At 64.7% G+C, this 93395-nt stretch carries 79 protein-coding genes (1 of these 79 cut by a window edge); 37 read left to right on the top strand and 42 right to left on the bottom strand.

All coding sequences use genetic code 11. The features are described 5' to 3' along the window. Positions 1 to 202 precede the first annotated feature (202 nt). The 5 genes from D4Q52_RS11060 to D4Q52_RS11040 all read right to left on the bottom strand — a co-directional run bounded on the left by D4Q52_RS11060 (position 203) and on the right by D4Q52_RS11040 (position 5578). Complete coding sequence (locus tag D4Q52_RS11060; RefSeq protein WP_119856603.1) at positions 203 to 997, bottom strand: ABC transporter ATP-binding protein; 795 nt, start codon at positions 995 to 997, stop codon at positions 203 to 205. 11 nt (positions 998 to 1008) lie between these two features. Beyond that, a complete protein-coding gene (gene ntrB / locus D4Q52_RS11055; RefSeq protein WP_119856602.1) occupies positions 1009 to 1908 on the bottom strand; it encodes a nitrate ABC transporter permease in 900 nt (299 codons plus the stop codon). Positions 1909 to 1981: 73 nt separating this feature from the next. Continuing rightward, positions 1982 to 3289, bottom strand: coding sequence for a CmpA/NrtA family ABC transporter substrate-binding protein (locus D4Q52_RS11050; RefSeq protein WP_119856601.1), 1308 nt, complete (start codon positions 3287 to 3289; stop codon positions 1982 to 1984). 547 nt (positions 3290 to 3836) lie between these two features. Next, positions 3837 to 4997: a CmpA/NrtA family ABC transporter substrate-binding protein gene (locus D4Q52_RS11045; RefSeq protein ID WP_119856600.1), complete on the bottom strand. Its 1161-nt coding sequence runs from the start codon at positions 4995 to 4997 to the stop codon at positions 3837 to 3839. Further along, complete coding sequence (locus D4Q52_RS11040) at positions 4994 to 5578, bottom strand: ANTAR domain-containing response regulator (RefSeq protein ID WP_119856622.1); 585 nt, start codon at positions 5576 to 5578, stop codon at positions 4994 to 4996. The genes D4Q52_RS11045 and D4Q52_RS11040 overlap by 4 nt, the downstream gene beginning before the upstream one ends. 271 nt (positions 5579 to 5849) lie before the next feature. Between D4Q52_RS11040 and glpK the strand changes: the two genes are divergently transcribed. Further along, positions 5850 to 7352 (top strand): glycerol kinase GlpK, encoded by a 1503-nt coding sequence (gene glpK, locus D4Q52_RS11035; protein ID WP_119856599.1) that lies wholly within the window; start codon positions 5850 to 5852, stop codon positions 7350 to 7352. 293 nt (positions 7353 to 7645) lie between these two features. On the opposite strand, the gene D4Q52_RS11030 is transcribed toward glpK, so the two are convergent. The 4 genes from D4Q52_RS11030 to metF all read right to left on the bottom strand — a co-directional run bounded on the left by D4Q52_RS11030 (position 7646) and on the right by metF (position 13327). After that, entirely contained in the window at positions 7646 to 7918 is a 273-nt protein-coding gene (locus D4Q52_RS11030) for a hypothetical protein (protein ID WP_119856598.1), read from the bottom strand. A gap of 143 nt (positions 7919 to 8061) precedes the next feature. Further along, positions 8062 to 11943 carry a methionine synthase gene (gene metH / locus D4Q52_RS11025; protein WP_119856597.1) on the bottom strand — a complete coding sequence of 1294 codons (3882 nt, stop codon included), beginning with the start codon at positions 11941 to 11943 and terminating at the stop codon, positions 8062 to 8064. An 11-nt stretch (positions 11944 to 11954) separates the two neighbouring features. After that, positions 11955 to 12356: an endonuclease domain-containing protein gene (locus D4Q52_RS11020; RefSeq protein WP_119856596.1), complete on the bottom strand. Its 402-nt coding sequence runs from the start codon at positions 12354 to 12356 to the stop codon at positions 11955 to 11957. Between the two features lie 83 nt (positions 12357 to 12439). After that, positions 12440 to 13327, bottom strand: coding sequence for a methylenetetrahydrofolate reductase [NAD(P)H] (gene metF / locus D4Q52_RS11015; RefSeq protein ID WP_119856595.1), 888 nt, complete (start codon positions 13325 to 13327; stop codon positions 12440 to 12442). 428 nt (positions 13328 to 13755) lie between these two features. Here metF and D4Q52_RS11010 point away from each other — a divergent pair, with 428 nt between their 5' ends. Beyond that, positions 13756 to 14772, top strand: coding sequence for an LLM class flavin-dependent oxidoreductase (locus D4Q52_RS11010; protein ID WP_119856594.1), 1017 nt, complete (start codon positions 13756 to 13758; stop codon positions 14770 to 14772). Positions 14773 to 14900: 128 nt separating this feature from the next. Here the strand turns inward: D4Q52_RS11010 and D4Q52_RS11005 are convergent, their stop codons facing one another. Both D4Q52_RS11005 and D4Q52_RS11000 read right to left on the bottom strand, forming a co-directional pair. Continuing rightward, positions 14901 to 15755 (bottom strand): prephenate dehydratase, encoded by an 855-nt coding sequence (locus D4Q52_RS11005; RefSeq protein ID WP_119856593.1) that lies wholly within the window; start codon positions 15753 to 15755, stop codon positions 14901 to 14903. 60 nt (positions 15756 to 15815) lie between these two features. Continuing rightward, positions 15816 to 16553 (bottom strand): 3-deoxy-manno-octulosonate cytidylyltransferase, encoded by a 738-nt coding sequence (locus D4Q52_RS11000; RefSeq protein ID WP_119856592.1) that lies wholly within the window; start codon positions 16551 to 16553, stop codon positions 15816 to 15818. A 225-nt stretch (positions 16554 to 16778) separates the two neighbouring features. On the opposite strand from D4Q52_RS11000, the gene D4Q52_RS10995 reads away from it, so the two are divergent. The 9 genes from D4Q52_RS10995 (at position 16779) to D4Q52_RS10955 (ending at position 26886) form a co-directional block, all read left to right on the top strand. Further along, positions 16779 to 17330, top strand: coding sequence for a c-type cytochrome (locus tag D4Q52_RS10995; RefSeq protein WP_119856591.1), 552 nt, complete (start codon positions 16779 to 16781; stop codon positions 17328 to 17330). A 498-nt stretch (positions 17331 to 17828) separates the two neighbouring features. Then, positions 17829 to 19721 (top strand): extracellular solute-binding protein, encoded by a 1893-nt coding sequence (locus D4Q52_RS10990; RefSeq protein WP_119856590.1) that lies wholly within the window; start codon positions 17829 to 17831, stop codon positions 19719 to 19721. Positions 19722 to 19735: 14 nt separating this feature from the next. Then, positions 19736 to 21613: an extracellular solute-binding protein gene (locus tag D4Q52_RS10985; RefSeq protein ID WP_119856589.1), complete on the top strand. Its 1878-nt coding sequence runs from the start codon at positions 19736 to 19738 to the stop codon at positions 21611 to 21613. Beyond that, positions 21614 to 22723, top strand: a complete 1110-nt coding sequence (locus tag D4Q52_RS10980; protein ID WP_119856588.1) for a microcin C ABC transporter permease YejB — start codon at positions 21614 to 21616, stop codon at positions 22721 to 22723. After that, positions 22723 to 23901, top strand: a complete 1179-nt coding sequence (locus D4Q52_RS10975; protein WP_119856587.1) for an ABC transporter permease — start codon at positions 22723 to 22725, stop codon at positions 23899 to 23901. Before D4Q52_RS10980 ends, D4Q52_RS10975 begins: the two co-directional genes overlap by 1 nt. A gap of 31 nt (positions 23902 to 23932) precedes the next feature. Beyond that, positions 23933 to 24154 (top strand): hypothetical protein, encoded by a 222-nt coding sequence (locus tag D4Q52_RS10970; protein ID WP_119856586.1) that lies wholly within the window; start codon positions 23933 to 23935, stop codon positions 24152 to 24154. Then, positions 24151 to 24603 carry a type II toxin-antitoxin system VapC family toxin gene (locus tag D4Q52_RS10965; protein ID WP_119856585.1) on the top strand — a complete coding sequence of 151 codons (453 nt, stop codon included), beginning with the start codon at positions 24151 to 24153 and terminating at the stop codon, positions 24601 to 24603. The genes D4Q52_RS10970 and D4Q52_RS10965 overlap by 4 nt, the downstream gene beginning before the upstream one ends. Continuing rightward, on the top strand, positions 24603 to 26240 hold the full coding sequence (locus D4Q52_RS10960) for an ABC transporter ATP-binding protein (protein ID WP_119856584.1): 1638 nt from the start codon (positions 24603 to 24605) through the stop codon (positions 26238 to 26240). The genes D4Q52_RS10965 and D4Q52_RS10960 overlap by 1 nt, the downstream gene beginning before the upstream one ends. Positions 26241 to 26247: 7 nt before the next feature. After that, the gene (locus tag D4Q52_RS10955) at positions 26248 to 26886 is read left to right on the top strand and encodes an NUDIX domain-containing protein (RefSeq protein ID WP_119856583.1); all 639 of its coding nucleotides are present in this window, start codon (positions 26248 to 26250) and stop codon (positions 26884 to 26886) included. Here D4Q52_RS10955 and D4Q52_RS10950 read toward each other — a convergent pair. Together D4Q52_RS10950 and D4Q52_RS10945 are read right to left on the bottom strand one after the other, a co-directional pair. Next, positions 26843 to 27727 carry a C40 family peptidase gene (locus D4Q52_RS10950; protein WP_119856582.1) on the bottom strand — a complete coding sequence of 295 codons (885 nt, stop codon included), beginning with the start codon at positions 27725 to 27727 and terminating at the stop codon, positions 26843 to 26845. The two genes, D4Q52_RS10955 and D4Q52_RS10950, sit on opposite strands and share 44 nt — an antisense overlap. Continuing rightward, a complete protein-coding gene (locus tag D4Q52_RS10945) occupies positions 27720 to 29102 on the bottom strand; it encodes a leucyl aminopeptidase family protein (RefSeq protein ID WP_119856581.1) in 1383 nt (460 codons plus the stop codon). Before D4Q52_RS10945 ends, D4Q52_RS10950 begins: the two co-directional genes overlap by 8 nt. A gap of 110 nt (positions 29103 to 29212) precedes the next feature. On the opposite strand from D4Q52_RS10945, the gene D4Q52_RS10940 reads away from it, so the two are divergent. Next, positions 29213 to 29989 (top strand): tetratricopeptide repeat protein, encoded by a 777-nt coding sequence (locus D4Q52_RS10940; protein WP_119856580.1) that lies wholly within the window; start codon positions 29213 to 29215, stop codon positions 29987 to 29989. A 458-nt stretch (positions 29990 to 30447) separates the two neighbouring features. Here the strand turns inward: D4Q52_RS10940 and D4Q52_RS10935 are convergent, their stop codons facing one another. The 9 genes from D4Q52_RS10935 to D4Q52_RS10895 all read right to left on the bottom strand — a co-directional run bounded on the left by D4Q52_RS10935 (position 30448) and on the right by D4Q52_RS10895 (position 39300). Next, positions 30448 to 31422 (bottom strand): type II secretion system F family protein, encoded by a 975-nt coding sequence (locus tag D4Q52_RS10935; protein WP_119856579.1) that lies wholly within the window; start codon positions 31420 to 31422, stop codon positions 30448 to 30450. A gap of 11 nt (positions 31423 to 31433) precedes the next feature. Then, positions 31434 to 32408 carry a type II secretion system F family protein gene (locus D4Q52_RS10930; protein WP_119856578.1) on the bottom strand — a complete coding sequence of 325 codons (975 nt, stop codon included), beginning with the start codon at positions 32406 to 32408 and terminating at the stop codon, positions 31434 to 31436. A 13-nt stretch (positions 32409 to 32421) separates the two neighbouring features. Then, positions 32422 to 33867: a CpaF family protein gene (locus D4Q52_RS10925; RefSeq protein WP_119856577.1), complete on the bottom strand. Its 1446-nt coding sequence runs from the start codon at positions 33865 to 33867 to the stop codon at positions 32422 to 32424. Between the two features lie 21 nt (positions 33868 to 33888). After that, on the bottom strand, positions 33889 to 35163 hold the full coding sequence (locus D4Q52_RS10920; protein WP_119856576.1) for an AAA family ATPase: 1275 nt from the start codon (positions 35161 to 35163) through the stop codon (positions 33889 to 33891). After that, complete coding sequence (locus D4Q52_RS10915) at positions 35160 to 35888, bottom strand: CpaD family pilus assembly protein (RefSeq protein ID WP_119856575.1); 729 nt, start codon at positions 35886 to 35888, stop codon at positions 35160 to 35162. The genes D4Q52_RS10920 and D4Q52_RS10915 overlap by 4 nt, the downstream gene beginning before the upstream one ends. A 19-nt stretch (positions 35889 to 35907) precedes the next feature. Continuing rightward, complete coding sequence (locus tag D4Q52_RS10910) at positions 35908 to 37338, bottom strand: type II and III secretion system protein family protein (RefSeq protein WP_119856574.1); 1431 nt, start codon at positions 37336 to 37338, stop codon at positions 35908 to 35910. Between the two features lie 14 nt (positions 37339 to 37352). Continuing rightward, positions 37353 to 38156, bottom strand: a complete 804-nt coding sequence (gene cpaB, locus D4Q52_RS10905; protein ID WP_119856573.1) for a Flp pilus assembly protein CpaB — start codon at positions 38154 to 38156, stop codon at positions 37353 to 37355. A 123-nt stretch (positions 38157 to 38279) separates the two neighbouring features. Then, positions 38280 to 38804 (bottom strand): A24 family peptidase, encoded by a 525-nt coding sequence (locus D4Q52_RS10900; protein ID WP_119856572.1) that lies wholly within the window; start codon positions 38802 to 38804, stop codon positions 38280 to 38282. Between the two features lie 322 nt (positions 38805 to 39126). Then, on the bottom strand, positions 39127 to 39300 hold the full coding sequence (locus D4Q52_RS10895) for a Flp family type IVb pilin (RefSeq protein WP_119856571.1): 174 nt from the start codon (positions 39298 to 39300) through the stop codon (positions 39127 to 39129). Between the two features lie 440 nt (positions 39301 to 39740). Between D4Q52_RS10895 and D4Q52_RS10890 the strand changes: the two genes are divergently transcribed. The 3 genes from D4Q52_RS10890 to D4Q52_RS10880 all read left to right on the top strand — a co-directional run bounded on the left by D4Q52_RS10890 (position 39741) and on the right by D4Q52_RS10880 (position 41521). Beyond that, positions 39741 to 40169 carry a pilus assembly protein N-terminal domain-containing protein gene (locus tag D4Q52_RS10890; RefSeq protein WP_234831145.1) on the top strand — a complete coding sequence of 143 codons (429 nt, stop codon included), beginning with the start codon at positions 39741 to 39743 and terminating at the stop codon, positions 40167 to 40169. A gap of 174 nt (positions 40170 to 40343) precedes the next feature. Continuing rightward, positions 40344 to 40883 carry a TadE/TadG family type IV pilus assembly protein gene (locus D4Q52_RS10885; RefSeq protein ID WP_119856569.1) on the top strand — a complete coding sequence of 180 codons (540 nt, stop codon included), beginning with the start codon at positions 40344 to 40346 and terminating at the stop codon, positions 40881 to 40883. Positions 40884 to 40891: 8 nt separating this feature from the next. Continuing rightward, positions 40892 to 41521 carry a TadE/TadG family type IV pilus assembly protein gene (locus tag D4Q52_RS10880; protein WP_119856568.1) on the top strand — a complete coding sequence of 210 codons (630 nt, stop codon included), beginning with the start codon at positions 40892 to 40894 and terminating at the stop codon, positions 41519 to 41521. A 336-nt stretch (positions 41522 to 41857) separates the two neighbouring features. Here D4Q52_RS10880 and D4Q52_RS10875 read toward each other — a convergent pair whose 3' ends face one another. From D4Q52_RS10875 to D4Q52_RS10865, 3 genes are all read right to left on the bottom strand, one after another. Continuing rightward, positions 41858 to 42070: a cold-shock protein gene (locus tag D4Q52_RS10875; RefSeq protein WP_025588297.1), complete on the bottom strand. Its 213-nt coding sequence runs from the start codon at positions 42068 to 42070 to the stop codon at positions 41858 to 41860. Between the two features lie 280 nt (positions 42071 to 42350). Continuing rightward, entirely contained in the window at positions 42351 to 42635 is a 285-nt protein-coding gene (infA, locus tag D4Q52_RS10870; RefSeq protein ID WP_119856567.1) for a translation initiation factor IF-1, read from the bottom strand. Between the two features lie 23 nt (positions 42636 to 42658). Continuing rightward, the gene (locus D4Q52_RS10865; RefSeq protein WP_119856566.1) at positions 42659 to 44128 is read right to left on the bottom strand and encodes a DEAD/DEAH box helicase; all 1470 of its coding nucleotides are present in this window, start codon (positions 44126 to 44128) and stop codon (positions 42659 to 42661) included. A 505-nt stretch (positions 44129 to 44633) separates the two neighbouring features. Here D4Q52_RS10865 and urtA point away from each other — a divergent pair. The 14 genes from urtA to D4Q52_RS10795 all read left to right on the top strand — a co-directional run bounded on the left by urtA (position 44634) and on the right by D4Q52_RS10795 (position 57426). Then, a complete protein-coding gene (gene urtA / locus D4Q52_RS10860) occupies positions 44634 to 45956 on the top strand; it encodes an urea ABC transporter substrate-binding protein (protein ID WP_119856565.1) in 1323 nt (440 codons plus the stop codon). Positions 45957 to 46181: 225 nt separating this feature from the next. Further along, positions 46182 to 47795 carry an urea ABC transporter permease subunit UrtB gene (gene urtB / locus D4Q52_RS10855; protein ID WP_119856564.1) on the top strand — a complete coding sequence of 538 codons (1614 nt, stop codon included), beginning with the start codon at positions 46182 to 46184 and terminating at the stop codon, positions 47793 to 47795. Between the two features lie 205 nt (positions 47796 to 48000). Beyond that, positions 48001 to 49194, top strand: coding sequence for an urea ABC transporter permease subunit UrtC (gene urtC / locus D4Q52_RS10850; RefSeq protein ID WP_119856563.1), 1194 nt, complete (start codon positions 48001 to 48003; stop codon positions 49192 to 49194). Then, on the top strand, positions 49191 to 49955 hold the full coding sequence (gene urtD, locus D4Q52_RS10845; protein WP_119856562.1) for an urea ABC transporter ATP-binding protein UrtD: 765 nt from the start codon (positions 49191 to 49193) through the stop codon (positions 49953 to 49955). The genes urtC and urtD overlap by 4 nt, the downstream gene beginning before the upstream one ends. A 145-nt stretch (positions 49956 to 50100) precedes the next feature. Next, positions 50101 to 50796, top strand: coding sequence for an urea ABC transporter ATP-binding subunit UrtE (gene urtE / locus D4Q52_RS10840; RefSeq protein ID WP_119856561.1), 696 nt, complete (start codon positions 50101 to 50103; stop codon positions 50794 to 50796). A 237-nt stretch (positions 50797 to 51033) separates the two neighbouring features. After that, complete coding sequence (locus D4Q52_RS10835; protein ID WP_119856560.1) at positions 51034 to 51873, top strand: urease accessory protein UreD; 840 nt, start codon at positions 51034 to 51036, stop codon at positions 51871 to 51873. Positions 51874 to 51928: 55 nt separating this feature from the next. Further along, the gene (locus D4Q52_RS10830; protein ID WP_054163560.1) at positions 51929 to 52231 is read left to right on the top strand and encodes an urease subunit gamma; all 303 of its coding nucleotides are present in this window, start codon (positions 51929 to 51931) and stop codon (positions 52229 to 52231) included. A 135-nt stretch (positions 52232 to 52366) separates the two neighbouring features. Continuing rightward, on the top strand, positions 52367 to 52672 hold the full coding sequence (locus D4Q52_RS10825; protein ID WP_119856559.1) for an urease subunit beta: 306 nt from the start codon (positions 52367 to 52369) through the stop codon (positions 52670 to 52672). A gap of 27 nt (positions 52673 to 52699) precedes the next feature. Continuing rightward, positions 52700 to 53236 (top strand): HD domain-containing protein, encoded by a 537-nt coding sequence (locus tag D4Q52_RS10820; RefSeq protein ID WP_119856558.1) that lies wholly within the window; start codon positions 52700 to 52702, stop codon positions 53234 to 53236. Next, positions 53233 to 54945: an urease subunit alpha gene (gene ureC / locus D4Q52_RS10815; protein ID WP_119856557.1), complete on the top strand. Its 1713-nt coding sequence runs from the start codon at positions 53233 to 53235 to the stop codon at positions 54943 to 54945. Before D4Q52_RS10820 ends, ureC begins: the two co-directional genes overlap by 4 nt. A gap of 266 nt (positions 54946 to 55211) precedes the next feature. Next, positions 55212 to 55511, top strand: coding sequence for a putative quinol monooxygenase (locus D4Q52_RS10810; protein WP_119856556.1), 300 nt, complete (start codon positions 55212 to 55214; stop codon positions 55509 to 55511). Between the two features lie 35 nt (positions 55512 to 55546). Beyond that, entirely contained in the window at positions 55547 to 55846 is a 300-nt protein-coding gene (locus D4Q52_RS10805; protein WP_119856555.1) for a putative quinol monooxygenase, read from the top strand. Positions 55847 to 56120: 274 nt separating this feature from the next. Further along, positions 56121 to 56711, top strand: a complete 591-nt coding sequence (locus D4Q52_RS10800; RefSeq protein ID WP_119856554.1) for an urease accessory protein UreE — start codon at positions 56121 to 56123, stop codon at positions 56709 to 56711. Further along, the gene (locus tag D4Q52_RS10795) at positions 56701 to 57426 is read left to right on the top strand and encodes an urease accessory protein UreF (protein ID WP_119856553.1); all 726 of its coding nucleotides are present in this window, start codon (positions 56701 to 56703) and stop codon (positions 57424 to 57426) included. The genes D4Q52_RS10800 and D4Q52_RS10795 overlap by 11 nt, the downstream gene beginning before the upstream one ends. A gap of 161 nt (positions 57427 to 57587) precedes the next feature. Here D4Q52_RS10795 and D4Q52_RS10790 read toward each other — a convergent pair whose 3' ends face one another. After that, the gene (locus tag D4Q52_RS10790) at positions 57588 to 59150 is read right to left on the bottom strand and encodes an AMP-binding protein (RefSeq protein WP_119856552.1); all 1563 of its coding nucleotides are present in this window, start codon (positions 59148 to 59150) and stop codon (positions 57588 to 57590) included. A gap of 111 nt (positions 59151 to 59261) precedes the next feature. Here D4Q52_RS10790 and D4Q52_RS10785 point away from each other — a divergent pair, with 111 nt between their 5' ends. After that, complete coding sequence (locus D4Q52_RS10785; protein WP_119856551.1) at positions 59262 to 60224, top strand: NAD(P)H-dependent flavin oxidoreductase; 963 nt, start codon at positions 59262 to 59264, stop codon at positions 60222 to 60224. Between the two features lie 76 nt (positions 60225 to 60300). Continuing rightward, positions 60301 to 61353, top strand: a complete 1053-nt coding sequence (locus tag D4Q52_RS10780; RefSeq protein WP_119856550.1) for an alcohol dehydrogenase — start codon at positions 60301 to 60303, stop codon at positions 61351 to 61353. A gap of 196 nt (positions 61354 to 61549) precedes the next feature. Here D4Q52_RS10780 and D4Q52_RS10775 read toward each other — a convergent pair whose 3' ends face one another. Together D4Q52_RS10775 and mobA are read right to left on the bottom strand one after the other, a co-directional pair. Next, entirely contained in the window at positions 61550 to 61762 is a 213-nt protein-coding gene (locus tag D4Q52_RS10775; protein ID WP_119856549.1) for a hypothetical protein, read from the bottom strand. A gap of 77 nt (positions 61763 to 61839) precedes the next feature. Further along, on the bottom strand, positions 61840 to 62463 hold the full coding sequence (mobA, locus tag D4Q52_RS10770) for a molybdenum cofactor guanylyltransferase MobA (protein ID WP_119856548.1): 624 nt from the start codon (positions 62461 to 62463) through the stop codon (positions 61840 to 61842). A gap of 117 nt (positions 62464 to 62580) precedes the next feature. Here mobA and D4Q52_RS10765 point away from each other — a divergent pair, with 117 nt between their 5' ends. Further along, positions 62581 to 62835: a sulfurtransferase TusA family protein gene (locus tag D4Q52_RS10765; protein WP_119856621.1), complete on the top strand. Its 255-nt coding sequence runs from the start codon at positions 62581 to 62583 to the stop codon at positions 62833 to 62835. Positions 62836 to 62944: 109 nt separating this feature from the next. Then, complete coding sequence (locus D4Q52_RS10760; RefSeq protein ID WP_119856547.1) at positions 62945 to 63349, top strand: DUF6496 domain-containing protein; 405 nt, start codon at positions 62945 to 62947, stop codon at positions 63347 to 63349. Between the two features lie 279 nt (positions 63350 to 63628). On the opposite strand, the gene D4Q52_RS10755 is transcribed toward D4Q52_RS10760, so the two are convergent. Then, positions 63629 to 64510: a Ku protein gene (locus D4Q52_RS10755; RefSeq protein WP_119856546.1), complete on the bottom strand. Its 882-nt coding sequence runs from the start codon at positions 64508 to 64510 to the stop codon at positions 63629 to 63631. Between the two features lie 120 nt (positions 64511 to 64630). On the opposite strand from D4Q52_RS10755, the gene ligD reads away from it, so the two are divergent. After that, the gene (ligD, locus tag D4Q52_RS10750) at positions 64631 to 67366 is read left to right on the top strand and encodes a DNA ligase D (protein ID WP_119856620.1); all 2736 of its coding nucleotides are present in this window, start codon (positions 64631 to 64633) and stop codon (positions 67364 to 67366) included. Between the two features lie 15 nt (positions 67367 to 67381). On the opposite strand, the gene D4Q52_RS10745 is transcribed toward ligD, so the two are convergent. Beyond that, complete coding sequence (locus tag D4Q52_RS10745) at positions 67382 to 67546, bottom strand: DUF3309 family protein (RefSeq protein ID WP_082364053.1); 165 nt, start codon at positions 67544 to 67546, stop codon at positions 67382 to 67384. A gap of 173 nt (positions 67547 to 67719) precedes the next feature. Here D4Q52_RS10745 and D4Q52_RS10740 point away from each other — a divergent pair, with 173 nt between their 5' ends. Then, entirely contained in the window at positions 67720 to 68031 is a 312-nt protein-coding gene (locus D4Q52_RS10740; RefSeq protein WP_119856545.1) for a polyhydroxyalkanoic acid system family protein, read from the top strand. A 43-nt stretch (positions 68032 to 68074) separates the two neighbouring features. Here D4Q52_RS10740 and treY read toward each other — a convergent pair whose 3' ends face one another. Genes treY through D4Q52_RS10710 form a run of 6 tightly spaced genes read right to left on the bottom strand, consistent with a single transcriptional unit; the run spans position 68075 to position 82100 of the window. Next, the gene (gene treY, locus D4Q52_RS10735; protein ID WP_119856544.1) at positions 68075 to 70849 is read right to left on the bottom strand and encodes a malto-oligosyltrehalose synthase; all 2775 of its coding nucleotides are present in this window, start codon (positions 70847 to 70849) and stop codon (positions 68075 to 68077) included. Next, on the bottom strand, positions 70849 to 72612 hold the full coding sequence (gene treZ, locus D4Q52_RS10730) for a malto-oligosyltrehalose trehalohydrolase (protein WP_119856543.1): 1764 nt from the start codon (positions 72610 to 72612) through the stop codon (positions 70849 to 70851). The genes treY and treZ overlap by 1 nt, the downstream gene beginning before the upstream one ends. Next, the gene (gene glgX / locus D4Q52_RS10725) at positions 72609 to 74687 is read right to left on the bottom strand and encodes a glycogen debranching protein GlgX (protein WP_119856542.1); all 2079 of its coding nucleotides are present in this window, start codon (positions 74685 to 74687) and stop codon (positions 72609 to 72611) included. Before glgX ends, treZ begins: the two co-directional genes overlap by 4 nt. Before the next feature lie 2 nt (positions 74688 to 74689). After that, a complete protein-coding gene (glgB, locus tag D4Q52_RS10720) occupies positions 74690 to 76840 on the bottom strand; it encodes a 1,4-alpha-glucan branching protein GlgB (protein WP_119856541.1) in 2151 nt (716 codons plus the stop codon). After that, a complete protein-coding gene (treS, locus tag D4Q52_RS10715; protein ID WP_119856540.1) occupies positions 76837 to 80133 on the bottom strand; it encodes a maltose alpha-D-glucosyltransferase in 3297 nt (1098 codons plus the stop codon). The genes glgB and treS overlap by 4 nt, the downstream gene beginning before the upstream one ends. A gap of 11 nt (positions 80134 to 80144) precedes the next feature. Further along, positions 80145 to 82100 (bottom strand): alpha-1,4-glucan--maltose-1-phosphate maltosyltransferase, encoded by a 1956-nt coding sequence (locus D4Q52_RS10710; RefSeq protein WP_119856539.1) that lies wholly within the window; start codon positions 82098 to 82100, stop codon positions 80145 to 80147. 186 nt (positions 82101 to 82286) lie between these two features. Here D4Q52_RS10710 and malQ point away from each other — a divergent pair, with 186 nt between their 5' ends. Then, the gene (malQ, locus tag D4Q52_RS10705) at positions 82287 to 84260 is read left to right on the top strand and encodes a 4-alpha-glucanotransferase (protein ID WP_119856538.1); all 1974 of its coding nucleotides are present in this window, start codon (positions 82287 to 82289) and stop codon (positions 84258 to 84260) included. Beyond that, complete coding sequence (locus tag D4Q52_RS10700) at positions 84250 to 86055, top strand: glycoside hydrolase family 15 protein (RefSeq protein ID WP_119856619.1); 1806 nt, start codon at positions 84250 to 84252, stop codon at positions 86053 to 86055. Before malQ ends, D4Q52_RS10700 begins: the two co-directional genes overlap by 11 nt. A gap of 177 nt (positions 86056 to 86232) precedes the next feature. On the opposite strand, the gene D4Q52_RS10695 is transcribed toward D4Q52_RS10700, so the two are convergent. The 6 genes from D4Q52_RS10695 to D4Q52_RS10670 all read right to left on the bottom strand — a co-directional run. Next, positions 86233 to 87045, bottom strand: a complete 813-nt coding sequence (locus D4Q52_RS10695; protein WP_119856537.1) for an HAD family hydrolase — start codon at positions 87043 to 87045, stop codon at positions 86233 to 86235. A gap of 5 nt (positions 87046 to 87050) precedes the next feature. Further along, positions 87051 to 87557, bottom strand: a complete 507-nt coding sequence (locus tag D4Q52_RS10690) for a gluconokinase (RefSeq protein WP_182915286.1) — start codon at positions 87555 to 87557, stop codon at positions 87051 to 87053. A gap of 25 nt (positions 87558 to 87582) precedes the next feature. Continuing rightward, positions 87583 to 88326, bottom strand: a complete 744-nt coding sequence (gene pgl, locus D4Q52_RS10685) for a 6-phosphogluconolactonase (RefSeq protein ID WP_119856535.1) — start codon at positions 88324 to 88326, stop codon at positions 87583 to 87585. Beyond that, the gene (gene zwf / locus D4Q52_RS10680) at positions 88326 to 89837 is read right to left on the bottom strand and encodes a glucose-6-phosphate dehydrogenase (RefSeq protein ID WP_119856534.1); all 1512 of its coding nucleotides are present in this window, start codon (positions 89835 to 89837) and stop codon (positions 88326 to 88328) included. Before zwf ends, pgl begins: the two co-directional genes overlap by 1 nt. Next, positions 89834 to 90874: a phosphogluconate dehydrogenase (NAD(+)-dependent, decarboxylating) gene (gene gnd, locus D4Q52_RS10675; protein WP_119856533.1), complete on the bottom strand. Its 1041-nt coding sequence runs from the start codon at positions 90872 to 90874 to the stop codon at positions 89834 to 89836. The genes zwf and gnd overlap by 4 nt, the downstream gene beginning before the upstream one ends. Positions 90875 to 91075: 201 nt before the next feature. After that, a protein-coding gene (locus tag D4Q52_RS10670; protein WP_119856532.1) for a bifunctional transaldolase/phosoglucose isomerase crosses the window boundary here: on the bottom strand, positions 91076 to 93395 show its 3' portion. The gene runs 533 nt beyond the window's last position; the window shows 2320 of its 2853 coding nt (coding positions 534-2853); its start codon lies off the right edge, out of view; its stop codon occupies positions 91076 to 91078.

Raw genomic sequence — 93395 nt, 5'->3', positions numbered from 1 at the left:
TTATGTATGCCTGCGCTGCCCTCGAATTGCGGGTCGCCCCGGACTCCCGCTCCCCACACAACACCCCGCAAACCCGGGAGCCCCCCGTGGGGGGGCCCAGGCCCGGAATCCATACTCCCGGCGGTGGTTATGGATTCCGGGCTCGCTCACTTCGTTCGCGCCCCGGAATGACGCTGTTACTTGTGTTGGCGCCGGTTGATCCTCACGCCGCCTCGATGAAGCGGTGCCGCTCGTACAGGAATTCCAGCACGCGCTGGCGGCACTTGAGATACGTCGCGTTGGTGGCCAGTTCGAGCCGCTTGCGCGGGTGCGGCAGGGGGACGTCGAGCACTTCGCCGATTCGCGCCGAGGGGCCGTTGGTCATCATCACGATGCGGTCGCTGAGCAGCACCGCTTCGTCGACGTCGTGGGTGATCATCAGGATCGTGTTGCCCAGCTTCTGGTGCAGCGCCATCACAGAGTCCTGCAAATGCGCACGCGTCAGCGCGTCGAGCGCGCCGAAGGGCTCGTCGAGCAGCAGCACCTTCGGCTCCATCGCCAGCGCGCGGGCGATGCCGACGCGCTGCTTCATGCCGCCGGAGATTTCCGAGGGGCGCTTGTCCTTGGCGTGGCCCATCTGCACGAGGTTCAGGTTATGCAGTGTCCAGTCGTGGCGCTCGGTTCGGCTCTTGGTCTTGGCGAACACCTTGTCGACGCCGAGCCGGACGTTTTGGTACACGGTCAGCCACGGCAGCAGGCTGTGGTTCTGGAACACGACGGCGCGGTCCGGCCCCGGCGAATTCACTTCGCGGTTCTCCAGCAGCACGCCGCCGGTGGTGGCATCGGTCAGCCCGGCGACGATGTTGAGCAGCGTGGACTTGCCGCAGCCGGAATGGCCGATGATCGAGACGTATTCGCCCTTGGCAATGTCGAGGCAGACGTCCTTCAGCACTTCGGTCGTCGCGGCGCCTCGGGTAAACGTCTTGTCGATGTGATCGAGCTTGAGATAAGCGGTCATGCTGTTGCTCCTCAACCGGCCGAGGTGCCGTGGGTGACGATGCGGCCGAGCCCCGCGATCATGCGGTCGAGCACGAAGCCGATGATGCCGACATAGAACAGCGCCAGGATGATTTCGCTGATGTGCGAGGAATTCCAGGCGTCCCAGATGAAGAAGCCGATGCCCACGCCGCCGATCAGCATCTCGGCGGCGATGATCGCCAGCCACGACAGCCCGATGCCGATGCGCAGGCCGGTGAAGATGTAGGGCGCAGCCGACGGCAGCATCACCTTGGTGAAGAACTCCAGCGGATTGAGCTGCACCACCGCGGCGACGTTTCGGTAGTCCTGCGGGATGTTGCGGATGCCGACTGCGGTGTTGATGATGATCGGCCAGATCGAGGTAATGAAAATCACGAAGATCGCCGAGGGCTGACCGTCGCGGAAGGCGGCGAGCGCCAGCGGCAGCCAGGCCAGCGGCGGGATGGTGCGCAGCACCTGGAAGATCGGATCGAGTCCGCGCATCGCCCATACCGACTGGCCGACCAGCGTGCCGAGCGCGATGCCGGCGATCGCGGCGAGCGAGTAGCCGAACGCGACGCGCTGAAGCGATGCGCTGAGGTGCCAGAACAGCCCCTTGTCGATGCCGCCGCGATCAAAGAACGGATCGAAGATCAGCTCCTTGGTGTCGGCATAGACCTTGGATGGCGGCGGCAGCGCCGAGCCCGCCTGCCTGCACATCAACTCCCAAATTACCATCAGCAGCGTGACTACGACCAGCGGCGGGATCACCCGGGCGGCGATCTCGCGTGCGGTCTTGATGTATTTGTCGGCGCGCGGCTGCCGCTTCGGCCGCATCGTCACCACGGCGGACGACGGCGGCGTGAGCGCGGTGACGGTCTCGGTCTCGGATTTCAGGGCGGTCATCGACATCGGGGCGAAACTCCGTCGTCATGAAGGGGAGGGCCGCGCCGCACGCGCGGCCCAATGATCGTTGGTGTGATCGTCAGGCTTCGACGCGCTTGATCGACAGCGACTTCAGATACGCAGCAGGATTTTCCGGATCGAACACCTTGCCGTCGAAGAACGTCTCCTTGCCGCGCGACGTCGAGGCCGGCAGGTCCGTGACGCCGAGCGACTTGGCGGCGTCCTTCCACAGATCCTCGCGGTTGACCTTGGCAATCAGCGCCTTGCTGTCGAAGCCGGGCTCATACTTGCCCCAGCGGATGTCCTCGGTCATGAACCACAGGTCGTGGCTCTGATACGGGTAGGACGCGTAGTCGTCCCAGAACCGCATGATGTGCGGCGAGTTCTCGACCACCTTGCCGGTGCCGTAGTCGAACTTGCCGTTGACGCGATCGGTAATGTCGTCGACGGGGCAGTTGATCCACTGCCGCTTGGCGCAGATCGCGGCGATCTCGTCGCGGTTCTCCGGCTTCTCGCACCATTGCTGCGCTTCCATCACCGCCATCAGCAGCGCTTTCGCCGCCTTCGGATATTTGTCGACCCAGGCGGCGCGCATGCCGAGCGATTTTTCCGGATGCTTGTTCCAGAGTTCGCCGGTAGTGATGGCGGTGTAGCCGATATTCTGATGGATCAGCTGCAGATTCCACGGCTCGCAGACGCAGAAGCAGTCCATCGTGCCGACCTTCATGTTGGCCACCATCTGCGGCGGCGGCACCACGATGGTTTCGATGTCCTTGTCGGGGTCGATGCCGCCGGCGGCGAGCCAATAGCGGATCCACAGATCGTGCGTCCCGCCCGGGAAGGTCATCGCCGCCTTCACCGATTTGCCGGACGCTTTCTTCTTCTCCAGTGCGACCTTGAACGGCGCGGTGTCGAGCCCGACCTTGATGTCCGCATATTCCTTGCCGACCGAGATGCATTGGCCGTTGAGATTGAGCCGCGCCAAAATGTACATCGGCGTCGGCACGTTGTTCTGCGTCACCTTGCCGGCCGAAATCAGATACGGCATCGGCGTCAGGATGTGCGCGCCGTCGATGCCGTTGCCTTCGGAGCCGAGCACGAGGTTGTCGCGCGTCGTGCCCCACGAGGCCTGCTTCTCCACGCTGACGTCGGGCATGCCGTATTTGGCGAAGATGCCCTTCTCCTTGGCGACGAACAGCGGCGAGGCGTCGGTCAGCGCGATGAATCCGAGCCGCGCGCCTTTCACTTCAGGGCCGGCGTCCTGCGCGAAGGCGCCGGCGGGAAAGTTCACCTTCGCTGCGGTGAGCAGTGCGGCTGCACCACCGCTCGCCTTCAGGAGTTGACGGCGGCTGAGTTTGCGTCCGAGGCCGTCCTTGCTGATCGTCATCGTTGCCCTTTTCCCTGCTGGGGTCGCGCGACCCTGTTGCCCGTGATGCGGGCGCCACCGAACTCACAAAAAAAACGCTGCTGCCTGGCCGCGGCAGTGCGGGCCAGGACAGCAGCGTTGCTGTCGGAGTTGGTCGATGGACGCCGGGACACCCACCGGTGACCCGCATTAGGAGTAGCGAAAACCGTGCCAGTTGCGCGGGGAGGGTGATTAGTGAGGAGTTGCATAGAGTTGGCCGTCGGCGTCGAAATTTGAGCCGGCCGCAAACGATGCGCAGTCGCGCAGCATGACTAAGCAGAGTGATGATGATTTGTGCAGCGCATCAGGGCAGAGAGCCGCCGGGAGCGCGGCGCGCTCCTTCTCCCCGCGTGCGGGGAGAAGGCTGGGATGAGGGGGCGTCGCCGCGGGGCCGGGCGCTCCAACTAATCATTACAGCGGGACACAGTCGAAAGGCTCGGCCGCTCGGAGGCGCCCCCCCACCCGGCCCGGCCACGCTGCGCTCCGCGGGGCCGACCTCTCCCCGCACGCGGGGAGAGGTGACTTCGCCTCAGCGCCGGATTTCCAGCGCCGACAGATAGCCGGCGATATCGTCCGGATCGAAGCTCGAGCCGGTGCATTCGCCGATGCCGTCGGCGGGGGCGAGGGGCAGGATTGGCGTGGCGCCGACTGCGGCGTCGTAGAGGTCGGGGCGGAACACCGCCTTGGCGGCGGCAAGTAACTCCGCCGACAGCGGCGCCTGGCCCCAGCGTACCATCTGGGCGTAATTCCACGCGCCCTGCACCGGGTCGGGCCGCGCTGCGGCTTCGCGGCCGACCAAGAGATAGCGGCCGGTCTCGCGATAGGTGCCGTCCGGCGAAACCTTCAACCGGCCGTCGAGCGTGCGGCGGATCAGCTCGGGCGTCACTTCGATGCGGCCCGGCGCGGTGAGCAGCGCGCAGACCTCGTCGCGGTTGGCTTCGTACTCGATGAACTGTGCGGCGCGGTCGTGCGCGCGGATCAGCCGCAGCAGCGTGTCGGGATGGCCTTCGGCCCACGACGCGCGCACCGCCAGCAGCTTCTCGGCGGCGCGCTGAAACAGCTCGCTGGTGAAATGCAGGATGTGGCCGATGCCAAGATCGATCGCCACCGAATTCCACGGCGCGCCGACACAGAAGCCGTCGAGATGCTTGCCGGCGAGGCTCTCGACCATGAACGGCGGCGGCAGCACCACCAGCCGGACGTCCTCGTCGGGATCGACGCCGCCTGCGCCCATCCAGAACCGCAGATCATAGTTGTGGCTGGAGAACGGGAAGGTCATGCCGAAGATCAGCGGCTCCAGCCCCTTGGTCTTGCGCTCGGCGACGACGCGCGCCAGCGCCCGCGCCGACACCGCCGGATCGGAAATATCGCCGTCGACATGCGCGGCGATCGCGGCGTGCAGATCCGGTGACACCGTGATGGCGTTGCCATTGACGCCGAGGCCGAAGCCGGAGATCACCGGCACCTTGATGTGGCCGATGCCGAGGCTGGAGGCCACCGCCATCGGCGCCAGAAGATGCGCGGCGTCGAACAGCCCGATGTTGAACTTGTCGCGCACATTGGCCCAGGAGATCTCGCGCACCAGCTCGACGTCGAGATCTTCCTGCGCGCAGAATCCCTTGTCGACGGCGACGATCAGCGCCGCGGCGTCGACCAGCGGGATAAATCCGATGCGCAGCCGCTCGCTCATTTCAGCATCTCCGACGCGGTGACCACCGACTGGGCGATCTCGGCGATTTTCTTTTTCTCGTTCATCGCCGCGGTGCGCAGCAGCACATAGGCCTGCTCCTCGCTCAGTCCCTTGGCCTTCATCAGGATGCCCTTGGCGCGGTCGATCACTTTGCGGTCTTCCAGCGCGCTACGGGCGCGGTCGAGTTCGGTCTCGAGCTTGGCGAACGCGTTGAAGCGCGAGATGCACAAATCGAGCACGTGCTTCATCCGCTCCTTCTTCAGCCCATCGACGATGTAGGCCGACACGCCGGCATCGACCGAGGCCTGGATTGAGGCGGTATCGCTCTGGTCGACGAACATCGCGATCGGCCGTTTGACGATGCGGCTGACCTGGAACATCTGCTCCAGCATGTCGCGGCTGGGATTTTCCAGATCGATGACGATGACGTCGGGGTCGATCTCGTAGACCCGCGCCAGCAGATTGGTGGTGGCGGCCAGATGCGTGATCTGCGACAGCCCGGCCTCGCGCAGCCCCTCGGTGAGGATCGCGGCGCGCACCGGGTTCTCGTCGACGATCACGATTTTCAGCAGCGGGTCCATCACCAACGGGCCGTCATTGCGAGGAGCGAAGCGACGAAGCAATCCAGTTCAGTGCACCGGGCTGGATTGCTTCGCTTCGCTCGCAATGACGAAACGAAGGCCGCCCACCATCCAAAGCCTGGATCGCACCTCGACAAACCACACTCCAGCGCCGGAATGAAGAGGGATCGCGGCCCCGCGCCGCCGAAACCGCCGATATTGACGGCGCCGGCGCGATCGGGTGGTGTGCGGCCAAACTTTTTCCTCCATCCAGCTTCCGGGACGAACGCTCATGTCTTTCGTGATGGCCATCGATCAGGGCACCACCTCGTCGCGCGCGATCCTGTTTCGCGAGGACATCTCGATCGCCGCCTCGGCGCAGCGCGAATTCCCGCAGCATTTTCCGGCGTCCGGCTGGGTCGAGCACGAACCCGAGGATATCTGGTCCTCGACGCTGACGACCTGCCGCGAGGCGATGGACAAGGCCGGCGCTTCCGCCGCCGATATCGCGGCGATCGGCATCACCAATCAGCGCGAAACGGTGGTGGTGTGGGATCGCATCTCCGGCAAGGCGATCCATCGCGCCATCGTCTGGCAGGATCGCCGCACCGCGGAGTTCTGCACCAAACTGAAGGCCGATGGCCATGAGCCGATGATCACCGACAAGACCGGGCTGATCATCGATCCGTATTTCTCCGGCACCAAGGTCGCCTGGCTGCTCGACAACGTCCCCGGCGCGCGAGCCCGCGCCGAGCGCGGCGAACTGCGTTTCGGCACCATCGACTGCTATCTGCTGTGGCGGCTGACTGGCGGCCGCGTCCATGCCACCGACGCCACCAACGCATCGCGCACGCTGCTGTTCAACATCCACACCGGCGAGTGGGACGACGATCTCCTGAAGCTGCTCGGCGTGCCGCGCTCGATGCTGCCGCATGTGAAGGATTCCTCGGCGCATTTCGGCGACAGCGACTACGAGCTGTTCGGCGCGCCGATCGCGATCCGCGGCATCGCCGGCGATCAGCAGGCTGCGACCATCGGCCAGGCCTGCTTCACGCCCGGCATGATCAAGTCGACCTACGGCACCGGCTGCTTCGCGCTGCTCAACACCGGCACCACGCCGGTGCGCTCGCACAACAAGCTGCTGACGACGATAGCCTATCAGCTCGGCGGCAAGCGCACCTATGCGCTGGAAGGATCGATCTTCGTCGCCGGCAGCGCCGTGCAATGGCTGCGCGACGGCCTCGGCATCATCAAGCACGCCAGCGAGACCGGCCCGCTCGCCGACAAGTCCGATCCGATGCAAAGCGTGTATCTGGTGCCGGCCTTCGTCGGCATGGGCGCGCCGTATTGGAATCCGCGGGTGCGCGGCGCGCTGTTCGGCATGACGCGCAACACCGGCCCGGCCGAGCTGGCGCACGCCGCGCTGGAGAGCGTGTGTTACCAGACCTATGACCTGTGGGCCGCGATGCGCGATGACTGGTCCGCGGCAGACGCCGCTCCGCCGGTGCTGCGCGTGGACGGCGGCATGGCTGCCTCCGATTGGACCATGCAGCGCCTCGCCGACCTCCTCAACGCGCCGGTGGACCGCCCCGTGATCCAGGAAACCACCGCGCTCGGCGCGGCCTACCTCGCCGGCCTCAGCGCCGGCGTCTTCCCAGAGCCCGGCAAGTTCGCCGACAACTGGCGTCTCGACCACCGCTTCCGTCCGGCGATGAGCCAAGCCACCCGCGAACGCAAGCTCGCAGGCTGGGGCAGGGCGGTGAAGGGCCTGCTGGCGAGCGACGAGGGCGAGTGAGCGAAAGCCACCATTCAGCATCCGCTGACATTCCAGGACGATTAGTTCGGCAGATCAGCCCCGCATTGCAGCGCCCTCCCTTTGCCGCTGACAGGAGAGGGACGGAGTGAGGGCGCCCCAGGCGGTGAATCTGCGCTGCACGGAAGGCAGTTGGTGTCGCGATCGCTCCGTGCAAATCCTCACGTCATGACGGCCCCGGTCAGCAGCGCGTAAACGGTGCGACGGAATGCAGACACACAAACGCCGCGCCCGAATTTGAGCGCGGCGTCAGAGGTTGGCCAGACTGGCGCGTGTTACTTTGAGTTGCTGCCGCCGGCTGCGCTGGTGCCGCTGTTCTTCTTCATGCCATTATTGTGCATGGCGTCACCCGGCTTGGCCATGCTGCCGGAAGTTGCGGAGCCGGCGCCGGTCGTCCCGGTACCGCTCGTGGTTCCCTTCTGCATGGTGGAGTCGGACGTGCCGCCGGTTCCGGCGTTGCCGCCGCCCTGGCTCTGGCTCGGCTGCGCGAACGCGAGCGATCCGGTCAGTGCGAGGAGACACAGGCCGGCGGAGAGTGACTTGATCATGAGACGAAGCTCCATGTTGTTTCCTCGTCCGGCAACGTGTCCCGCGAGGCATCGTTCCGTCGCTCGCATGATGTGCAGGCGTTGCCATCCAGCCGGAGCGAGCGCATCCGGGGAACCGCCTGGAAGCGTCTATGCGGCGCTCGTTACTTGGCGCCGACCGCTTTCTTGCGCCACGCCAGATGCACCGCACAGTTGCAGCCCGGTGGATGCGCCGGCAGGTCGCTGACCTCCTCGGCGGTCGGCAGCGTGTCGCCGACCGGCGCCAGCGGCGGCATCGGCTCGACTTTGCGCGGGGCGTCCGGCGCGTGCTCCGGGATGTAGTTCAGCACCGGGGCAAGCCAGCGCTCGGCCTCGGCCGGCGTCCAGCCCTTGCGCTTTGCATAGTCCTCGACCTGGTCGCGCTCGATCTTGCCGACGCCGAAATAAGCGCTCTGCGGATGGCTGAAGTACAGGCCGGAGACCGACGAGCCCGGCCACATCGCGTAGCTCTCGGTCAGCGTCACGCCGGCGTTGACTTCGGCATCGAGCAGCCGGAACAGCGTTGCCTTCTCGGTGTGGTCTGGCTGCGCCGGATAGCCGGGGGCCGGGCGGATGCCCTGATACTTCTCCAGGATCAGCTCGTCAGGCGCCAGCGCCTCATCCGCCGCATAGCCCCAGAATTCGCGGCGGACGCGGGCGTGCATCCGTTCGGCAAAAGCTTCGGCGAGCCGGTCGGCCAGCGCCTTGACCAGGATCGACGAGTAGTCGTCGCCGTCGTTCTTGAACTTGTCGGCGACGACGTCCTCGCCGATGCCGGCGGTGACGACGAAGCCGCCGATATAGTCGGGCACGCCGCGCGGCGCGATGAAATCGGCAAGCGCCGAATTGGCCCGGCCCTCGCGCTTCTCGAGCTGCTGGCGCAGCGTGTGCAGCGCGCCGATCGAAGCCTCGCGCTCGTCATCGGCGTAGATGATGATGTCGTCGCCGGACGCGTTGACCGGCCAGAACCCGATCACGGCCTTGGCGGTGAACCAGTTCTCGGCGACGATGCGGTCCAGCATCTTGCGCGCGTCGGCATAGAGCGAGCGCGCGGCTTCGCCGACGACCTTGTCGTCGAGAATCGCGGGAAAGCGACCGGCCAATTCCCAGCTCTGGAAGAACGGCGTCCAGTCGATGTACTCGACCAGCTCCGCCAGCGGATAGTTGGCGAAGCGGCGCACGCCGAGGAACGATGGTTTGATCGGCTGGTGCGCGCTCCAGTCGATCTTCACCGCATTGGCGCGGGCGACAGCGAGCGGCAACCGCTTCTTGTCGGCCTGGGCGCGGTGATGCGCCGCGGTGATCTTGGCGTAGTCGGCGCGGATCTCGGCCGCGTAGCCCGGGCCGCGTTCGCGCGACAGCAGCGAGGAGGCGACGCCGACCGCGCGGCTGGCGTCATTGACGTGCACCACGCTGCCGGCCGGGTAGGCCGGATCGATCTTCACCGCGGTGTGGACGCGGCTGGTGGTGGCGCCGCCGATCAACAGCGGCACGTTCATGCCGTTGCGCTGCAGCTCGCCGGCGAGAAAGCTCATCTCGTCGAGCGACGGCGTGATCAGGCCGGACAGGCCGACGATGTCGGCATTCTCGGCCTTGGCGGTCTCGATGATCCTGGCGGCCGGCACCATCACGCCGAGGTCGATCACCTCAAAATTGTTGCACTGGAGCACGATGCCGACGATGTTCTTGCCGATGTCGTGGACGTCGCCCTTGACGGTGGCGAGCACGATCTTGCCGGCGGTGGCGCGTTCGCCGAGGTCGGTGCCGGCGGCGAGGTTGCGCGCCTTCTCCTCCTCCATGAACGGCATCAGATAAGCGACCGCCTGCTTCATCACGCGGGCCGACTTAACCACCTGCGGCAGAAACATCTTGCCGTCGCCGAACAGGTCGCCGACCACGTTCATGCCGGCCATCAGCGGCCCCTCGATCACGTGCAGCGGTCGCTCGACGCTTTGTCGCGCTTCCTCGGTGTCGGCCTCGATATATTCGGTGATGCCGTGCACCAGCGCGTGGCTGAGCCGCTGCTCGACCGGCCAGGAACGCCAGGCGAGATCCTGCTCCTTCACCGCCTTGCCCTGCCCGCGATACTTCTCGGCGAGCGCCAGCAGCCGCTCGGAGGCGCTCGGATCGCGGTTCAGGATGACGTCTTCGCACACCTGGCGCAGTTCGGGATCGATGTCGTCGTACACGATCATCTGCCCGGCATTGACGATGCCCATATCCATGCCAACCTTGATGGCGTGATACAGGAAGACCGAGTGCATCGCCTCGCGTACCGGCTCGTTGCCGCGGAACGAGAAGGAGAGGTTGGAGACGCCGCCCGAGACGTGCGCATGGGGCAGGTTCTGGCGGATCCAGCGCGTCGCCTCGATGAAGTCGACGCCGTAATTATTGTGCTCTTCGAGGCCGGTGGCGATCGCAAAGATGTTCGGATCGAAGATGATGTCTTCGGGCGGAAAGCCGACGCGCTCGACCAGGATGTCGTAAGCGCGTTTGCAGATCTCGGTCTTGCGCGCGTAAGTATCTGCCTGGCCGGTCTCGTCGAACGCCATCACCACCACGGCGGCGCCGTGGCGGCGCGCAATGCTAGCCTCATGGACGAACTTGTCCTCGCCTTCCTTGAGCGAGATCGAGTTCACCACCGGCTTGCCTTGCAGGCATTTCAGCCCGGCCTCGATGACGTTGAACTTCGACGAGTCCACCATCACCGGCACCTTGGCGATGTCCGGCTCGGCGGCGACGAGGTTGAGGAAGGTGACCATCGCGGCTTCAGAATCCAGAAGCCCTTCGTCCATGTTGACGTCGATGATCTGCGCGCCGTTCTCGACCTGATCGCGCGCCACCTGCAGCGCCGCCGCGTAGTCGCCGGCCGTGATCAGCTTGCGGAATTTCGCCGACCCGGTGACGTTGGTGCGCTCGCCGACATTGACGAACGGGATGTCGCGGGTCAGGTCGAAGGGTTCGAGGCCGGACAGACGCAGCCGCGGCTCGATGGCGGGGATCGCGCGCGGCTTGTGCGGCGCCACCGCATCCGCGATCGCCTTGATATGCGCCGGCGTGGTGCCGCAGCAGCCGCCGACGATGTTGACGAGACCGGCTTCGGCGAATTCGCCGACCAGCGACGCCATGTATTCCGGGCTCTCGTCGTATTGGCCGAATTCGTTGGGCAGACCGGCGTTGGGATAGGCGCACACCAGCGTATCGGCAACGCGGCCGATATCCGCGATGTGGGCGCGTAGATCCTTGGCGCCGAGCGCGCAGTTGAAGCCGATGGTCAGCGGCTTGGCATGGCGCACTGAATTCCAGAACGCCTCGGGCATCTGTCCCGACAGCAGGCGGCCGGACTTGTCGGTGATGGTGCCGGAGATCATCACCGGCACGTCGATGCCGCGCGCTTCGGTGATCTCGGCGATCGCGTAGAGCGCCGCCTTGGCGTTGAGCGTGTCGAAGATGGTCTCGAGCAATAGGATGTCGGCGCCGCCGTCGAGCAGGCCGTTGATCTGCTCGCCATAGGCGATGCGCAGATCGTCGAAGGTCACGGCACGATAGCCGGGGTTGGCGACGTCGGGCGAGATCGAGGCGGTGCGGTTGGTCGGGCCGATCGCGCCGGCGACGAAGCGCGGCTTGCCGTCTTCGGCTTCGACCTTGGTGGCGGCGTTGCGGGCGAGGCGGGCACCCTCGCGGCTCATCTCGTAGGCGATCTCGGCGAGGTCGTAATCGGCCTGCGCAATCGAGGTCGACGAGAAGGTGTTGGTGGCGACGATGTCGGCGCCGGCGCGCAGATACGCGGCGTGGATCTCCTCGATCGCCTGCGGCTGGGTCAGAATCAGCAGGTCGTTGTTGCCGCGCAAGTCGCGATGAAAATCCTTGTAGCGCTCGCCGCGGAACGCCGCCTCGTCGAACTGCCGCGCCTGAATCATCGTCCCCATCGCCCCGTCGAGCACCAGGATGCGTTCGGCGGCGAGTGAACGAATACGATCAGCGATCGGGTTTGTGGGTCTCGACATGTGCGAAATACTCAGCGCGACTCCCTCTCCCCATCGGGGAGAGGGTTGGGGTGAGGGGGATCGAACGCATGCGGCTTGATCGTTCGGGCAATCGACTCGAGCACGCCGTCGACATTCGACAACACGTCATGATTCCAGAAGCGAACCACCAGATAGCCCATGGCAGACAGCACCTCCGTCCGCGCAGCATCGCGCTCGGTCTGCTGCCCATGCTGCCCACCGTCGAGTTCGACCACGAGCCGTGCGTCGGCACAGCAGAAGTCGACGACGAAACGGTCGATCGGAAATTGTCGTTTGAATTTCCAGCCATCGAGCTGGCGATTGCGCAAACGATGCCACAGCAGCGCTTCCGCTTCGGTCGGCTGGCGACGCAAGCGCCTGGCCATTGGTGTACGTTCGGTGCGCGTGATCATCGGCGCCGCTGCCCCCTCACCCCAGCCCTCTCCCCAGAGGGGAGAGGGGGCGCGCTGTGCGCGCGGAGATGTCAGTCGCAAACTCATGCCGCTTGCCTTGCGGTCTGCGGCCGGAGCCCGAGCAGGTGGCTGATGGCGAACACCAGGTCCGCGCGGTTCATCGTGTAGAAATGGAAAGTGTCGACGCCGTGCTTGGCGAGCTTGTGCACCTGGCCGGCCGCCACCGTCGCGGCCACCAGCTTGCGGGTGTCGGGGTCGTCGTCGAGGCCCTCGAATTGCTTGGCCAGCCAGTCCGGCACGCTGGCGCCGGCGCGGGTCGCGAAGTTCGACGCCTGCTTGAAGTTCTGCACCGGCAGGATCCCGGGGACGATCGGGATATTGATGCCACGGGCGCGGACGCGGTCGAGATAGCGGAAGTACAGATCGTTGTCGAAGAAGAACTGGGTGATGGCGCGGCTGGCGCCGGCATCGACCTTGGCCTCCAGCATATCGAGATCGGCGTCGAAGCTGGCGCTTTCCGGGTGCTTCTCCGGATAGGCCGAGACGGTGACGTCGATGTCCGGATGCCGACGCTTGATCGACGCAACCAGATCGGCCGAGCTGCGGTAGCCCTGCGGGTGCGGGCAATAGGCGCCGCCGAGGCCGCTCGAGGGATCGCCGCGCAGCGCCACGATGTGGCGGACACCGACCTCATGATAGCGCTCGACCACGTCGTCGACATCGGCGCAGGGCGCGTCGACGCAGGTGAGGTGCGCCGCCGGCGTCAGGCTGGTTTCCTGCAGGATGCGGGCGATGGTCGAATGCGTGCGCTCGCGCGTCGAGCCGCCGGCGCCGTAAGTGACCGAGACGAAGCGCGGTGCAAGCGGGGCCAGCCGGCTGATCGCTTGCCAAAGATTGCGCTCCATCTCCTCGCTCCTCGGTGGGAAGAACTCGAAGGAGATTGCGGGCGGGTGCGGCAGCAGGTCGGTCATGGCACGTCATCCAGGATGGCGGTCGGTGGTCAGCGGTTGATTGGTGCGAGAGTGCAGCAACCCAGCCCATCGCGTTCCCCAATCATGCGGCAGTGCGATAGCTGCAGAAACTTAGGACGAACCCGGCCTGTCGGCTAGCCCACTTCTGGCGCCTTTGTTGTGGGAATTTGCCCAACGAGGCATTTTAGAATGCAATTTGGAGGAGTTCTCTGAAAGGGTGTGGGCAGAATTTGAGCGTAGATGCATGCTCTGCGAGTGCCGTAGGCCAGTTATGCGGTCTCCAATCCGCCGAAACGGCAGTACCCGCAGGATGGACGCACCCGGCAGCCCTCTGCTTCTGCCCACACTCTGGATTGGCTTCTTGCCTACGGCGAATTTCTTAGCCCGCTACCTTTGCGCAACGATCACGCGTGCCCTAGCTTAAGGAGATGTTGCCGCTCTCCATTCTCGACCTCTCGGTCGTCACGTCCGCCACGCCGCCTGCGGCGGCGCTGCGCAACTCTATCGATCTGGCCCGCCACGCGGACCGGATCGGCTACGTGCGCTATTGGCTGGCCGAGCATCACAATCTGCCGTCCGTCGCCAGCCCGGCACCCGAGATCATGATCGGCCAGATCGCCGCGGCGACCGAGCGCATTCGCGTCGGCTCCGGCGGCGTGATGCTGCCCAATCACGCGCCGCTGACGGTTGCAGAGCGCTTCAAGATGCTGGAGGCGCTGTTTCCCGGCCGAATCGATCTCGGCATCGGTCGGGCGCCCGGCACTGACCAGGCGACGATGCACGCGCTCCGTCGTCGGCTCGATGTCCGCGAGGGTGACGACTTCCTGGAAAGGCTGCAGGAACTGATGCTGTGGGAGACGGGCGGCTTCCCGGCCGGCCATCCCTATAACAACGTCACGGCGATGCCCAATGACGTGCCGCTGCCGCCGATCTGGCTGCTCGGCTCCAGTGATTACAGCTCGGAGCTTGCCGCACAGGTCGGCATGGGCTTCGCCTTCGCGCATCACTTCGCGTCCTACGACGCCATCGAAGCGCTGACGCATTATCGTGCGCGGTTCCAGCCGACGCGCTGGCGCAGCGCGCCGCACGGCATACTGGCGGTTGCGGCGGTGGTCGGCGAGACCGATGCCGAAGCGGAGCGGTTGGCGCAGTCGATGGATGTCAGCCGGCTGCTACGCGATCGCGGTCGCTACGTGCCGCTGCCGAGCGTCGAGGAGGCGCAGGCGATCCCGCTGACCGACGCCGACCGCGCCTCGATCGCCCGCAACCGGTCGCGGCTGTTCGTCGGCGGACCGACCAGGGTGGTGCAGATGCTGCAGCCGCTGATCGAGGCGAGCCGGGCCGACGAATTGATGGTGATCACCGCGATCTACGACCACGAAGCCCGCAAGCGCAGCTACACGCTGTTGGCGGAAGCCTTCAAGCAGCAGCAGGCGGCGGCGTAGTTGATTCGGGCGCAAGCGTTTCGTCATTGCGAGGAGCGAAGCGACGACGCAATCCAGTTCAGTGTACTTGGCTGGATTGCTTCGCTTCGCTCGCAATGACGGGGGTAGTCTTGTCGCGATGAAGAACCTCACCGCTCCGTAAACGTCGCCCGGAACGGATGGCCGGGGTAGACTCCGACGATTCTGAATTCGCGGGAAAAGAACTTCAGCTCTTCCAGCGCGAAGGCGAGGTTGCGGTCTTCGGGGTGGCCGTCGACGTCGGCGTAGAACTGTGTGGCGAAGAAATTGCCGTCGACCATGTAGCTTTCCAGCTTGGTCATGTTGACGCTGTTGGTGGCGAAGCCGCCGAGCGCCTTGTACAGCGCCGCCGGCAGGTTGCGCACCCGGAAGACAAACGTCGTCACCAGCGGCCCCGAGCCCTGCGCGGCCCAGCGCGGCTCCCGCGCCAGCACCACGAAGCGCGTGGTATTGTGCGCTTCGTCCTCGATGTCTTCGGCCAGAATGTCGAGACCGTAGATCTGCGCCGCCAGCCGTGACGAAATCGCCGCGCAGCTCTTGTCGCCGCGCTGCGAGATGTCGCGCGCCGAACCGGCGGTGTCACCGGCGACGATCGGCTTGAAGCCGAACTTGCGAATGATGCGGCGGCACTGGCCGAGCGCGTGAACGTGGCTCTCGACGGTCTTGATATCTTCGAGCTTGGCGCCCGGCACCGCGACCAGCTGATGCCGGATCGGCAGAAACCATTCGCCGACGATGAACAGGCCCGACTGCGGCAGCAGATGGTGGATGTCGGCGACGCGGCCGGCGACCGAGTTCTCGATCGGAATCATGCCGAGATCGGCTTCGCCCGAGCTGATGGCCGCGAGTGCGTCCTCGAAAGTGGCGCAGGGCAGCGCTTCGGCGGTCGGATAGGCGTCGCTGATCGCAATGTGCGAATTGGCGCCGGGCTCGCCCTGGAAGGCGATTTTCAAGGTCTTGGTCATGGCAGTCCTGGTTTCTGGCCGGCGTTCTAGCAGCCGCAGCGGTTTTCGCCAGAGGCGAGCTCAGCCGCCGAGCACGCGCCGAGCCGTTTCGAGATCGGCCGGGGTGTCGACGCCGCGCGGCACCGCGTCGACGATGCCGACGTCGATGCGCATGCCAGCCTCGAGCGCGCGCAATTGCTCGAGCTTCTCGCGCTGTTCGAGCGGCGAGGGCGGCAACGCCACGAAGCGCTCGAGCGCGGCGCGGCGATAGGCGTAGAGGCCGATGTGATGATAGCGGGGGCCATCGCCATACGGCGCGGTGGCGCGGGTGAAATATAGCGCGCGCAGCAGGTTCGGCGCGATCGGCGAGCCGATCACCTTCACCACGTTCGGATTGGTGGCTTCTTCCTCGGTATGGATCTCTGCCGCCAGCGTCGCGATGTCGACCGCGGCGTCGGCGAGCGGAGTCAGCACCGCGCCGATCTGTTCGGGCCCGATGGTCGGAAAGTCGCCCTGCAAATTGATCACCGTCTCGATGCTGCGGTCCGGGTCGAGCGTCTGCAGCGCCTCGTGGATGCGGTCCGATCCGGAGGGATGATCCGCCCGCGTCATCACCACCTCGCCGCCATGCGCCCGGACCGCGTCGGCGATCGCTGGCGTATCGGTCGCCACCGCGACCCGCCCGATCCCTGCTGCCAGGGCGCGCTTCAGCACCTGAACGATCATCGGCTTGCCGGCGATGTCGAGCAGCGGCTTGCCGGGCAGGCGGGTCGCGGCCATGCGGGCAGGGATCAGAACGAGCGTGCGCGGAGAGGTCATTGGGGGTGCGGGCGCGAGTCCCGCCTCATGGCAAAACCGGCCGGCCAAGGCGGCTACCGGGACGGTATCAGGCTGGTGGAAGGCCGCGAATGACAGGTCTTATACGGGTTGCAAGAGCAGGGGCAAACCGATATCTCATCAAGCAAAGAACAGTTGCGATTGCCAACGAAAAACAATCCAGACGTAGTCTCAACCAGACTCGGTCTGACGGGAGCGCGAGCGAAAATGGATTCTTTCGAACTCAACAAGATTCTCGGCGCCGTTCTTGCCACCTGTCTGGTGTTGCTGCTGACCAACTTCGCCGCCAAGGCGATCTTCACCCCGGACAAGGTCGAGAAACAGGGTTACGCGATCGCCGTCAAGGAAGCTGAGCCGGCGCCAGGCAAGGACGCTGCGCCTGCCGCGCCCGCCGAGCCGATCGAGAATTTGCTGCAGACGGCGTCGGTCGAAAAGGGCATGGCCTCCGCCAAGAAGTGCGGCGCCTGCCATACCTTCGAAAAAGACGGCCCCAACCGCGTCGGCCCCAACCTCTATGGCATCGTCGGGGAGAAGCGTGGCGAGGGCCGTGGCTTCAATTTCTCGGCCGCGATGAAGGCCAAGGGTGGCGAGTGGACGTTCGAGGAGCTCAACAAGTTCCTTGCCAGCCCGAAGGGCTATATCCCCGGCACCGCGATGAGCTTTGCCGGCATTTCCAACGACAAGGAACGTGCCGATCTGATCGCCTACCTCAATAAGAATTCGGACAAGCCCGAGGCCATCCCGACCGCCGCCAAATAGCGGCGTCGGCACAGGCGGACCTCAGGGGCTGACGGAAACTCCGGCCGAGTTCACAGCCAAATTTCGATCGCCTGATTGACTAACAAACTCCGTCATGGCCGGGCTCGTCCCGGCCATCCACGCCTTTACGGCATTTCCGGCAGCAAGGCGTGGATGCCCGGCACAAGGCCGGGCATGACGCGTGGAGACGGAAGTGACCAAACCGAAGGCCGCATTTCCGGCTAGGTTTTCGGGATCCGACGCGATCGATCGAATGGCCGGGGCTTCCCCGGCCGTTTTTGCGTGCGTCACGCCTGGCTGATCGGGACGTTTCGCCGCAACGGCTTGGGGCGCGGGGTGCTATCCTTTGGAAAATCCGGCATAATCGGCCGAATCCCCGCCTTATATTGCGGCTTGAGTAGGGTCCTTGATGTCTAAAGCTTAAGACCCACGTCCTGCGACGATGTGCTGAAATCAGATTCGATCGTGCCAGTTCGAGCCAGACAGGAATTCCCAACCGTGACTTTGACCCGACGACATCTTCTGCAGGCCGGCGCTGCGGCAGCCGCCACCCCTGTGCTCGGCCTCGGCTCCGGCCTGCTGACGAGCGCGCCTGCGGCGGCTGAGGGGGCTGACCAGCTGACCTGGCGGCACGGGCTGTCGCTGTTCGGCGAGGTCAAGTACCCGGCCGATTTCAAGCGGTTCGACTACGTCAACCCGGACGCGCCGAAGGGGGGCGTAGCGCGGCAGATCTCGATCGGCACTTTCGACAACTTCAACCTCACGGTCGCGGGCGTGAAGGGCAACATCGCGCCGGCGGTGGGCTACATCTACGAAACACTGATGACCCAGTCGCAGGACGAGGTCGGCACGGAATATGGCCTGCTGGCCGAATCGGCCGCGCATCCGGACGATTTCTCCTGGGTGGTGTATCGGCTGCGCCCCAATGCGCATTGGCACGATGGCAGACCTGTGACCGCCGATGACGTGGTGTATTCGTTCGATACGCTGAAGAAGTTCAGCCCGCGCTACGCCTCGTATTATCGACACGTCGTCAAGGCCGAAAAGACCGGCGAGCGCGATATCCGTTTCACCTTCGACGGTCCCGGCAATCGCGAACTGCCGACCATCGTCGGCGAGCTGATGGTGCTGCCGAAGCATTGGTGGGAAGGCACCGACGCGCAGGGCCGCAAGCGCGATGTCTCGGCGACGATGCTGGAGCCGCCGCTCGGCTCGGCGCCGTATCGCATCAAGGAGTTCGTCGCCGGCCGCTCGATCGTGCTGGAGCGGGTCAAGAATTACTGGGGCGAGCAGCTGCCGGTGCGCGTCGGGCAGAACAATTTCGACGAGCTGCGCTTCGAATTCTTCCGCGACAACACCGTCGCGCTCGAAGCCTTCAAGGCCGATCAGGCCGACTGGATCATGGAGAACTCCGCCAAGCAGTGGGCGACGGCCTACGATTTCCCCGCGGTCGCCGACAAGCGCGTGGTGAAGGAGGAGTTCCCGATCAACGATTCCGGCCGGATGCAGGCCTTCGTGCTCAACACCCGCCGCGACATGTTCAAGGACGCCCGGGTGCGACGCGCCTTCAACTACGCGTTCGATTTCGAGGAGATGAACAAGCAGCTGTTCTACGGCCAGTACAAGCGGATCAACAGCTACTTCGAGGGCACCGAGCTCGCGTCCAGCGGCTTGCCACAGGGTGACGAACTGGCGATTCTCGAAACCGTGCGCGACAAGGTGCCGGCCGAGCTGTTCACGCAAGCCTACAGCAACCCGGTCGGCGGCAATCCGGAAGCCGTGCGCGGCAATCTGCGCGAAGCGATGCGGTTGGTGAAAGAAGCCGGCTTCGACATCAAGGACCGCAAGCTGGTCGATCCGTCCGGCAAGCAGGTCGTTGTCGAGGTGCTGGTGCAGGATCCGTCGTCGGAGCGCATCTCGCTGTTCTACAAACCGTCGCTGGAGCGGCTCGGCGTTACCGTGTCGATCCGCGTCGCCGACGATGCGCAGTATCAGAACCGCATCCGCGCCTTCGACTTCGACATCATCACCGATCTGTGGGGCCAGTCGCTCTCGCCCGGCAACGAGCAGCGCGAATATTGGGGCTCGCAGGCGGCCGATCAGCAAGGCTCGCGCAACACCATCGGCATCAAGAATTCCGCGGTCGACGCGCTGATCGAGAAGGTGATCTTCGCCAAGGATCGCCCCACGCTGGTGGCGGCGACGCGGGCGCTGGACCGCGTGCTGCTGTGGAATTTCTACGTCGTGCCGCAGTTCACCTACGGCTTCATGCGCTATGCGCGCTGGGACCGCTTCGGCCGCGCCGAACTGCCGAAATATGCGCGCTCGGGCCTGCCCTCGCTGTGGTGGTACGACGGCGACAAGGCCGCCAAGATCGGCCGGCGCTCTTGAGGGGCCGCCCGCGCATGGCGCAGCTGAGCCGCCGCGATGTTCTCGTCATCGGCGTCGGCGCTTTGGCGGCGACGCAGTTCACTCCCGCCTTTGCAGCCGAAGGCGAGAGTGTGGCGCACGGCATGTCGGCGTTCGGCGACCTGAAGTACCCGGCCGACTTCAAGCATTTCGACTACGTCAATCCGAGCGCGCCGAAGGGCGGGGTGTTCTCGACCATCCCGTCGGTGCGCGCGTTCAACCAGTCGTTCCAGACCTTCAATTCGCTGAACGCCTTCATCCTCAAGGGCGACGGTGCCCAGGGCATGGGGCTGACCTTCGTGTCGCTGATGGCGCGGGCCGGCGACGAGCCGGATGCGATGTACGGCCTGGCGGCGTCCAGCGTCGCGATCTCCGCCGATGGACTGACCTATCGGTTCACGATGCGGCCCGAGGCGAGGTTTCACGACGGCAGCAAGCTGACCGCGAAGGATGCGGCGTTCTCGCTGAACACGCTGAAGGCCAAGGGCCACCCGATCATCACCCAGCAGCTGCGCGACTTCATCAAGGCCGAGGCGACCGACGAGGCCACACTGGTGGTGACGTTTGCGCCGAAGCGCGGCCGCGACGTGCCGCTGTTCGTCGCCGGGCTGCCGATCTTCTCGGAGGCGTACTACGCCAAGCACCCGTTCGACGAATCGACGATGGACGTGCCGCTCGGCAGCGGCCCCTACAAGGTCGGGCCGCTGGAGTCCGGACGCTACATCTCGTTCGAGCGCGTCAAGGGGTGGTGGGGCGAGAAGCTGCCGGTGAGCATCGGCGCCAACAATTTCGACACGGTGCGCTACGAATTCTATCGCGACCGCGACGTCGCCTTCGAGGGCTTCTCCGGCCGCTCGTATCTCTATCGCGAGGAGTTCACCTCGCGGATCTGGCACACACGCTACGATTTCCCGGCGATCCGCGACGGCCGCGTCAAGCGCGAGCAGCTTCCCGACGAGACACCATCTGGAGCGCAGGGCTGGTTCATCAACACGCGGCGCGACAAGTTCAAGGATCCGCGCGTGCGCGAGGCGATCGGCTGCGCGTTCGATTTTGAATGGACCAACAAGACCATCATGTACGGCACCTATGCGCGCACGGTGTCGCCGTTCCAGAACTCCGACATGATGGCGGTCGGCCCGCCGTCGCCGGAAGAGCTGGCGCTGCTCGAGCCGTTCCGCGGCAAGGTGCCGGACGAGGTGTTCGGCCCTGCGTTCATGCCCCCGGCCTCCGATGGCTCGGGTCAGGACCGTACGCTGCTCCGCCGCGGCGTTCAGTTGCTGACGGAAGCGGGCTTCGTCATCAAGGATCGTCGCCGGCTGATGCCGAGCGGTGAGCCATTCCATGTCGAGTTTCTGCTCGACGAGCCGGCGTTCCAGGCCCACCACATGCCGTTCGTCAAGAACCTCGGTACGCTCGGCATCGAGGCGACGGTGCGGCTGGTCGATCCCGTGCAGGCGCGGGCGCGCCGCGACGATTTCGATTTCGACATGGCGATCGAGCGCTTCAGCTTCTCGACCGTGCCGGGCGATGCGCTGCGCAACTTCTTCTCGTCGCAGTCGGCCGCCACCAAGGGCTCCAACAATCTCGCCGGCATCGCCGACCCGGCGATCGACGCGATGATGGACCAGGTGATCGCCGCCGACACCCGCGCCAAGCTGGTGATCGCGGCGCGGGCGCTCGACCGGTTGATCCGCGTCGGCCGTTATTGGGTGCCGCAATGGTACTCGTCCACCCACCGGCTGGCCTATTGGGACGTATTCGAGCATCCGCCGAACTTGCCGAAATACACCGGCGTCAACGCACCCGACCTATGGTGGGCGAAGAGCAACCCCGTCGCCGAGCGCAGCGATCCGAAGGGCGAGGCGAAGTAGATGGCGTCCTATATCCTCCGCCGCATTCTGCTGATGGTGCCGACGCTGCTCGGCATCCTGTTCGTCTCCTTCACGGTGGTGCAGTTCGCGCCGGGCGGCCCGGTCGAGCGGGTGATCGCCCAACTGTCCGGCGCCGACACCGGTGCGGCATCTCGGGTGTCCGGCTCGTCCGGCGGTGACTTCGGCAGCCGGCCGCAGGCCGGCGCGTCGTCCGACGCGGTGAATTCGAAGTATCGGGGCGCGCAGGGGCTCGATCCTGAATTCGTCAAGAGCCTGGAGAAGCAGTTCGGCTTCGACAAGCCGGCGCCCGAGCGCTTCGCCATCATGCTGTGGAATTTCGCCCGGTTCGATTTCGGCAAAAGCTACTTCCGCGACGTCAGCGTGCTGCAGCTGATCAAGGAGAAGCTGCCGGTGTCGATGTCGCTCGGCATCTGGATGACCCTGCTGACCTATCTGATCTCGATCCCGCTCGGCATCCGCAAAGCGGTGAAGGACGGCTCGAAGTTCGATACCTGGACCTCGGCGGTGATCATCGTCGGTTTCGCGATTCCGGGCTTTCTGTTCGCGATCCTGCTGATCATCCTGTTCGCCGGCGGCTCGTTCTTCAGTTGGTTCCCTCTGCGCGGACTGACCTCCGACGGCTGGAGCCACTTTCCCTGGTACTGGAAGATCCTCGACTATTTCTGGCATCTGGCGCTGCCGCTGACCTCGATGGTGCTCGGCGCCTTCGCCACCATGACGCTGCTGACCAAGAACTCGTTCCTTGACGAGATCCGCAAGCAATACGTCATGACGGCGCGGGCCAAGGGCTGCAGCGAAACCCAGGTGCTGTACGGCCACATCTTCCGCAATGCGATGCTGATCGTGATCGCCGGCTTCCCCGGCGCCTTCATCCACGCCTTCTTCTCCGGCTCGCTGCTGATCGAGACCATCTTCTCACTCGACGGTCTCGGCCTGCTCGGCTTTGAAAGCGTGCTCAATCGCGACTATCCGGTGGTGTTCGGCACGCTGTTCATCTTCTCGCTGGTCGGTTTGGTGGTCAATCTGGCCTCTGATCTCACCTATATGTGGATCGATCCGCGGATCGATTTCGAGGCGCGGGAAGTCTGATGACGCTGATCGCACGCGAACCGGTCGAAAGCACCACGCAGGCGCCGCTCGGCGAAGCCGTGCCGCCGACCCGGCACCGGCTGTCGGTGTCGCCGCTCAACCGCCGCCGCTGGCAGAACTTCAAGGCCAATCGGCGCGGCTACTGGTCGTTCTGGATCTTCCTGGTGCTGTTCGGCGTCTCGCTGTTCGCCGAATTCATCGCCAACGATCGCCCGCTGCTGATCCGGTTCGACGGCCACTTCTATTTCCCCGCGGTGGTGACCTATTCGGAGACGACGTTCGGCGGCGATTTCGAGACCGCCGCGGACTATCGCGATCCCTATCTGCAGAAGCTGATTGCCGACAAGGGCGGCAGCATCATCTGGGCGCCGATCCGCTATTCCTACGGCACGCATAATCTCGATCTGCCGACGCCGGCACCGTCGAAGCCGACCTGGATGCTGACCGAGGCCGAGTGCAAGGCGGTGGTCGAGAAGAAGGGCCTCAAGGGCTGCCGCGATCTCGAATACAATTGGCTCGGTACCGACGATCAGGGCCGTGACGTCGTCGCGCGGCTGATCTACGGCTTCCGCATTTCGGTGCTGTTCGGCCTCAGCCTGACGATCATCTCGTCGGTGATCGGTATCGCCGCCGGCGGCGTGCAGGGCTATTTCGGCGGCTGGGTCGATCTCGGCTTCCAGCGCTTCATCGAAGTCTGGACCGCGATCCCGTCGCTGTATCTGCTGCTGATCCTGTCCTCCGTGCTGGTGCCCGGCTTCTTCGTGCTGCTCGGCATATTGCTGCTGTTTAGTTGGGTGTCGCTGGTTGGGCTGGTGCGTGCTGAATTCCTCCGTGGCCGCAACTTCGAATACATCACCGCGGCGCGCGCGCTCGGCGTGTCCAACGCCAAGATCATGGTGCGGCATCTGTTGCCCAACGCCATGGTGGCGACCATGACGTTCCTGCCGTTCATCGTGTCGTCCTCGGTGATGACGCTGACGGCGCTGGACTTCCTGGGCTTCGGCCTGCCGCCCGGCTCACCTTCGCTCGGCGAATTGCTTGCGCAGGGCAAGGCCAACGTCCAGGCGCCCTGGCTCGGCTTCACCGGCTTCTTCGCCGTCGCCATCATGCTGTCGCTGCTGATCTTCATCGGCGAAGCCGTCCGCGACGCCTTCGACCCGCGCAAGACGTTCAGGTGAGGGTGTGGTAGGATGAGCCAGGAGCAAGGCGATGAATAAGATCGTTAGAGAAAATTATCCTGTGTCGGCATTGCCTGCCGATCTGCGCGAAGGTTTGGCTGGGCCTGTCGTAACTGTGACGATCGAAGAAGGCGAACAGCCGCCGAAGCAGCGGCCGACATTGGACGAGATCTTCGCACGTCGCCAGCCGCCGTTTCGGAGCAAAGAGGAAATCGACGCAGAGTGGCGGCGGCAACGAGACGAGTGGGAATGAGCGCTGCTCTTGATCCTTCGCGCGTTTACCTCGACTCGAATGTGTTCATCTACGCCGTCGAGGGACAGACGGAGATCTCCGAAGCGCTTCGCGCTCTGTTCGACCTGTTCCGGCGCCGACGAGGATTCGCCGTGACCAGCGAGCTGACGATTGCGGAAGTCCTCGCAAAGGCGACGCCCACTCAACAACGCGACTACATCGATCTCATCGTCGAGAGCGACTTGTTTGATCTCTGTCCGGTGACACGTGGCATTCTGGTCGCGACTGCGAGCTATCGGCAGGCATTCGGTATGGTGAAACTTGCAGATGCAATCCATGTCATGACGGCCGTTCACACCTCATGCAATACTATGCTTTCCGCGGACCGGCGGTTGAAAGCGCCGGAGGGGTTGCGATTGATCGACTCGACGCGCGAGAACGTGTCACGACTCATTCACGAGCTCACCTGATGGACGCCATCAATCAACCGCTGCTCTCCGTCGACGAGCTGTCAGTCGCCTTCCATCAGCAGAGCGGCACGACGACCGCGGTCGACAAGATCTCCTATCAGATCAAGCGCGGCGAGTGCGTGGCGCTGGTTGGCGAGTCCGGCTCGGGCAAGTCGGTCAGTGCGCTGTCGATCCTGAAACTGCTGCCGTATCCGACGGCGTCGCATCCGACCGGCAAGATCCGCTTCAAGGGGCGCGAGCTGCTCGGCATGTCGGAGAACGACATCCGCGAGCTGCGCGGTAACGAGATCTCGATCATCTTCCAGGAGCCGATGACCTCGCTCAACCCGCTGCACACCATTGAGGCGCAGCTCGGCGAGATCCTGCAACTGCACGGCGGCCCACGCGGCGCCAAAGGGCGGGCACGGATCCTGGAGCTGTTGACGCAGGTCGGAATTCCGGAGCCGGAGACGCGGCTCGGCAGCTATCCGCACCAGCTCTCCGGCGGCCAGCGCCAGCGCGTGATGATCGCGATGGCGCTCGCCAACGAGCCGGATTTGCTGATCGCCGACGAACCAACCACGGCGCTGGATGTCACCGTGCAGGCGCAGATCCTGGCGCTGCTGGCCGACATCCGCGCCCGGCTCGGCATGAGCATGCTGTTCATCACCCACGACCTCGGCATCGTGCGCCGAATCGCGGACGTCGTCTGCGTGATGCACGACGGGAAGATCGTCGAGCAGGGCCCGGTCGAGCAGGTATTTACGGCTCCGCAGCACGCCTACACCAAGGCGCTGCTCGCCGCCGAGCCGAAGCCGGACCCGGCGCCGCCGCGCCCCGATGCGCCGGTGGTGATCGCCGCGGACGATTTAAAAGTATGGTTTCCGATCAAGCGCGGCCTGCTGCGCAGGACGGTCGGTCACATCAAGGCGGTCGACGGCGTGACGCTGGCCGTACGCAAGGGCGAGACGCTCGGCGTCGTCGGCGAGTCCGGCTCGGGCAAGACGACGCTCGGCCTCGCGCTGCTGCGGCTGATCTCGTCCGAAGGGCCGATCGTGTTTCTCAGTACCAACATTCAGGGCCTGAAATTCAAGGAGATGCTGCCGCACCGCCGCGACATGCAGATCGTGTTTCAGGATCCGTTCGGCGCGCTCAGCCCGCGCATGTCGGTCGGCGACATCGTCGCCGAGGGCCTGCAGGTGCATCAGCCTCAGCTGTCCGAACACGAGCGCGAGGCGCGCGTCGTCAAGGCGCTCAACGATGTCGGACTCGATCCGGCGACGCGCTTCCGCTATCCGCACGAGTTCTCCGGCGGTCAGCGCCAGCGCATCAGCATCGCCCGCGCCGTGGTGCTGGAGCCGAATTTCGTCGTGCTGGATGAGCCGACCAGCGCGCTCGACATGCTGTTTCAGGCGCAGATGGTCGACCTGTTGCGCGAGCTGCAGCGCAAGCGCGACCTGACCTACATGTTCATCTCGCACGATCTGCGGGTCGTGGCGTCGCTCGCCAGTCATCTGATTGTCATGAAGCAGGGCAAGGTCGTCGAAGAGGGGCCCGCGGCGGAGCTGTTCAAGTCTCCGAAGACCGACTATACGCGTGCGCTGTTTGCCGCCGCATTCCGGCTCGAGACCGCTCCGGGTGGCGCCGCGGCCCAATAGGTGTTCGATGACCGAAATTGCCGAGGCTGATCAGCTCGCCGATCGCGAAGCCGATGTCAGCGTGTCTGCGCCAGAAGTAATCGGGCGTGGCTTTATGACCTATGAGCGCTACGAGGTCTCGCTGCGCCGCGACGGCGAGCCGCCGCTGCTGCAGAAGCGCGACGTGCTGCGCGCCAGCCGCGTCGCGGCGGTGGTGCCTATCGATCTGGCGCGCGACAAGATCGTGCTGATCCGACAGTTCAGATTGCCGGCGCATCTGGCGACCGGCCGGGGCGACATGGTCGAGATCGTCGCCGGCCGCGTCGAAGACGGCGAGGAGGCGGCGGTCGCCGCGCGGCGCGAATGCATCGAGGAGATCGGGGCCGCTCCGGAGCGATTGATCGAGCTGTACAGCGTGCTGCCGACGCCGGGATTCACCGACGAGCAGATCACGTTCTTTGCCGGCTTTCTCGATTCAAGCACCGTGCTGGAGCGCGGCGGCGTTGCCGATGAGGACGAGGATACGCAGCCTTTTGTCGTGTCGATCGACGAAGCGTTGCAAGCGCTCGGCGACGGCCGCATCGCCAACGCGCTGCTCTACAGCGCGCTGCAATGGTTGGCGCTCAACCGCGCGCGGCTGCCGGAGCTGTTTGCCCGAGCCGTTTGATCGTCGTCAGCGCGCTGCCGGCCGCTGCGATCCGCGCGATCGCCTCCTGCGTCGGCTCGATGGCCGTCGCCATGTGGTAGGCGTTGGCGTGCACGATGCTGCCGGCATCACGCGCGATCGCGACGTGGCCTTTCCAGAACAGCAGATCGCCGCGCTGCAGCCGCGTCTGCTCAGTGAGCGGAAGCGGTCGTCCTAATGCGGCCTCCTGCATGTCGCTGTCTCGCGGCGCTTGAATACCGCAGGCGGCGAGGGCGGTTTGCACCAGGCCGGAGCAATCGATGCCGAGGCTGCTGCGGCCGCCCCACAGATACGGGGTCCCGACGAAACGCTCCGCCACGCTGACGAAATTGGTCTCGACCGCGCCGAGTGCGGCGACGTGCCGGCGCGGCACGTACCAGCCCTCCTGCGTCACCGCGAAAGTGGCGTCCTCGCGCACGACCGCGAGCCGCGCGCCGAGCGACAGCGTTTCCGTCGGCGGCAGTTTGATCGAAGGGCCGGGGAAGGCGAAGGTGCGTAGTGCGGTGACCTTGTGGGTCGGCTCGGCTGCCGGCCTGTACAGCGCGATGTCCGGCAGCCAGCCGACATAGCCATCGCCGTGAAGCTGCCCCCAAGCCCAGCCCTCCTCGGTGCGGTCGTAGATGGTGACGCGTTCGCCCTTCAGCGCCTCCGTTTCCTGCATCGCGCCGGAGAACGGCTCGCGCCGCATCGGCGCGACGCCACTGCTGACCTCGAACACTTCGCCTTCAACAAATCGGGTAGCGCTGACCTGGCCCTCAAGGTGTTTGGCCGCAAGATCCGGCCGCGCCGGCGTCAGCCGCGCATCCAGTTTTGACTCAGCCATAGCGCTGGCTCAGCAACGCGAAGATCGCACGCGCCGCCTGGCATTCACCGCCTTCAGGCCGTGCCGGCTTCGCCTTCGGGGTCCAGCCGTAAATGTCGACATGCAGCCAGCTCTTGGCGTGTTCGACGAAGCGCTGCAGGAACAGCGCGCAGGTGATCGAGCCGGCGAAGCCGCCCGATGGCGCGTTGTTGATGTTCCCCACTTTGGAGTCGAGCCAGGAATCGTAGGCGCCCCACAGCGGCAATCGCCACAGCGGATCGTTTTCGGCGGCGGCGCAGCGCGCGACATCCAGCGCAAGCGCTTCGTCATTGGTGTAGTAGGGCGGCAGATCAGGGCCGAGCGCGACCCGGGCGGCGCCGGTGAGTGTGCCGAGATCGATCAACAGATCGGGCGCTTCCTCGTCGGCGAGCGCCAGCGCATCGGCCAGCACCAGCCGGCCCTCGGCGTCGGTGTTGCCGATTTCGACGGTGGGCCCCTTGCGCGACGGGTACACATCGAGCGGCCGCATCGCATTGCCGGCGACCGCGTTCTCGACCGCCGGGATCAGCACGCGCAGCCGGACCTTGAGCTCGGCGTCCATGATCATCGATGCCAGCGCCAGCACGTTGGCGGCGCCGCCCATGTCCTTCTTCATGATCAGCATTGCGCTCGACGGTTTGAGGTCGAGGCCGCCGGTGTCGAAGCAGACGCCCTTGCCGACCAGCGTGACCTTGGGATGTGCCGGATCGCCCCAGGTCATATCGATCAGCCGCGGCGCGCGCGTCGCCGCCATGCCGACGGCGTGGATCAGCGGAAAATTTTGCGCGATCAATTCGTCGCCCACGATGCAATTGAAGCTCGCGTCAAAGCGCTGCGCCAGCGTCTGCGCAGCCTCGGCGAGCTCGGCTGGCCCCATATCGTTCGACGGCGTGTTGATCAGGTCGCGCGCCAGCGTGGCAGCCTCGACCGCGCGCGCGATGGCCGCGACGTCGACGCCGTCCGGCGGTACTAGCTTGACGGCCGGCGCCTCGGCTTTGCGATAGCGGCCGAATTTGTAGGTGCCGAGTGCAAAGGCGAGGACCGCCAGCCGGGTATCGTGTGGCGCGTTGGCGAACCGGTAGGTCCCGGCTGGAAGCAGGCCGGGCAACTGCCCGGCCCGCAACGGATCGGCGCTGCGTGCATCGGCTTCGTCGAGGCCGAACAACACGTGGTCGATGTCGCCCTCGCCGTTCGGCAGCGCGAGGAATTGCCCCGGTTTGCCGCCATAGCCATGCGCCCGTGCAAAGCGTTGCGCCGCCGCCGGTAAGCCCGCGCATAGCGCTTCCCAGCCGGATTTGGTGACAAACGAGATCGGGATGGCGCGAGGTTCCGTTGCAGTGGCGAACAGCGAGGGCATGCGTGGTCTTTCAAGCAGGGCGGGGGAGAGCGGATTAACCCAAGATTAGGGTTAACGGTCTATTGCTGGCAGTGCATTCGTTGGTTGACGTCGATCGTGAGTAAGTTGCCATGCGCCAGCTCTCTTGTCTTGCCCGGTTTCTCGCATGCGCGGTGGTGACCACGGCGCTGGCCGGCTGCCAGACCGCCGGGATGTCCGGCATCACCGGCGCGCTCAACGCCCGCGCCGAGGCACCCGCCGATCCCACCCGCACTGCCGAGATCGCCGGCGACAAGTATCGCGCCAACCCCAAGGATCCGGCCGCGGCATTGGCCTATGGCCAAGCCCTGCGTGCCATCGGCCAGCGCTCCCAGGCCGTGGCGATGCTCGAGCGGGCGACGCTGGCGAATCCCGGCAACAAGACCGTGCTGGCCGCTTACGGCCGCGCGCTCGCAGACAACGGCAATTTCAGCGCGGCGTTCGACGCGCTGTCGAACGCGCACAGCCCGGATAATCCCGATTGGCGCATTCTGTCGGTGCAGGGCGCGTCGCTCGATCAGATGGGCCGCAACGAGGAAGCACGGCGTTACTACGCGAGCGCGCTGAAGCTCGCGCCGGGCGAGCCCTCGGTGCTGTCCAATCTCGGCATGTCCTACGTGCTCACCAAAGAGTTGCCGAAGGCCGAAGATACGCTGCGGCAGGCCTACTCCAGCGGTCGCGCCGACCCGCGCGTGCGCCAGAACCTGGCGCTGGTGATCGGCCTGCAGGGTCGCTTCGCCGAGGCCGAGGGCATTGTGCGGTCCGACCTGCCGCCCGACGAAGCCGCCGCCAATGTCGCGTATCTGAAGCAAATGCTGGACGGCAAGGGCGATACCCGCCGCGGCGGCGTCCTCGCAGCCGGCGAGTGACCGCCGTCGACGCTTAGAACGGGTCTCCTTCTAATCGACGAGAGTTGGCAATGGTGACGTTGCCACGAGCACATCCTCATGGAGAGGAGGCGCAAAGCGCCATCTCGAACCATGGGCCCCAGGTGCAGCGTGGCCCCGTCCCTCGCGACGCCCGGCTTCGCCGGGCTTCAGAGCCTCGCCGAAAATGCGGCCTTTAAAATTCGGCACTTCGCTCTCCACGCGTCATGCCCGGCCTTGTGCCGGGCATCCACGCCTTGCTGAAGGAAATGCAGAAAAAGCGTGGATGGCCGGGACAAGCCCGGCCATGACGGAGTCTGTGAACAAGCTAACCGACTGCGAAATGTGGCCGGGAATTCTGCCTTAGTTTTCGGCCGGGCTCCTCAGGATGAGGACCCAGTGCTGGCGGAGAGGGTGATCGCGCGAAGTTTCGGCTCGGCAATCGAGCCCGCTAACGGCCCTTACTGCATCGCCGCCACTTTGATGCCGGTCGGGCCGAGGATCACCACGAACAGCACCGGCAGGAAGAACAGGATCATCGGCACCGTCAGCTTCGGCGGCAGCGCGGCGGCTTTCTTCTCGGCTTCGTTCATGCGCATGTCGCGGTTTTCCTGCGCCATCACCCGCAGGCTGTGGCCGAGCGGCGTGCCGTAGCGTTCGGCCTGCTGCAGCGCCAGGCATACCGACTTGACGCCCTCAAGCCCGGTGCGGGCCGAGAGATTTTCGTAGGCCTGCTTGCGGTCGGGCAGATACGACAGTTCCGCGGTGGTCAGCGTCAGTTCCTCGGCGAGCGGGATCGACTGCGAGCCGATCTCGATCGAGACCCGGCGGAAAGCGGCTTCGATCGACATGCCAGACTCGATGCAGATCAGCAGCAGATCGAGCGCATCGGGAAAGGCGCGGCGGATCGACAGCTGGCGCTTGGTAATCGCGTTCTTCAGGAACAGCATCGGCGCCTGCATGCCGAGGAACACCGCGGCGAGGCAGATGCCGACCTTGACCGGCGTCGTTTGCTGCAGGTTCGACAGCAGAAACACATAGACGGCTGACGCAATGCCGAAGGCGATCGGCATCACCATGCGAAAGAACAGAAAGGTGATGTAGGGAGCTTGGCCACGATAACCGGCCATCACCAGCTTGTCGCGCGCGCTCTCTTGCGCGACCCATTTGGCGAGGTTGAGGTCTTCGACGACCTTGGCGACGAACTGCTTCGGCGCCTGACGGAGCGACACCCGCTCGGCCTTCGCCAGCCGGTCGCGCTCGCGCTGTCGGATGCGCTCGCGTTCGCTGCCCACCGCCTTCATCCGCTTGGCCAGCGTTTCGCCGGCGAGCATCGGCATGACCAGCGTGTACACCGTGGCGCTGGCGGCGATCGCGGCCAGCATCATTGTGAGGAAGCGCGTGTCGTGGAGTTTTTCAATGAGAAGATCGATCACGTCAGCCCTCGTCAGAAGTCGAAATTGATCATCTTCTTCATCACCAGCACGCCGGCCGACATCCACACCACGCAGCCGGCGAGCATCAGCCGGCCGGTTGGGTGGGTCCATAGCAGCGAGATGTAGTCCGGGGTCGACAGATACACGAGCAGCATCACGATCGGCGGCAGCGAGCCGATGATCGCCGCCGAAGCTTTCGCTTCCATCGACATCGCCTGGATCTTTTCGGCCATCCGCTTGCGATCACGCAGCACCTTGGAAAGGTTGCCGAGCGCCTCCGACAGATTGCCGCCGGACTTCTGCTGGATCGAGATCACGATGCCGAAGAAGTTCGCCTCGGGCAGCGGCATGCGTTCGTAGAGACGCACACACGCGTCGCCGAGCGGCATGCCGATCGCCTGCGTCTCGATGATGGCCTTGAACTCGCTCTTCAGCGGTTCCGGCGCATCGGCCGCCACCACCTTGATCGACTCGAACAACGGCAGACCGGCCTTGATGCCGCGCACGATCACGTCGACTGCATCGGGCAGGGCCTTGAGAAATTTGCTCTCGCGCCGCTTCTTCAGGAAGCTGAGGGTCCAGCGCGGCAGGCCGAAGCCCGCAGCAAACGCCATTGCGGCGGCCGCCAGCAGGCCGCTGTTGAACAGCATCATCAGGGCGAACACAACGCCGCCGAGGCCGACGGAAATCGTGATGAACTTCTTCGGCGTCCAGTCCAGCCCAGCTTGAGTCAGCCTGTTGTTCAGCGGGACTTTCTTCTGCTTCGCGCTGCGTGCCTCGATTTCACGCAGCGAGACCTCGACCTGTTCGCGGCGCGAGCGTTGCGATCGTTCGACCTGCCGCACCGCCGGGGTGGTCCGTGCGACGGTGGAACGTCGTTTCTCCGCCTGCTTCTCGCCGGACAACAGAGGATAGACAAAGACCCATGCCAGACCGCCCACGGCGATCGCAGCGAAGAAGGCGAGAGCGACCGTTTGAATCTGCATCGAGCCGCTCTCCTCAGGCGCTATTGGCGAGTTCGGCGGCATCCAGCGCCGCCGCGAGTCGCTTTTCCTCGCCGTAGTAACGAGCCCGTTCCCAGAATTTCGGCCGTCCGATGCCGGTCGAGCGATGCCGCCCGATGATATGGCCGTTGGCGTCCTCGCCGATCATGTCGTAGACGAAGATGTCCTGGGTGATGATGGTGTCGCCTTCCATCCCCATCACCTCGGTGACGTGGGTGATGCGGCGCGAGCCGTCGCGCAGGCGCGCGGCCTGGATGATGACGTCGATCGAGGCGCAGATCATCTCGCGGATGGTCCGCGACGGCAGCGAGAACCCGCCCATCGTGATCATCGATTCGCACCGCGAGAGCGCCTCGCGCGGGTTGTTGGCGTGCAGCGTGCCCATCGACCCGTCGTGGCCGGTGTTCATCGCCTGCAGCAGGTCGAACGCTTCGGGTCCGCGGACTTCGCCGACGATGATCCGCTCGGGACGCATGCGTAGGCAGTTGCGCACCAGCTCGCGCATCGTCACCTGGCCTTCGCCCTCGATGTTGGGCGGCCGGGTTTCGAGCCGGACCACGTGCGGCTGCTGCAGCTGCAGTTCGGCAGCGTCCTCGCAGGTGATGATGCGCTCGTCGTCGTCGATGTAGTTGGTGAGGCAGTTCAGCAGCGTCGTCTTGCCCGAGCCGGTGCCGCCGGAGATCAGCACGTTGCAGCGACTTCGGCCGATGATCTGCAGGATCGCGGCGCCGTCGGGCGTGATCGCCCCGAATTTGACGAGCTGATCGAGCGTCAGCTTGTCCTTCTTGAACTTGCGGATGGTGAGGGCCGGGCCGTCGATCGCCAACGGTGGGACGATGGCGTTGACGCGGCTGCCGTCGGCGAGGCGGGCGTCGCAGATCGGCGAGGATTCGTCGACGCGCCGGCCGACCTGGCTGACGATGCGCTGGCAGATGTTGAGCAGCTGCTGATTGTCTCGAAACCGAATTCCGGTGCGCTGGATGCGGCCGGCGACTTCGATGTACACCGTGCCGGCGCCGTTCACCATGATGTCGGAGATGTCGTCGCGCGACAGCAGCGGTTCGAGCGGGCCGTAACCGAGAACGTCGTTGCAGATGTCGTCGAGCAGTTCTTCCTGCTCGGCGATCGACATCACGATGTTCTTGATCGCGATGATTTCATTGACGATGTCGCGGATTTCTTCCCGCGCCGACTCGCCGTCGAGCTTGGCGAGCTGCGCAAGGTCGATCGCCTCGATCAGCGCGCCGAAGATCGTCGCCTTGACCTGGTAATACGTGTCGGAGCGCCGCGCCTCGACCGGGGGGGCGCTGCGCGCCGGCGCGAGCGGCGGCGACGACACCGCAACCGATGTCTCGACGCCGCGTCCGATCGGCTCCGAAACCAGATTGACCGGCTTCGGACCGCGTTCCTCTTGATCTGAACTGCTGCGCTTACCAAACACGAAAACACTCCAGTGGGCGCGTTACTTGGCCCGCAGCTTCTCCAGGATCGGTCCCAGGAACCCGCCTTTCGGCTTCTTGGCTTCGCCGCGCCCGGTCAGCCGCTGCGCGATCTGCAGGAACATGTCGGTGACCTTGTGGCTGGCCGCGATCTCGGCGATCATCTGGCCGTTGTTGGCCGCCAGGCCGAACATCTGCGGATCGAACGGGATGCTGACGATCGGCTGACTTTCGATCGCCTTGGCAAATTCACCGGCATTGATCTCGGGCCGCTTCGGCACACCGACCTGATTCAGACAGTACAGCGGCGGCCGGTCGTTCGGACGCGCTGCCCGCAGCAGATCGTACAGGTTCTTGGTATTCCGCAAATTGGCGAGGTCCGGCGCGGCGACGATCAGGATGTCGTCGGCGTTGATCAGCGCTCGCTTGGTCCAGCCGGTCCATTGATGCGGCACGTCGAGCACGATGCAGGGCATCGTGGCACGCAGCGTATCGAAGATCGAGTCGAACGCCTCGCTGCCGAAATCGTACACCCGCTCCAGCGTCGCCGGTGCGGCCAAGAGGCTGAGATGATCGGTGCATTTCGACAGCAGGCGATCGACGAAAGCGGTGTCGACGCGGTCCGGCGAGAACACCGCCTCGGCGATACCTTGCGGCGGATCCTGGTTGTAGTCGAGGCCGGCGGTGCCAAAAGCCAAGTCGAGATCGGCAACGACCGAGTCCAGCGCCAGATCCCGGGCAATCGCCCAGGCGACGTTGTGCGCAATGGTCGAGGCGCCGACGCCGCCCTTGGCGCCGACCACCGCGATGATCCTGCCGACTGCCTTGGCCTCCGGCGCAGAGAACAGATTGCAGATCGAGCGCACCACGTCGATCGGCTCCACCGGCGCGATCGAGTAGTCGCTGACGCCGCGACGAACCAGTTCGCGATACAGCGTCACGTCGTTGACCTTGCCGATGACGATAACGCGGGTGCCCGGGTCGCAAACCGTGGCGAGCTGATCGAGACCGGCGAGAATGTCGCTGCGCGGGTCGGTTTCCAGGACGATGACGTTCGGCGTCGGGGCCGAACGATAGGCTTCGATCGCTGCCGCCATGCCGCCCATCTGGATCTTGAGATGGGCCTTGGCGAGACGACGGTCTTCGCCTGCGGCTTGCACGGCCGCAGCGGTCTCGACCGACTCGCAGAAGGCCTGCACCGACACGCGAGGAGCCGGCGCGATATGCTCGTCCGACGCTGCCGACGCGGTCGTGCCGGCCTCGGGGTCGTCCTGATTGTGTCGTGCGTAGCTGATCATGGTCCCACGTTACTCAGTTGGGCCTTGTCGGTGAGGGGCGGCTTGGTGGTGCGGTAGGTGTCGAAGGTCACGGCGCGGCGGGCGGTGTAGGGCGGCGTCTCGGCCCGCGGCTGCACCAGATCCGACGGGTTGTCGACCATCGCAGCCAGGTTGCGCTGATTGGCGCAGCCGAAATTCCAGTACTGGCGATTGTCCAGATAACCTTTGTTCTTGATCGACGGGCCGATGTCCTCGGGCCAGAGCCCGCACGGGCCGGCCACTGCCGCGACCTTCGGGTACAGCAAGCGGATCGCCGCGAAGGTGCGCGGGTCTGCGGGGTGATACGGCTTGACGATCACGCCGCGCGGCGGCACGCCGGTGCCGGCAAGCAGCGACTGGATCTCCCGGACGGTCTCGCCGGCCGCGCGCGCATTCAGCGTTCCGGACGGCACCTCCGCGATGATCGATCCGGTGCCTTCGCGCAACCAATCGCGGCCGAACGCCAGCACGTCGCTTCGCTGCGGTGACGTCAGCCCGCCGCGGCCGTTGCCGACGAACACCACGAGGCTGCGATCGGCTTCCTGGATCGCGATCGGATGGCGCTGCCGATAATCCAGAGGGATGCTGGCGGTGACGTCTTCGGTGCGCGAGGTATGGGTACAGGCGCCCAGCGACACGGAAACGGCGGCGATAGCGGCCGCGACACCGAGGCTGCGGCGTCCACGAGCGGATAGCATGGAGATCATCGTCCTGTCCTCGTCCCGCTCAATCGGTGATGAAGCCGAACCGGCCTCGATAATTCTGGCCCTGCGCAACGGCTCGGCCGGGCACGCCATAGATGCGGTTGATGTTGCCGAGCAGATCCGATTGCGGATCCGATGCGTCGGCGAAGCCGTCGTCGGGTCGCGACAGGTCTTTTTGCGCCACCGCGCGAACCACATAGGGCGTCACCAGCACCATCAGTTCGGTCTGCCGGTTGATGTAGTCGCGGCTGCGGAACAGCGTGCCGAGCACCGGCAGCTGGGTCATGCCCGGCAAGCCATTGATGGCCTGCTTGGTCTGGTCCTGGATCAGTCCCGCCATAGCCAGCGAGCCGCCCGACGGAATCTCGACCGTGCTGTCGACCCGGCGGGTCTTGATCGACGGCACCGACAGGCCGCTGATGGTGATGGCGTTGTCGCTCGAGACTTCCGAGACCTCGGTCGACACTTTCAGGCTGATCTTGCCCTCGCTCAGCACCACCGGGGTGAAATTGAGCAGGACACCGAACTTCTTGAAGGTCACCGACGGCGTACACAGGCTGTTGGTGCAGGTCACGCCGCTCGGGACCGGAAATTCGCCGCCGGCCAGAAAGCTTGCCGGTTCGCCGGAAATCGCGGTGAGGTTCGGCTCCGCGAGCGTGCGCACCACGCCGGCGCTTTCCATCGCCCGCAACGTTGCCTGCACCGACGGTCCGTTGCCGAACGAGGTCGTCAGCGCGTTGCCGGACACCAGCGGCTGACCCGTTTGGGTGAACGGATTGGAGTTGCTGAACTTCACCACCGACGTGCCGTAGCTCATGTTGGCGGTGAGGTCGACGCCGAGCTGCTTGATGATATTACGCTGGACCTCGGCCACGGTGATCTTCAGCATCACCTGATCACGGCCGCGGATCGCGATGTTGTTGACGACGCGGTTGGCATCGCCGGTCAGGCGGGCAGCCAGATCCGCGGCCTGCTGCGCTTCGATCGCAGTCGCCGCCGAGCCGAGCAACATGACGCCGTCGCCCAGGCCCTCGACGTGAATGTCGGCATTCGGGATCGACTGGCGCAGAGCGGTACGAATGCCATTGAGGTCGCGGGTCACGGCAATGTCGTAGGCGCCGATCTGCTGGCCGCTGGCATCGAAGAACACGATATTGGTCTGGCCGACGGCAGCGCCGATGATGTAGGCGCGCTGTGCCGAGCGCACCACCGCGTTGGCGATCTTCGGATCGGCGACCAGCACGTCTTTGATATCGCGCGGCAGGTCGATCACCACGGATTTGCCGATGCCGAGCGCAAGCGGACGTGCGTTCAAGCCGGCGCCCTGCGTCTGGCGATAGTCACTTGCCTGGATCGGCGATGTCGGCAGCAACGTCAGCACCGCGAGAGCGGAGAGCGCCATCGCCGTGCCCTTCAGGATCCGGATGAATCGGTGATTGGTCCCGCGGTTCATATCCGTTCCTCTGGTCACTTCGGGATCGAGGTTTGCGAAGGCACGCCGTAACGAACGACGTTGACGCTGTCGCGCTTGCCGCCCCCGGTTTCCTCGGTGGCCGCCGGGGCGTTGGCATCGGCGAGGCTGCGCAGCGCCAGCGACAGCGTGCCGCTCTGCCGCGCGCGGGCGAGAAACTCCGCCTGCTCAGGCTTGAGTTCGAGCGTGGCGGTCTTGCCGACCACTACCTTCTGGCCGTTCTTCTCCTCGATCGTCTGATCGATCGCGAGGACGCGAACATTGCTGAGGATGATCTCGGAATTGACTGTCTCCGTGGCGCTCCCGGTGCGATCCGGGTTGCGGTCGCGCTTGGACAGGATTACGTCGACGCGGTCATTCGGCAGGATGAAGCCGCCGGCGCCGGTCTCGGGCGAGATCTCGGTCGAGATCGCCCGCATGCCCGTCGGCAGGATTGCCGCCATGAAGCCGGAGCCGGCGGCCTTGACGAGTTTCTGCTCGCGGATCGGTTCGCCGGCGATGAACGGGGAGCGGGCGATCGAGCCGGCAATCTGTCGGCTCGCGTCGGGCTGTTCGTTGCGCCGGATGAACTGCGAGCTGGCGGTCGCCGCGGGCCAGCTCTGCCACTGCACGTCATCGGGGCCGACCGGCTGGCCGAGCGGGATGTCGGATTTGGCGACCAATACGTCGACGGTCGGCAATTGGGCGACCGGAGCGGGCGGACCGGCCGTCTCCTGTCCGCCGCCGCCACTGGCGAGATAAGCGGCCACGGCGCCGGCGCCGATCGCGATAGCCAGAACGACGATACGCGCGGAATTCATAACGCTCACTTCCCGATGACTCGACGGCGGACCCCACCGTGATAGCTGGATTTGACCAGCTATTCGTCAAAGCATGGTTAATGACGCGTATCTAAATCGAGTTAACGATTCATTTTGTGGCCGTCAGTTCAGCGCGAAGCGAGCGAGGTCGACCGCTTTGATCCAATCCGTTTGCGGATAGATCACCAGCGCGCCCAGGGCGAGCGCGATGCCGTAGGGAATGCCGGTTTCCTGGGCATGCAGTCGCAGCAGCCAGGGCTGGCTTGTCAGCGGATAGGGCAACGGAAGTTGCCGGAAGCTCAGCAGCAGGAGGGTGAGCGCGCCGCCGAACAGGGACGCATAGATCAGGTATTCCAGCAGATTGGTGAAGCCGAACCACAGTGCGGCCGCGGCCGCGACCTTGGCGTCACCGCCGCCGATCCAGCCCATCGCGAAGCAAGCGAACGCAACCGCAAGGACGGTGAGGCCCGCCGCGAAATGCAGCCCGATCTGCTCAAGACCCATGCCGGAGAGCAGCGCGAGCACGACGAAGCCGGCGACCAGCAGCAGCGACACGCGGTTGGAAATCGTCATCGTGAACAGGTCACTTGACGCGGCGAACGCCATCAAAGCCGGAAAAAGCGACAGGCGCAGCAGGTCAGCGATCATAATTCTATCCCGCCGATGATGAAGGCCGCGACCGCCGCGACCCGCGGCGCAACCTATCGTACAGAGGTGAACGATCGAACAATATCGGTCTGGTCACCAGACCAGCGCGATCCGGGTCGCGACTGCGAAAATGGCGAGCGCAAGCGCGGCGCAAACCATCTGACGGGCGGCGGCCTCACGCCAGGCGGGCCCATTCGGCTCGCTCGATATCGCCCGATCGCTTCGGTTCATAGCACGTAACCTGATGGCGGACGATCTGGCGTCGGCCGAAGAACAAAAAGGCCCCGGGTGAACCGAGGCCTTGTTGTGACCGCTCCGGAGATTACGGAGTGGTCTTCAGCTGGGTGTTGATGCTGGTGAAGGCGGTGTTGAGCTTGGTGCCGATGCCGTTGACGACGGCGATGACGGCAAGGGCGATGCCCGCAGCGATCAGACCGTATTCGATGGCGGTGGCGCCGGACTCGTCCTTAACGAAACGCGCGAGAAGGTTCTTCATTGGGTAGCTCCATGTGCCCGTGGCTGTCGAACTAATCTTGGTCTTTCCGGCGTTCTCAGCACCGCGACCATGGGGGCAACGTAGAGCCGGGAAATTGCAGCGCAGTTAATTCGATTGATGAAACATCGCCTCAAAGGCGACTTCTTAAGTAGAGTGAATCGCCGATTAAACTAATCGAAAATTCGAACGATTCCGTCAGGGAGTTACCAACGCTGCTGCCGAATGAGTAGCGCTTGATCCAGGCTCGGACAGGTTACGGCAAAATGTCGGGATCGCGTTTGCGCTTCGTTCATCAATTAACGGCATCTTCGCCATGTCGGGCGCCGACACCGCTGCGTATCTGCCTTAGTCGGCTTGTTGATGTCCCGGAGTAAAATATGTCGATCAGCTCCCGGCGCGGTTCGCGCGCAACGTTTATGGCTTCGCTTCTGGCAGGCATCATGTCTGTTTCCGCCGTGTCGGCGGGCACCGAAGAGACCATTGCGGTGAATGTCGATCAGGCCAAACTGATCCGGCTTCCGCAGAACATCTCGACCCTGGTGGTCGGCAATCCCCTGATCGCCGACGTCACGCTGCAGCCCGGCGGCATGGTCGTCGTCACTGGAAAAGGCTACGGCGCCACCAACGTGATTGCAATGGACCGCAAGGGCGCGGTGGTCGCCGATCGCTTGATCCAGGTCGAAGGACCAATGGACAAGGTGGTGACGGTGTATCGCGGCGTCGAGCGCGAGTCTTACAGCTGCATGCCGATTTGCCAGCGCCGCATCACGCTCGGGGATTCGGAAGGCTTCTTCAAATCCAACATGGATCAGGCCGGCACGCTCAGCAGCCAGGCCAGCGGCGCCGCGGCGGGGCCGAAGAACAACTGATCGCAAGCCAGATCCAATCGGGAGCACCCCGTCGCCGCTCGCGACGCGGTGCTCGCATGGTTAATCAATTCTCAAGATCGCGGGTGAGTTTGTCTCGATCGGGCGAAACACTTCCACAATCTGTTTTGGCTAGGTTGCTGCATAAGGATACCCGCCAGAGCCGAGAGTTCGCCGATGAGTCCGCTAATTCGTTCGCGCGCCGCAGCGCTGTTGCGGCGGTTCGGCCGCAATCGTCGAGGCTCGGCGGCGATCGAATTTGCGATGGTCGCGCCGATCTTCTTCGGTCTGCTGTTCGCGATCATCGAGACGGCGTTCATGTTCTTCGCCGGGCAGGTTCTCGAGACCGCCGTGCAGGATTCGGCGCGGCTCATCCTCACCGGCCAGGCGCAGAGCGCGTCATACTCGCAGACTCAGTTCAAGACCAATCTGTGCGGTCGGTTGAGCGCCTTATTCGACTGCAATGGGGTTTACGTCGACGTGCGTAGCTATGGCAACGACTTCTCGTCCGTCGATTTGGCCGCCCCGATCGACGCCAACAAGAACTTTGTCAACAACATGCAGTACAACCCCGGCGGCTCCGGCCAGATCGTCGTGGTCAGGGCGTTTTACCAATGGCCGTTATTCATCACCGGGCTCGGTTACAACATCTCGAATCTCGCCGGCAACAAGCGGCTGCTGTCCGCCACAGCGGCGTTCCGCAACGAGCCCTATTAGGACCGGCGATGACGATGCTGTCGAGGCTTTGGCGCGGGACACGGCGATCGAGTATCAGACTGCTGCGAGATCGCAGCGGTATCGCCGCAACCGAATTCGCCTTCATCGTGCCGCTGATGCTGGTGACGTTCTTCGCCACGGTCGAACTATCCGCGGGCATCGCGGTCGATCGTAAGGTGACGCTGGTGGCGCGCACGCTGTCGGATCTCGTGTCGCAGGCAACCTCGGTCACCGACACCGATCTGAAGAACGTATTCGCTGCGAGCTACGGCATCCTGTCGCCGTATCCGACTAACACTGCGGATGCCACCATCTCGATGATCTACGTGAACGATGCCGGGGTGGCGAAAGTGCAATGGAGCAAGAAGGGGACGGTGGCGCAAAGCGGCAGCACCGTTTCGACGACCCTCGGCGTTTCGAGCAGGAAGCAGGGCGATGCGATCACCATTCCGGCAGGGCTGAAAGTGACCAAGACCTATCTCATCCTCAGCGAGGTGAACTATCTTTATCAGCCTGCGATCGGCTACGTCGTCTCCAAGGCCGGAATCACTTTGAGCGATCTGTCCTACACGCGGCCGCGGCAGTCGATGTGCGTATTGTTGAATCCCGGCAGTAACGCCAGCTGCCCGACCTACTGAGCGTTGGTCGCTCGACTGCCGCCGCGTTGCCAATCGGCAGTTGCTCGACGATCAGCAGCGCTGGCGGACATTGCGATTTCGGCCGGCTCGATGACCGGCTGTGCGAAGCGATCCAGGAAGCTAAGTGCACGGAGAGGGACTGCTTCGTCGCTGCGCTCCTTGCAATGACGAGGCGACGACGCCGCAATGCACTCGCAAGCGGCCGATCGCTGCAGTCGCGATGGTAGCATTGCGCTGTGAAGCGGGTGGCCGCTTCGGCGTCACCCGGATCCGTTCGCAAATTAAAAAGGCCGCGCTGGAGCGCGGCCCTCGGTAGCTTGTGTCCGGACGGTCTGCTTAGCCGGCAGAACGCAGGTTATCGGCCGACGACTTGCCAGAGCGACGATCGGCAACGATTTCGTAGCTGATCTTCTGGCCTTCACGCAGCGTGCCGAGGCCCGCGCGCTCGACAGCGCTGATATGAACGAAAACGTCGTTCCCGCCATCATCCGGCTGGATGAAGCCGTAGCCCTTGGTCGCGTTGAACCACTTCACGGTTCCCATGCTCACGGGGGTAGTCCCTTCTAAATATAGATACGGTCGGAGCCCTCTGGGGTGACCAGGCGGGCTGGTGGCATCGAATTTTTGGAAGGGTCGTCAGCGTCTGAACCGGCTGTACCGGTAGTAGCTAATGTCGTCCGGCCGAAAATCGATTAACGGATATTATGCGAAGCCTGCGCTCAAAACAATCCTGACATGCGGGATTTTTTGGAGGCGCGGGTTTCGCATCCATTATGAAAACGCGCTGTGCGAAAGGGCAAAGCGCACGTCGACGGTTCGCTCCAGCGGCTTACCTGCGCCGGAATTGACCACGCGGCGGGCCGCCGCGCGGAGCCCCTGTGCCGCCCGGACGTTCGTCCTTATGGCGGAAGATCAGGCGGCCCTTCTCCAGATCATAGGGTGACATTTCGATCGTCACCCGGTCGCCGGCCAGCGTCTTGATCCGGTTCTTCTTCATTTTGCCCGCGGTATAGGCAACGATCTCGTGTCCGGCGTCCAGCTGGACACGATACCGCGCGTCGGGAAGGATTTCGGTCACCAGTCCTTCGAACTGGATCAGCTCTTCTTTGGCCATCGTGATCTCCAGATCGGTCTTGATCAGCGTTGCGGTCGTTGAGTCGTCGTCTTAGCAGGCCGATTCTTGCGCTGCAAAAAGGCGACGCCCTGAAGTCCCTCGCCACTGCCGCCATGGCCGCTGTGCTGCGGCCGAGCCGCCGGCTCGTGGCGCCCAGCGTCGGCATGCCGGGCGTCGGCATGGCGTGCGTCCGGGTGGCGTCCGGCGTTCGGATTGCCGCCGCGGCGCGGACGGCGCGGGTCATTGGCTCCGGCTTCCCCGCGCGCCGCATGCGGTGCGGTGCCATTGCGCTGACCACGGTGCGGCTGGCCGCCATTGCGATGTCCACCGCGCTGCTGGGCAGGCGGCGGCGGCTTTGCGCCGGGGGTGCGATGGTCTTCCTTCGGCAGCGACACCTTGATCAGCTTTTCGATGTCGCGGAGGTAGCCCGCCTCGTCGCTGCCGGCGCATAGCGAGATCGCGGTGCCGTCGGCGCCGGCGCGCGCAGTGCGGCCGATGCGGTGGACGTAGGTCTCGGGGATGTTCGGAAGATCGAAATTGACGACGTGCGAGACGCCATCGACATCGATGCCGCGGGCGGCGATGTCGGTCGCGACCAGCGTGCGCAGCTCACCGGTGCGGAAGGATGCGAGCACGCGTTCGCGATAGTTCTGCGACTTGTTGCCGTGGATGGCGTCGGCCGAAATGCCGGCGCGCTGCAGGCCCTTCACCACCTTGTCGGCGCCGTGCTTGGTGCGGGTGAAGACCAGCGCCTGATTGACGCCGTCCGCCTGCAGGATCTGCGCGAGCATCGCCGGCTTGGCGGAGTGATCGAGCTGAATGACGCGCTGATTGATGCGCTCCACCGTCGACGACACCGGGGTGACGGCAACGCGGGCCGGATCGCGCAGCATCTGCTCGGCGAGGTCGGCGATGTCCTTCGGCATGGTGGCCGAGAAGAACAGCGTCTGCCGCTTGATCGGCAGCTTGGCGACGATCTTCCGGATGTCGTTGATGAAGCCCATGTCGAGCATGCGGTCGGCTTCGTCGAGCACCAGGAATTCGACATGCGACAACTTCAGGGCGTTGCCCTGGACGAGGTCGAGCAGACGGCCCGGGGTCGCGACCAGGACATCGACGCCCTGCATCAGCGCGCGGACCTGCCGGCCCATCGGCACGCCGCCGATCGCCAGCGTGGCGTTGAGGCGGACGTGACGGCCATAGGCGTTGAAGCTGTCGAGAATCTGGCCGGAGAGTTCACGGGTCGGGCTCAGCACCAGCACGCGGCAGCTCTTGGGCTGCGGCTTGATGCGGTTCTCGAGCAGGCGGTGGAGGATCGGCAGCGCGAACGACGCGGTCTTGCCGGTGCCGGTCTGGGCGATGCCGACGACATCACGGCCGGTCAGCGCGAGGGGAATGGTCTGCGCCTGAATCGGCGTCGGGGTGTGGTAATTTTCTTCCTGAAGCGCACGGGAGATTGGATCGGCGAGGCCGAAATCCTGAAACGAGGTCAAAAGATGGTTCTTTCCATTGTGAAACCAGGCGCCCGACGCGTGTCGGGAGCTGGCACAAACCGTGACGCTCGCGTGTTTGGAGCGTGGGCTCTAATCGGCTGAAAGACGAGCCAGAAACCGCTGTCCGAGATCAGGAGCAGGGGGATCAGAACACGCGGCTCGCGGCGACCTGAACGATTCTCAAGGTCATGCAAGATATATGGAACATCAAAGCGGCGCTTTCAAGGACGAATTGCGCGCCCCGGGCGATGGCACCGCGGGGACAGAATTTGATCAGTCACCCGGTCTCTTGCACGCAAGATATGCAAGGTGGTCGCTTTCTATGCATCTTTGTGGCGTAAATTTTGTGCAAGTGCGCAATAGGCGGGATTTGAGCACCGCAAGATTTTGATCTGTTATCAAGGTGTTAAGTCGCGCTGCCTGCATGGCATGCTTCTTGCGATTCCTTCGCCGCAGACGGCCGTGGGGCCGAGCATCATTCTGCGTCCAGGGAGAAGACAACCGCATGCGTATCGAACCGAAATTTTCGAGCATGGCGCCGCTGAGCCGGCGCGCCTGGCTGGCCGCGGCCGCGGGCTTAGCTATCGGCCTGTCGAGCTTTGCGCCCGCGAAGGCCGCCGACGACACCATCAAGGTCGGCGTTTTGCACTCTCTGTCCGGCACCATGGCGATCAGCGAGACGACGCTGAAAGATACGGTGCTGTTCCTGATTGACGAGCAGAACAAGAAGGGCGGCGTGCTCGGCAAGAAGCTCGAGGCGGTGGTGGTCGACCCGGCGTCGAACTGGCCGCTGTTCGCCGAGAAGGCCCGCGAGCTGATCACCAAGGACAAGGTCTCGGTGGTTTTCGGCTGCTGGACTTCGGTGTCCCGCAAGTCGGTGCTGCCGGTGTTCAAGGAGCTGAATTCGATCCTGTTCTATCCGGTGCAGTACGAGGGCGAGGAGAGCGAGCGTAACGTGTTCTACACCGGCGCCGCCCCGAACCAGCAGGCGATCCCGGCGGTTGACTATCTCGCCAAGGAAGAGAAGGTGCAGCGCTGGGTGCTGGCCGGCACCGACTACGTCTATCCGCGCACCACCAACAAGATCCTCGAAGCCTACTTGAAGTCGAAAGGCGTCAAGCAGGAAGACATCATGATCAACTACACGCCGTTCGGTCACTCCGACTGGCAGACTATCGTCGCCGACATCAAGAAGTTCGGCTCGGCCGGCAAGAAGACCGCCGTGGTCTCGACCATCAACGGCGACGCCAACGTGCCGTTCTATAAGGAACTCGGCAACCAGGGCATCAAGGCCACCGACATTCCGGTGGTGGCGTTCTCGGTCGGCGAAGAAGAACTCGCCGGTATCGACACCAAGCCGCTGCTCGGCCATCTCGCCGCCTGGAACTACTTCCAGTCGGTCAAGGACCCGGAGAACGAGAAGTTCATCAAGGCCTGGCAGGCGTACACCAAGAATCCGAAGCGTGTCACCAACGACCCGATGGAAGCCACCGTGATCGGCTTCAACATGTGGGTGAAGGCGGTCGAGAAGGCCGGCACCGTCGACGCCGACAAGGTGATCGACACGCTGCCGGGCACCAAGGCGCCGAACCTGACCGGCGGCGTCTCCGAAATGCTTCCGAACCATCACATCACCAAGCCGGTGTTCATCGGCGAGATCAAGGGCGACGGCCAGTTCGACGTGGTCTGGAAGACTCCGGGCCTGGTGCCGGGCGACGCCTGGTCGAAGGAGCTTGATGGCTCCAAGGACCTGATCGGCGATTGGGTGACGCTGAAATGCGGCAACTACAACACCGTGACCAAGAAGTGCGGCGGGCAGGGCACCTGATCGCACAATGAGCCTTCGTCGTCATTGCGAGGAGCTCTTGCGACGAAGCAATCCAGATCTGACTCGCGGCCTGGATTGCTTCGCGGAGCCTGTCATCGGGCCGGCCGAAGGCCGGACCCGGTGGCTCGCAATGACGATCTCCTCTGCCAAAAAGACGGGCGGCGATGCCGATGCGCGCCGCCCACTATTCAGACCACGCACCTTCATCCTTGCCGGGATATCTCAGTGCCCTTGATCCGTTCACTGCGTCTCGTGCTCGCCGCCCTGGCGATCGCTTGCGCGAGCTTTGGTGTCCTGCCGGCTTTCGCCGGACCTTATGAAGACGCGATCGCGCAGTTTTCGCAGGATTCTTTTTCCGACACCGAGGACGCGATCGGCAAGCTGATCGCCAGCGGCAATCCGCGCGCCGCCGTCATCATCATCGCGCTGCAGGATGGCAAGCTCTACGCCGATCCAGACAGCAAGGCCGCCTTCATCAAGGCCGATGACGGCAAGATCACCGATGCGGCGACCGGCGAAGCGGTGGCCGCACTGTCCGCCAAGGCGAGCGCCGTGCGCCTCAACAACAAGCTGCGCCGCGTCGTTGCCGGCGCGATGGCCGGTCTGACGCTGCTGTCGCCGGACCTCGACAAGCGCATCCAGGCCGCGCAGTCGGTGTTCAGATCGCACGATGAGACCATGCTGCCGACCGTCGAAGCGGCGCTGAAGGCGGAGAAAAACGCTGCCGCCAAGCAGGCTTTCACCGAAGCGCGGGCGTCGATCCTGCTGTTCAAACAGGATGCCGGTGACGTCGACAAGCTTGATGCCATCGCCACGATCAAGGCGCGCGGCGATCGCGAGGCGATGGCTCTGCTCACCGGCGTGCCGGCCGAGCAGAGCGCCGCCGTCGCGGCCGGCATCGCATCAGCCAAGGCCGCGATCGACCGCAATCTCGCAATCTGGTCGATGGTGCAGAACGCCTGGTATGGGCTGTCGCTCGGTTCGGTGCTGCTGCTCGCCGCGATCGGTCTCGCCATCACCTTCGGTGTGATGGGCGTCATCAACATGGCGCATGGCGAGATGGTAATGCTCGGCGCCTACACCACCTTCGTGGTGCAGGAGGCCATCCGAACCCGCTATCCGGCGCTGTTCGACTATTCGCTGCTGATCGCGGTGCCGCTCGCCTTCCTGGTCGCGGGCGCAATCGGCGTGCTGATCGAGCGCAGCGTCATCCGCTTCCTCTACGGCCGCCCGCTGGAGACGCTGCTCGCCACCTGGGGGCTGTCGCTGATCCTGCAGCAGGCGGTGCGCACGCTGTTCGGCCCCACCAACCGCGAGGTCGGCAATCCCTCCTGGATGAGCGGCGCGTTCGAACTCGGCCAGATCACTATCACTTATAATCGGCTGTGGATCCTGTGCTTCACGCTGGCCGTGTTCGCGATCCTTCTGGCGATGCTGCGCTACACCGCGCTCGGCCTGGAAATGCGCGCGGTGACGCAGAACCGCCGCATGGCGGCATCGATGGGCATCGCGACCTCGCGGGTCGACGCGCTGACTTTCGGGCTCGGCAGCGGCATCGCCGGCATCGCCGGGGTGGCGCTGTCGCAGATCGACAACGTCTCGCCCAATCTCGGCCAGAGCTACATCATCGACAGCTTCATGGTGGTGGTGTTCGGCGGCGTGGGAAATCTGTGGGGCACGCTGGTCGGCGCGTTCTCGCTCGGCATCGCCAACAAGTTCCTCGAACCGGTCGCCGGCGCTGTGCTGGCCAAGATCGCCATCCTGGTGCTGATCATCCTCTTCATCCAAAAACGCCCCCGCGGCCTGTTCGCGCTGAAGGGCAGGGCGGTGGAGGCATGAGGATGCAAGTGCTCGACGGCGTTGGAGCCCTGCGATCCTCTCCATCTGTCATCCCCGCGAAGGCGGGGACCCATAACCCCTTGCGTCAGTTAGTTGAGGTGAACCTGACCGCACTGCCCAAACGAGACGACACGGCGTATGGGTCCCCGCCTTCGCGGGGACGACAGGTCGATAGGGCGTTGCCTGTCCTGAGCGGAGGCCGCGCATGACCCCGCACATCCTCACCCGCTCGCTCAACCGCAGCGCCACGATCTTCCTGCTGATCCTTGCCGCGGTCGGAATCCTGCTGCCGCTGTCCAATCTGCTGCTGCCGGAAGGCTCGGCGCTGCACGTGCCGACCTATCTGATCTCGCTGTTTGGCAAATATGTCTGCTACGCGCTGCTGGCTCTGTCGATCGATCTGATCTGGGGGTATTGCGGCATTCTCTCGCTCGGCCACGGCGCGTTCTTTGCGCTCGGCGGCTACGCGATGGGGATGTATCTGATGCGCCAGATCGGCAGCCGCGGCGTCTACGCCAATCCGGTGCTGCCGGACTTCATGGTGTTCCTCAACTACAAGGAACTGCCCTGGTACTGGTACGGCTTCGACATGTTCTGGTTCGCGGCGCTGATGGTGCTGGTGGTGCCGGGCCTGCTGGCGTTCTGCTTCGGCTGGCTGGCGTTCCGCTCGCGGGTCACCGGCGTGTATCTGTCGATCATCACCCAGGCGATGACCTATGCGCTGCTGCTCGCCTTCTTCCGCAACGATTTCGGCTTCGGCGGCAATAACGGCCTGACTGACTTCAAGGACATCCTCGGCTTCAACGTCCAGGCCGAAGGCACCCGCGCCGCTCTGTTCTTCCTGAGCTGCCTGGCGCTCGGCATCGGCTTCCTGATCTGCCGCGCGGTGGTGACATCGAAGCTCGGCAAGGTGCTGATCGCGATCCGCGATGCCGAAAGCCGCACGCGGTTCCTCGGCTACCGGGTCGAATCCTACAAGCTGTTCGTGTTCACGCTGTCGGCCTGCATGGCCGGCGTCGCCGGTGCGCTCTACGTGCCGCAGGTCGGCATCATCAACCCGGGCGAGTTCGCGCCGGGCAATTCGATCGAGGCGGTGATCTGGGTCGCGGTCGGTGGCCGCGGCACGCTGGTCGGTGCCGCGCTCGGGGCCATCGTGGTCAACTACGCCAAGACCGTGTTCACCTCCGGGCCGCTGGCACCGTACTGGCTGTTCATGCTTGGGGCGCTCTTCGTGCTGGTGACGCTGCTGCTGCCCAAGGGCATCATCGGCACCTTCAACGCCTGGTGGGACAAGGGCAGGGAGAAAGCGCAGGCGAAGCGTGACGATGCGGCAGCTGCTGCGGCCGAAAGCGCCGCGCGCGAAGACGGCGTGATCGAACCGACGATGGTGAAGCGATGAGCCTCTTGGAAACCCGCACCACCTCGGCGATGCTGTATCTCGACGGCGTCCACGTCTCGTTCGACGGCTTCCACGCCATCAACAATCTGTCGCTGACGCTGGAGCCCGGCGAGATGCGCGCCATCATCGGCCCGAACGGCGCCGGCAAGACCACGATGATGGACATCATCACCGGCAAGACCAAGCCGGACAAAGGCGAGGTGGTGTTCGACGGCACCACCGATCTCACCAAGCTCGACGAGACGCAGATCGCCACCCTCGGCATCGGCCGCAAATTCCAGAAGCCGACGGTATTCGAAAGCCAGACCATCGAGGACAATCTACTGCTGGCGCTGAACGTCGACCACCGCGTCCGCGGCACGCTGTTCTGGCGACGCAGCGAGCCGGAGAGCAAGCGCATCGATCGCGTGCTCGAGATCATCAAGCTCGGCGACGCCCGCGACCGTCTCGCCGGCAACCTGTCGCACGGCCAGAAACAGTGGCTGGAGATCGGCATGCTGCTGGCGCAGGATCCCAAGCTGCTGCTGGTCGACGAGCCGGTCGCCGGCATGACCGACGTCGAGACGCATCAGACCGCCGAGCTGCTCAAGGAGATCAACAGCCACGACAAGACCGTTGTGGTGGTCGAGCACGACATGACGTTCGTCCGCGAACTCGGCGTGAAAGTGACGTGCCTGCACGAAGGCACCGTGCTGGCAGAGGGCACCATCGACGACGTCTCGGCGAACGAACGGGTCGTCGAAGTGTATCTGGGGCGGTGATGACGATTGGTGAGCGGTTTGACCTCTCCGCCGTCATGCCCAGCCTTGTACTGGGCATCCACGCCTTGGACGCGCGGCAAGGCGTGGATGGTCGGGACAAGCCCGGCCATGACGAAACACAAACTGGATTGTTTGGAATAGGCCGATGCTGACCGTCGACAACATCAATCTGTATTACGGCGCGGCGCAGGCGCTGCGCGGGGTGTCGATCGCGGCGGAGCCCGGCAAGGTCACCTGCGTGCTCGGCCGAAACGGGGTCGGCAAGACCAGTCTGCTGCGCGCCATGGTCGGCCAGCAGCCGATCGCGTCGGGCTCGATCACCTTCGACGGCGCCGACATCTCGCATCTCAAGCCTTACGAGCGCGCGCGGCGCGGCATCTCGCTGGTGCCGCAGGGCCGCGAGATCTTTCCGTTGCTCACCGTCGAGGAGAATCTCAAGACCGGCTACGCGCCGCTGAAGCGGGCGCAGAAGTCGATCCCGGACGACGTGTTCTCGCTGTTTCCGGTGCTGAATTCGATGCTCGGCCGGCGCGGCGGCGACCTTTCCGGCGGCCAGCAGCAACAGCTCGCGATCGGCCGCGCGCTGGTGATGCGGCCGAAGCTGCTGCTGCTCGACGAGCCGACCGAAGGCATCCAGCCGTCGATCATCAAGGACATCGGCCGCGCGATTTCCTATTTGCGCAGCCTCGGCAACATCGCCATTGTGCTGGTCGAACAATATCTCGATTTCGCCTGCGAACTCGGCGACAGCTTTGCGGTGATGGATCGTGGCGCGGTGAAATACACCTGCGACCGCGCCACTCTCGACCCCGCCGAGATCAGCCGGCAGATGGCGCTGTAGTTACAAGCGGGGCGGCGGACGACTCATGCAAGCACGCGCGTTCTGCGGACCTCTCCCCGCGCGCAGCCGCACCTCTCCGCGCGCGCGCGGAGAGGTCGGATTGCGCAGCAAGGGTGAGGGGGCGCCTCCACGCAGCCGAGCTGCTGCGACTCGTGTCGCCCCTCACCCCACCCCTCTCCCCGCAAGAGCGGGGCGAGGGAGCGCGCTGCCGTCGGCGTTGCGCTCCGGCGACACCGCATGACGTTGAAGAATTCGAGCCTCGCCGCTTCGCCAACCTTCGCCGCCAATCGGGCGGTCGGTGAGGTTGCGGTCGAGGTGCGCAGCGTCGACGGCGCCACGCGGCGCGGTGCCGTGCACGAAGCTGGCTCGCTCCGCGTGCGCTTTCCGTCGCCCGAGCAGCAGGGGCTGTCGGCCGTGCTGGTCAACACCGCGGGCGGCGTCGCCGGCGGCGACCGCTTCAGCGTCGCCCTCGATATTCGCGAAGGCGCGCGGCTGACGCTGACCACAGCGGCTGCCGAGAAGATCTATCGCTCGCACGGCCCTGCGGCCGAGCTCGACATCCGTCTCAAGGTCGAGACCGGCGGTCACTTGGCTTGGCTGCCGCAGGAGACCATCCTGTTCGATCAGGCGTGCGCGGAGCGACGCATTGATATCGACCTTGCTGCCGGCGCCTCGCTGCTGCTCTGCGAATCCGTGATTTTCGGTCGCGCGGCGATGGGCGAGACGATGCGAACCGGCCGCTTTGTCGACCGCTGGCGACTGCGGGTCGGCGGCAAGCTGGTGTTCGCCGAAACCGTGCGGCTTGACGGCGATATCGGCGCGCTGCTGGCGCGGCCGGCCATCGCCAAAGCCGGCGTCGCGATCGGCACCGCGCTGATCGTGCCGGGTGACACCGCGCTGGTCGAGCGGTTGCGCGAAGACGCGGCTTGCTTCGGTGCGGAGGTCGGCATCAGCGCCTGGAATGGAATTGCAATGGCGCGGTTCTGCGCTCAAGATGCGGCGAAGCTGCGCGCCGATATGGTCGCGGTGCTACGCCGCGCCGCGGGCCGCGCGTTGCCGCGGTTGTGGTTTAGTTAGATCATCGGGCTGCCCCGTTCCGCCCCACGAACTCTGCAATCGATCGAGTGCCTTCATGAATCTCTCCCCCCGCGAAAAGGACAAGCTGCTGGTCTCGATGGCCGCGATGGTGGCGCGCCGACGGCTCGAGCGCGGCGTCAAGCTCAACCACCCCGAGGCGATCGCGCTGATCACCGACTTCATCGTCGAAGGCGCCCGCGACGGCCGCTCTGTCGCCGAGCTGATGAAAGCCGGCGCCGAAGTCATCACCCGCGCCCAGTGCATGGACGGCATCGCCGAGATGATCCACGACATCCAGGTCGAAGCCACATTCCCCGACGGCACCAAGCTCGTCACCGTGCATCAGCCGATCCGGTGAGGCCGTGGAGGAGGCCCTTTGGCAATGCCCTCTCGTTCGTCATTGCGAGCGAAGCGAAGCAATCCAGCGCAGTGCACGGAGCTGGATTGCTTCGTCGCTTCGCTCCTCGCAATGACGCTGACCTGGAGACACTAAATGATCCCCGGTGAACTGTTCATCGAAGACGGCGAGATCGAACTCAATGCCGGCCGTGCCACGGTGACGCTGACGGTGGCCAACAGCGGTGATCGGCCGATCCAGGTCGGCTCACACTATCATTTCTTCGAAACCAACCCGGCGCTGCGCTTCGACCGCGACAAGGCGCGCGGCATGCGGCTCGACATCGCGGCGGGCACCGCCGTTCGGTTCGAGCCCGGCCAGAGCCGTGACGTCCAGCTCGTCGCGCTCGCCGGCGATCGCGTCGTCTACGGCTTCCGGGGCGACGTGATGGGCAAGCTCTAGGATGCGCGGGTCAATCGGAATCGCCCCATGAACGATCTTATGCTGCTGTCTCGCGCCGCGGACTTTGCCGCGCGCTGTCACGCCGGGCAGCGGCGCAAGGGATCGTCGCGCGAGCCCTATCTCAATCACCTCGCCGAAGTTGCCGAGATGCTGGCCTTCGCGACTGACGGTAGCGACGCCGCGCTGGTCGCGGCCGGCTGGCTGCACGACGCCATCGAAGATTCCGACACCAGTCGCGATAATCTGGTCGATCGGTTCGGCGAAGACGTCGCCTCGCTGGTGGTGGAGTGCACAGACGACATGTCGCTGCCGCGCGCGCAGCGCAAGCGCAACCAGGTGGAGCACGCACCGCACCTGACGCCGCGCGCCCGAATGATCAAGCTCGCCGACAAGATCAGCAATGTCCGTTCGCTGATCTTTTCGCCGCCTGACCAATGGGAGCGCCAGCGGCTGATCGATTATCTCGAATGGGCCGAGGACGTCGCCGCCGGCTGCCGCGGCGTCAATGAGCGTCTCGATCATCTCTTCAACGAAACCGCCGCGCGCGCGAGGGCTGTGTTGTGAGCACCAGGATTGCACGTTCCGTCTATGCCGACATGTTCGGCCCGACCACCGGCGACCGCGTCCGGCTCGCCGACACCGATCTGATCATCGAGGTGGAGAAAGACCTCACCACCTATGGCGAGGAAGTGAAGTTCGGCGGCGGCAAAGTGATCCGCGACGGCATGGGCCAGTCGCAAGTAACCAACGCCAACGGCGCCGCCGACACGGTGATTACCAATGCGCTGATCGTCGACCATTGGGGTATCGTCAAGGCCGACGTCGCCATCACCGCCGGCGTGATCACCGCGATTGGCAAGGCCGGCAATCCGGACATCCAGCCGAACGTCAATATCATCATCGGGCCCGGCACCGACGTGATCGCAGGCGAGGGCAAGATCCTCACGGCCGGCGGCTTCGACAGCCACATCCATTTCATCTGCCCGCAGCAGATCGAGCACGCGCTGATGAGCGGCGTCACGACGATGCTCGGCGGCGGCACCGGCCCGTCGCACGGCACCTTCGCGACGACGTGTACGCCGGGCCCGTGGCACATCGGCCGGATGATTCAGTCGTTCGATGCCTTCCCGGTCAATCTCGGCATCTCCGGCAAGGGCAACGCCGCGTTGCCCGGTCCGCTGAAGGAGATGATCGAGGGCGGGGCCTGCGCGCTCAAGCTGCACGAGGATTGGGGCACGACGCCGGCGGCGATCGACAACTGCCTCACCGTCGCCGACGAATACGACATCCAGGTGATGATCCACACCGACACGCTCAACGAGTCGGGCTTCGTCGAAGACACAGTGAAGGCATTCAAGGGCCGCACCATCCACGCCTTCCACACCGAAGGCGCCGGCGGCGGCCACGCGCCGGACATCATCAAAGTCGCTTCGCTGCCCAACGTGCTGCCGTCGTCGACCAATCCGACCCGGCCGTTCACCCGCAACACCATCGACGAGCATCTCGACATGCTGATGGTTTGCCACCATCTCGATCCGTCGATCGCCGAGGATCTCGCCTTCGCCGAGAGCCGGATCCGCAAGGAGACCATCGCGGCCGAGGATATCCTGCACGACCTCGGCGCGCTGTCGATGATGTCGTCAGATTCGCAGGCGATGGGGCGGCTCGGCGAAGTGATCATTCGCACCTGGCAGACCGCCGACAAAATGAAGAAGCAGCGCGGCGCGCTCTCGCAGGATAGCTCGCGCAACGACAATTTCCGCGTCAAACGCTACATCGCCAAGTACACCATCAACCCGGCGATCGCGCACGGCGTGTCGAAGCTGATCGGTTCGGTCGAAAAGGGCAAGATGGCCGATCTGGTGCTGTGGTCGCCGGCGTTCTTCGGCGTCAAGCCGGACTGCATCATCAAGGGCGGCAGCATCGTCGCGGCGCCGATGGGCGATCCCAACGCGTCGATCCCGACGCCGCAGCCGGTTCACTACCAGCCGATGTTCGGCGCCTTCGGCAAGGCGCTGACGGCGTCGTCCGTGGTGTTTACCTCGCAGGCCGCCGCTGCCGGCAATCTCGCCCGCGACCTCGGCATCGCCAAGACGCTGGTTCCGATCAGCAACGTCCGCGGCGGCATTTCCAAGAAGAGCATGATCCACAACGACGCCACGCCGAAACTCGAGGTCGACCCCGAGACCTATGAAGTCCGCGCCGACGGCGAACTGCTGACCTGCGCGCCGGCCGAAGTGTTGCCGATGGCGCAGCGCTATTTCATGTTCTGAGGCGAGGGGGCCGTCGCGGCTCACCGTAGCCTCGATGAAGCGAAGCGTAATCGAGGGCAGCGGATCCGCAGCCTCGACGTCGTGCGATACACCGGCGCTGTCCCGGATTTCGCTTCGCTGCATCCCGGCTACGACCACTCTCGTCGCTTATGCAGGGGCCGCCAACGAGAGGGTGTCACCCTGCGCCCTTTGCATCATCGCTGTCATCCGCCTATGGTCGCATCCGGCGCCTGCGCCCCAATGATAACCCGCCGGGAGGAATTTTCGTGATCTATGTCGTCGCCACACTCACCGTGAAGCCCGAGATGCGGGCCGAGCTGATCGCCGCCGCCAAGGAGTGCATCGCCGGCACGCGCCAGGAGCCCGGCAACGTCGCCTACGACCTGCACGAGAGCGTCACCGATCCGACCCAGATGGTGTTCGTCGAGCAATGGGAAAACGTCGAGGCGCTCGGTCCGCACGGCAAGACCGAACATTTCAAGGCGTTCGGCCGCGCCGCGGCGAAGTGCCTGGCGGCGCCGCCGAAGATCGAGATCATCACCCCCGCCAAGGTGGATGTGAAGTAGGCGTCAGCGCTGCCAACAAGAAGGGACAATCCCCGATGATCTACGTCGTCGCCACCACGCAGGTGAAGCCAGAGGCGCGTGACGCCTTCATCGCCGGCGCCAAGGCCTGCATCGCCGAGACCCGCAAGGAGAAGGGCTGCATCGCTTACGAGAACCACATCTCGATCAACGATCCGAACACCTTCGTGGTGGTCGAGCGCTGGGAGAGCCGCGAGGACCTCAACGCCCACGCCCGGGCGCCGCACATGAAGGTGTGGCGCGAACTGTCGGCGCCGCTGAAAGCCTCGCCGACGGTGATCGAGATCATCAGCGACGCCAAGGTCGAGACGTTCTGAGGGAGCTCTCCCCGTCATTGCGAGCCAACGGGTCGGCGCAAAGCGCCGCCCGATGACAGGCTCCGCGAAGCAATCCAGCGGTGTGCTGAGGCTCTGGATTGCTTCGTCGCTTCGCTCCTCGCAACGACGACGGGGAGAAGTGGTCACTTGCGCGGAGCTGCGCACAGCCGTTAAGTGGCCTCGTCAATCCTCGCCGTGCCGCGCGATCCGGATTTCCCTCGCCCGGGAAATGCTCTAAAGCTTCTGGCTCGTCCTGATATGCGATGAGCCCACCATGATCCGAGCCAGCAAAGTCCACGGACATTATCAGTTCAAGCAGCCGGCGGCCGACACCGTGGTGCTCGCGTTCGACGACCGCCATCGCCGACGGATGGCGATGACGGGGACGCGAGGACTCGAGTTTTTGCTCGATCTCGAACACGCGGTGGCGCTGCGCGGCGGCGATGCATTGGTGCTCGACGACGGCCGATTGGTCGAAGTGGTTGCCGCGCCGGAGCCGCTTCTGGAGATCCGCGGCCGCGATCCGCTGCATCTGGTGCGGCTGGCCTGGCATCTCGGCAACCGGCATCTGCCGACGCAAGTGATGGCCAAGGCGCTGCGGATCCGTCGCGATCATGTCATCGCCGACATGGTGAAGGGGCTCGGCGGCAAGGTCGTCGAGATCGAGGCGCCGTTCGATCCGGAAGGCGGCGCCTATGCGCCGGCGCACGACGGCGGCGCGCATGACCATGCCGATCACGACCACCATGGTCATCAGCACCATGATCACAAGCATGGCCATGATCACGATCACCACGTGCATGATGAGCACTGCGGCCACGATCATGGTCACGCGCACGGCCACGCACACAAGCATGACCACTGAGCCGTCAGGGACGGCGAGCGAACCGCTGTCGGCGCAGCAGGGCGCTGCGCTGTATCGGCTGATGACCTGGCTGTCGCCGGCGTTTCCGGTCGGAGCATTCTCGTATTCCAGCGGCCTCGAATGGGCGGTGGAAACCGGCGACGTCGACGACGCCGCAACCCTGCGCGACTGGCTCGCCGCGATGCTCGAGCACGGCGCCGGCTTCTGCGACGGCGTGTTCCTCGCCCACGCCCATCGGGCCGCCGCGGGCGGCAATGAGCAGGGGCTGCGCGAGGTCGCCGAACTCGCCGTCGCCTTCGTGCCCTCGGCCGAGCGCCATCTCGAAACCACCATGCAGGGCCGCGCCTTCATCGAGATCGTCCGCAACGCCTGGGCCAGCGAGGGATTGGAGCGTGCGGTGGCCGCTTGCGACGGCGCGCTGGCCTATCCGGTCGCGGTCGGCCTGGTCAGCGCACTGCACGGCGTTCCGCTCGCCGCCACGCTGCATGCGTTCCTGCACGCGGTGGTGTCGAACTGGATCTCCGCCGGCGCCCGCCTCGTGCCGCTCGGCCAGACGGATAGTCAGCGTGTTCTTGCTGCGCTCGAGCCGGTGGTGATCAGCACCGGCGAGCGTGCGTTGGCAGCGTCGCTTGACGACCTCGGCGGCGCCACCTTCCGCGCCGACCTCGCCAGCCTGCGCCACGAGACGCAGTATACGCGGTTGTTCAGGTCGTAACTGCCTCCGGTTGTCATTCTGGGGCGCGCAGCAAAGCTGCGCGAACCCGGAATCCCTAAATTATTTGCGGGTCAGATTCCGGGTTCGCGCGCAGCCTGTCGTCGGGCCGGCCGCAGGCCGGACCCGGTGGCGCACCCCGGAATGATGGAGGAGGAAGCGAACTACCCCACCATCCGATCACGCCCCTGCCAGAACTGCGCGCGCAGCACTTTCTTGTCGATCTTGCCGACGCCGGTCATCGGCATCTCGTCGACGAACTTGATCTGCTTCGGCGCGTGCGCCGAGCCCTTGCGGGTCTTCACCAGCTCGATCAGCTCGCGCTCGTCCGGCTGCGTGCCGGGCTTGCTGACGACGACCGCGGTGACGGCTTCGCCCCATTTGTCGTCGGGCACGCCGACGACGGCGACCATCGCGACGCCGCTGTGCGTCGACAGCACGTCTTCGACTTCGCGCGGGAAGATGTTGAAGCCGCCGGACACGATCATGTCCTTCTTGCGGTCGAGGATGTACATGTAGCCGCGGTCATCGCGCTTGGCGATGTCGCCGGTGTGCAGCCAGCCGTTCTTCAGCGTTTCGGCGGTCTGCTCCGGACGCTTCCAATATTCCTGCATGACGTGCGGCGCACGCACGCAGATCTCGCCGGCTTCGCCGTCGGCAACCTCCTGGTCGTCGTCGTCGAGGATGCGCGCATCGCAGGCCGCGATCGGGAAGCCGCAGGACAGGAACAGATCCGGCTGCTTCGGGTCGTGATCGGCCTTGCGCAGCACCGACACCGGGTAGCACTCGGTCTGGCCGTAGAGCTGTGAAAACACTGGACCGATGCGCTCGATGCCTTCGACCAGCCGCGTCGGCGACATCGGCGAGGCGCCGTACAGCACGAGATCGAGCGAACTCAGATCGGTGCTCGCCAGCGCCGGGTGATCGAGCAGCACGTAGATCATGGTCGGCACGAACAGCGTGAAGTTGATCTTCTCGCGCTGGATGGTCTGCAGCACCGCTTCGGGATCGAAGCCCTTCAGCATATGGATGGTGCCGCCGCGCATCAGCGCCGGCAGCACCTTGGTGCCGGCGACATGGCTGATCGGCGCCACCGTGAGATAGCGCGGGTCCATCGGGATTTCGAAGTCGGCCAGGATGGCCGCAGCGAAGCCGGCGTTTTCGCGATGCCGGCGCAGCGCACCTTTGGACTTGCCGGTGGTGCCGCCGGTGTAGTTCAGCACGGCGACGTCGTCGATCTGCGCGAAATCTCTCGGCGTGGCGCTGCCTGCCTTGTCGAGCGCGACCAGCAGGTCGAGGCCGTAGTCGGCGCGGCCGATGGTGAAGACGTGGCGCAGCCCGCGCGCCTGCATGGCGAGTTCGCCGCCGCGCTGGTGAAACGCGGCCGCATCGATCACCAGGATTTCGGCTCCCGAATCTTCGATCTGGTCGATCTGGTCTTCGCGCGAGCCGAGCGGGTGCAGCCAGGTGATGGCGAAGCGGCTGAGCTGCGCGGCGACGCCGGCGCACCAGGTTTCGGCGCGGTTGGCCGTGAGCATCGCGACGCGTGTGCCGGGTTGCGCGCCAAGTCCCATGAACACCTTCTGGATGCCGCCGATCATGTCGATCGCGCCGCGATAGCTCAGCGTGCCGCCCGGCCAGCTGAATGCGGTGCGCGTCGGGTAGCGCGACAGCGCGCGCAGTGTCTGCGTGCCGGCGGTCGGAAAAGCATTGAGGGCGTCGGTCATGGGGCTTGCTCCCGTGTGTTTGTCATCGGCTTTTGCGCGTGCCAATGTTCGGTCAAAGCGTAGCACGCCGCAGCCGCGGCGGAACAGCAAAGATCATGATGGAGGAACGCCTTGGCCGCTGCCGATCGTCTCAGCATATTCCGCGAACGGCTCGAGCTGCCGCTGATCGCGGCGCCGATGTTCCTGGTATCAGGCGTCGATCTGGTCGCGGCAGCGTGTGCGCAGGGCGTCATCGGTTCGTTTCCGACCGTCAATTGCCGCAGCACGGAACAACTGGATAGCTGGATCAGCACGATCGAACAGCGCGCGCGGGCGCACGCCGATGACACCGGGCGCAGCGCCGCGCCGTGGTGCGCCAACTTGATCGTGCACCGCTCCAACGCTCGCCTGGCTGACGATCTCGCCGTGCTGCTGGCGCACAAACCGGAAATCGTGATTACCAGCGTCGGCTCGCCCGAGCCCGTGATCAAGCCGCTGCACGACGCCGGCGCGATGGTGCTGGCGGACGTCGCGAGCATTCGCCACGCCGAGCGCGCGGCGGAAGCGGGCGCCGATGGCCTGGTGCTGCTGACGGCAGGAGCGGGCGGTCAGACGGGGTGGCTCAATCCGTTCGCTTTCGTTCGCGCGGTGCGCAAATTCTACGATGGCGTCATCGTGCTGGCCGGTGGCATCAGTGACGGCGTCGCGCTGCGCGCCGCAACGGCGCTCGGCTGCGATCTCGGCTATATGGGCACCAAGTTCATCGCCACGCAGGAAAGCCTCGCCGATCCGCGCTACAAGGAAATGCTGGTCTCGTCCTCCGCCGACGACATCCTGCTCACCAAAGCATTCACCGGGCTGCAGACCAACATGCTGCGGCCCTCGATCATCGCCGCAGGACTCGATCCTGGCGATCTGCCGGAGCGCGGCGCAATCGATATCGGCAAGGACATCGACGTCGGCGCGCGCGAGCAGCGGCCGAAGCGGTGGCGCGATGTCTGGAGCGCCGGCCATTCGACCTCCGGCGTTGGCAACGTGGTCACGGTCGCTGAGCTGGTGCAGCAAACCGCCGGCGAATTTCGCTCGGCAGCATAAGTGCCGCGTTGCATGGTCGACGCCCCTGCGGTGGCGTGCCATATTTTGCCGCAACAAACATCGGGGAGAACGCGCAATGAAGAGCTTTCGTGTCACCGGCTTCGGCCAGCCGCTCAGCGAAGAAAACCGGCCGACGCCGGAGTTGACCGGCACGCAGGTGCTGGTCCGCGTCAAGGCTGCGGGTGTCTGCCATAGCGACCTGCACATCTGGGAAGGCGGCTACGAACTCGGCCATGGCCGCAAACGGCTGTCACTGCAGGACCGGGGCGTCGCGTTGCCACTGACGATGGGACACGAGACCGTCGGCGAGATCGTCGCCGCCGGGCCCGATGCCAAGGATGCGAAGATCGGCGAGGTCGCGCTGGTCTATCCGTGGATCGGCTGCGGTCAGTGCGCGGTGTGCAAGGCCGGCGACGAGAACATGTGCCTCAAGCCGCGCTTCCTCGGCGTGTATTGCGACGGCGGTTACTCCGACGAACTGATCGTGCCGCATCCGCGCTATCTGCTCAGTCTCGACGGCCTCGATCCGGTGACGGCGGCGCCTTACGCCTGCTCCGGCATCACCACTTTCAGTGCGCTGAAGAAGCTCGAGTTCTGTCTGGACGAGCCGATCGTGATCTTCGGCGCCGGCGGGCTCGGGCTGATGGCGCTTTCGCTGCTCAAGGCGATGGGCGGCAAGGGCGCCATCATGGTGGATATCGACGCATCCAAGCGCGAGGCGGCCGAGAAGGCCGGCGCATTGGCGTCGGTCGACGGCGCCGCGCCGGACGCGCTGGAGCAGATCATGGCCAAGGCCGGCATGCCGATCCGCGGCGCGCTCGATCTGGTCGGCAACGCGCAGACTGCGCAGCTCGGCTTCGATTGTCTCACCAAGGGCGGCAAGCTGGTGATCGTCGGCCTGTTCGGCGGCGGCGCGCCGTGGGCGCTGCCGTTCATTCCTATGAAGGCGATCACTATCCAGGGCAGCTATGTCGGCAATCTTGCGGAAACGCAGGAGCTGCTCGATCTTGTCCGCGCCAAGAAGATCGCGCCGATCCCGGTGACGCCGCTTCCACTTCCGAAGGCCAACGACGCATTGCGCGATCTGCAGCAGGGCAAGCTGATCGGCCGCGCGGTGCTGACGCCGTAATAAAAGACGTCATTGCGAGCGGATGGCGTCATTGCGAGAGGAAGGCGTTCTTGCAAGAGCAAGGCGTCATTGCGAGGAGGCGTAGCCGACGAAGCAATCCAGCCCAGTGCACGACGCTGGATTGCTTCGCGGAGCCTGTGCCCGGGATGGCGCAAAGTCCCGAACCGGGTGCAAGAGCAGTGAAGAGCGCAAATCGTTAGTTCTGGCCGTTCTGCTGCTGAGCCTTCTTGTCAGCCTTGTTGGCTTCGTGATGGCCGATCACGCAGCCTGCGACTGCCCCGAGCTTGCCATGACCCGCGAAATGACCGGCGACGCCGCCGACGATCGCACCCTTGATACAACCCTTGGCTTCCGCCGCGGATGTGAACGCAACCGCGAGGGTCGCGGCACACAGAGCAATGCGCTTCATCTGATATCTCCCGGACTGAACCTGCGACATTCCAACGCAGCAGCTCATCCAGCGTTCCGGCTTTTCCGGGCCCGCTGCTAATCGTGATCAGCGACGATCCGTTCGGCCGCTGCGAGGTCGTCCGGGGTGTTGACATTGAGGAAGGGATCGAAAGGCTCGGTCGGCCATTCGACGACCGCCCGCGCGTAGTACGCGGTGAAGCGATCGACTTTGCGGATGTCGTCGGCAAGCAACGCGCGGCGCAGATCGCTACGTAGATTGAGCGGCCACAAGGCGATGACCGGATGCGTCCGGCGGGTTGAAGCGGCGACCGCGATCTGCGCCTGCTGATCGATCCGCGCCTGATGCAGTCGTACGACCAGATCTTGCGGCAAGAACGGACAATCCGCCGGCGCGCTGAGCATCCACTGCGTTTGGGGATCATGGGTGTCGAGCCATTCGAGCCCGGCGAGCACGCCGGCGAGCGGGCCGGGAAAGTCGGGGACAGGATCGGCGACAATTGGCAGCCGGTACGCGGCGAACCGCGCCGCATCGCCATTGGCATTCAGAATCAGCCGCTCGCATTGCGGGGCTAAACGATCGATCACGTGCGCCAGCAGGCTGCGTCCGGCGATCTCGCGCAGCGCCTTGTCGCCGCCGCCCATACGCCGTGCCAGGCCGCCTGCGAGAATCACAGCAGAGGTGGAGAGCGGATCGGTCATCGGTCGGCTTTCAGCAAATTCGGCGCAGGGCGTCATAGCCCGTTGCGCCGCATCTGCGCAATAAGGCGAAGACCCGGACAATTGACGCAGCTGCCGCGCTTCGCCATCGTCTCGGACATGACTGCGATCGTGCTCGACCTCACCGGATTGAAATGCCCACTGCCGGCCCTGAAAGCCCGCAAGGCATTGGCCCGGCTCGATGTCGGTACGCGGCTCGAACTGCGTTGCACCGATCCAATGGCGATCATTGATATTCCTGTGCTGATCCAGCAGACCGGCGACCGCCTCGAGAGCACTGCGCGCCGCGACGCTGAGATCATTTTCGTGATCGAGAAGATGCCGGTGAAGGATGATCGCATCGGCGAGGCGTGATCAGGCGGCTTTCGACGCGCGCATGGGTCACCGACGCCCGCGCACTCGGCATTCTGGAACTTATTATCAGCGGGAACAATTAGGCCCCTTATTAGCAAGGGAGGCTTGTATGGCCCGGAAATACTCGAAGGCCGCGTCGGATGATGTCGAGCGCGCCATGAAAAAGAAAAAGGCCGGCACGCTGAAGAGCGGTGGCTCTGGCAAGACAGTGAAGAGCCGCAAGCAGGCGATCGCGATCGGCCTGTCGGAGGCCCGCGCCGAGGGCAAGAAGGTGCCGGGCAAGAAGTCGGCTAAGAAGTCCGGCAAGAAGGCGACGAAGAAAGCCGCTAAGAGGTCGACGAAGAAGACTACCAAGAAGGCGACCAAGACAACCAAGAAGGCCGCCAAGAGCTCGGCGAAGCGAGGCACGAAGTCGTCCGCCAAGTCGTCGAGCAAGAGCTCGTCCACCGCCAAGAAGTCCGGGCGGAAGTCTGCGAAGAAGTCCGGAAAGAAGACGTCGAAGAAGACGTCCTAAGGCGCTCCTCACCTCATTCCGGGGCGCCGCGCAGCGGCGAACCCGGAATCTTGGTGCAGGGATGCGGCCACGCAGTGGCTTTGTCAGGGCTCACTTCACGACACGATAGCATCCGTGCTGAGATTCCGGGTTCGCGAGCTGCGCTCGCACCCCGGAATGACTCGTGGAGAGGGAGGCGCGACGCCGCTCGTGCGCTTCAATCGTTGCAACGAGCGCGCCTTTCCGACAGCAGTGAGTCCTCATTCTGGGATCCTGACCGCAGCTCTCAGCCCGTCGCCATCAGCCCGCCTTGCGGGCGCGGGCGGCGGAACGGTGGGCTTTCTTGGCGGAGCGGCCGCCGCCGCGTGATGAGGCGCGACGCGGCGCCGGTTTGCTGCCCTTCTTGTTGCCGAGGCTCTGGCGCAGGGCGTCCATCAGATCGACGACATTGTCCGACTTTTCTTCGGGCTCGGGCAGTTTGATCGATTTGCCGGCGGCCTTGCGCTTGACCAGCGCCTTCAGGGCCGTTTCGTAGTCGTCCTTGAATTTCGACGGATCGAAATGCGCCGCCTTGGTATCGAGGATGTGGCCGGCGAGTTCGACCATGTCCTTCGAGATCTTCGGGCTCTTGATGTCGTCGAAATACTCGTCGGCATCCCGCAATTCGTAGGGGTAGCGCAGCGTGGTGGCGAGCAGGCCTTTGCCGAGCGGCTCGATTGCCAGCACGTGCTCGCGATTGGTGAGCACGATCCGCGCCAGCGCGACGCGGCCCTTGTCCTTCATCGCGTCGCGGATCACCGCGAAGGCGTCGATCGCGGCCTTGCCTTCCGGCACGATGTAGTACGGATTGTTCAGGTAGCGCTTGTCGATCTCGTCGGCCGGCACGAAGCTGTCGATGTCGATGGTGTGGGTGCTCTCGATCTGCACCGCCTCGAGCTCCTCCTTTTCGATCTCGACGTACTTGCCCTTGCGGACCTCGTAGCCGCGGCCCTTTTGATCCTTGTCGACGACCTCGCCGGTGTCCTCGTCGATCATCTGCTGTTTGAGACGGTTGCCGGTCTCTGTGTTGATCATGTGAAAGCGGGTCTTCTCGACGCTGGTCGAGGCCGGATAGAGCGCGACGGGGCAGGTGACGAGGGACAGCTTGAGCGAGCCCTTCCAGTAGGCGCGACGCGGGGCCATGATGCTCTCCGAGGCGTATTGCGATGCGGATGGTGACCGGTTGGATGCGGTCGGGAACTTCAACCGAACGCTAGGGTTTTGGTTCCGCATCTGCAAGTTGCGTCCAATTCGGAGATCATCATGGCTCCCCACAAGAACCTCGCGCTGTATCGCAAGAAGCGCGACTTCGAGCAGACGGCGGAGCCGTCCGGCGACGTTGCGGTCGCCCCGTCGAAGCGGCGCCGCTTCGTCATCCAGAAGCACGACGCGACGCGGCTGCACTACGATCTCCGTTTGGAATATGACGGCGTCTTCAAGTCGTGGGCGGTGACCAAAGGGCCGTCGCTCGATCCGCACGACAAACGGCTCGCGGTCGAGGTCGAGGATCATCCGCTCGACTATGGCGACTTCGAGGGGACGATTCCCGAGGGGCAATATGGCGGCGGTACCGTGCTGCTGTGGGACCGCGGCTATTGGGAGAGTGACGATCCCGAACGCGGGTTCAAGAAGGGCGATCTGAAGTTTACGCTGGAAGGCGAGAAGCTGCACGGCAGTTGGGTGCTGGTGCGGATGCGCCATGATCGCAATGGCGGCAAGCGCACCAACTGGCTGCTGATCAAGCATCGCGACGAATATGCGCGTGACGGCGACGGTGAAGCCGTGCTCGATGAAGACCACTCGGTCGCGTCGGGCCGTGCCATGGCGCAGATCGCGGAGGGCAAGGGCCGCGCGCCGAAGCCGTTCATGACCGGCAAGGTTGCGCGGGTGAAGGCCGACGCGGTGTGGGACTCGAACAAGGGGCTCGCGGCCGACGAACGCGCTGCGAACGGCGCTGGCAAGTCGAAGGCGAAGCCGGCCGCAGAGAAGAAGACTGCCAAGAAAGCCGCGAAGAAAGCGGTCAAGCGGGCCAGCGCCAAGCGCGCCGCGATGCCCGACTTCGTGCCACCGCAACTCTGCGTTTCGGTCGATCGACCCCCGGCCAGCGAAGGCTGGGGCCACGAGATCAAGTTCGACGGCTATCGGATGCAGCTTCGCGTCTCGGGCGGCGAAGCCAAGCTGATGACCCGCAAGGGATTGGACTGGACTGCAAAGTTCAGGGCGATCGCGGAGGAGGCGGCTGAGCTACCGGACGCGCTGATCGACACCGAGATCGTCGCGCTCGATCACCACGGCCATCCCGACTTCGCCGCGTTGCAGGCGGCGCTGTCCGACGGCGACACCAGCAATCTGATCTGCTTCGCGTTCGATCTGCTCTATGCCGAGGGCGAGGATTTGCGTGGCCTGCCACTCAGCGAGCGCAAAGCGCGGCTGGCTGCGCTGCTCAAGGCGGCGCGCGGCCGGCGCAAGGAAGGCTTGATTCGCTACGTCGATCATTTCGAAACCGGCGGCGATGCAATTCTGCAGTCGGCCTGCAAGCTGTCGCTCGAAGGCATCGTCTCCAAGAAGCTCGACGCGCCGTATCGCTCCGGCCGCAGCGAGGGCTGGACCAAGGCCAAGTGCCGCGCCGGCCATGAGGTGGTGATCGGCGGCTGGAAGACCACCGCGGGAAAATTCCGCTCACTGATGGTCGGCGTCCATCGTGAGGGCGAGCTTGCTTATGTCGGCCTCGTCGGCACCGGCTATGGCCAGGATGTGGTCAAGCGCATCCTGCCGGAGCTGAAGGCGCGGGAGAGCAAGGACAACCCGTTCAGCGGCAACAACGCGCCGCGCAAGACGCGCGATGTGCATTGGGTGACGCCGGAGCTCGTCGCCGAAATCGAGTTCGCCGGCTTCACCGGCGGCGGCATGGTACGGCAGGCCGCGTTCAAGGGCCTGCGTGCCGACAAGCCGGCCGCGGAGGTCGAGGCCGAAGAGCCTGCCAAGGTCGAGATCGCCGAGCCGAAGCCGAAAGGCAAGTCCGCCAAGGCAGCCAAGGCATCGCCGAAGCGCAAGCCGGCTCGGGCCGCTGCCAAGCGCGCCGCGGCGCCGAAAGGGCGCGCGGAGGTGATGGGCGTGGTGATCTCCAAGCCGGAGAAGGAGCTATGGCCGGCGAGTGAGGTCAGCGGGGCGATCACCAAGGCCGATCTCGCCGGTTATTACGAAGCCGTTGGCGATTGGCTGATCGATCATATCAAGGGCCGGCCGTGTTCGATCGTGCGCGCCCCGGACGGTATCAACGGCGAGCACTTCTTTCAGCGCCACGCGATGCCCGGCATGTCCAATCTGATCGATCTCGCGAAAGTCTCGGGCGATCGCAAGCCCTATGTGCAGATCGACCGGATCGAGGGGCTGATCGCAGTGGCGCAGATCGGCGGCCTCGAACTGCATCCGTGGAATTGCGCGCCGGACCGATACGAGGTGCCCGGCCGTTTGGTGTTCGATCTCGACCCGGCCCCGGAGGTCGGTTTCGACAAGGTGATCGGCGCCGCGCGCGAGATGAAGGAGCGGCTCGAAGCGCTGGGGATGACGACGTTCTGCAAGAGCACCGGCGGTAAGGGGCTGCACGTGGTCGTGCCGCTGAAGCCGAAGGACGATGTCGACTGGAAGCAGGCCAAGACGTTCGCGCAGACGGTATGCGCGCAGATGGCGGACGACAGCCCGGAGCGCTATCTGCTCAACATGTCGAAGAAGCAGCGCGAGGGAAAAATCTTCCTGGATTACTTGCGCAACGACCGGATGTCGACCGCGGTTGCGCCGCTGTCGCCGCGAGCCCGCGAGGGGGCGACGGTGTCGATGCCGCTGACCTGGGCGCAAGTGAAGACCGGGCTCGATCCGAAGCGCTACACGGTGGAGACCGTCCCGGCATTGCTGCGTAAGACCAAGGCCTGGGCCGATTACAACAAAGCCGAAACCCCGCTGAGGCCGGCGATCAAGTCGCTCGCCTCCAGCGGGGCTTGAGATCGCAGAAGCCGGTTAGATCTTGCCGAGCAGCAGCAGGATCACCAGGATGATGATCACGAGGCCAAGACCGCCACCGCCGTAGTAACCGGTACCATAGAACGGGCCGCCGCCGATGCCGCTGAAGCCGCCCAGCAAGGCAATGATCAGAATGATCAGGATGATTGTGCCGATAGACATCTCGCTCTCCTTGTCGCGACGGACCGCCCGAATGCTCCGCCTGTCGCGACAAAAACACGCGGAGCCGGGGAAGGTTCCGCTGATTGAACTTCGCGGGCTCGGTTGCACCCTGTTATTTCCGCCGAGCACGCTTACATGACCAACGATTAGTTGCCGGACGGAAGGAAGCCGCGATGTCAGCCCCGCTTGTCGTATCGATTCCCCATCGCCTCGGTCGCGAGGAGGCGATTCGCCGGTTGCGTGTCGGGCTCAGCCAGGCGGCGATCAAGGTCCCGGTGCTCAAGGTTGATCACGAACATTGGGACGGCGACCGCATGGAATTTCGGGTGCGGGCGCTCGGCCAGGTGGCCGCCGGCCAGGTCGATGTCGCCGAAGATCACGTCGTCGTCGAAGTGCGGCTGCCGTGGCTGCTGCAGAAGTTCGCCGACGTGGCGCAACGAGCCATCAAGGACCGCGGCCATTTGCTGTTGGAAAAGAAGAAGTAACGAGAAAAAGGGGCTGCACCTTTCGGGATGCAGCCCCAATCGATCAGGTCTTGCGGCGAGCAGGACGGGCGTCTGCAACGCGCAGGTGCCGCGCGGCCACCGGCAGGTCCTGAAACAGCTCGCGGACGGCCAACCCGGCGGCAGCGTCGCCTTCGAGGCCGAGCTCCCCAGTATCGATGGTTGCATCCCACGCGTCGCCGCGCGGCCATTGCCGGCCTTGATCCGACAGCGGCGCGAAGTCTTTGCCGACCGCGATGATCACGGCGTCCGGGCCATGGCTGCGGGCGAAAGCCAGCACATGGTCGGCGTGCGGGCCGGTGACCTTGAGCGGCCGGTAGTCGCCATCGGTGAACACGTTGGGCAATTTGGACCGCAGCTTCAGCAGCTGACGCGTCCACGCCAGCTTCACGCGGCCGTCGTGCCAGTGCTGCGTCAGCGCCGACCAATCCGGCTCAGTGAGAGCTTCCACCGCTTTGTTGCGCGCCGCGAAGTCGACGGGACGGCGATTATCAGGATCGACCAGCGAGAAATCCCAGAACTCGGTGCCCTGATAGAAGTCCGGCACGCCGGGCATCGTCGTCTTCAGCGTCACCTGGCTCAGCGAGTTCAGCGCGCCGATCACCGACAGCCGCTGCGACAGCGCCTTTAACGACTCCAGGAATTCGCCGGACTGCGCGGGATCGAGGATCCGCTCGATGAAGGTTTTGATGCCTTCCTCATACGCCGGATTGGGATTGATCCAGTTGGTGCCTTCTTTGCCTTCCCGCGCCGCTTTCAGGGCGAAAGCCTGCATCCGGGCAGGGAAGTCGGGATCGTCTTCGAGCGGCCAGGCGCCCAGCAGCGCCTGGTACAGCATGTATTCGAACGTCGCCGACGGCGCCCGCAGGCCGCCTTCGGTGACTACGTGCGGCGCGTTCATCACCTTCCACTTCGAGACGGTGGCGGCCCATTCGCCGGGCATTTCGGCAAGGCCCAACAGCCGCGTGCGGGCGTCTTCGCCGCGCTTGGCGTCGTGGGTCATGGTCGCGGTCATGCCGTGCGGCCAGTCCCTGGCCCGCTCGATCATCAGGGCATGGAAGGCGTCCGGGGATAGCGCGTATGCGGCCGGTTCGCCGCCGACTTCGTTCAGCGCGAGCAGGCGGTGATAGCGATAGAACGCGGTGTCCTCCAGCGACTTCGCCATCGTCGGCCCGGTGAACTGCTGGACCTTGAGGGCGAAACGCCGAACCCGCGGCTTGCTGTGCGCGCCATGGCCCGGCTGCAGCAGGTCCATCGTCAACGCGTCGCGCAGGAAGTCGAAGATGCCGTCGTCGGCGCCGTACCAATCGGCACGGGCTTTCTCGATGGTCTGGTCGATCAGCGCACGATCGAGCTCGGTCGGGCCGTTGCCGGTGATGTAGGTCCGATACACCGGGAAGTGCAGCACATAGAGCTCGAACACCTGACGCAGATTGTCGGCCGAGAAATCGCGGGTCGAGTAGTGGCCGTTGGCGATCCGCGCCAATAGCCGGGTCAGCACGGTGAATTCGCTGAGCAGCAGTGTCTCCAGCACGCGGCGCTTGGCGCGCAGCAGCACGGGTTCGAAATCCGGCGAGCTGTTGCTGATCTGCCGCCAGATCTCGTCGAGCGGCGCCAGCCCCGCGCCGTCGACCAGCGCCTGGGTAATGACGTTCAGCCACTCGTAGCCGGTGGTGCCGTGGACGCCGGCGAAGCGGGGCAGCTTCTCGCCTTCGCCGAGAATCTTCTCGATCACCATGTAGAGCGGCTCGGCCGCCGGGCCGCGCGCATCGCGCGTGAGCTTGCGCAGCCGCTGGAAGTACTGCGCCGGATCGCGCAGGCCGTCGATATGATCGAGCCGCAACCCCTGCAGCTGGCCATCGGCCACCAGGCGCTTCACCAGCTGGTGGATCGCCTCGAACGTGCCGGCGTCCTCGACGCGCAGGCCGGCCAAAGTGTTCACATCGAAGAAGCGGCGATAGTTGATCTCGCTGGTGGCGAGCTGCCAGTGACCAAGCCGATAGTGCTGGCGCTCCAGCAGATTGTGCAGCGCCTGGATCTGCGCGGTGCGGCCTTCGCCGGCCCGATAGGCATCGAGCCCCTTCTCGATCAGCGCCGCGCCGCCGTCGACCGCCTTCAGCGCCGCCTTGAAGGCCGGGGCCTCCTTGCGGTCGGGATGGCTGAGGCCGCGGTACTTGCCGGCGAGTTCGAGCAACGCTTTGCCGGCGTCGCTTTCGGCCGCGTCGGCTTCGCGGACAATGACGCGCAGGATCTCGCCATAGCGCTGCGGCGCGATCGGCAGGCGGTGCTCGAAGTACCACGCCGAGAAGCTGCCTTCGCCGGGATCGTAACGCAGCTCGATCTCGCCCGCTTCAAGCGCCTTGCCGTAGGACGAGCCGATGATCGGCAGCAGCACGCCGCCGCGGCCGCGATACGGCAGCATCTCCCAGTCGATATCGAACGACGCGGCATGCGGCGAGGCGGGGCCCCATTCCAGCACGTCGAGCCACCATGGGTTGTCGGCGAAATGCACGCCGACATGGTTGGGGACGAAGTCGAGGATCAACCCGACATCGTTCTGCTTCAGCGCCGAGGACAGCCGCGCGAAGCCTTCCTCACCGCCGAGCTCCGGGTTGAGCTTGGTGTGATCGACGATGTCGTAGCCGTGGCTCGACCCCTTGCGCGCCTTGGTAAAAGGCGACGCGTAAAGATGCGAGATGCCGAGTGCTTTGAGATAAGGGACGATCGCCGCCGCGTCGTCGAAGCCGAAATCGGCGGTGAGCTGGATGCGATAGGTGGCAGTCGGGATTGGGGGGGACATCAGGACTCTTCAAGGCGCCAGGAAACCGCCCACGGCGGAATGATCCCGTCCCAATCATCGCCCCAGACTTTGGTTCCAACCGGGGGCTTGGCGTCGCGCGGCTGGTCGGAGAGGTTCGCCGCAAGCCGCAGCGTCGCGCCGTCGCCGAGCCGCCAGTCGGCCGTCAGCAAGCCTTGGTCGGTCGCCGCAGCGTCGCCGAACTTGGCGCCGCGCAGGCGCGGCACCAGCATCTGGTGGCGGATGGCGAGCAATTGCTTGACCAGCGCCAGCCGTTTCGCTCCGGGGCTCTTGTTGCGTTCGCTCCAGTCAAGCACGGCGCTTTTGAAAGTCGATTCGTCGAGCGGATCGGGGACGTCGTCGCCGTACTTCTCATAGGCGCCGGCGAATTCCTTGCGGCGACCCTGGCGGACAGCCTCGGCGAGATCGCCATGGAAGTCGCAGAAGAACGGGAACGGCGCCTGCGAGCCCCATTCCTCGCCCATGAACAGCATCGGCACGGTCGGCGCCAGCAGCGTGATCGCCAGCGCGGCTTCGACGGCTTCGGGCCGCGCCAGGCTCTCGAGCCGGTCGCCGAGCGCGCGGTTGCCGATCTGGTCGTGGTTCTGCAGGAAGTTGATGAAGGCGAGCGGCGGCAGCTCACCGCTGGGTTCACCACGCGGTTCGCCGCCGCGGTGCTCCGACGGCTCGCCCTGATAGACGAAGCCCGAGCCGAGCGAGCGGGCGACGTGCTGCAGCGGCCCCTTGGCATAGTCGGAGTAGTAGCCCTGCGTCTCGCCGGTCAGCGCGACGTGCCAGGCGTGGTGATAATCGTCGTTCCACTGCGCCCGATACTGGCCGCGATGCGGGTCGATCGTCGGGTCGAGCTGAGCGGCGATGTTGTCGTCATTTTCCAGCATCAAATGCAGATGCCGACCCGTCTCCGCCGCGAGCTTGCCGACTTCGCGGCTGAGCTCGTACAGCATCGGGATTTCGCCCTGGTCGGGGATGGCATGGACGGCGTCGAGCCGCAGCCCGTCGAAGCGATATTCACGCAGCCAGTACACCGCGTTGTCGATCGTGAACGAGCGGACCTGTTCGACGTAGTAGTTGATCGCGTTGCCCCACGGCGTGTGCGAATCCGAGAAGAATGTCGGCGCATACTGGCCGATATGATTGCCCTCGGGTCCGAAGTGATTGTAGACGACGTCGAGAAACACCATCAGGCCGCGCTCGTGCGCGGCGTCGATCAGCGCCTTGAGATCTTCGGGGCGGCCATAGACGCTGTCGGGCGCGTACCACAACACGCCGTCGTAACCCCAGTTGCGCTTGCCGGGAAAATCGGCGAGCGGCATCAGCTCCAGCGCGGTGATACCGGTGGCGACCAGATCGTCGAGCTTGTCGATGATGGCGCGGTAGCTGCCCTGCGGCGTGAAGGTGCCGACGTGCGCTTCGAGCACGACCGCCTCTTCCCACGGCCGACCGCGCCATTCGGTGGCACGCCAGGCATAGGCGGAGTGATCAATCACTTCGCTCGGCCCCGGAATGTCCTCGGGCTGAAACGCCGAGGCGGGGTCGGGCACGTCGTTGCTGCCGTCGATGCGAAAGCGATAGCGCGCGCCGCCGCGGACGCCTGCGATCTCGGCCGTAAACCAGCCGTTCTTGTCCTGCTGCATCGGATGCGTGTGGCCATCGAGCAGGACGTCGACCGTCTCGGCGTTCGGCGCCCACAGCCGGAATTCGACGCCATTCGCAGTGAAACGCGGGCCGTGGGCTCGGCTGTTCATACAGGGGCTCCAGAAAACGCCATGACAGATCGGGGTGGGGCGGAAGACGCGCTGCCGGACGCCAGCGGCGCGACCTGCACAGTGTCCTTGGTAGTGTCGAACAGCTGATGCCAGCTCTGATATTCGGGCAGGTTGGGCAGCAGGAACGGGATGGTCTCAACGCCGGAATTCAGCACGATGAACATCGCGCTGGTGCCGGGTTGCGTCGGGCTGAGTACGTAAGCAAGGAAGCGGCCGTCCGGAAACGCCCAATCCTGTTCGGTCATCTCCGCAGCGGATGGCGTCAGCCACAGCACGCCGTAGCTGCCATCGGGGCGGCGGCCGTCGAGCCAGCGCCGCGAACGCAGCTGTGGGAAGTTGGCGCGCAGCTGAGTCATCAGGCCGATGAAGTCGACCATGTCGTCGCCGTCGCTGTTCTGTCCGCTCCAGTCGACCCAGCCGATCTCGTTGTCCTGGCAGTACGCGTTGTTGTTGCCGTTCTGCGAGTTGCCGACTTCGTCGCCGGCAAGCAGCAGCGGCACGCCATGGGCGAGGAACAGGCAGGCGAGCTGATTCCTGCGGAGCTGCCGGCGCAGCGCCAAGATCTGCGGATCATCGGTCGGGCCTTCATGCCCGCAATTATTGCTGTGATTGTCGTTCGAGCCGTCGCGATTATCTTCGCCGTTGGCGAGATTGTGCTTCTCGTTGTAACTGAACAGGTCGGCGAGGGTGAAGCCGTCGTGCACCGTGACGTGGTTGATGCTGGCGCGCGGCATCCGGCTGTCGTGGTTGAAGATATCGGAGGAGCCGGTCATCCGCCGCGAGACTTCGCCGATCAGGCTGCCTTCGCCGCTCCAATAGCGCCGCATCGCGCTGCGATAGCGGTCGTTCCACTCCGACCATTGTGAGGGAAACGCGCCCACCTGATAGCCGCCCATGCCGAGATCCCAAGGCTCGGCGACGAGCTTGACCGAGGCGAGCACCGGGTCCTGGCGGATCGCGGTGAAGAAGCCGGAGTTGCGATCGAAGCCATTCGGCCCGCGTGCCAGCGTGGTTGCGAGGTCGAAACGGAAGCCGTCGACGTGGAAGACTTCGACCCAGTAGCGCAGGCTGTCCATCACCATCTGCAGCACGCGCGGATGCTGCAGATTCACCGAGCTGCCGCAGCCGGTGAAGTCGTCGTAGTAGCGCGGGTTGTCGCGCGACAGCCAATAATACGAGGCGTTGTCGATGCCGCGGAACGACAGCGTCGGACCGAGGTGATTTCCCTCGGCGGTGTGATTGTAGACGACGTCGAGCAGAACCTCGATGCCCGCGTCGTGCAGCCGCGCCACGGTGGTGCGAAACGCGTCGAGCGGATTGTCCGCCGCATAGCGCGGCTCCGGGGCGAAGAACGAGATCGTGTTATATCCCCAGTAGTTCACCAGCTTTTTCTCGACCAGCATGCGGTCATCGATAAGCGCGTGAATGGGGAGAAGTTCAATTGCGGTGACGCCGAGCCGCTTGAGATGATCGATCATCGCCGGCGCGGCGAGGCCGCCGAACGTGCCGCGCAATCCGGGCGGTACGTCGTCGCGTTGCTGCGTGAGGCCTTTGACGTGGGCTTCGTAGATAATGGTGTCTTCCCACGGGATGTTCGGACGGTTCTCGTGGCGTGAGAAGCCGCCGGTCTCGTCGATCACCATCGCCTTGGGCATGCCGCGCGCGTTGTCGCGGCGGTCGAACGACAGGTCCTCGCGCGGGCTGCCGGTGCGATAGGCGAAATGCGCGTCGCTCCACACCAGCCGGCCGAACAGCCGCTTGGCGTAGGGGTCGAGCAGCAGCTTGTGCGCGTTGAACCGGTGGCCCCGTTCAGGATCGTAAGGCCCGTGGACCCGATAGCCGTAGAGCTGACCGGGCGACACGTCATTGAGGTAGCCGTGCCAGACGTCCTCGGTGCGCTCCGGGAGTTCGATGCGCTCCAGCTCGCGTCGGCCCTGACTGTCGAACAGACAAAGCTCGACCTTGTGGGCATTGGCTGAGAACAACGCGAAATTGGTGCCGCGCCCGTCCCAGGTCGCCCCGAGACGAGAGCAGCTTCCAGCAGAGAGGCGCATTGTTAGTCTTCCGGCGTCAGAAAGATCGCTGCGAGAGGCGGAACGGTCAGACTAAGCTCGGGAACCAACCCGTCAAGAGTGTGGACTTCGCCACCATTGCCGACATTGCTGCCGCCATAGATCGCCGCGTCGGAGTTCAGCACCTCGCGCCAGCGGCCGGGAAACGGCACGCGGACCCGATAATCCTGATATACCGTCGGCGAGAAGTTGGCGACGATCAGGCAGCGCGCCCTAGTGTCGTTGCCCTTCCGCATCCAGGCGAACACGTTGCGGGCGGAGTCTTCGGTGATGATCCACTCGAAGCCGTAAGGGTCGCAGTCGAGCTGGTGCAGCGCCGGCAGGTCGCGATAGAGCTTGTTGAGATCGCGGATCAGCGCCTGCACGCCGGCATATTTCGGCGAATCCAGCAGATGCCAGTCGAGCGAGCGGTCGTGATTCCACTCGCGCTCCTGGCCGAATTCGCAGCCCATGAACATCAGCTTCTTGCCCGGATGAGCGAACATGAAGGCATAATACGCGCGCAGATTGGCGAAGCGCTGCCATTCGTCGCCCGGCATCCGCCCGAGGATCGACTTCTTGCCGTGCACCACTTCGTCGTGCGACAGCGGCAGGATGAAGTTCTCAGAGAAGGCGTAGTGCAGCCCGAACAGGATCTGGCCGTGGTGATATTTGCGGTGGATCGGATCCTTGCTGATGTAGTTCAGCGTGTCGTGCATCCACCCCATGTTCCATTTGTAGCCGAAGCCGAGACCGCCGAACTCGACCGGACGCGACACCTGCGGCCACGCGGTGGACTCCTCAGCCGCCGTCGTGGCGTTGGGGAATTTGGCATAGACTTCCGAATTGAAGCGCCGAAGGAAGTCTATCGCCTCGATATTCTCGCGGCCACCGAACTTGTTCGGGATCCAGCCGCCGGCCGGGCGGCTGTAGTCGAGATACAGCATCGACGCCACGGCGTCGACGCGCAAGCCGTCGATGCCGTAGCGCTCCAGCCAGAACAGCGCGTTGGAGACCAGGAAGTTGACAACTTCGGTGCGCCCGTAATTGTAGATCAGCGTGCCCCAGTCGAGGTGCCGGCCCTGCATCGGGTTGGCATGCTCATACAGCGCGGTGCCGTCGAAATTGCCGAGGCCATGAGGATCATCCGGAAAATGCCCGGGTACCCAGTCGAGCAGCACGCCCAGGCCCTGCGCGTGGCAGGCGTCGATCAGGGCGCAGAAATCCTCCGGCGTGCCGAACCGCGAGGTCGGCGCAAACAGACCGGTGGGCTGATAGCCCCACGAGCCGTCGAACGGATGCTCGCTGACCGGCAGGAATTCGACATGGGTGAAGCCCATGTCGCGCACATAGGCCGGCAACTGTTCGGCCAGTTCGCGATAGGTCAGCCACTGATCGCCGTCCTTGCGGCGCCACGAGCCGAGATGCACCTCGTAGATCGACATCGGCGAGCTCAGCGCGTTGACGTTGGTCGGCGCGGGGCGAGGATGCGGAAGCTTTGTCGTGTCCAGAACGATCGAAGCGGTCTTCGGTCGCAGCTCGGCCGCGAAGGCGAGGGGGTCGGACTTTTGTGGCAACTGCTCGCCATGCGGCCCGGAGATGTCGAACTTGTAGTGATCACCCTCCGTCGCCCCGGGGATAAACAGCTCCCAGTAACCATTGCCGCGCACGCGCATCTGATGGCGAAGCGGATTCCAGAAGTTGAAATCACCGACAACGCTGACACGGCGGGCGTTCGGGGCCAGCACGACGAAGCCGACGCCTTGCACGCCCTCGAGCACCATCGGATGGGCGCCGAGCTTGTCGTACAGCCGCTGATCGGTGCCTTCGCCGAGCAGATACAGGTCGAAGTCCGTCAGGATCGGGGGAAAGCGATAAGTGTCCTCGAGCTCGACAGTGGCGTCGCCGAACCGCGCACGCAGACGGTAGCGATGCGAACCATTCGGCATCGAACCAATGAACAAGCCGCCATCATGGACACGCTCGAGCTGTGCGCTTTCGCCATGTTCGCCGACCACTTCGACGGCGGTCGCGTCCGGCAACAAAGTGCGTACCACCACACCACCGTTTTCAGGATGGGCGCCGAGGTAGTGAAACGGGTCGCTATGGCGGCCTTCGAGGACCGCGTATGCCTCGTCCGTCAGTTGCGCAGTCATGTATTCTCCTCGGGATGCCGAGTCAGGATGCGAAGGATGCCAGCCAGCGGCACGCGGAGCCAGTCAGGGCGGTGGGCGAGTTCATATTCGATCTCGTACAATGCCTTTTCGATCAGGTAGAAGTCCAGCAGCCGCTCGGCCGCCGCTGGATCAGAAGGCCAAACGGGACTGTCCGCCATGGTGTCGCGGTAAGCGGAGAGGAAAGCGTCCGTCGCCTGCGCGCGCCAGGCGTCCAGCGCGGCGATGATCTTGCCGGCCTCCTCCGGATGCGTCTTCAGCGCGCGCTCCAGCGCGGCGGTGGTCGAATAGTCGATGGAACGAACCAGCCCGGCAACGTCGCGCGCCGCCGGCGCCTTGGCGCGACGTTCGACCTGCGAGCGCCGCGGCTCTCCCTCGAAGTCGATGATGAACACGTCTTCCTTGACGATCAGCATCTGGCCGAGATGGAAGTCGCCGTGATGTCGAATGTTCAGGCCGCCATGCTCCGCCAGCACTTTGGGCAGCCGCTGCGCCAGGCTGCCCCGCAACGCGAGAAACTCGTCGACTAGCGCCTGATCGCTGTCCTTCATGCCGTCGCGCTTGCGGCCGAGCTCGTCGAGCACGCGGGCGGCGTCGGACGAAACCGTTTCGGTCCAGCGCTGCACATCGTCATCCGCGATCCGCGCCGGCGTGAAGTCTGCCACCTCGGGGTGGCTGGCGAGGGCGATGTGCATCTCGGCAAGACGCCTGCCGGTCTGCTGCATGTAGCGCAGATAGGGCGACAGCTCTTCGCTGACCGTCTCTTCGTTCGGATTCATCAGGACGCGCTGATCGTCGACATAGCGGTCGAGGTAGCCCGAGGTCACTACCCAACCATCGCCCTGATTGGCGACGAACTCGTGCACGACGGCAATCGCGCTGACCTTGTCGCCTTCGACCAACTCGACGCTGCCGAGCAGAGACGGCGTGTTGGCATAGCCGGCCGTTTCGGTCAGGAAGCGGCCCATCTCGATTTCGGGGTTGGTGCCGGCCTCGATCCGCCTGTACAGCTTGACCACATAAGTCTCATCCACCAATGCGGTCGAATTGGACTGCTCCGTGGATACCGCCCGGATATGTTCGTAAGGGCCGGCCTTCTTCTCGCCAATTCGCGAGCCTGGACGGAATTCGAGGCGGTCACCCTCGTTTTCGATCACCGCGGATTCGCGTAGATTGTCGAGCAGCATCGAGGTGAATTCGGCGTCGCCCGCGACGTCGAGCAACGTGCCCTCACGCGATCCCTGACGCACCGCCGCGAAGGCCCGCGGGTTGTAGCGCTCACGGTCGAACCGCACCCAATTGATCTGCATCGGCAGCACGTAGCGGCTGGTCACGCCGCGCACGCTCGCCTCGAAGAATGCCAACCAGGGCCGGTTGTCGTGGGTGCTGGAGAACGGAATCGCCGAGGTGAGGCGAGGCTGAATTGCCCGCATCGAGCGTTCCGGAAACCACCGCGTTCGCGACAGGAATGCGGGCAGGACATCACGCTCGAACACGCCGCGCGTGCGACCGAGCGACATCCAGGTGGCGCCGACTGGTACGACCAGCGTTTCAAACTCCAACGCTGTCGCCGCAGGCGCGACGTGGTCCGACACGTCACGTTCCTCCAGCTTGAACCAGTAGAAGCCGTAGGGCGCGAGCGTGATCATATAGGGCAGCTCGCCGATCGGCGGAAATTTCGTGCGACCAAGCATTTCCTGGGGCACGCGTTCCTTCCACGGCGACAAATCGAGTTCGGTCGGCTGCGCCGAGCGCGACAGATTGGCGACGCACAGGATCACTTCGTCTTCGTATTGCCGGACATAAGCCAGCACCGAGCGATTGGTCGGACGGATGAAAGTCATCGTGCCGCGCCCGAAGGCGAGGGTGGATTTACGGACGGAGATCAGCCGCTTGGTGGCGCTGAGCAGCGACGACAGGCTGCGCGCCTGCGCCTCGACGTTGACCGACGCGTAGCCGTAGACCGGATCCATGATCGGCGGCGCATACAGGCGCGCGGGGTCGGCGCGGGAGAAGCCGCCGTTGCGGTCCGGCGACCACTGCATCGGCGTGCGTACGCCGTTGCGATCGCCAAGATAGATGTTGTCGCCCATGCCGATTTCATCGCCGTAGTAGATGATCGGCGTGCCCGGGAAGGACAGCAGCAGCGAGTTCATCAGCTCGATCTTGCGCCGGTCGTTGTCCATCAGCGGCGCGAGGCGGCGGCGGATGCCGAGATTGATGCGCGCCCGCGGATCGGCCGCGTAGGTCTTCCACAAATAGTCGCGCTCGACGTCCGTGACCATTTCGAGCGTCAGCTCGTCGTGGTTACGAAGGAACATCGCCCATTGGCAGTTGGCCGGGATTTCCGGCGTTTGCCGCATGATGTCGGTGATCGGGAAACGGTCTTCCTGCGCGATCGCCATGTAGATACGCGGCATCAGCGGGAAGTGATAGGCCATGTGGCACTCGTCGCCCTGGCCGAAATATTCCTGAACGTCCTCGGGCCACTGGTTGGCCTCGGCCAGCAGCACCTTGCCCTTGGCATAGGCATCGAGCTCGGCGCGGAGCTGCTTGATCACCGTGTGGGTTTCGGGAAGATTCTCGTTATTCGTACCGTCGCGCTCGCACAGATAGGGAATTGCGTCGAGCCGGAAGCCGTCGACGCCGGTGTCGAGCCATCGCTTCATCACCTTGACGACCGCGCTGACCACGCGCGGATTGTCGAAGTTGAGGTCGGGCTGATGCGAGAAGAAGCGGTGCCAGTAATACTGCCCGGCCTCCGGATCCCATGTCCAGTTCGACTTCTCGGTGTCGGTGAAGATGATCCGGGTGCCTTGATATTTCTGGTCGGTGTCGCTCCAGACGTACCAGTCCCGCGCACTGGAATCCTTCGGGCTGCGGCGGGCTCGCTTGAACCAGGCGTGCTGGTCCGAGGTGTGGTTGATGACCAGTTCGGTGATCACGCGCAGGCCGCGCCGTTTCGCCTCCGAGATGAAGCGGCGGAAGTCTTTCATCGTGCCGAAATCGGGATTGATCGAACCGTAGTCGGCGATGTCGTAGCCGTCGTCGCGCTGCGGCGAGGGGTAGAACGGCAGCAGCCACAGCGTGTTGACGCCGAGCTCCTGCAAATAATCCAGCTTCTCGGTCAGGCCCGCGAAATCGCCGATGCCGTCGTTGTTGCTGTCGGCAAAGGCTTTGACATGCAGTTGGTAGATGATCGCGTCTTTGTACCAAACCTCGTCGGTGGCCGCGGTGTCGGTGGCGGTTTCGTCGATCGGAGACATCAAATTCATCGTTGGACCTGTCAGGCGAGGCAGCGGAAGAGCACGGCGGGATCGCGGTGAGGATCGATCCGCAGATTCAGCCCGCCCCATTCCACCGGGAAGCGCTCCCCGGTCAGCAGGTTTTCCACCGCCGCCACCGGGCGGCGTTCGCCGCCGACTTCGACCTGAGTATCGCCCAACGGCAGCCAGACCTCGCGCGGCTCGGCCGACAGCGCGATCGCCACCGCGACGACGTTGGTGAGATCATCCGAGTATTTGACGAAGCCAGTCACATTGGGGTCCTGAACGTCCAGGAAGCGGAGATTGCTGATCTGCTGCAGCGCCCGGTTGGCGCGGCGAGCGCGATTGATGTCACGAATATAAGGCTTAATGTTGCCCGGCTGGTCCCAGTCGCGCACCTTGATCTCGTATTTCTCGGAATCGAGATACTCCTCCTTGCCGGGAATCGGCGCATGCTCGATCAGCTCGAAGCCGTTGTAGATGCCATAGGTCGATGACAGCGTCGCGGCGAGTGCAAGACGAGCCTTGAACATCCACACGTCTCCGCCCTGCAGGTGGAAGGGCAGGATGTCCGGCGTGCTGACGAAGAAGTTCGGTCGATAGAAGTCGCGTTCGGGATAGCGCGTCAGTTCGCGCAGATATTCCTCAATCTCCCACTTCTGCGTGCGCCAGGTGAAGTAAGTGTAGGACTGGCTGAAGCCGAGCTTGGCCAGCCCCTTCATCAGCTTCGGCCGCGTGAACGCCTCGGCAAGGAACAGCACGTCCGGATGCCGCAGTTGCACCTCGCGGATCAGCCACTCCCAAAACCGCAGCGGCTTGGTGTGCGGGTTGTCGATCCGGAAGATCTTCACGCCCTGATCGACCCAGAACAGGATCACGTCGCGCAGCGCATTCCACAGCGAGCCGGCGTCGTCGCAGGTGAAGTCCGGATTGACGATGTCCTCGTACTTCTTCGGCGGATTTTCGGCATACTTCATCGAGCCGTCGGGCCGGCGCTTGAACCAGTTCGGATGCTGCTTCAGCCACGGATGATCCGGCGAACACTGCACGGCGACGTCGAGCGCCACTTCCATATTGACGATCTTGCAGGCCTCGAGCAGCGCGCGGAAATCCTCGAGCGTACCGAGCTCCGGATGAACGGCGTCGTGGCCGCCTTCCTCAGCGCCGATCGCATAGGGACTGCCGGGATCGCCCGGCTCGGCCTTCAGCGAGTTGTTGCGGCCCTTGCGGTTGACGCGGCCGATCGGATGGATCGGCGTGAAGTACAGCACGTCGAAGCCCATCGCGGCGATGTCCGGCAGCCGGTTGATGCAGTCGCGGAAAGTGCCGTGCTGTCCGGGCACCTTGCTCTGGCTGCGCGGCACCATCTCGTACCACGCGCCGTTGCGGGCGCGCTCGCGGTCGATCATCAGCGGCAGCAGCGGTGACCGGGACAGGTCGGGGCGCGCCTGGCTCTCCGCCATGGCGTCACGCAGCTCTTCCGAGAGAAGGGGGGCGACTTCGCCGGTCTGCAGATATTCTTCGCAATGGCCGTGCACGACGGACAGCGCACCGGGGCTGCCGTGCAATGCGCGGGTCAGCATCCCGGCGCCCTCCAACGCGTCGAGCGCGACGTCTTGGCCGGCCTTCAGCTTCAATTCGACGCCGTGTCGCCACGTCGCGAATTCGTCAGTCCAGGCCTCGATCGCATAGACATACCGTCCGATCCGGTCGGGCGTGAAGCTGGCGGTCCAGCGGTCATTGACAAAATGCCGCATCGGCGTTCGCTGCCACTCCTGATCCTGCTCGAGTCGCCAGATCAGTGCAGCGGCCATCACCTCATGGCCGTCGCGATAGATATCTGCCCATACCTCGATCGGCTCGCCGACGATCCGTTTGACCGGAAATCGGCCTCCATCGATGATGGGGTAGATGTCTTCAATGTGGAATGCGCCGCCGGTGGTGGCGGTCTGAATCGCTTGGGTCGATTTGTTCACGGTGATGCCGTATAGGACTGGCGTCCCATCCCCTGGAAACGATCAACGGGCCGTCGTCCGGTTACAAAGCTTCTGGAACGCCAAGGTTCCGGGAACCGACCCTACGCAATCGCGTTGCAGACGACTATCCTGTTCCCAATGACGGATTCGCGGCGCTCCCCGTGCTGCCTTGAGACAGCGTGCCTGATGGATTTGTTTACCAAAGCGGCTGAGCTCGGCATCCAGACCGAGTTTTTCGATGGTCAGGGGCAGCGCCACGTCACCCCCCCGGCGGCGCTCCAGATCATTCTCGACGCCATGCCGGCGCGGGCCTCACATAAGCTTCTGGACCACGCCGCCGTGCTGCGCCAAGGCGACGGCGCGCGGCCGCTGCTCGGCGCCGGCGTTTCCGGCCCGGTTGCATGGGAAATTGTCGCAGGCGCCAACACGCTGGCGTCCGGCACGGCGCTTGATGGCAAGGTCGATCTGCCTGCAGACTTGGCGGCAGGCGATTACCGCCTACGGCTTGCCGACGCCGACGGCCGAACCGAGACGGCGCCGCTGCTGGTGTCGCCGGCTGCGGCCTATCGCGGCAGCTTCGAGCGATCGTGGATCGTTGCCGCGCAGCTGTATGGGCTGCGCTCGGCCCGCAACTGGGGAATCGGCGACTTCACCGATCTGGCGCGGCTGATCGAGATCGCCGCGGGCTTGGGCGCGGGCGGCGTCGGACTAAATCCGCTGCATGCGCTGTTCGACGACCGGCCGGGCGACTGCAGTCCCTATTCGCCGAACAGTCGGTTGTTCTTGAATCCGCTCTATGTCGACGTCGAAGCTCTTCCCGAGTTCAGCCACGACCAGCTGCCTGGGGCGGAGCAGGCGGCGGCGCTGCTGCGCGATGCCGAGCTGATCGATTACCACGCCGTCGCCGACCTGAAATGGCGCGCGCTGCGCGTCGCCTATGAGGCCTTCCGCGCGGCGCCCGGTTCGCCGCGCCGCGCGGCGTTCGACGCCTTTCGCCGCGAGCGCGCTCCGCTGCTGACGCGGTTCGCCTGTTTCGAGGCGCTGCGCCACAAGTTCGGCAAGCCGTGGTGGGAATGGCCGGCGGAGTGGCGGCATCCCGACAATGCGCGCTGTGCGGAGCTGCGCGCCAGCGCTGACGGCGCCGACATCGAGTTCGTCGAGTATGTGCAATGGTGCGCGGACGATCAGCTGCGCGCCTGCCACGATCTGGCGGCATCGCGCGGCATGGACGTCGGCCTGTATCTCGACGTCGCGGTCGGCGTGCAGAGCGACGGCTTCGACGCCTGGAACGAGCAGGTTGCGATTTCGCGGCATCTGTCGGTCGGCGCGCCGCCGGATCAGCTCAACTCGGCGGGGCAGAATTGGGGCCTGGCCGGCTTCAATGCGGCGGGGCTGGAGCTGACCGGCTTTACACCGTTCCGCGACATGCTCCGCGCGTCGATGCGCTACGCCGGCGCGATCCGGCTCGATCATGTGCTCGGGCTCAACCGGCTCTACTTGGTGCCGCACGGCTACGCCGCCAACAGCGGCGTCTATGTGACCATGCCGTTCGACGCGCTGCTGGCGGTCACGGCGCAGGAAAGCGTCGCCCATCGCTGCGTGGTGATCGGCGAGGATCTCGGCACCGTGCCGGAAGGCTTCCGCGAGCGTCTCGCCGACTGGGGCATCTGGTCGTATCGCGTGATGATGTTCGAACGTGATTATCATCAGGGCTGGTTCTACGGCATCGACCATTACCTGCCCGAGGCGCTGGTGACCTTCAACACCCACGATCTCGCCACCTATTCGGGTTGGCGCAGCTTCGCCGATCTGCAGTTCAAGCGCTCGATCGGCGTCGATCCGGGCGAGAGCGACGACGCGCGGCGGCATGCGCTGCACATGCTGGGAGACGTGCTGCGGCAGCAGGGCATTCAGCACGAGGATATCTATGCGGTGCTGACCTTCCTGTCGCGCACGCCGTCGCGGCTGCTGGCGATCTCGCTGGAAGATCTGCTCGGCGTGATCGACCAGCCCAACGTACCGGGCACGGTGTACGAGCATCCGAACTGGCGCCGCCGCCTGCCGACGGCGCTCGACGAGATCGTTTCCATGATCAACAGGCAGGCGTTGGTCGCCGCAACCTCGGAGCGCCGACCCAAGGTGAATGCCGTTGCCGGGTAGGATCGAAGACTACGCCCTGATCGGCGATTGCGAAACCGCCGCTCTGGTCGGGCGTGACGGCTCGATGGATTGGCTGTGCTGGCCGTATTTCGATTCCGACGCCTGCTTCGCCTCGCTGCTCGGCGACGATCGCAATGGCCACTGGCAGATCAGTCCGAAGCACACCATCACCAGCACGTCGCGGCGTTACCGCGGCGACAGCCTGATCCTCGAGACGCGGTTCGAAACCGAAAGCGGCGTCGTCACGCTGACCGACTTCATGCCGCCGCGCGGCAAGGCGTCGGATGTAGTCCGGCTGGTGCGCGGCGAGAGCGGCCGCGTCGAGATGCGGATGCACATGGTGCTGCGCTTTGGCTTCGGCGTGAACATCCCGTGGGTCAAGCGCGGCGAAGGTCCGCAGGAGCTGCTCGCGATCTGCGGCCCCGACATGGCCGTGCTGCGGTCGCCGATCCTGACCCACGGCGAGGCGATGACCACGGTCGCGGATTTCTCGGTCGGAGAAGGCGAGACCATCCCGTTCGTGATGAGCTACGGGCCGTCGCATCTGCCCGTGCCGAAACCGATCGACGCGTTCGATGCGCTGCGCGACACCGAAGCGTTCTGGGCCGAATGGGCCGGGCATTGCACCTATCAGGGCGAGCACCGCGATCTGGTGATGCGCTCGCTGATCACCCTGAAAGGTTTGATCTTCCAGCCGAGCGGCGGCATCGTCGCGGCGCCGACCACGTCGCTGCCGGAGAAGCTCGGCGGCGCGCGCAATTGGGACTACCGGTTCTGTTGGCTGCGCGACGCGACCTTTACGTTGTTCGCGTTGATGAACAACGGCTACACCGCGGAAGCGTCGGACTGGCATCGCTGGCTGATGCGTGCCGCAGCCGGCGCACCCGCCGAAATGCAGATCATGTACTCGATCTACGGCAATCGCCGCCTGCTGGAGTGGCAGGCCGATTGGCTGCCGGGCTACGAGGGCGCGCAGCCGGTGCGGATCGGCAACGCCGCCCACGGCCAGCTGCAGCTCGACGTCTATGGCGAGCTGATCGACGCATTTCACCAATGGCGCGTCGCCGGGCTCGAACTCGACGGCGACACCTGGTCGATGGAACGCGCCGTGATCGAGCATCTGGCCGAGATCTGGGACCAACCCGACAGCGGCATCTGGGAGCGCCGCGGCGCCGGAAAACACTACGTGTTCTCCAAGGTGATGTGCTGGGTTGCGTTCGACCGCGGCATCAAAAGCTCCGAAAAATTCGGGCTGAAGGCGCCGGTGGAGAAGTGGCGTGCGCTGCGTGACGAGATCCACCGCGACGTTTGCGCCAACGGGTTCGATGACGAGCAGAATGCGTTCGTGGAGCATTACGGATCGAAGATGCTCGACGCCAGCGTGCTGCTGCTGCCGGCGGTCGGCTTTTTGCCACCGCAGGATCCGCGCGTGCTCGGCACCATTGCGGCGATCGAAAAGCGTCTGATGCACCGCGGCTTCGTCCTGCGCCACGATCCGCGCGAGACGCCCGACGAGCCGCTGCCGGTCGAAGGCGCGTTTCTCGCCTGCAGCCTGTGGCTCGCCGATGCCTATGTGCTGACCGGCGAACTCGACAAGGCCAAAGAGCTGTTCGAGCGCGTGGTGAGCGTCGCCAACGATGTCGGCTTGCTGGCCGAAGAATACGATCCGGACGCAGGCCGCCAGACCGGCAACTTCCCGCAGGCCCTCACCCACATCGCGCTGATCGTCACCGCCGACAACCTCTGCACCGCGATGAGCGAGACCGGCAAGCCGGCAATGCAACGCTCGCGGTGATGCGGCTCCACGACGCTGCAACAATTCGGTCGTCGTCCTGGCAGCCTCCCCGCGTCATGCCCGGCCTCGTGCCGGGCATCCACGCCTTGCTGACGGAAATGCGGGAAAGGCGTGGATGGCCGGGACAAGCCCGGCCATGACGAAGTTTGTGAGCAAACTAAGCGAAGTCGACCAGCTCTAACTTTCCGCATTGCGCCCGAGGATGAAATCGATCGCGGCGGCGAAGCCGTCGTCCTCGTTGCTCTTGGTGACGTGAGCAGCGTGTCGCTTGACGCTGTCCGACGCGTTGCCCATCGCGATCGGCAGGCCGCTGACCTTGAACATCGGCAGATCGTTCTGCATGTCGCCGAGGGTCGCGATAGCCTCTGTCGGAATGTTGAGCCGCTTCGACATCGCCTGCACGAAAGTGCCCTTGTTCTGGCCCGGCGGCGTGACGTCGAGATAGTAATCCTGCGAGCGGACGGCGAGGGCGCTGTCGCCGAGTTCGCCCTGGAGTTCGGTTTCGCAACGTTCGAGCAGCGGGAAGTCCGCGCTGGCGCCGACGATCTTGCACGCCTTCTGCAGCAATGGGGTGAAATCGTCGATCTGCGTCGGATCGAATTGAATGGTGCGCTGCTCGTGCGGCACGTATTTGCCGTCGTCGCGGCGGATGTACCAGTTGTCGTTGCTGAACAGCCAGATATCGACGCCGCGGCGCTCGAGTAGCGCGATGCTCCTGGCGGCCGCGTCGGCGGGAATGAGATGCTGCTCGATTACTGCAAGCGACGGATCGACGATCGAACTGCCGTTGAACGGCCCCATCGGCAGGTCGATGCGGAGCGGCTCGCTGAACATCCGCATCCCGACCGGCGGCCGGCTGCTGGTCAGCGTGAAGCCGATGCCGGCGTCTTGCAGCTTCGCCACCGCGGCGCGAGCGCCGTCGGTGAGGCGCTTGTCGGAGGTGACGAGGGTGCCGTCGACGTCGGAAACGACCAGGCGGATGCGGGACATGTCGATTACTCCGCGACGTCTCGGGGCGCTGCAGCAACGGGGAGTTGAGCAACGATACCGTCGACGATCTGTTCAATCGTGTTGTCGATGCCGACCACGATCGGCTGCTCGTCCGCGCCCGGAGGCTCCAGCGTGGCGAATTGGCTGTCGAGCAAACCAGGCGGCATGAAGTGATGATGGCGCGCCGCGATGCGGGCGGCGATCGTCTCCCGGCTGCCGTCCAGATAAACGATGCGGGTATCGGCGCGGCCGTGCACCAGGACGTCGCGATAGCTGCGCTTCAGAGCCGAGCAGCCGAACACGACCCGGCCTCCGCCATCCGCAACCTTGTCGATTTCGGCCGCAATGGCGCGCAGCCATGGCCAGCGATCGTCGTCGTTGAGCGGATGTCCGGCGCTCATCTTCGCGACGTTGGCGGGGGGATGGAAGTCGTCGGCGTCTTCGTAGCTCCAGCCGAGCCGTTCGGCGAGCGCTTTGCCGACCGACGTCTTGCCGGAGCCCGACACGCCCATCACGATCAGGGCCCGCGGGGCTTCGTCAGCGGTCACGCAGGCTCTCCGGCAGCGCGTCCTCGCTGATCAGCCAGACGGTTTCGCCGTTCGACCGCGCCCGGCCGGCCGGCAAATCTTCGCCGGCGAAAATCCGCTCGACGATGCCACGCTTGGCGGCGCCGTGCACAAGAAACAGCATCTCGGTGCAGGAGGCGAGCGCCGGGAAGGTGAGGGTGACGCGCGGCACGAATGGCTCGACATGCGCCTTGTCGACGCCGGCGACCCAGCGGTCACGGATCACGAGCTGCGGCCAGCCGGGAAACAGCGAGGCGGTGTGGCCATCCGGGCCGACGCCGCCGAGCACGAGATCGAACAACGGCCGCGCGGGATCCAGCGTCGTGGCCCCGTAGAACTCCTGCAGCTCCCGCTCGTATTGCCGCGCGACCTCGTCCGGATCGGCGCCGTTGCTGGCAGGGATGGCGTGGACATTTGCGGAAGGCGCGCGGCCGTCGAGGAGCACGCGCTTTACGGTCCCCATATTGCTGAGCGGATCGTCGAACGACACCACGCGCTCGTCGCTGATGAACCAATGGACGTGCGCCCACGGAATCCGGTCTTCGAATTCGGCCGCCAGCAGTGCGAACATCCGCTGCGGACCGGAGCCGCCGGTGAGGCAGATCGCCGGGCGATCGTGGTGCAGGGCGATGCGCGCGATCAAGCGCTGCGCCGCGAGCCGCGCCAAGGCTTCGGCATCGGCAGCAACGACGATTTGGCGATCTCCGACTTGCACTACTTCGGCTCCCGCCAGCTACGGCCGTCGCGTTTCAGGAGAGCGTCGGCCGCTTCAGGGCCATGGCTGCCGGCCGGATAGGGTTCCAGCCCTTCGGCGCCCGCCTTCTGCCAGGCATCGAGGAACGGCTGCACCGCCTGCCACCCGGCCTCGACGCCGTCGGCGCGCTGGAACAGGATGTTGTCGCCGATCATGCAATCGTGCAGCAGCGTCTCGTAGCCGTTGCTCGGCGCGACCTTGAAGTAATCCTTGTAGCGGAACGTCATTTCGACGCCGTCGATTGCGATCGTCGGGCCGGGAATTTTGGTGTTGAACTGCAGCGCGATGCCTTCGACCGGCTCGATGCCGATGACCAGAAAGTTCTGCGACAGTTCCTCGACCGGCGTGCAGCGGAACATCGCAAACGGCGCCTGCTTGAACTTGATCGCGACCTCGGTGCGCTTGGCGCCGAGCGCCTTGCCGGTGCGCAGGTAGAACGGCACGCCGGCCCACCGCCAATTGTCGATGGTCAGTTTCAGCGCCACGTAGGTTTCGGTCGTGCTGGCGGGATCGACGTCCTTGACCGCACGATAGTCACCGATCTCGATGTCGTCGACCTTGCCGGCGGTGTACTGCCCGCGCACCGAATTGCGCAGCGCTTCTTCTTCGCTCTGCGGCTGAATCGCGGCGAGCACTTCTGCCTTCGCTGAGCGGACGGAATGCGCATTGAAGTGCGACGGCGGCTCCATCGCCACCAGCGACAACAACTGGAACAGGTGGTTCGGCACCATGTCGCGCAGCGCGCCGGTCTTGTCGTAGAAGCTGCCGCGATGCTCGACGCCGAGCTTTTCATTGACCGTGATCTGGACGTGGTCGATATGCTCGCGATTCCAGATCGGCTCGAACATGCCATTGGAGAAGCGCAGCACCAGGATGTTCTGCACCGTCTCCTTGCCGAGATAGTGATCGATCCGGTACAGCGAGTGTTCGCTGACGATGCTGAGCAGATGATCGTTCAGGGCCTTGGCGGAGGCGAGGTCGGTGCCGAACGGCTTCTCGACCACCAGCCGCCGCCAGGCGCCGCGTTCTTCCTTCAGAAGGCCGGTGCGGCCGAGTTCGGTGGAGATGGGCGCGAACGCATCGGGCGGCGTCGCCAGATAGAACAGGCGATTGCCGCCGGTGTTACGATTGGCTTCGAGCTTTTCCAGTCGCTCGCGCAGCCTGTCGAAGGAGGCCGGATCGGACGGATCGGCGCTCACCGCCGTGACGCAATACAGCAGCTTTTCGGCGATATCGTCCTTGACCGGGCGCGTCGCGAATTTCTTCAGGCCCTCCAGCAGGCTGGCGCGCAAATCCTCGCTCGACATCTCCTTGCGGGTGATGCCCACGACGCAGAATTTCTCCGGAAGCAGATTGGCCTCCGCGAGATTGTACAGAGCCGGGATCACCAGACGATGGGTCAGATCGCCGGTGACGCCGAAGATGACGAAGGCGCAGCCGTCCGGGATCTGCGCGTTGGGCTGGCTGGTCACACGTTCTCCGATTTCGGTTTCATCTTCTGTTGCGGGGCAGCCTGATGAGCAGCGTCGGGGTGCTGTTGCGGCTCCTTATGGCCGCCGAAGCCCGCGCGCATCGCCGAAAGAATACGCTCGGAGAAGGTGTGTTCCTTGCGGGAGCGGAAGCGGGCGAACAGTGCTGAGGTCAGCACCTCGGCCGGCACGGCCTCGTCGATCGCGGCGTTGATGGTCCAGCGGCCTTCGCCGGAATCCTCGACGAAGCCGGAATAACTATCCAGCTCTGCATTGCGCGCCAGCGCCGAGGCGGTGAGGTCGAGCAGCCAGGACGGGATCACGCTGCCGCGGCGCCAGACTTCGGCGATGTCGGCGATATCCAGATCGAAGCGATGCTCGCTCGGCAGCGCGTCGATATTGGCGTTCTTGAGAATGTCGAAGCCTTCGGCATAGGCCTGCATCAGGCCGTATTCGATGCCGTTATGGACCATCTTGACGAAGTGGCCGGCGCCGACCGGGCCGGCGTGGATGTAGCCCTGTTCGACCCGCGGATCGCGGTTCTCGCGTCCGGGCGTGCGCGTAATATCACCAATGCCCGGCGCCAGCGTCGCGAAGATCGGATCAAGGCGATCGACGACCTTTTTGTCGCCGCCGATCATCATGCAGTAGCCGCGCTCGAAGCCCCAGATGCCGCCGGAGGTGCCGACGTCCACATAGGCGATCGATTTTTCGCGCAGCGTTTTGGCGCGGCGGATGTCGTCCTGCCAGAAGGTGTTGCCGCCATCGATGATGACGTCGTCGGGGCTGAGCAGCTTGCCGAGCTGATCGATCGTCGTTTCGGTGATGTGGCCGGCCGGTAGCATCACCCACACCGTGCGCGGCGCGTCGAGCTTGCCGACGAGATCCTCGAGGCTGCCGGCGCCGGTTGCGCCGTCCTCGACCAGCGCTTCGACCGCAGCAGGATCCCGGTCATACACCACGCCGTGGTGGCCATCCTTCAGGAGACGGCGAACGATGTTGCCGCCCATGCGTCCGAGGCCGACCATGCCGAGCTGCATGCCGAGATCTCCAGCTATGTGTCCGGCCACGCTTGATTGCGCAGCCTCGTTGTCGATTTTCAGGAGTTGCCATCATTGCGAGGAGCACCCGGATCGGCGCTTCGCGCCGTCCGAGTACAGGCTCCGCGACGAAGCAATCCAGCTCAGTGTGCCTGTGCTTTGGATTGCTTCGCTGCGCTCGCAATGACGACGCCTCTTCCGTTAGTTCAGCGCCGCGCGAACCGCGGCGTCGAGAGCTTTCAGTCCGTCTTCGAGATCGCCCTTGACGTGAACCCGCAGGGCGCGGCGGCCGCGTTCGGTCAGCACGTCGAAATCGCCGCGCGCTTGTGCCGCCTTGATCACGCCGAAGCTGGCTTTCTGGCCGGGCACCGGCAGGTCCTGCGCGTCGTCCGCGGTGATCTGCAGAAACACGCCGCTGTCCGGCCCGCCCTTGTAGGCTTGCCCTGTGGAATGCAGGAAGCGCGGGCCGAATTCGGCGCAGGTCGCGACGTGGCGACGATCGCGAATCGCGAGCCGCATGCCCTGCAGCGCGTCGATATGCGCGGCATTGCGTTCGATGTAAGCGAGCAGGGCGACATAGTCGCCGGGCTTGGCACGCGACAGATGTGCCTTGATCCAGGAATCCAGCGTGCCGTCTGCACCGGCCTGGCGCAACGCGGCGGCGTTCGACTCGCTGGTGTAGAGATCGACATCGGCCGTCGACATCGCCGGTTTCTCCTCCGGCAATGCGCCGGATTGCTCGAACGCCGCGGTGAGTTCGCGGGTCTTGATCTTGGCAGACTCGACGTCGGGTTGATTGAACGGATTGATCCCCAGGATCGCGCCCGCCACCGCAGTGGCGAGTTCGAAGCGGAAGAACTCCTGGCCGATGTGGTCCGGCGACTTCAGCACGATCCGCACCACCGGATGTCCGGCGTCTTCCAACGCCTTCAACTTGGCGTCATGCGCCGCGTCGTCTTCGCCCTTGACGCGCAGATCGATGAACAGCCGGTCGTTGCCGTAGGACGCAGGCTCGGCCAGCGGCTCGCCGTCGATCGGGATCAGACCCTTGCCGTCCTTTCCGGTCGACTCGGCGATCAGCTGCTCGGCCCAGGCGCCGAAATCGGCGATCGATTTGGACGAACTGATCGTGATCTTGTCGCGCCCGGCGAGACCGGCGCAGCCCATGGCGAGTCCGAGCTGAACGCCCGGGTTGTCGCTCGGCGGCACGTCCGGGCCGCAGGACCGCACCATGCTCAGCGTCAGGTCGAGCAGCTTGCCGAGATCGAGCCCGGCGGCTGCGGCCGGCACCATGCCGAACGGGGAGAGCACCGAGTATCGCCCGCCGATTGTCGGATCGCCGTGAAAGATGCGGGCGAACTTCTGCTCGGTCGCGACCTTCTCCATCGACGAACCAGGATCGGTCACGGCGACGAAGTGCTGGCCGGCCTTGTCGGCGCCGACGGTCTCACCGACGCGCGACAGGAAGTACTCCTTCATCACGTTCGGCTCGGTGGTGCCGCCGGATTTCGACGAGACGATGAACAGCGTGGTGCCGAGCGTGACGCTGGCCTCCAGCGCGCGCACCTGCGCCGGATCGGTCGAGTCGAGCACGTGCAGCTTGGGGAAGCCGCTTTGTTGCCGGAAGGTCTGCGCCAGCACTTCCGGCCCGAGGCTGGAGCCGCCCATGCCGAGCACGACCGCATCGGTGAAATTGCGTGCCTTCACCCATTTGGCAAAGTCGGCGTAGTCGGCCAGCTTGGCCTTCTCGGCCTTGGCGCTGTTCAGCCAGCCAAGCCATTTGTCCTCGTCGGTGCCGGTCCACACCGATTTGTCTTCGGCCCACAGCAGCCGGATGGTGCCGTCCTTGCGCCACGTGTCGGCTTTCGCCTGATAGGTCTTCTCCAGCTCGCCCGGGAGCGCGAGCGTCTGCGTGCCGACTTCGCCGGCCAGCACCGTGTTGCGCTTGAATGCGACCGCACCAAGCAGCTTGTCGAAGGAATCGGCGAACAGCTGCAGGCCTTCGGTGACCAGCGTCTCGGTGATCTCCTTGAGCGAGATGCCGGCGTTCTCCAGATCCTTCAGAACCCGCACCGCATCGTCGACGTCCTCTTCAAGACTGTCGCGCGGCTTGCCGTGATCGCGGAAGGCATCGAGCGTCGCCGGCGGCACGGTGTTGACGGTGTTCGGGCCGATCAGCTCTTCGATATAGAGGACGTCGCTGTACGCCTGGTTCTTGGTGCCGGTCGAAGCCCACAGCAGCCGTTGCGGCTTCGCCCCGCAGACTTCGAGCTTGGCCCAGCGATCGCCGGAAAACAGTTGCTTGTAGTCTTGGTACGCCATCTTGGCGTTGGCGATGGCGACCTTGCCCTTGAGTTTCTCGAGCCGCGCCTTTTCTTCCGGATCGTTGGCCTGGGCGATCTTCTCGTCGATCTGTTTGTCGACCGCGCTGTCGATGCGGCTGACAAAGAAGCTGGCGACGCTTCCCACCTTCGCCGGGTCGCCGCCATTCGCGATCAGCGTTTCCAGCCCCGACAGATAG

Origin of the sequence: Rhodopseudomonas palustris (assembly GCF_003591005.1) — a bacterium.
Lineage (GTDB): Bacteria > Pseudomonadota > Alphaproteobacteria > Rhizobiales > Xanthobacteraceae > Rhodopseudomonas > Rhodopseudomonas palustris_K.
The sequence above is the reverse complement of the archived record's forward strand: the minus strand, read 5'-3'. Positions and strand labels throughout refer to the sequence as shown.

Coding starts and splice junctions, on each gene's coding strand:
- D4Q52_RS10955 (WP_119856583.1), top strand. CDS start 26,248: ATGACCGAAATTGCCGAGGCTGATCAGCTCGCCGATCGCGAAGCCGAT.
- urtE (WP_119856561.1), top strand. CDS start 50,101: ATGCTGACCGTCGACAACATCAATCTGTATTACGGCGCGGCGCAGGCG.
- D4Q52_RS10920 (WP_119856576.1), bottom strand. CDS start 35,163: ATGATCAGCTACGCACGACACAATCAGGACGACCCCGAGGCCGGCACG.
- D4Q52_RS10890 (WP_234831145.1), top strand. CDS start 39,741: ATGTCTGTTTCCGCCGTGTCGGCGGGCACCGAAGAGACCATTGCGGTG.
- D4Q52_RS11040 (WP_119856622.1), bottom strand. CDS start 5,578: ATGGACCCGCTGCTGAAAATCGTGATCGTCGACGAGAACCCGGTGCGC.
- glgB (WP_119856541.1), bottom strand. CDS start 76,840: ATGACTGCGCAACTGACGGACGAGGCATACGCGGTCCTCGAAGGCCGC.
- D4Q52_RS10880 (WP_119856568.1), top strand. CDS start 40,892: ATGACGATGCTGTCGAGGCTTTGGCGCGGGACACGGCGATCGAGTATC.
- D4Q52_RS10960 (WP_119856584.1), top strand. CDS start 24,603: ATGGACGCCATCAATCAACCGCTGCTCTCCGTCGACGAGCTGTCAGTC.
- D4Q52_RS10985 (WP_119856589.1), top strand. CDS start 19,736: ATGGCGCAGCTGAGCCGCCGCGATGTTCTCGTCATCGGCGTCGGCGCT.
- D4Q52_RS11045 (WP_119856600.1), bottom strand. CDS start 4,997: ATGAGCGAGCGGCTGCGCATCGGATTTATCCCGCTGGTCGACGCCGCG.
- D4Q52_RS10760 (WP_119856547.1), top strand. CDS start 62,945: ATGGCCCGGAAATACTCGAAGGCCGCGTCGGATGATGTCGAGCGCGCC.
- D4Q52_RS10695 (WP_119856537.1), bottom strand. CDS start 87,045: ATGTCCCGCATCCGCCTGGTCGTTTCCGACGTCGACGGCACCCTCGTC.
- D4Q52_RS11020 (WP_119856596.1), bottom strand. CDS start 12,356: ATGATCACGCGCACCGAACGTACACCAATGGCCAGGCGCTTGCGTCGC.
- D4Q52_RS10910 (WP_119856574.1), bottom strand. CDS start 37,338: ATGAACCGCGGGACCAATCACCGATTCATCCGGATCCTGAAGGGCACG.
- urtC (WP_119856563.1), top strand. CDS start 48,001: ATGACCCCGCACATCCTCACCCGCTCGCTCAACCGCAGCGCCACGATC.
- D4Q52_RS10775 (WP_119856549.1), bottom strand. CDS start 61,762: ATGAAGCGCATTGCTCTGTGTGCCGCGACCCTCGCGGTTGCGTTCACA.
- malQ (WP_119856538.1), top strand. CDS start 82,287: ATGGATTTGTTTACCAAAGCGGCTGAGCTCGGCATCCAGACCGAGTTT.
- D4Q52_RS10800 (WP_119856554.1), top strand. CDS start 56,121: ATGATCCGAGCCAGCAAAGTCCACGGACATTATCAGTTCAAGCAGCCG.
- D4Q52_RS11050 (WP_119856601.1), bottom strand. CDS start 3,289: ATGACGATCAGCAAGGACGGCCTCGGACGCAAACTCAGCCGCCGTCAA.
- D4Q52_RS10930 (WP_119856578.1), bottom strand. CDS start 32,408: ATGCAGATTCAAACGGTCGCTCTCGCCTTCTTCGCTGCGATCGCCGTG.
- metH (WP_119856597.1), bottom strand. CDS start 11,943: ATGTCGAGACCCACAAACCCGATCGCTGATCGTATTCGTTCACTCGCC.
- D4Q52_RS10790 (WP_119856552.1), bottom strand. CDS start 59,150: ATGACCGACGCCCTCAATGCTTTTCCGACCGCCGGCACGCAGACACTG.
- D4Q52_RS11005 (WP_119856593.1), bottom strand. CDS start 15,755: ATGACCAAGACCTTGAAAATCGCCTTCCAGGGCGAGCCCGGCGCCAAT.
- urtD (WP_119856562.1), top strand. CDS start 49,191: ATGAGCCTCTTGGAAACCCGCACCACCTCGGCGATGCTGTATCTCGAC.
- mobA (WP_119856548.1), bottom strand. CDS start 62,463: ATGACCGATCCGCTCTCCACCTCTGCTGTGATTCTCGCAGGCGGCCTG.
- D4Q52_RS10945 (WP_119856581.1), bottom strand. CDS start 29,102: ATGCCCTCGCTGTTCGCCACTGCAACGGAACCTCGCGCCATCCCGATC.
- ntrB (WP_119856602.1), bottom strand. CDS start 1,908: ATGTCGATGACCGCCCTGAAATCCGAGACCGAGACCGTCACCGCGCTC.
- infA (WP_119856567.1), bottom strand. CDS start 42,635: ATGGCCAAAGAAGAGCTGATCCAGTTCGAAGGACTGGTGACCGAAATC.
- glpK (WP_119856599.1), top strand. CDS start 5,850: ATGTCTTTCGTGATGGCCATCGATCAGGGCACCACCTCGTCGCGCGCG.
- D4Q52_RS10940 (WP_119856580.1), top strand. CDS start 29,213: ATGCGCCAGCTCTCTTGTCTTGCCCGGTTTCTCGCATGCGCGGTGGTG.
- D4Q52_RS10895 (WP_119856571.1), bottom strand. CDS start 39,300: ATGAAGAACCTTCTCGCGCGTTTCGTTAAGGACGAGTCCGGCGCCACC.
- D4Q52_RS10980 (WP_119856588.1), top strand. CDS start 21,614: ATGGCGTCCTATATCCTCCGCCGCATTCTGCTGATGGTGCCGACGCTG.
- D4Q52_RS10900 (WP_119856572.1), bottom strand. CDS start 38,804: ATGATCGCTGACCTGCTGCGCCTGTCGCTTTTTCCGGCTTTGATGGCG.
- D4Q52_RS10755 (WP_119856546.1), bottom strand. CDS start 64,510: ATGGCCCCGCGTCGCGCCTACTGGAAGGGCTCGCTCAAGCTGTCCCTC.
- D4Q52_RS10765 (WP_119856621.1), top strand. CDS start 62,581: ATGACTGCGATCGTGCTCGACCTCACCGGATTGAAATGCCCACTGCCG.
- treZ (WP_119856543.1), bottom strand. CDS start 72,612: ATGAACAGCCGAGCCCACGGCCCGCGTTTCACTGCGAATGGCGTCGAA.
- urtA (WP_119856565.1), top strand. CDS start 44,634: ATGCGTATCGAACCGAAATTTTCGAGCATGGCGCCGCTGAGCCGGCGC.
- D4Q52_RS10795 (WP_119856553.1), top strand. CDS start 56,701: ATGACCACTGAGCCGTCAGGGACGGCGAGCGAACCGCTGTCGGCGCAG.
- D4Q52_RS10745 (WP_082364053.1), bottom strand. CDS start 67,546: ATGTCTATCGGCACAATCATCCTGATCATTCTGATCATTGCCTTGCTG.
- D4Q52_RS10830 (WP_054163560.1), top strand. CDS start 51,929: ATGAATCTCTCCCCCCGCGAAAAGGACAAGCTGCTGGTCTCGATGGCC.
- D4Q52_RS10995 (WP_119856591.1), top strand. CDS start 16,779: ATGGATTCTTTCGAACTCAACAAGATTCTCGGCGCCGTTCTTGCCACC.
- D4Q52_RS10820 (WP_119856558.1), top strand. CDS start 52,700: ATGAACGATCTTATGCTGCTGTCTCGCGCCGCGGACTTTGCCGCGCGC.
- D4Q52_RS10915 (WP_119856575.1), bottom strand. CDS start 35,888: ATGATCTCCATGCTATCCGCTCGTGGACGCCGCAGCCTCGGTGTCGCG.
- D4Q52_RS10740 (WP_119856545.1), top strand. CDS start 67,720: ATGTCAGCCCCGCTTGTCGTATCGATTCCCCATCGCCTCGGTCGCGAG.
- D4Q52_RS10885 (WP_119856569.1), top strand. CDS start 40,344: ATGAGTCCGCTAATTCGTTCGCGCGCCGCAGCGCTGTTGCGGCGGTTC.
- D4Q52_RS10780 (WP_119856550.1), top strand. CDS start 60,301: ATGAAGAGCTTTCGTGTCACCGGCTTCGGCCAGCCGCTCAGCGAAGAA.
- D4Q52_RS10825 (WP_119856559.1), top strand. CDS start 52,367: ATGATCCCCGGTGAACTGTTCATCGAAGACGGCGAGATCGAACTCAAT.
- D4Q52_RS11010 (WP_119856594.1), top strand. CDS start 13,756: ATGTTGCCGCTCTCCATTCTCGACCTCTCGGTCGTCACGTCCGCCACG.
- D4Q52_RS11000 (WP_119856592.1), bottom strand. CDS start 16,553: ATGACCTCTCCGCGCACGCTCGTTCTGATCCCTGCCCGCATGGCCGCG.
- treY (WP_119856544.1), bottom strand. CDS start 70,849: ATGTCCCCCCCAATCCCGACTGCCACCTATCGCATCCAGCTCACCGCC.
- gnd (WP_119856533.1), bottom strand. CDS start 90,874: ATGCAGCTCGGCATGGTCGGCCTCGGACGCATGGGCGGCAACATCGTT.
- D4Q52_RS10970 (WP_119856586.1), top strand. CDS start 23,933: ATGAATAAGATCGTTAGAGAAAATTATCCTGTGTCGGCATTGCCTGCC.
- D4Q52_RS10965 (WP_119856585.1), top strand. CDS start 24,151: ATGAGCGCTGCTCTTGATCCTTCGCGCGTTTACCTCGACTCGAATGTG.
- D4Q52_RS10690 (WP_182915286.1), bottom strand. CDS start 87,557: ATGGGCGTGTCGGGCTCCGGCAAGACGTCGGTCGGCAAAGCGCTCGCC.
- ligD (WP_119856620.1), top strand. CDS start 64,631: ATGGCTCCCCACAAGAACCTCGCGCTGTATCGCAAGAAGCGCGACTTC.
- D4Q52_RS11030 (WP_119856598.1), bottom strand. CDS start 7,918: ATGATCAAGTCACTCTCCGCCGGCCTGTGTCTCCTCGCACTGACCGGA.
- D4Q52_RS11060 (WP_119856603.1), bottom strand. CDS start 997: ATGACCGCTTATCTCAAGCTCGATCACATCGACAAGACGTTTACCCGA.
- glgX (WP_119856542.1), bottom strand. CDS start 74,687: ATGCGCCTCTCTGCTGGAAGCTGCTCTCGTCTCGGGGCGACCTGGGAC.
- metF (WP_119856595.1), bottom strand. CDS start 13,327: ATGACCGACCTGCTGCCGCACCCGCCCGCAATCTCCTTCGAGTTCTTC.
- cpaB (WP_119856573.1), bottom strand. CDS start 38,156: ATGAATTCCGCGCGTATCGTCGTTCTGGCTATCGCGATCGGCGCCGGC.
- treS (WP_119856540.1), bottom strand. CDS start 80,133: ATGAATTTGATGTCTCCGATCGACGAAACCGCCACCGACACCGCGGCC.
- D4Q52_RS10975 (WP_119856587.1), top strand. CDS start 22,723: ATGACGCTGATCGCACGCGAACCGGTCGAAAGCACCACGCAGGCGCCG.
- D4Q52_RS10805 (WP_119856555.1), top strand. CDS start 55,547: ATGATCTACGTCGTCGCCACCACGCAGGTGAAGCCAGAGGCGCGTGAC.
- D4Q52_RS10835 (WP_119856560.1), top strand. CDS start 51,034: ATGACGTTGAAGAATTCGAGCCTCGCCGCTTCGCCAACCTTCGCCGCC.
- D4Q52_RS10950 (WP_119856582.1), bottom strand. CDS start 27,727: ATGGCTGAGTCAAAACTGGATGCGCGGCTGACGCCGGCGCGGCCGGAT.